Source organism: Actinoallomurus sp. CA-150999, assembly GCF_050942425.1.
Taxonomy (GTDB): domain Bacteria; phylum Actinomycetota; class Actinomycetes; order Streptosporangiales; family Streptosporangiaceae; genus Actinoallomurus.
Window position 1 is genome coordinate 2,979,337 of sequence record NZ_CP192063.1, and the last position, 114,076, is coordinate 3,093,412.

Sequence of the window (114,076 nt, forward strand, 5' to 3'; positions counted from 1 at the left end):
CGTGTGGGCGATTTGGAGATCCACGATGTCGTGATCGAGAAGCGTCGTAAGGTTCTTTTGGGCGGCGCGCGCGCTCAAGATTACAAGGTATTCATCGATGGGAACCTGGTACACCAATTCGAGGGTTAGTCTGAATAGAGTCGCTCATGCTTAGTCGCTCGGCTCCCGTGCGGATGCCTATAATGCGCCAGCCATCCTATAGAGCAGTATCGTCTTCTGGCGTGCAGATCGCGGGCAGGCTGGTGGAGGGCGATCCGGCCGATCTGAGGATGTGCGTGTCCCACGAGACGATCTATCAAACCCTGTGTCTGCAGGCCAGGGGCGAGTTGCGGACCGAGTTGAAGGTCTGCCTGCGTCAGGGCCCCGGGCTTAGCGTCGTCCGCGGGGTTCGACGCGGGTCAAGTAGGCCCGGATCGCTGGCATTGGTCAACATCTGCCAGCGGCCGCGCGCCTTCCGGTGGGCTGCGCTCGTTCTCGTGGTTGCTGGGGTGATCGTGCGGGCGCCGTGTCGGTTGGAGCAGTGATGCCGATGAGGCGCGTGATCAGTTCGAAAGTGATTCTCATCCGATAGACGACGGGGCCATGCCGGTCTCCAACATCGGTGATGAAGCGCGGCTACTCGCTGCTACCTCTGACGAGGGAAATTTCGTCACGGTGACCGTCGTCGCCCGCCGTTGGAACGTCGTGGTCAACATCGCCTACACCCTCGACGGTCCCCACAAGCAAGAGCAGGCAGCACGGATGGCGTACGAAGCGGCCCGGGTTGCGCTGGCCGCCGTACAGTTCCGCTGATGTGGCCGGGCTGATCGCGCACCAGCGGACGCCGGGCAGTGTGCGGTTTCGTGCCCGCCTCGGAGAGACTCTTCCTGGTGAGGTGGTGCATGGTCGGTACCAGCGGCGGTGCGTATGCGGGGTCGCGGCCCGCTGCTCGCTCAGTGTTGTTTCCGGTCCGCTCCCTCGAAGGTGACGGTCGATCACCGGACGCTTCGGATGGTCATGAGGCATGTTTCACACAGTCTTGACGGCGCGGTTGCGGTGCAAGATCATTCCGTGATATCGGGGATGTAGGGGACGATCGGGGTGGTGTTGTGGCCGGACGGCGGGCCCTCGCGGGGGGTGGCCTGGTGGCCGTGGTGATCGGCGTCGTCCTGTTCCTTGTCGGTTGCGGGGGCAAGTACCAGCGCACGGTCGTGAAGGATCCGTGTCGGCTGCTCGATCGTTCCCTCGTACGGCAGCTCACCGGTAGCGATCGGGGGACGGGTGGTGCGCCGGGGCCCGGCCAGTGGGGATGCGACTGGCGGTCCGGCGATGGGATCTCCCTCACCGTGGGAGTGACGGTCTTCAAGTCGCGACGGTACGGCGACGACGTGCACGCGGCACGGCGCTCGTACGAGGGAATGAGGCGTCAGGAGACCGGCCAGACCCGGTTGATCCCCATCAAGAACGTCGACGGGAAGGCCTGCTGGCACGCCCGGCCGGGGACGATGGAGGTGCTGGTGCACCGCTACGACGTGGTCGCACGCGTGACGTACACGGGGACGCGGCCGGCGGCGAGCCGGCACGTCAAGCGCGAACAGATCGCCCGGTTGCTGGCCGAGAACCTGATGCATCACCTCTGACGGATCAGACGCCGGAGAGCTCCCGCCCAGGCACCCCCTCACTGTCCGCGGCGGTGATCTCGAGCCGTACGGACCAGGCGGGCGATCGGGGTGGAGCGGATGCCGGCGCGCCAGGCGATGCCCAGCAGGTAGGGGCTGGCGAAGCGGCCGGCCGACGCCGTCGCCGCGTACATCGGGCCCGAGTACGTCCAGCACAACCCGCAGGCGCCGGACGGGCCGGAGGCGTTCGTCGCGTTCGTCGCCGGGTTCGGTGAGCGGTTTCCGGCGCTCAGCCTCGACGTTCGGCGGGTGATCGCCGAGGGCGACCTGGTCGTCCTGCACAGTCTGTTGGCGACCTCGCCCGAGGATCGGGCCGCGGTGGACATCTTCCGGGTGGAGGACGGCAAGATCGTCGAGCATTGGGACGTCGTACAGCCGGTGCCCGAGACGGCGGCCAACGGCAACGGCATGGTCTGAGGCGCGAACCGCGCCGGGGTGGGCGCTCCGGCGCGTAGCGAGGTATTGGAGCGCGGGACCGGCAGAGGTGTCCTAAGCTGAGGAACAAAGGCGCCGTGGCCGGACCCGCAGGTCGGCCGTCGGCGCCGTACGTCATATTCGCGCGGAACCCGCCGACCGCCAGCCGGATGGAGATCACTCATGGCCCGTCGTTCCGAATTGATGGAGACCATCGTCAACCTCAGCAAGCGCCGAGGCCTGGTCTTTCCGTCGAGCGAGATCTACGGCGGACTCCGCGCGTCCTGGGACTACGGCCCGCTCGGCGTCGAGCTGAAGAACAACGTCAAGCGCCAGTGGTGGAAGTCCATGGTGCAGGGCCGCGACGACGTCGTCGGCCTCGACTCCTGCGTGATCCTCGCCCGTGAGGTGTGGGAGGCCAGCGGCCACATCAAGGAGTTCGTCGACCCGCTGACCGAGTGTCAGTCGTGCCACAAGCGGTACCGCGCCGACCACCTCACCGAGGCGTACGAGGAGAAGCACGGCAAGGCCCCGGAGAACGGCCTCGCCGACATCGTCTGCCTCAACTGCGGCACCCGCGGCGCGTTCACCGAGCCGAAGATGTTCAACGGCCTGCTCAAGACCTACCTCGGCCCGGTCGAGGACGAGTCCGGCCTGGCGTACCTGCGGCCCGAGACCGCGCAGGGCATCTTCATCAACTACGCCGCCGTGCAGTCGGCGGCCCGGCGCAAGCCGCCGTTCGGCATCGGCCAGATCGGCAAGTCGTTCCGGAATGAGATCACGCCGGGCAACTTCATCTTCCGTACGCGCGAGTTCGAGCAGATGGAGATGGAGTTCTTCGTCGAGCCGGGCACGGATGAGGAGTGGCACCAGTACTGGATCGACACTCGTCTCCAGTGGTACGTCGATCTTGGTATCTCGAAGGACAATCTGCGGCTGTACGAGCACCCGAAGGACAAGCTGTCCCACTACTCCAAGCGCACCGTGGACGTGGAGTACCGCTTCAACTTCCAGGGCAGCGAGTGGGGTGAGCTGGAGGGCATCGCCAACCGCACCAACTTCGACCTGTCCACGCATTCCAAGCATTCCGGCGCCGACCTCTCCTACTTCGACCAGGAGAAGGAACAGCGCTACGTCCCCTTCGTCATCGAGCCCGCGGCCGGTGTCGACCGGTGCGTGCTGACGTTCATGATGGACGCCTACAACGAGGACGAGGCGCCGAACGCCAAGGGCAAGATGGAGAAGCGCGTGGTCATGCGCCTCGACCACCGGCTCGCTCCGGTCAAGGTCGCGGTCCTGCCGCTGTCCCGCAACGCCGACCTGTCGCCCAAGGCGAAGGACCTCGCCGCGCAGCTGCGCCGCAACTGGAACGTCGAGTTCGACGACGCGGGCGCGATCGGCCGCCGCTACCGCCGCCAGGACGAGATCGGCACGCCGTACTGCGTCACCGTCGACTTCGACACCCTCGAGGACAACGCGGTGACGATCCGCGAGCGCGACTCGATGGCTCAGGAGCGCATCGGCCTCGACCAGGTGGAGGCCTTCCTCGCCACCCGCCTCCTCGGCTGCTGACCCGCCCCGATCGGTGGCGTACGGTCCGGGCGAGCCCGTTCCGTACGCGGCCGTGCGGTGAGCCTGCGAAGTGAAGAGCCCCTGTCTGGGAAGGGACAGGGGCTCGATCTTTGCCAAGCGCTGGTCGCGGAGCATCGTTCTGGCGATGACGAGCATGATGCTCGGGCCGGTGCCGGTGCCGGTGCCGGTGCCGGTGCCGGTCGCGGTCGCGGTCGCGAGTCTGCTGGCCGGGCTCGCGGGCTGGGCGCTCCTGGCCGTCCTGGCCCCTGCTTGCGGCCCAGTACGTAACCCGTACCGGATCAGCCGTAGGGTCCTCTCTCGTGCACAGTGACACGGCCGGAGAGCGGCTGCATGACATGGCCAGTACGGCCGGGTACGGTGAGGCGGCCGAGGCCCTGGCCGAGCAGTACGAGAGCGTGACCTTCACAGAGGTGCACCGCGAGGTGCTGCACCTGTTCCCCTCCCGACCCAGCTCGATCCTGGACGTCGGAGCGGGCAGCGGGCGCGATGCGGCGGCGCTGGCCGCCCAGGGGCACCGGGTCGTCGCCGCGGAACCAACCGCCGAGCTCCGCTCGCTGGGGCGGCGCATCCATGCCGACCAGGAGATCGAGTGGGTCGACGACGCGCTGCCCGAGCTGGCGGTGCTGAGCGTACGGCGGCATCGCTTCGATCTCATCCTGTTGACCGCGGTCTGGATGCACCTCGAGGAACAGGAACGCGGAACGGCCATGCCCTGCCTGGCCAGCCTGCTGGACACCGGGGGCCGGGTGATCCTTTCGCTGCGCCATGGCCCGGTCCCGCCTGGCCGCCGCATGTTCCCTGTCACCGCACAGGAGACGATTGATCTCGCTCAGACCTGCGGACTGGACGTCGTCCATCTCGCGGAACGCGAAGACCCGCACGGACGCCCAGGAGTGTCCTGGACCTATCTGGGCCTGGAACTCGGTGTCAGCTGAGCTTCGGCTCCCGCCGGCCGGTCGCGTGAGTGAGAAGAGCGATCTCGACGCAGTCACCACCCGTGTTCGTGCTGCGGCTGCTCTTGCGCCAGGGGGAAGTCGACGGGCTTGGCGTGCTCATAGGCTCTCCAATACGTCGCGGAGCAGTTTCAGGGAGTCGTCGGCGGAGATCGCCGCGCCCCTGATCAGATCGTAGATTCGAGCGTACTCGCGGACCGTGGCCCCGTCACCGGTCAACTGGCCGCCCAGGTGGCCTTCGGTGTAGACGAGGCTGGCGCCGTCGTCGAAGCCCAGGATGGTGAACGCGCCCGGGAGCCCGGCGTACGCACCCGTGCTGCTCGGGACGACCTGGAGCGTGACGTGTGGTTGGCTCGCCTCCTCTATGAGATGGCCGATCTGCCCCCGCATGACCTGAGAGCCACCGATCATGCGGCGGATGACGCCCTCGTCGAATACCGCGACGACGCGCGGCGGTCTCGGGCGGCGGAGGATCTCCTGGCGTTCCATACGCTTGGCGACGAGCTGATCGATCTCGTCCTCAGCGCGGCCGGGCTTCAGCACCTCGTAGGCGTAATCCGGCGTCTGGAAGATGCCCTTGACCGTGCTGGACTCGAAGACATGCATCGTTGAGGCCTCGGTCTCCCGGGCGACGTAGTCGGAGAACCCTGGCGGCAGGACGGCGAGGTGGCGGGTGTCGTTGATCAGCTTCCATAGGCGTACGAAGACGCCGTTGGTGTCGAAGTACGTGTCGGTGTCCTCGGCGAACTTCTTCGAGGGGACGTTCTTGCCGGCTTCGAGCTGGCCGATCAGTTGTGGCGTGTAGCCGAGCGCTTCGGCGAGTTCGGCCTTTGACAGGCCTGCCATGCGGCGCCAGACCTCCAGCTCCGCGGCGAACGCTCGGATGGCGGGGGATTCGTACGGGTCGCGTCGTGCCACCATGGCGGGCCTCCGGGGGGTAAACCGCGTCCAGGTCGGGTCGATCGGTCGTGGGGTTGTGCCGCGGTGTAGAGCGGTTCGTCGCAAAGCGTAACCGAGCGTGTGAGTCTGGTCACGCGATTCGGTGAACGGCCATCGAGCGGCTTCTCACCGTGAGGACCGGGATCGGGGAGGGCTGCGGAGTGTCAGCGATACCAGGCATCGAAGGGGAAGACGGAGAGACGGGGCGGAAGCCCGAGGTGTACCGGCTTCCTCTTCCGCCGCATCCGATAGCCGCCGAGCAGGCCCGCGTCTTGACCAGGCTCGCGCTTGCCGACTGGAACATCCCAGAGGTCGCCGACAACGCCCTGCTCATCGCCGCCGAACTCGTCACGAACGCGATGAAACTCGGCGATGTCTTCAGCCTCGCCCTCTCCCGCCAGGGCGAGGCCGTCCTGATCGAAGTCGCGGACAACAGCGAGGCCTCGCCCGACCGCCGGTCGCTCGCCCTCGATCGGGTGGACGGACGGGGCCTGCTCCTCGTGGCGGCCTGCTCGAAGGACTGGGGCTGGAAGCTGGACGAACAGGGCGGCAAAACGGTGTGGGCCATCGTCGGCGGCGCAGCACGGATGTAGGAGTACGTTTCGTCGAACTTGTACTTCTAGGGAGGCGATGGCCATCGTCACCAGCGATAGGCGCCAGGTGCCATTGAAGGTGGATCCCGCGACTGATGAGTTGATCTCGCATGCTGCTCACTTCCTCGGTATGACCAAGAAGGACTTTGTCGCCGAGGCTGCGCGGGGGTACCTGGAGCAACGGCGGGAGGGGATCCGCCAGGGGACCATCGAGTCGATGAAGGTGCTGGACGGGTCCCTGTCGTCCAGCGTCGCGAAGGTGACCGGCCTGTCGCCAGGGCGGATCGAGCAGCTTGGTGGCGTCGGCGACTGGGAGGAGTAACGGTACGGGCGTGCGCCCGACGTTGCGATGCCTGCGTCAGGATCCGGGGTCGCCGGTCCCGGCGGCCCATGTGCCGCTAGATCAGGTCGAGCATCCGCTGCTGTGCAAGGTGGCTGGCCGGTTCGCCGATCCGGCCACCTCACGCGAGCGGATCCGGGCCATCGACGATGGCATCCTCTTCAAGGTCAGGGTCGGCCGGTATGAGTTGTACGACATGTCCTGATTGCGACCGCCGGTCGGCGCTCCGGCTCCGATCGAAAGACGAGTTACTCCGGGAGCACCGCCGCGATGACCACCCCGCACGTCGATCCGCAGCTCGGCCGTGAGGACTCGGACGCCGCCGAACGGCGACTGCTGCACGCCGCCGGAGCGCTCGTCGACCTCCGAACCGGTGACGCTCAACACGACGATCCCGGGAACGCTGCAGCGTGGGGAGCCGAGCGAACCATACGCGCGGAGCTGCTGATCGACCTGCTCACCGGGCAGCGGACACCGGAGAACGGCCGGCTGCGGGCGGTGAAGCTGCGCGGTGCCCGCATCACCGGCGAACTCGACCTCGAGGCGGTCGAGCTGGTCTGCGCGCTCCTGCTCGCCGACTGCCATTTCGAGCAGCCGGTCAATCTGCGGGAGGCCTCCGCACCGGCCGTTCGCCTGCCCGGTTGCCATCTGCCGGGGCTGATCGCGGACCAGTTGCGCACCGTCGGCGATCTCAACCTCGACGGCCTCGTCTCCGAAGGGGCCGTCACCCTGGGCGGGGCTCGCATCGGCGGGAGCCTGTCGTTGAAGACGGCCCGCCTCATCGGTCCCGGTGACTACGCGCTGCGGGCCGAGGCGCTCACCGTCGCCGAGAGCATGTGGTGCCGGGACGGGTTCACGGCCGTCGGTGAGATCCACATGCCCGGCGCGCGGATCGGTGGCCGGCTGTCCTTCGTCGGCGCCCGGCTGTCGAATCCGGGCGGGCGGGCGCTGACCGGCGACAGCATCACCGTCGAGCAGGCCATGACGTGCCGGAACGGCTTCACCGTCGAAGGGGAGGTGCGCCTGCCCGGCGCGCACATTGGGCGGCTGTCCTTCATCGGTGCCCGGCTGTCCAACCCGGGAGGCGACGCGCTGATGGCCGACGGCCTGAACGTCAAGCAGAACCTGGACGGCCGGGACGGGTTCACCGTCGAGGGGGAGGTCCGGCTGGTCGGTGCCCGTATCGGGGGCTGGCTGTCGCTGACCGGGGCGACGCTCACCAATCCCGGCGGCTGCGCGCTCCGGCTCGACCGGGTCAGCGTCGACCAGAGCGTCGACTGTGACCAGACGTTCGCCGCCGAAGGAGAAGTGCAGCTCACCGGCGCTCACGTCGGCGGGCAGCTGACCTTCGACGGCGCTCGGCTCAGCAACCCCGGCGGGGTCGCGTTGCTCGCCGACTCGCTCACCGTCGATCGGGGCATGTCCTGCCAGCACGGATTCACCGCCCAGGGTGAGGTCCGGATGCTCAACGCCCGTATCGGTGAGGTGTTCTCCCTCGAAGGCGCGACGATCTCCAACCCGGGCGGCCGGGCCTTGTGCGCCTTCCGGCTCACCGTCGAGAACGACCTGTACCTGCGCCGCGGCTTCACCGCGGAAGGAGAGATCCAACTGTCCGGCGCCCGGATCGGCGGCCTGCTCCACCTGGCCGAATCCGAACTCTCCGCTCCGGGCGGGCAGGCGCTGGACCTGGAGGGCGGCAGGGCCGTAGCACTGTTGCTGCTGCCTCGCCGACGACCTGACGGCGTCGTGAACCTCACCAACGCTCAGGTCGGCATCTTCGAGGACGACGAACGAACCTGGCCCACCACCATCCGGTTGCACGGGTTCGTCTACGACTCCCTCGCGAACGACACGGTCGACGTACGGACCCGGCTCCGCTGGCTAGGCCGTCACCCCGGCGGTTACGTCCCGCACATCTACGACCAGCTCGCCGCCGCGTACCGCCGCGCCGGCCGCGAGGACGCCGCCCGGCAGGTGTCGCTCGCCAAGCAGTGGCGACGCCGCCAGGTCCTCGGCCCCTCCGGAAAGCTGACCAACTGGCTGCTGTACCTCACCGTCGGCTACGGCTACCGCACCTGGCTGGCCGCCGTCTGGCTGGCCGGCCTGCTCGCCCTCGGCACCTGGGTGTTCACCGACGCCTATCCGCACGAACTGACCCGCGCCGACGCGCACGGCCCCGGCTTCAACGCACTCGGCTACACCCTCGACGTGCTGCTGCCGATCGTGGACCTGGGTCAGCAGAAGGCCTGGCAGGCCCACGGCGCCGCCATGTACTGGTCCTGGGCGCTCATGGCGGCCGGCTGGGTACTCACCACCGCCGTAGTCGCCGGGCTGACCAGTCTCCTCAAACGCGATTAGCCACCGGATCGCCCGGCTCGGCGCGGGCTTCCTTGAACGCGTCGTACCGCGCGGCTGTGCTCGGATTGCCCGCACGCGGCGATCCGACGGCTTGGCGCCAGGCTTTACCGCCCCAGTTCGCCGAGAAGCGCCAGGGCCTGCTCGGCGAAAGCGGCGTGACCGGACTCGGCCGCGCGGCGAAGCGCGGCGCGGTCCTCCCGCATCTCACCCACCCGGAAAGCAGCCTCGCCGACCAGCTCAGGATCGTCCGTTCCGCTCAGGGTGAGGTCATACCAGCGGCCGGACTCTTCTTCATCTCCGAGCCAGTAGTAGAGCTCGCCCAGATGCGCCGCCGCCAGCGCGGCGTCCTCGTCATCGGACTCGATGACAGGCCCGTACCAGCGCAGCGCGTCGGGGACATCACGGGCGATTTTGGCCAGATAGCCAAGCGCCATCGCGGCTCGATGGACGATGGCCGGTCGGCCACTCGCCGCCGCGCGCAGCCACCATTCCCGGGCCGTTTCCCTATCGTCGACGCTCGCCGCACGACTCCCGAGGAACATCATCGCCTCGGCCGCACCCTTGTCGTCCTCTTCGGCGATCTTGAGAAGCAGGGGCCGCGCCCGATGTTCGCGTCCTGCTCGGTAGAGGAGGCGCGCGTGGGCGAAGGCCGCATACGAGTCGCCGGCGGCAGGCTCCGGGCCGGCCTTCTCAGCCGCCGCCTCCCGCGCCGCCTCCGCAGTCGCCGGGTCGCCGGTCTCGTCCAGGACCCGGGCCAGGGTGACGAGCGCCCGCGCGGCCGGTTCGGTCCCGTCGAGTTCGCCGACGCTCATCCAGTAGGCCGCGTGGACCCATGCCCCGGCCTCGTCCTCGGGTTCGCCGAAGATCGCGTAGTGATCACCGAGCTCGGCGTAGGCGGCCGCCGCCAGCTCCGGGAAGCGGGTACCGGCCGTCTCCGCGATGTCCCGCACACCCTCGGGGAGATCCATGGCCGCCGTCGTCCGCATCAGGCGCTCACCGATGGCGGCGGCGACGTCCTCCGGGTAGGCGTTTCCGCTTTCGAGCGCGTACTGCCACATCGTCGACCCGAATTCGGCCGCCACACGCAATCCCAGTAGGGCGGCCACTGTGTCGTCGTCGCCCGCGCGGGCGTGGACGAAGGCCAGGTCGGCGGCGATCAGAGCCATGCGAGTGTGGTCGAGGGCGCCGCCGGGCCCTGTCTCGTCCGCGGTCTCGAAGTCGCCGTCGAGAAGGGCCATGGCGAAGTCGATCACCTCGTCCCCGCCGTCGTACGCGCGTCTCAGCTCGCTCAGCGCCCCGAAGCGGTCGCCCTCGCTCATGAGCCGATGCGCGCGTTCGGAGGGGGACACCATGCTCGCGCGCTCGCGGGCCTCGCCAAGGAGCTCGGGCCTTCCGAACGCGTGGACGATCAGGAACGCGGCTCGCGCGTCCGCGTCCCGGCTGTCCCCGGAGAGCCGGACGCAGAGCTCCAAGGCCGCCCTCGACTCGTGGGCGTTCTGCTCGTCGAAGCCGAGGGCGTCCAGGTCGATGTCGAGATCGTCAAGGGCCAGGAGCGCCCGCACCGTGGCCTCGGGGTCGTCAACGGCGGTCGCGCGCCGGAACGCGTCAGCCGCCCCTTCCCGGTCGCCCCGGTCCTTGAGGATGAGGCCGCGGCGCACCAGCGCACCGCCCGTGACCGTCCAGCCCCACGAGAAAGATCCGGTGCCCATTCCCTGGCCCTCGCGGAGCGGTTCCAGCCAGCGCGGGTCGGTGACGACGACGTCGTAGTCGGCCTGGACGAGTTGGTCCTCGTGCTCCCATCGTTCATGCCACCGGTGGAGGCGCCGATCGAGTTCCGTGTAGTGGGTCTCGTACCAGCCCGCGAGCTCATCGCCGGCGGGGAGGTTCCGGGCACCGACCCTCTCCACGCTCTCGATGAAGCGGCCTGCGTTCGCCTCGACCCAGTCCGGGTCGAGGGCGTCTTCAAGAGGGATGAGGTCGTTGAGCGGGCCGTGCCGCCGCCCCGCCTCCCCGTCGGCGGCCTGCCACAGCACGCCGAAGAAGAATCCCCGCCCCTCGGGAAGGAGGTCCATGGGAGGCCGCGAAGGATCATAGTCGGCCGAGAATACGCGCAGGCGTACCCGCTGCTCGTCCAGTTCCAGCACGCGGACGCCGTGAGTGTAGGTGATCATTCGGCCTCGATCGTTGATCATGAGCAGGAGCGGCGGCCATGGACTATAGGCGGCGAATCGTCACGCTCTCGGGCCTTTTCGGGAATTCCGGCTCTGGGCCGCGGAAGGCGCTTCGACCCGGCCGCCGGATGGGTGCTCACCACCGGGCCGACCAGCCTCCTCAAACGCGATCGACCGCCGGATCGGACCGGGACCAACGATCCGGCGGTGACCGCTGCGGTCGTCGGATACGGTGGGCGGGAAGATCACCGGCGGCGGGAGGGCGACGTGCACGATCGCATCGCACGCCGTCTCCGGATTCTGGCCCTGCTGCTCGGAGTCATCGGGTTCGCCCTTCCCACCGGGGCCGGTACGGCGTCGGCGTACGCCGCGTCGGGCAGGTCACTGTCGGCGGTGTCGGCGTCGGCCTATGGCACGGCGGCGACCGTGTCGAGCGCCGTCGGCCTGGCCACGAAGCACAGCACGCTCCGTACCTGGGCCGCCGAGGGCGCCTCGGCGTCGTCCGCACCGCACGCCGCATCGGGCGCGCTTGCCGTCGTGCCCGGTCGTACGGCGACCGGCACGTCTTGGCGCCGGCTCGCGACGGTCGCCGACCTTTCGGCGGCACCCCGTCAGGCATCGGCGCTTACCCCGCGCGGCCGTGGGCCGCCTTCCATCACGGGCTCCTGACCATCACCCGCCACGCATGACGCGTCGCGGGACCCGCCACCAGCGCGCGCCCCTGACCTGAGGCGTCCAGCGGCCTCCGCGGCTACCGGCCCCGGATTCCCCGCTCCCGGCCCTTCGGCTCACCGGCCTACCGGCCTACCGGCCTACCGGCCTACCGGCCTACCGGCCTACCGGCCTACCGGCCTACCGGCCTACCGGCCTACCGGCCTACCGGCCTACCGGCCTACCGGCCTACCGGCCTACCGGCCTACCGGCCTACCGGCCTACCGGCCTACCGGCCTACCGGCCTACCGGCCTACCGGCCTACCGGCCACCGGCGGCCTCCGGCCTCAGCGGGGCTCCGGCCTCTGCGGCCTCATGGCCCGGCGGTCGCGCGTGACCTGTGTGGCGGGGTTCACCCGTAGGCCCGGATCTCGGGCCGGTCCGTATGGAGGCATCCCAATTTCTCGTGCCACGGCGGTGCGAGCGCTGCTGGCGTTCGCCGTGATCGCCGCTTCACTGTTCATCACCCTGACCACCTCTCCGCGCCTGGGCCTGGACCTGCGCGGGGGCACCCAGATCGTGCTGCAGACCCACGACTCCCCGTACGCGAAGGCCGATCGGGGGGCCACCGACCGCACCGTGGAGGTGTTGCGCAAGCGGATCGACGCCCTGGGCGTCGGGGAAACGGGGCTCACCCGCTCCGGCGACAACCGCGTCATCGTCGAACTCCCCGGAGTGCAGGACTCCCGGCAGGCTCTCGGGGTCATCCGCCGTACGGCGCAGTTGTCGTTCCATTCCGTGGCGGACACCGGCGGGCGCGCCATGCTCGACGAGAAGGGACAGCCGCTGAACGTCGGCCCGGCCGCGCTGGCCGGGAAGGACGTCGGGTCGGCGCAGGCGGGGTTCGACCCGCAGAACCTGCGCGGCTGGTTCGTCACGGTCGGCTTCCGGCATGACGCGGCGTGGCAGCGGCTGACCGGGAAGGCGGCCTGTGCGGCGCCGGGCGACCCGGTGCGCCGGATCGCCATCCTCCTCGACGACAAGGTGATCTCGTCGCCGCAGGTGGATCCGAGCGTACGGTGCGGCACCGGCATCCCCGGCGGATCCACCCAGATCACCGGGGAGTTCGGGGAGAAGGAGGCCAAGGACCTGGCCGCGCTGATCCAGGGCGGCGCCCTGCCGGTGCCGGTCGACGTCGTCGAGCAGCGTACGGTCGGTCCGACGCTCGGCGCCGAGGCGATCGACGCGAGCGCCCGGGCGGCGGTCATCGGGGTCGTCCTCACGGCGATCTTCGTGATCTGGGTCTATCGCCTGGTGGGCCTGGTCGCGGCGGTGGGCCTCGCCGCGTACGCGCTGATCTCCTATGCCGCGCTGAGCGCCATGGGCGCCACGCTCACGCTGCCGGGCCTGGCCGGGTTCGTGCTGGCCATCGGCATGGCGGTGGACGCGAACGTCCTGGTCTTCGAGCGGGCGCGCGAGGAACAGGCGGCGATGCCGCGCCGGGGTGTACGGGCGGCGCTGGTCCGGGGATTCCGGAACGCGTGGTCGGCGATCGCGGATTCGAACATGACCACTCTGCTCGCCGCGGGTCTGCTGTTCTTCCTGTCCTCGGGGCCGGTCCGCGGGTTCGGCATCACGCTGTCGATCGGCGTGCTCGCCTCGTTCGTGTCGGCGCTCCTGGTGACGCGGGTGCTCGCCGAGTGGGCGACCGGCCGGCGGGCGGTGATGGCGCGGCCGGCCGTGACGGGGCTGGCCACCACCGGGCGGGTCCGGCGCTGGATCGAGCGGCGTGATCTGGACCTGATGCGGAAGCGGCGTCTCTGGCTGTCCATCTCCGGCGTCGCCGTCGCGCTGGCGGTGACCGGGATCGTCGTCCGCGGCCTGAACCTGGGCGTGGAGTTCACCGGCGGACGCATCGTCGAGTACTCCACGAGCAGGTCCGTCGACGTGGACACCGCCCGCCGGGCCGTCTCCGGGGCGGGGTTCCCGCACGCCGTCGTCCAGGCGTCCGGCAAGAACGGCATCTCGGTCCGTACCGGCAACCTGACCGATGACCAGGAGCATCGGATCCAGGAGGCGGTCCAGCGCCATGGAGGCGCCGTCACCAAGCAGCGTGACGAGCGGGTCGGGCCGAGCCTCGGCAGTGAGTTGCGGAAGAAGGCGGTGATCGCGCTGGGCGCCGCGCTGGGCGGGCAGCTGATCTATCTGGCGGTGCGGTTCCGGTGGACGTTCGGCGCGGGGGCGGTGCTGGCGATGCTGCACGACGTCGTCATCGTGACGGGGCTGTTCGCCTGGTCGGGCCGGCCCGTCGACGGGGTCTTCCTCGCGGCGCTGCTGACGATCATCGGCTACTCCGTGAACGACTCCGTGGTGGTCTTCGACCGCATCCGGGAGTTGTGGCGGGCGGACCCGAAGGAGCCGCTCGCCCGGTCGGCGAACCGCGCGGCTCTGCAGACCGTGCCGCGTACGGTCAACACCGGCATGGGCGCGCTCTTCATCCTGGCGGCGCTGGCCCTGCTCGGTGGTGATTCGCTCACCGACTTCGCGGTGGCGTTGCTGGCGGGGATCCTCGTGGGCACCTGGTCGAGCGTCTTCACGGCGACCCCGACGGCGCTCGTGCTGGAGGGCCGCGCGCGGAGTTCGGCGGACCGGGCCTGATCAGAGGCACCGGGCGCGGCTCGGTCTCCGGATGAACCGGAGACCGAGCCGCCGGGGCCTGGCGGGGCCGGACCCCGACCGTAGGATTCGCGGCTCTATGCGGTCAATGCCCGCTTATGGCCGCAACTGAGCCCTTTCTCATTCTTTGCTTTACCTGTTATGTTCGAGAATTCTGGCCTGGACGGCCGAGCCCGGTCAGATCATCGGGACTTCGCGCTGCGCCTGCTCGGCGCGGATCACGTGCATCGCCGCGTTGATCAGGGCGAGGTGGGTGAACGCCTGCGGGAAGTTGCCCAGGTGGCGGCCGCTGTGCGCGTCGATCTCCTCGGCGTACAGCTGCAGCGGGCTGGCGTAGGACAGCAGCTTCTCGCACAGCGCTTTGGCACGGTCCACTTCGCCGATGAGCACGAGCGAGGAGACCAGCCAGAACGAGCAGATCGTGAAGGTGCCCTCCTCGGACTCGAACCCGTCGTCCGTGTCCGTGGTGCGGTAGCGGAGGACGAGGTCGTCCTGGGTGAGCTCGTCGGCGATCGCGAACACCGTCTCGCGGACCCGCTTGTCGTCCGGCGGCAGGAAGCCGAGCATCGGGATGAGCAGCACGGACGCGTCGAGTGCCTTCGTGCCGTAGTGCTGGACGAAGACGCCGCGCTCGTCGACGGCGTTCTCCAGGATGTCGGCGTGCATCTCGTCGGCGGCCTGCTGCCAGCGCTCCGCCCGCTCGGCGTCGCCGCGGACGTGGGCGAGCTGGGCGCCGCGGTGGGCGGCGAGCCAGCAGAAGAGCTTGGACGAGGTGAAGTGCTGCGGCTCGCCGCGCACCTCCCACATGCCGCGGTCGGGAAGGCGCCAGTGGGCCAGGGCGGCCTCGACCTGCTTGACGATTATCGTCCAGAGCCGGTCGTCCAGCCGGTCGCGCTTGCGGACGTACAGGTAGATGGAGCCGATGATCGCGCCCCAGACGTCATGCTGCTCCTGGACGTACGCGCCGTTGCCGATGCGCACGGGACGCGCCCCGTCGTAGCCGTGGAGGTGGTCGAGCGTGGACTCCTCCAGCTCGGCGCGGCCGTCGATGCCGTACATGATCTGCAGGTGCCCGTCGGCGGCCTCGGCCATGTCGGTGATGAAGTGGAAGAAGTCGTTGGCCTCCCAGTCGAACCCGAGCGTGTAGAAGGCCCACAGGGCCATCGTCGAGTCGCGGATCCAGGTGTAGCGGTAGTCCCAGTTGCGGTCGCCGCCCGGGGTCTCGGGCAGGGACGTGGTCGCCGCCGCCGCGACCGCTCCCGTCGGCGCGTACGTCAGGCCCTTGAGCGTGAGCGCGCTGCGCTGCAGGTGCGCCCGCCAGGGGTGGTCGGGGAAGCGCCCGCGGTCCAGCCAGTGCTGCCAGTGGTGGACGGTCCAGGTCAGCCGCTCGTGGGCCTCCTCGTACGACTGTGGCGGCTGGTGTTCGCTCCACGACAGCGCGACGAATCGGGTCTCGCCCTCCTTGAGGAGGGTACGGGCGGTCGCGAGGGAGCCCTCGAACCCGATGTTCAGGTCGCTGGTGAGGCGCAACTCCAGGCCGTTGCCCCGCGCCACCGCCTCGTGGTAGCCCGCGCCCGTGTGCTCCCACCGGGCGGCGTCCTTGCCGTAGTCGAAGATCGGCATGCAGTCGAGGCGCACCTGCGACTGGCCGTTCACGCAGCGGACCATCCGCAGCAGCACGTGGTCGGCGTCGTAGTCGGTCGGGGCGCGGCGATGGGTGTGCGACCGCTGGTCCTCGTGGTGCCACGGCCCCATCAGGAAACCGTCGAGGACGACGAGCCAGCCGCCGGGGGTCCACCAGGTGGTCTCCAGCACCATCGTGCCGGGGATGTAGCGGCGGGCTGCGGGCACCTCGACGCCGGCGGGCCCGACCCGGAAGTAGCCCGCGTCGCGATCGAGTAGCGAGCCGAACACGCTGGGGGAGTCCATGCGCGGCAGGCACATCCACTCGATGTTGCCGCTCGGGGCCACCAGTGCGGTGGTCTCCGTGTCGGACAAGAACCCGTATTCGGCTATGGGGGCGAACGCCTCACCCGCCCCAGGATTGGTCACCGGCCTCATCGGCACATCATCCCCCAGCCGCGAGGCGGTACGCACATCTTGGCGGCCGAGGTGCCGGTCCCCCGAGGGCTAATGGGCGGAATGGGGGGAATGTCGGTATTGGAATAGACCACTATAGGGGTGCTGACCTGGGCAAACACCGACGGACGCTGACAGTGACGATCGTCTCACCGAGAGCTGGGTAGCATCGCCGCATTCAGCGTGGACCGGAGGAGAAAAGAGCGTCCCATGCCGAAGTACGTGTTCGACTTCACCGACGGCAACAAGGACCTGAAGGATCTGCTGGGGGGCAAGGGCGCGAACCTGGCCGAGATGACCAATCTCGGCCTTCCCGTCCCGCCGGGATTCACGATCACCACTGAGGCGTGCCGGCACTACCTCGAGTACGGAGCCGTTCCGGACGGGCTCGACGACGAGATCGGCCGCTACCTCACGGCGCTCGAACAGAAGATGGGCAAGCGCCTCGGCCAGGCCGACGATCCGCTGCTAGTGAGCGTACGGTCCGGCGCGAAGTTCTCCATGCCGGGGATGATGGAGACCGTCCTCAACGTCGGTCTCAACGACGAGTCCGTGCACGGCCTGGCCGTGCGGGCCGGTGACGAGCGCTTCGCCTGGGACTCCTACCGGCGGCTCATCCAGATGTTCGGCAAGACGGTGCTCGGCATCGACGGCGAGCACTTCGAGGAGGCGCTCGAGGACGCCAAGCGCGCCAAGGGCATCGACGACGACCTCGACCTGGACGCCGCCGACTTCAAGGGCCTCGTGCAGACGTTCAAGGGCATCGTCCGCGAGCAGGCCGGTCGCGACTTCCCGACCGACCCGCGCGAGCAGATGGACCTGGCGGTCAAGGCGGTGTTCGAGTCCTGGAACGCCCCCCGCGCCATCCTCTACCGCCGCCAGGAGCGCATCCCCGCCGACCTGGGCACCGCGGTCAACATCGTCGCCATGGTCTTCGGCAACCTGGGCATGGACTCCGGCACCGGCGTCGCCTTCACCCGCGACCCGGCCAGCGGCCACCAGGGCATCTACGGCGACTACCTCCAGAACGCCCAGGGCGAGGACGTCGTCGCCGGCATCCGCAACACCGTGCCGCTGGCGGACCTGGAACGCGTCGACAAGCGCTCCTACGACGAGCTCCTGCAGATCATGGAGACGCTGGAGAACCACTACCGCGACCTGTGCGACATCGAGTTCACGATCGAGCGCGGCAAGCTGTGGATGCTGCAGACCCGCGTCGGCAAGCGCACCGCCGCGGCGGCGTTCCGCATCGCGTGCCAGCTCGTCGAGCAGGGCCTCATCGACGAGGACGAGGCGGTCAGCCGGGTCACCGGCGAACAGCTCGTCCAGCTGATGTTCCCCCGGTTCGCCGACGACGCGAAGTCCGAGAAGATCGCCCAGGGCATGAACGCCTCGCCCGGCGCGGCGGTCGGCAAGGCCGTCTTCTCCTCCGCCCGCGCCGTCGAACTCGCCGAGCGGGGCGAGGACGTCATCCTCATCCGCCGCGAGACCAACCCCGACGACCTCGACGGCATGATCGCCGCCCGCGGCATCCTGACCTCCCGGGGCGGGAAGACCTCGCACGCCGCCGTCGTCGCCCGGGGCATGGGCAAGACCTGCGTCTGCGGCGCGGAAGAGCTCGAGGTCGACGTACGCGCCGGGAAGGTGATCGCGCCCGGCGGTGTGACGATCACCGAGGGCGACGTCCTCTCGATCGACGGGTCGTCCGGCGCGGTCTACCTCGGCGAGGTCCCCGTCGTCGACTCCCCGGTCGTGCAGTACTTCGAGGGGACGCTGTCCCTGGAGGACGGCGACGAACTGGTCGCGGCCGTCCACCGGATCATGACTCACGCCGACGCGCGCCGCCGCCTCGACGTACGCGCCAACGCCGACACCGAGGCCGACGCCGCGCGGGCCCGCAGGTTCGGCGCGAAGGGCATCGGCCTCTGCCGTACCGAGCACATGTTCCTCGGGGACCGGCGGCGGCTCGTCGAGGACCTCATCCTCGCCGAGAGCGACGAGGACCAGCAGGCCGCCCTCGACGCGCTCAAGCCGCTGCAGAAGCAGGACTTCGCCGAGATCTTCGAGGCCATGGACGGGCAGCCGGTCACGATCCGGCTGATCGACCCGCCGCTGCACGAGTTCCTGCCCGACCTGACCGAGCTGTCGGTCAAGGTGGCCACCGGCGAGGCGTCGGACGACGAGAGCCGGCTCCTCGACGCCGTACGCCGGCTCCACGAGGAGAACCCGATGCTCGGCCTGCGCGGCGTACGGCTCGGCGTCGTCATTCCCGGGCTGTTCGCCATGCAGGTCAGCGCGATCGCCGAGGCGGCCGCGGAGCAGAAGGCAGCCGGCCGCGACCCGCACCCCGAGATCATGATCCCACTGGTCGTCGCCGTCCAGGAGCTCGAGCTCATCCGCGACCAGGCCGAGGAGGTGCTGCGGGAGGTCGGTCTCGAGGCGCCGATCGGCACCATGATCGAGCTGCCGCGCGCCGCGCTCACGGCCGGGCAGATCGCCGAGGCGGCGGACTTCTTCTCCTTCGGCACCAACGACCTCACCCAGACGACGTGGGGATTCTCACGCGACGACGTCGAGGCGGCGTTCTTCAGCCGCTACCTGGAACTCGGCATCTTCGGCGTCTCCCCGTTCGAGACCCTCGACGTCGACGGCGTCGGGCGCCTCGTCCGCGTCGCCGCGGAGAAGGGCCGCAAGACCCGCCCGGACCTCAAGCTGGGCATCTGCGGCGAGCACGGCGGCGACCCGGACTCGGTGCACTTCTTCCACCAGGTCGGCCTGGACTACGTGTCCTGCTCGCCCTTCCGCGTCCCGGTGGCACGGCTCGAGGCCGGCCGGGCCGCTATAGAGTCGGCGGGAAGTGACAGCCGCTAGAACCAGAACCACCGACCCGGTCCAGGCGTCTAATGGGTCGTGCGAGACGGAGGAACGATCACCGAGCGGTCTGACGGCGTCGAGCCCACGGTCGAGGTCGGCCGGGACGCGTCCAACGTCCCGGCCGAGCCCGCGCGCACCCGCAGCGACCTGCCGCAGTGGCGGCCGGACCCCACGCGTCAGGACCTGCCCGGCCTCCCGGGCGACGACGCGCCCGAGGACCCTCGGGAGAACGAGACGAGCGTCCTCGAGCGCCCTTCGCCCGGTGGTCGTACGACCGACGATGAGGCGTACGAGACGAGCGTCCTCGGACGGCCCTCGGCCGACGACGAGGCGTACGACGGGCGTCCCTCCGCCGGGCGCGCGGCCGATGACGAGCCGTACGGGGACGTCCTCGAACGTCCCCTGGGCCGGCGCGCGGGAGACGGCGGGGGAGAGCCGCCGCGCCGCCGCTCGGGCTGGCGGTGGGTGCGCCGGGTCATCTACCTGCTCCTCGCCCTGGTCATCGGGACGCCGCTGTTCGCCGGGTTCCGCGTCTGGTGGGTGGCACGGCAGGACGACCACCGGCACTCCGACGCGATCATCGTGCTGGGCGCGGCGCAGTACAACGGCGTGCCCTCGTCCGTCCTCGAATGGCGGCTGCTGCACGCCCTGAAGCTGTACCGCGACAGCGTCGCGCCGCACATCGTGACCGTCGGCGGCAACCGGCCCGGCGACAACTACACCGAGGCCGGCACCGGCAAGGAGTGGCTCATCAAGCACGGCGTGCCGAGCGGCCGGATCGTGGCCGTGCGCAGCGGCAGCGACACCCTGCAGAGCATGATCGACGTGGGGAAGGCGTACAAGCAGCACGGCTGGCACACCGCCGTCATCGTCACCGACCCCTGGCACGCGCTCCGCAGCCGGACGATGGCCGACGACAACGGCATCAAGGCGGTGACCTCGCCGACCCGCAGCGGGCCGACCGTCGGCACTCGCGACACCCAGTTCCACTACATCGTCCGCGAGACCGGCGGCTACCTGTACTACGTCTTCATCGGCCGCTACCGCGGCGACTCCTGATTGACCTCAAGTCCGCTCGAGGTCCTAGCGTCGGGCGCATGGTCTACACCGACAGGGAACGCGCATATCTGGCCGGGCAGAGCCTCGGCCGCCTGGCGACCGTCGCCCCCGACGGCGCCGTCCAGGTACGGCCGGTCGGCTTCCGGCTGAACGACGACGGCACGATCGACATCGGCGGGCCGAACCTGAGCGCCAGTAAGAAGTACCGCAACGTTCTGAGCAACCCCGTCGTCGCGTTCGTGGTCGACGACATGACGCCCGACGAGCCGGGCGAGGTCAAGCCCGGCTGGGGGCGGGGCGTCGAGATCCGGGGCCGTGCCGAGACGCTCGCCGTCGAGGAGCCTCCCCTGGCGCCCGGCTTCTTCAGCAACGAGGTGATCCGCATCCACCCGCGACGGGTCAACAGCTGGCACATCGACCCCGACAATCCGGACCTGCTCGCCCGGAACATCGGCTGATCGACCGAGGAGTCCGCATTTCGGACCGCTCGATCGGGCTTTCCGGACAGGCCATCGTCGGCCTGGTCTAGCCACTGACGAGCGGTCCGCCGGAACCGTTCCATAACTAACAAGAAACTTTCTTAAGAGTATTGACGGCCGTCGTTCACATCGGGTCCACTCAGAGCGACTGCCGCTTCACGTAAGGCGCAGGCGTATGCCTCCGGGGGCTCGCCCGACGACAGCGACAGGGTTCCTACTGCCGGACGCGACCCCCGCCCGCGCCTGTGCGCGGGTGCCTCGCAAGGAGGACCCGTGCGTGCTCGCCCACGTGCCCTGACCATCCTCGCCGCCTGTCTCCTCGTCCTCAGCGCCCTCACCGGCCGACCCGCCCAGGCCGCCGGCCCGCTCACCGCGACGTTCGCCAAGACGTCGGACTGGGGGAGCGGCTACCAGGGTCAGTTCACGATCAAGAACGACGGTTCGTCGGCGATCAACGGGTGGTCGGTGGCGTTCGATCTGCCGTCGGGCTCGTCGGTCGGTACGTACTGGGACGCACTGCTGACCCAGTCGGGCTCGCACTACACGTTCACGAACCGGGACTACAACGCCTCCGTCGCGGCAGGGGCGTCGACGACGTTCGGGTTCGTGGTGTCCGGCAGCGGCACGCCGACCGGCTGCACGCTCAACGGCGCCGCCTGTGACGGCGGCGGCGGTGGCTCGGACACGCAGCCGCCGAGCACGCCCACCGGGCTGACGGTGACCGGCCACACCTCGTCCAGCGTGTCGCTGTCCTGGACGGCCTCCACGGACAACGTCGGCGTGACCGGCTACGAGGTCTACCAGGGCTCCTCCCTGGCCACGACGGTGTCCGGAACCAGTGCCACGGTGACCGGGTTGAGCGCCTCGACCTCCTACTCCTTCAAGGTGCGGGCCAAGGACGCCGCGGGCAACGCGTCGGCCTTCAGCGCCTCGGTCAGCACCACCACCGACACCGGCGGCGGAACCACGCCGTCCGGCGGGCTGCGGGCGGCCCCGTACTTCATGCCGCTCGACAACGACCCGCAGCCGATCTCCGCCATCGTCTCCGGCAGCGGCGTGAACTCGCTCGTCCTCGCCTTCGTGCTCGCCCCGAACGGCGGCGGCTGCACCCCGACCTGGGACGGCGACGCGACGCTGACGGTGTCCTCGGACACGGCCGTGAAGGCACAGGTGGACGCCGTACGCGCGGCGGGCGGCGACGTCGCGGTCTCCTTCGGCGGCTACAACGGCCTCGAACTCGGCGCGGCCTGCTCCGACGCCTCGTCCCTGGCCCAGGCGTACCAGCAGGTGATCGACAAGTACGCGCTCACCCACGTCGACTTCGACATCGAGGGCGACGACCTGGGCGACGCGTCGGGGGAGACCCGGCGCTTCCAGGCCATCAAGATCCTCAAGCAGAACGCCGCGGCGGCCGGGCGGAAGCTGGAGGTCTCCCTGACGATGCCGGTCACGACCGTCGGCCTCAGCGACCTCGACAAGGCCGAGATCCAGCGGGCCAAGGACAACGGCGCCGACATCGACCTGTACGCCGTGATGGCCTTCGACTACGGAGGCCCGGCCGCGTCCATGGCGGCCGACGTCGAGAAGGTCATGGAGTCCGCCCACGCCCAGCTGGCGACGCTCCGCCCTGACCTCGGCGACGCCGCCGTCTACGCCCGGACGGGCCTGATCCTGATGAACGGCCACACCGACCAGCCCAGCGAGCTGTTCACGCAGGACACCTTCCGCACGCTGCTCGGCTACGCGCAGCAGCACCATCTCGGCCGGCTGTCGTTCTGGTCGCTGAACCGCGACCGCCAGTGCACCGGCACCACCGGCTGGGTCGACGGCAAGTGCAGCGGCGTCACCCAGCAGCCGTACGACTTCGCCAAGATCATCGGCCAGTTCGCCGGTTGAGCGCCGGCTCCCGGCCGTCGTCCCCCCGCCGGCGCGGCCGGGAGCCGGACCATCCCACGAGAGAGGTTCCCCGCCTTGAAGAGATCTCAGATCGCGTCCCTGATCTTCGGGATGCTGCTCCTGCCCCTGGCCGCCCTGCTGACCGCCGTGCCGGCGTACGCGGCGGCGAACACGGCGACGTTCGCCAAGACGTCGGACTGGGGGAGCGGTTATCAAGCGCAGTTCACGATCACGAACAATGGTTCGTCCGCGATCAACGGCTGGACGGTGGCGTTCGACCTGCCCTCGGGGTCGTCGGTCGGTACGTACTGGGACGCGCTGCTGACGCAGTCGGGGTCGCATTACACGTTCACGAACCGGGACTACAACGCCTCGGTCGCGGCGGGTGCGTCGACGACGTTCGGGTTCGTGGTCTCGGGCAGTGGCACGCCGACCGGCTGCACGTTCAACGGCGCCGCCTGTGACGGCGGTGGTGGAGGCGGTGGTACCGATACACAGCCGCCGAGCACGCCGACCGGGCTGACGGTGACGGGCCACACCTCGTCGAGCGTGTCGCTGTCGTGGACCGCGTCGACGGACAACGTCGGCGTGACCGGCTACGAGGTCTATCAGGGCTCCTCCCTGGCCACGACGGTCTCGGGGACGGGCGCGACGGTCTCCGGTCTGGCCGCCTCGACCTCGTACTCCTTCAAGGTGCGGGCCAAGGACGCCGCGGGCAACGCGTCGGCGTTCAGCGCCTCGGTCAGCACCACCACCGACAGCAGCAGCGGTGGGGGCGGTGGCGGCGCGGGCACGTTCTCGCCGTACGTCGACATCACGATGGCGACCCCGACGCTGAAGGACGTGGCGTCGGCGACCGGCCAGAAGCACTTCACCCTGGCCTTCGCGCTCGCGGACAGCACCGGCTGCAACCCGTCCTGGGGCGGCACGGTCGCGCTCAACGACTCCCGCGTCATCGGGGAGGTCAACGACCTCAAGAGCGTCGGCGGCGACGTCACCGTGGCCACCGGCGGCGCCACGGGGCCGTATCTGGAGAACACCTGCGGCAGCTCCTCCGCTCTGCTCGCGGCGTACAAGAAGGCCCTCGACGCCGTCGGCAGCAACCACATCGACGTGGACGTCGAGGCGTCCATCCCGGTCGCGCAGGTCAACACCGCGCTCAAGCAGCTGCAGAGCGAACGCGGGACCACCGTGACGTACACGCTGCGGGTGCAGGCCCAGGACTACGGCGTCGACCCGTTCTCGGTGCAGATCCTGCAGGACGCCGCCTCTCGCGGCCTGGGCGTCACCGTCAACCCGATGCTGATGGACTTCGGCTACTCCGGGTCGTGGGGCGACGCCCTGATCGCGGCCGCGAACGCGACGCTCGGCCAGATGAAGCAGATCTGGACCGGCAAGAGCGACGCCGACCTCAAGAAGATGCTCGGCCTCACCCCGATGATCGGTAAGAACGACACCGGCCCGACCACCACCCAGGCGATCGCCCGCCAGCTGCTGAGCTACGCCCAGAGCAACCACGTCGGGTACATCGGCTTCTGGTCCGTCGGCCGCGACAACGGCGGCTGCCCGAACGGCTCCGTCTCGCCGACCTGCAGCGGCATCAGCCAGAGCACGTACGAGTTCACCAACATCTTCAAGGGGTTCACGGGCTGACGCGGAGGCCATCGAGGAGGGAGAGCCCCCCGGCCGTTCCCGCCCCTCCGCCTCGGGCGGGAACGGCCGTCGGGTGCCGCACGCGGTGTCGTCGCGGCGGATCTGAGGCCCGGCCCGGCCGGCCCGCGGTCAGCGGGCGAAGCGGCCGATGAAGATGGCCAGCCGTTTGTCGTGGTCCTCGCGGCGGAGGCGGCCGCTGCGCATGAGGGTCATGAGCCCGTGCAGGCCGCTCCAGAACGTCTCGGTGAGTGTCTTGAGGTCGTCGTCGCCGGCGAAGGGGCGGATGGCCTCGCGCAGCTCGCCGAAGGCGTCCTTGAGGGCCTGCGGCGCCTCCGGGGTGGCGAACGGCAGGTCCACGGCGAGCGTGAACACCGCGTCGTACAGCGCGGGGCGCCGCTCGGCGAACGCCGCGTATGTCGCTCCGACGGCGGCGAGGGCCTGCTGCGGGCCGGACGCCGCCGTGCGGGCCGCGCGCAGCTCGGCGGCCATGTCGGCGCAGCCCTCGACGGCGACGGCGGCCATGATCGCCTCCTTGCCCTTGAAGTGGCTGTAGAGGACCGGCTGGCTGTACTCGATCTCGGCGGCGAGCCGGCGCGTGGTCACCGCGTCCCAGCCTTCGGATTCGGCCAGCTCCCGGGCCGCCGTGACGATCAACCGTTCCCGCTCCGCACGCTCGCGCTCCCGGCGCGTCTGGATCGACATGGCATGAATTCTAGCACCGCTAGCCAGACTGTCATCGCTCTGCTAGTGTCGATCTCGTTCCTAGCGCTGCTAGAAAAACGGAGATCGCCATGCTCACCCCCATCGCGTACGGACTCGCCATCGTTCTCGTCGCCCTCGTTACCTTCATCGGCCTGCGGTTCCTGGTGGTCCCGCAGGCCGCTGCCGCCGGCTACGGCGTGGCGGCCAAGGAGGACGGCGACCCCGCGTACCTGACGATCAAGGGCGTGCGCGACTTCACCTTCGGCGTCGTCGGCGCGGCCCTGCTCGCCTTCTCGAACGCGCACGCCGTCGGCTGGTACATGCTCGCGGTGGCGATCGCTCCCCTGGGTGACACCCTGATCGTCCTGCGCCACGGCGGCGCCAAGGCCGTGGCGTTCGGCATCCACTTCGCCACCGCCGTGGCCGTGCTCATCAGCGCCGCCCTGATGTTCGCCATCTGAGACCTTCGAAACCCCGATAAGGAGTCAGTGCCATGTCCCTGATCACACCCGAGTTCAACGAGGCCGTCGTCGTCCGCTCCGCCGAGGCCGAGGTGATCGGCCAGGCCCCCACCACCATCCGGCTGCTGGCCGACAGCGGCTCCACCGGCGGCGCGCTGTCGACCCAGCGGGTCACCCTGGCGAACGGCGCGGACGGCGCCAAGCCGCACCGGCACGGAAGGTCCGCCGAGCTGTTCTACATGCTCGACGGCATGGCCCAGCTCCTGTCCGGCGACCAGGTCGTCACCGCCGAGCGCGGGGACCTGGTGGTCGTGCCGCCCGACGCCCCGCACGCCTTCGCCGCCGCGCCGGGGGAGGACGCCGACATCCTCATCGTCATCACGCCCGGCGTCGAGCGGTTCGAGTACTTCCGCCACCTGGAGCGCATCGCCTACGGGAAGGTGCCGCCCGAGAGCCTCCTGGACGTCCAGGAGCTCTACGACACCTACTTCCTCTCCAGCCCGGTGTGGAACGACGTCCGGTCATGACCGCCAGGAACCCCGCCGCCGAACACCCGTCAGGCGCCAACGCCGGCGGGTGGCGGTGCCATCCCGCCGGAGATCGGCGCCGGGGCGGACGCGGGGGTGATGCCGATGCGCATCAGGCCGTCGTACAGGGCGTTCACCTGACGGGGGTCGTCGACCGCGCGCCGTACGAGATCGGTCAGGTCGACCTCGGCGCCGCTGCCGTCGACCAGGCGGGCGACGTCGGACCAGGAGAAGGTGTAGCGGGCGCGGCCCGCCTGGATGAGCAGGCCCTCGAAGGCGCGGGCGAGGACGCGGGCCACGAGGGCGGGAGTGTCGGCGCCCTGCCAGCCCGCCATCCGCAGGCGGGTGCCGAGGTCGCCGGCGCCGCCGCCCGCGAGGATCCGCAGCACCGTGTCGACGGTCGGCTGCGGGGTGTTCGCCGCCTGAGCCGCCGCGGTGAAGACGTCCTTCATCGCCTCGGCGTTCGCGCCGGTGAACAGGCCCCGCTCGACGATCTGCGGCCACTCCAGGACGGGCAGGCGCTGCGCCTCCTCGGTGAGCATCGACGCCTGCGTGGCGAGCGCGGCGCGCTGCGGGTCGGCCAGCAGCGCCAGCGCCGGGCGCGGGTCGGGGCGGACGTTGGGCTCCGGCAGCGCCGCGATCGCGGCGAGGCGCTCGGCCAGGCTCGGGTGCGAGTCGTACGGCGAGCGCTCCTCGGGGGAGTTCACGACCTTGGCGAGCTCCTCCTGGCGGCTCGGTTCCCGCAGCAGCGTGTAGAACCCGGCGAACAGGTCGGCGGGGCGCGCCTTGGCCGGCACGATCAGCGAGCAGTACGAGGCGAGGTAGAAGTCCCAGGCCGCGGCGCTCGCGCGGACCTTCCGGAGCGCGTCGCCCATCGGCCGCCGCCCGCCGATCGCGACGGCCGAGGCGTCGGCCTCCAGCTCCTGCCGCCGGGACACCGCCTGCGACACGCGCAGGTAGAGCTTGGCGTACAGCAGGAAGACCGTCCGGATGATCGCGTGGTCGCGCAGGCGCTCGATCGTGCGGATCAGCGCGGTACGGCCCCGGTAGGTGATGCCGCCGAGGCGGGTGTGCGATCCGCTGTAGTGCCCGAGCTCGTGGCAGAGTACGGCGCGCATCTCGTCGGCGGTGAGGCTCAGCATCAGCGGGATGCCGATGAACATGTACCGCCGGCCCGGGATCAGGCCGAGTAGCCGGGTGTCCTCGCTCACCGCGGCGTTCACCTCGGGGACCAGGCGGATCTCGTCGGGCACCCGCGTGCTCACCTGGTGGGCGAGCTCGGCGACCGTCCGCCACAGCTCGGGCTCGTCCCGCTGCGACACGGCGACGCCGGGTAGCTCCTCGGCCTTGCGGCGGCCCACGACGAAGACGCCGCGCAGCATCGCCAGGACCCCCAGCGTGGCCAGCGCCGCGACCTTGAAGCCGCCCGCGTGGCCGTACTTCACCGCATAGAAGTCGAACACGACCGTCCCGGCCGTGAAGGCGGCCACGAGTACGTAGAAGCCCGCGAGCAGGACGACGGCGACCGCGGCGCGGAACGTGGTGAGCATGGGCGCCCTCAAGACGTGCGAACGGGGACGAAAAGGACCCTAGCCTAGGGATCTTGGAATCTGGCCCCCGCGTTTCACCGGTCGGCTCAGTGATGCCAGGGGAGCAGGACCGGTTCGGGCGCGAGCCGGCCGGCCACGAGGTCCCGCAGCAGGGGCGCGAGGCCGTGGGGATAGACGTCCTCCGTGGTGGCGGCCAGCTCGTCCACGGTCCACCACCGGTGCCCGATGACCTGCTTGATCTCGTGCGGCTCCAGGCCGCTGGTGTCGACGTCGTGCGCGGTGACCCGGTGGAAGAAGAAGTCGTCGCGGAAGGTGCCCTTCGCCCAGCTGAACTCGGCGTACCCGGACGTCGTCGCGATCGGCCTCCCGAGGTCCTCCGGCGCGACGACGAGGCCGATCTCCTCCCGCAGCTCCCGAGCCGCCGCCTCGTGGAGCGCCTCACCCGCGTCGACGCCTCCGCCGGGGGTGAGCCAGTAGCGGCCACGGCGGGGCTTCCGGTGATCGTGGTAGAGGTTGAGCAGAAGGACGCGGTCGGCGTCGTCGAGCAGGATCACGCGCGCGCTGCGGCGCCGGTACGACTCATCGGGCATGGCCGCAGACTAAGGCTCATCCGGTGCATCTTCGTCCGGCTGCGCGGCGCCCAGAGCTCGCCTCGGGGTATCCGGTAGATCTTCGTCCGGCGGTGCGGCTCCTAGAGCATGCCTCGGGGTATTCGGTGGATCTCCGTTCGGCTGCGCGTCACGGACAAGATCCGCCATATCCCCCCTGGACGGATACGCTCGGATTCGGATGAGCGGTTACAGCGAGCACGACCGGACGCGCTGGGCGCCTGAGCCGCCGAAGCGGCGCGGCCGCACGCCGTTCGAGCGCGACCGCGCCCGCGTGCTGCACAGCGCCGCGCTGCGCCGGCTCGCCGCCAAGACCCAGGTCGTCGAGCCCGCGGCCGGCGATCAGCGCGGGCAGCACAGCCCGCGCACCCGGCTCACCCACTCCCTCGAGTGCGCGCAGATCGGCCGGGAGCTCGGCAAGGCCGTCGGCTGCGACCCCGACCTGGTGGAGGTCGCCTGCCTGTCGCACGACCTCGGCCACCCGCCCTTCGGCCACAACGGCGAGGCCGTGCTCGACGAAGTGGCCGCCGCGTGCGGCGGGTTCGAGGGCAACGCGCAGAGCCTGCGCCTCCTGACCCGCCTGGAGGCCAAGTCGTTCGCGACGGACGGGCGCAGCGTCGGCCTCAACCTCACCCGCGCCGCCCTCGACGCCGCGATGAAGTACCCCTGGCCGAGGCGCGGCCCGGACGGGTCGTCCGGCACCGAGCGGGCGAACGGCGCCAAGTTCGGGGTGTACGACGACGACCGCGCGGTCTTCGCGTGGATCCGGCAGGGCTCGCCGGACGGCCGGGCGTGCTTCGAGGCGCAGGTCATGGACTGGTCCGACGACGTCGCCTACTCCGTGCACGACCTGGAGGACGGGCTGCACGCCGGGCACATCCACCTCGACCGGCTGGCCGACCCCGCCGAACGCCGCGCCGTCTGCGAGCTGACCGCCCGGTCCTACTGCGACGCCGAGGTCCCCGAGCTGGAGGAGCGGTTCGCGGCGCTGCTCGCCGAGCCGTACTGGCCGAGCGTCTACGACGGCAGCCTGCACGCCGCCGCCGCGCTGAAGAACCTCACGAGCGAGCTGATCGGCAGGTTCTGCCGGGCCGCCGAACAGGCCACTCAGGAGGCGTACGGCACGGGTCCGCTGACCCGTTATGCGGGCGACCTGGTCGTGCCGCGCGAGCAGCGGCTGGAGTGCGCGGTGCTGAAGGGCGTCGCGGCGCAGTACGTGATGGGCCGCGCGGACCACGGAGCCCGGCAGGCCCGGCAGCGCGAGCTCGTGGCCGAATTGGCCGACGCGGTCGGGCGGAAGGCCCCGGTGGTGCTCGACCCGGTCTTCCGCGGCTTTTACGCCGAGGCCGCCGACGACGGCGCACGGCTGCGCGTCGTCGTCGACCAGGTCGCCTCCCTCACCGACACCTCGGCACTGGCCTGGCACCGCGAACTCCTCGGCTGACGGCACCGAGATCCTCTTAGCCGTGGTTTCGCCGGGTGAGCGTCCCGGGACCGACCGTGGCGGAGGATACTGGCTGACGCTGAGCCGAACATGCGAGTACGGAGGTGCACATGCCCGTCCCGGAGACGTACGTCATCGTCGGAGCGAGCTTGGCCGGAGCCAAGGCCGCGCAGACGCTGCGGGAGGAAGGCTTCACCGGGCGCGTGGTCTTCATCGGTGAGGAGACGCTGCGGCCGTACGAGCGGCCGCCGCTGACCAAGGAGTTCCTGACGGGCAGGGACCCCCTGGACAAGGCGTACGTCCACGAGGAGGCCTGGTACGCCGACAACGACGTCGAGCTGCGCCTCGGCGTCCGGGTGACCGGCATCGACCGCGCCGCACGTCAGGTGCGGCTCGCCGACGGGGAGAGCGTCGGCTACACCAAGCTCCTTCTCACCACCGGCGCGTCCGTCCGGCGGCCGGCCGTCTCCGGCGCCGACCTCGACAACGTCCACTACGTGCGGACCGCGCCCGACTCCGAGCGGCTGCGCGCGGCGCTGGAGTCCGGGGACCGGCGCGTCGCGGTGGTCGGCGCCGGCTGGATCGGGCTGGAGGCCGCCGCGGCGGCTCGTGGGTACGGCAACGAGGTCCGGGTGATCGCGCCGAGCACGCCGCTGCGCCGCTCCCTGGGCACCGAGCTCGGAGAGGTCTTCGCGGCCCTGCACCGCCGGCACGGCGTGGAGTTCGTCCAGGGCGGCGTCGAGAAGATCACGGACTCGTCCGTGGTCACCACGGCGGGCGCGGAGGTGGAGGCCGACGTCGTGATCGTCGGCATCGGCGCCGTGCCGAACACGGCCCTGGCGGAGGAGGCGGGCCTGGAGGTCGAGGACGGCATCGTCGTCGACGCCTCGCTGCGCACCTCCGACCCCGACATCTACGCCGCCGGCGACGTCGCCAACGCCTACCACCCCCTGCTGGGCCGGCGGATCCGCGTCGAGCACTGGGCGAACGCCCTCAACGGCGGCCCGGCGGCGGCACGCTCGATGCTGGGGCAGCCGGTCGCGTACGACCGCGTCCCGTACTTCTACACCGACCAGTACGAGCTCGGCATGGAGGCGTCCGGCGCCTGGGTCGGCGGCTACGACCAGGTCGTCCACCGCGGGAGCGACCCGGCCGCGTACGTCTCCGGCGACACCGACGACCTGGAGTTCGTCGCGTTCTGGCTGTCGGGCGGCAGGGTCGTGGGCGGCATGAACGTCAACATCTGGGACGTCACCGGGGACATCCAGGCGCTGATCCGGTCGGGTAAGCCGGTGGACGCCGCGCGGCTGGCCGACCCGGGTGTGCCCCTCGGCGACCTCCTCTGATCGGAGGGAGCGCGCCGCAGCGAGCGGAGCGACCTTCGGCGCGCCTCCGGCACGACTAAGGTCGCTCGCCGAGCGGGTGAGGGGGCGAGCGACCCGCGGGCAGGGTCGGGGTACCGTCGCGGTGTGACCGAGGAGGAGTGGGCGGAGCATCGGCCGGCGGTGTTCGGGGTGGCGTACCGGCTGCTCGGGACCGTGACCGACGCGGAGGATGTCGTCCAGGACGTGTGGTTGCGTGCCACGGCCGCCGACATGTCCGAGGTGGCGGACCGGCGGGCATGGCTGGTCACGGTCGCGGCCCGCAGGTCGTACGACATCCTCCGGTCCGCGCGCGTGCGCCGGGAGACGTATGTCGGCCCGTGGCTGCCCGAGCCGCTGCTGACCGGGCCGGACGCCGCCGAGCCGGTGCTCGTCGACGAGTCGGTGAGCACCGCGATGCTCCTCGTCATGGAGGAGCTCACGCCGCCGGAGCGGGTCGCGTTCGTGCTCCACGACGTCTTCGAGGTGCCCTTCGACGAGGTCGCCGCCGTGCTCGGGAACACCCCGGCGGCGAGCCGGCAGCTCGCCTCCCGGGCCCGCCGCCGTGTGGCCGCCGCGAAGGAGCAGCCGCGGGCCGGCCGCCCCGAGCGCGAGCGCGTGCTCACCGTGTTCCGCGCCGCCTACGAGGCGGGCGACCTCGAGCAGCTCATCAAGCTCCTGCACCCGGACGCGGTCTACGTCACCGACGGCGGCGGCAAGGTCTCGGCGGCGCGCAAGCTCATCCTCGGCGGCGAGCGGATCGCGGAGGTGCTGGACCGCGTCCGCCGGCGCTGGACCCCGACCGGCGTCGTCGTGCCCTGTGAGGTCGGCGGCGAGCCGGCGATCGCGGTCTACCGCGACGGGCGCCTCTGGCTCATCGACACCTACGACATCGCGGCCGACGGCCGGATCCTGGCGGTCCGGCGAATGCTCAATCCGGACAAGCTCGCGCACGTCGACCTGGCCCACTGAATCTTTTCCGCCGGATCCCGTCACACCGGCGGGGGCCGTCTCGTCTCCCTGGCGACGACACGGATATCCGAGAGAAAGGCCGACGACGATGTCACGGTTGAACGTCGCCGAACTGGCGCCCCAGGTGTACAAGACCTTCCTTCTGGCGGAGCAGGCGATCCGCAAAGGCCCGCTGGACGCCACGATCCGCGAGCTCGTCAAGATCCGCGCCTCGCAGATGAACAAGTGCCTCTTCTGCATCGACATGCACACCCACGAGGCCCTCGAACTCGGCGAGAACCTGAACCGGATCATCCAGCTTCCCGCCTGGCGGGAGTCGCAGCTGTACACCGGGGCGGAGCAGGCCGCGCTGGCCTACGCCGAGGCCGCCACGAAGGGACCCGAGGAGGTCACCGACGAGATCTGGACCGCGGTGACCGACGCGTTCAAGGAGGACGAGGCCGCGTTCCTCGTGGCCCAGGTCGCGCAGATCAACATGTGGAACCGCATCGCCGGGACCATGCACACCGAGCCCCCGAACCGCGACTGACCCCCCCGGGAACGGCGCGTCGTCCATCGGACGGCGCGCCGTTCGCCGTTAGAGATCCGACCAATCGTGCCCATATGAGCTGAACTATGGCCGTACAGGGCAAAAGTCGCCTGTATTGCTCGGATCTCTGACTTTTCTTGTCTCGGAGGGGATGGGACGATGATCTCACCCTCACAGGTGCACGCCCATGCCTCCGGGAGGTGCCCGTTGTTCCACCAGAACCTCGATCCCACCGGCTCTCTCACCCTCAGCGCCCTGCTGGCCCTTCTTCCGCTCATCGCGTTGCTCGTCCTCCTCGGCGGGCTCCGCTGGAAGGCGCACTGGGCGAGCCTCGTCGCCCTCGTCCTCGCCATCGGGGTGGCGCTGTTCACCTACTCCATGCCGCTGGCCCAGACGCTCGACGCCGGGCTGTACGGCGCCGTGCTCAGCGTCCTGAACATCCTCTGGATCACGTTCAACGCCATCTGGATCTACAACCTGACCGTCAAGTCGGGGCACTTCGCGGTGCTGCGGCGGGCGTTCGCCACCGTCAGCGACGACCGCCGGGTGCAGGCCATCGTGATCGCCTTCTCGTTCGGGGCGCTGCTCGAGGCCCTGGCCGGGGGCGGCGGCCCGGTCGCGATCTGTTCCGTCATGCTCATCGCGATCGGCTTCGATCCGATCAAGGCCGCGGCGTTGGCGCTGATCGCCGACACCGCGCCGGTCGCCTTCGGCGGCCTCGGCAACCCGATCACCATCCTCGGCACCGCGACCGGCCTGAAGCCGGAGGACTTCGGCTCGATGGCGGGCCGGCAGACCGCGATCCTCGCGGTCTTCGTGCCCTTCATCCTCGTGGGCGTCGCCGACGGCCGGCGAGGGCTGCGCCAGGCCTGGCCGGCCGCCCTCACCGCGGGCGTGACCTTCGGCGTCTGCCAGTTCGTGTTCTCCAATTACTGGTCGTACCGGCTCTGTGACATCTTCGCCGCGCTGATCTCGGCGGGCGCGATCATCCTGCTGGGCCGGGTGTGGCGGCCGGGCGAGAGCGAGACGCCGGTCACCGCGCCGGTCATCGCGGGCGGCTCGGTCGACGACCCGGCGTTCGAGCGCCGGATCGGCCCGCCGGACGGAGACTCGAAGGCCGACGTCGTCCGGGCGTTCGCCCCGTACGCCATCGTCATCGCGCTGTTCTCGCTCGCGCAGATCGACGCCGTCAAGAATCGGCTGGCCGTCACCCCGGGCAAACCGGTCGGCACCGTCCTCGGCGTACCGGTCGGGCACGTCTTCAAGTGGCCCGGACTGCAGCACATCACCGGCCCCACCGGCAAGCCGGTCGCCGCCACGTACGTGCTGAACTGGATGGGCGCGACCGGCACCCTGCTGTTCGTGTCGGGGCTGCTGACGCTCGCCGCCCTGCGGATGAGCCCGCTCACGGGCCTGAAGGCGTACGCCGAGACGGTCCGTCAGTTCGGCTGGGCGATCTTCACGATCCTGTGCGTCTTCGCGCTGTCGTACGTCATGAACCTGTCCGGGCAGATCTCCACGCTCGGCGTCTGGCTGGCCAAGGCCGGCGGGTTCTTCGCGTTCCTGTCGCCCGTCGTCGGCTGGTTCGGCGTGACGATCACCGGTACCGACGCGGGTTCCAACGCGTTGTTCGGCAACCTGCAGGTGACGGCGGCGCACCAGCTGAACGTGTCACCGGTGCTCTTCGGCGCGGCGAACACCTCCGGCGGCGTCATGGCCAAGATGATCTCCCCGCAGAACCTCGCGATCGGCACCGCCGCCGTCGGCGTCGTCGGCGCGGAGGGCACGCTGTTCCGGCGGGTGTTCGGCTGGAGCGCGCTGCTGCTCCTGCTGATGTGCGTGCTCGTCTGGCTCCAGTCCACACCGGTGTTCGGCTGGATGGTCCCTTGAACTCCAGGAGGGTGATGTGACGAGACGGTTCGCGATGGACCGGCGACGTTTCCTTACGGCGGCGGCCCTGGCGGGCGGCTCCGGGCTGGCGCTGTCCGCCGTGGGCGGCCGGCCGGCGACGGCGGGCGTCGGGCGGGCCGCTCCGTCCCCCGTGCTGCCGAGCCGGGCCGAGGTCATCGCCGTCCTCCGCCGGGTCAACGACCACTGGATCGGCGCGCACACCGACCCCGGCGACGACAAGTGGGCCCGCGCGACGTACTTCAGCGGCGACCTGGCGCTCCACCGCCTCACCGGAGACGGCCGGTACCTCGACTACGCCCGGACGTGGGCGGAGAAGTGGTCGTACGGCCTCAACACGGGCGTGAGCACCCGGCTCGCCGACAACCAGTGCGCAGGGCAGGCGTACCTCGACCTCAATGAGGTCGAGCCGGCGAAAGAGAAGGTCGCGGCGATCGAGGAGTCCCTCCGGCTCATGGTGGAAGGCTCCGACGCGGCCAAGGACGACGACTGGTGGTGGGTCGACGCCCTGCACATGGCGATGCCGCCCTTCGCCCGCGTCGGGAGCCTCCTCGGTGACACCCGGTACTGGGACAAGATGGACGCGCTGTACGCCCACACGAAGAACGTCGAGGGCGGTCACGGCCTGTACCGCGCTGCCGACGCCCTCTGGTGGCGGGACAAGCGGTTCGTGCTGCCCGGCGGCACCAAGTCGCCGAACGGCAAGAGCGTCTACTGGTCGCGCGGGAACGGCTGGGCGCTCGCGGCATTCGCGAAGGTCCTGCCGGTCCTGCCCGCCGGCCGGGCGAAGGAGTACCGCGCCCGGCTCCAGGCGATGGCCGCGGCCCTGCGAAAGGTCCAGCGCTCCGACGGCTTCTGGAACGTCGACCTCGGCGACCCGGCGCACCTGCCGGGCCCTGAGACGAGCGGCACCGCCCTGTTCGCCTACGGGATCGCGTACGGCGTGGGCGCGGGCCTGCTCGACCGGGCCACCTACCTTCCGGTGGTCGCCCGGGCGTGGAACGGGATGGTCGCCACGGCGGTGCACCCGGACGGCGTTCTCGGCTACGTCCAGGGCGTCGGCTATGAACCGGAGTCGAGCCAGCCGGTGACGTACGACGGCACGACCGATTTCGGCGTGGGCGGCTTCCTGCTCGCCGGAACGGAGGTGGCCCGGCTCACGACGTGACCCAGGGCTCAGCGGCGCACCGGGTTGATGCGGCGGCCGTCGTCGCCGAACAGCAGGACGCGGTGGACAGCGGATCATCGCTCGGAGAGCATGTGCCGGATGGAGACCGAGTCCCGCGCGGAGAAGAGCAGGCACCCGTTCCCCATCCGATGGCTCGCGGGCATCGGTGTCCTCGTCCTCGCCGCGTTGAGCGTTGTGGCGTTCTTCCGGGTACAGGTCTGCGATCAGCAGCTCACGAGCGCCGGCAGGACCGTCCGGGTCTGCCGGCACCTGCAGTCCACCGACCCGCCCGTCATCGCCGTCGGCCTCGTGGCGCTGCTGGCGCTCGGGACGTTCTTCACCGAGATCTCGGGCTTCGGGTTCACCCTGAAGCGAGAGGCCGAGGCCGCGAAGGAGGCCGCCCAGGACGCGAGGCGAGAGGCCGCGGCCGCCAAGGAGACCTCCGATGACGTCGCCGAGGGGCTCGGGCACGTGCTGGCCGGTGACGTCGCGGATCCACAGCCCGAAGGCGCGCAGACGGTGGGGGAACGGATCGACCGCCTCGCCAAGGAGTACAACAGGATTCGGTGGACGATGCCGAGCGGCGGCGCGCGTACGGCGCAGCTGACCTCCGTCCTGAAGTCCATGATCGAAACCCTGCGTGGGGTCGAGGACTTCGACGTCGACTGGTATCTCACCAACAAGGATCGCGGTCTCCGGCTCGCGGCGTTCGCGTACCTCCGCGCCAACCCCGACTCGTCCCGGGTCCCCGCGCTGATCGACGCCTTGGTCGTCGAGGACAAGCCCTTCGGGCAGTACAGCGCGTTGCGCGCCCTGGAGGGGATCGTGGAGATCGATCCCGGGGCGCTCGATTCCGCGGGCCGGAAACGGCTACGACGCCTGCTGACCGAGCTCCCACCCGAGACCGACCGGGTCATGGTCCTCGAGCGCGTGCTCCGGAAGGCCGGCGCGGACCGGACCGGCATCTGACCTCGTTTCCCCGGCCAGGGTCAGCGGCGCACCGGGTCGATGCGGCGGCCGTCGTCGCCGAAGAACAGGACGCGGTCGGTGTCGACGGCGAGCCGTACGGTGTCGCCCGCGGTGACGCCGGACCGCGACTCCAGCCGGAAGACCACGTCGGACCGGCGGTGGGTGCCCCCGTGGGAGATCCGCTCGGCGGGGGCCTCCTCGGTGACGAGCCCGGCGGTCCGCAGGATCCGGCGCAGCATGCCGCCGTCGCCGTGCCCGTTGGCCTGCCGCGCGGGGGCGGGCGAGGGCGCCTCGTTCTCGTACGGGGCCTCGGCGTCGACGTGCGGCAGGCCGGCCTCGGCGTAGGCGAGCCACTCCGAGCCGTGGAACTCCAGCGCCCGGACCCGCCCCGCCAGCAGGCCGTCGGCCGCCGGGCGCAGGGCGTCGGCGCGGATCCCCGCCGTCACGTACGTGCCGTGGCGGGGCACGAGCGCGGGCGACCGGGGGTCGGTCCACGGCAGGACCAGCCGATGGTTCCCCAGGCCGAGCACGATCCCCTCGCTCTGATCCGCCCAGACTGAGACCCGCACGAGGTTGATCGGCGGGGTGCTGAGGAAGGCCGCCACGAACATCGTGGCCGGGTCGGCGTACACCTGCTGCGGAGTGCCGACGTCCTGCAGGACGCCCTGCCGCATGATGGCCACGCGGTCGGCGAGCGTGAGCGCCTCGGTCTGGTCGTGCGTGACGTAGAGCGTGGTCACGCCGAGGGAGCGGACCAGGGCGCCGATCTCCATGCGGAGCTCGGTGCGCAGGCCCGCGTCGAGATTGGACAGGGGCTCGTCCATCAGGAAGATCCCGGGTTCGCGGATCAGCGCCCGGCCCATCGCGACCCGCTGCCGCTGGCCGCCGGACAGCGTCGAGGGCAGGCGGTGCAGCGTCTCCTCGATCCCCAGCGCCCGCGACAGTTCGACGATGCGCTCGTCGGCGGCCGCCGAGTCGTCGCCGGAGATCTCCAGCGGGAACGCGATGTTGCCCCGGACGTTGCGATGTGGGTACAGCGCGCCGTTCTGGAAGACCATCGCGAGGTCGCGTTCGCGCGGCGCGAGATGGTTGGCGAACCGGCCGCCCAGGTACAGGTCGCCGGCGGTGATCTCCTCCAGGCCCGCGACCATGCGCAGCAGCGTCGACTTCCCGCAGCCGGACGGGCCGAGGAGCACGAACAGCTCGCCGTCGGGAACCCGCAGGCTCACGTCCCGTACGGCGTGGAACCCGTCCGGGTAGACCTTGTTCACCGCATCGAGGACGACTTCGGTCATCGCTTCACCTCGCGTCAGGGGACGACCCGTGGCGTGTCCTCCGTCGCTCGCGCGTGCCCCGATCCGGCCCCCGAACCACTCGATGCCGAGTGACGGCGGCATCCGCCGTGGGCCGCCGAAGTTGAGTAAGTACATCGCGCCATTCCGTGATTTGTCCATAGTGTCGTCACGCTTTTGAGTAAGGCCGGTGAGCGGCTCCGGTGGGGCGTCACCGTCGGCGCCCGTGGGCGTCCCCGGTGGTTCCGGCCGGGTGTCCCCGGCCGCTCCGGCGGGGTGTCCGGTACGGCCGCCGGTGTCCGAGGTCGCGACTAGACTGCCGACGTGGCAGGCCGGATCCGTGATGAAGACATCGCCCTCGTACGTGAACGGTCGCCGATCGACGCGGTCGTGGGGGAGTACGTCCAGCTCCGCAACGCGGGCGGCGGCGCACTCAAAGGCCTCTGTCCGTTTCATGACGAGAAGTCGCCATCTTTCAACGTTTCGAACGGAATGTTCTACTGCTTCGGCTGTGGAGAAGGCGGCGACGCGATCGGCTTCGTCCAGAAGATCGAGCACCTCTCGTTCGCCGAGGCGATCGAGCGGCTCGCCGCGAAGGCCGGCGTGCAGCTCCGCTACAACGAGGGCGGCTACGTCCCCGGCCGGCAGAAGGGCGAGCGGACCCGCCTGGTCGAGGCGCACCGCGCCGCGGCGGAGTTCTTCACCGAGCAGCTGATGACCCCGGCGGCCGAGATCGGCCGCCGGTTCCTCGCCGAGCGCGGCTTCGGACGGGAGGACGCCGAGCGGTTCGGCGTCGGCTACGCGCCGAACGAATGGGAGGCGCTCGTCCGCCACCTGCGCGGCCGGGGGTTCACCGACAAGGAGCTCGTCACCGGCGGGCTGGCCAGCCAGGGGCGGCGCGGGCCGATCGACCGGTTCCGCGGCCGGCTGATCTGGCCGATCCGCGACCTCACCGGCGACGTCATCGGGTTCGGCGCGCGCCGTCTGGAGGAGCGCGACGACGGCCCGAAGTACCTCAACACCCCCGAGACGCCGCTGTTCAAGAAGGGTTCGGTGCTGTACGGCGCCGACCTGGCGAAGAAGGACATCGCCAAGCGGCGGCAGGCGGTCGTCGTCGAGGGCTACACCGACGTCATGGCCTGCCACCTGGCGGGCGTGGGCACCGCCATCGCCACCTGCGGCACCTCCTTCGGCGACGAGCACATCAAGATCCTGCGCCGGCTGCTGATGGATCAGGACGAGGCCAGCGGCGAGGTGATCTTCACCTTCGACGGCGACGCGGCGGGGCAGAAGGCCGCGCTGCGGGCGTTCGAGTCAGAGCACCGGTTCGCCGCCCAGACGTTCGTCGCCGTGCAGCCGGACGGCCTGGACCCCTGCGACCTGCGGCTGAAGCACGGCGACGCGGCAGTGCGCGACCTGGTCGCCTCCCGCACGCCGCTGTTCCGGTTCGCGATCCAGGCGACCATCGCCAAGTACGACCTCGACACCACCGAGGGCCGGCTCGCCGCGATCGACGCCGCCGCGCCGATCATCGCGGGGATCAGGGACCGGGGGATGCGCGACCGCTACGCCATCGACCTGGACAAGTGGACCGGCTTCCTCGACGAGCAGTTCGTGCTCCGGCGGGTCCGCGAGCACGCCACGGGCCGTCCCGGTGAGTCCCGGCGCGGCGACGCGCGCGCCCGGCGGCCCGAGCCGGCCCCGGCGCCGCGGCGTCCGGCCCAGGATCCGTACGACCCGGTCGTCCAGGTGGAGCGGGAGACGCTGAAGCTCGCGGTGCAGCGGCCGGCGCTGCTCGGGCCGGCGTTCGACGCGATGCCCACCGAGGCGCTGATCGTCCCGGGCCACGGCGCCGTACGGGCGCTGATCGCGGACCTCGGCGGCGTCGCCTCGGCGGGCGGCGGGCCGGAGTGGGCCGGGCGGCTGCGCGACGCCGCGCCGAATGACGAGGTCAGAGACCTGATCACCGGTCTGGCCGTCGAGCCGCTGCGCTCCGCCGGAGATCCGGACGACCGATATGCCGCCGCAATGCTGTCCAGATTGCAGGAGATCCAGGTCACTCGGGAGATCACCAAACTGCAGTCGAAACTCCGGCGGCTGAATCCGGTCGAGTTCCAAGAGGAGTACAACCGCCTGTTCGGCGACCTCATGGCTCTTGAGCTGCAGCGAAAGGTGTTGCGGGAGCGAGCGATCAGCTCTCTGTGACCCCTGGGACTCAAAAATGGGTCCCCCGGAATCCGGGCCCCTTGCCGCACACTGTCACCGTGGGCCCTTCGGTGCTGCCAAGCGAGACGCCGCCGGTTGAACAGGTGGCGGACCTCGTCGCACGCGGCAGAGAACGTGGAATAACGGTGGACGACGTCGCCGCCGCGATCGATCGCTCCGAACTGCCGGCGGACTCGGCCGACCGAGTCGTCCGAATGCTCGCGGAGCAGGGGGTGGAGGTCCTCGAGTCCCCAAGTGGGCACGAGGACTCCGCGCGAGCTGACGGGGACGACCTCGGAAGGCGGGCGACGCCGACAAGCGACCTGGTCCGTATCTACCTGCGCGAGATCGGACGCGTACCGCTGCTCACGGCAGAAGAAGAAGTAGAACTCGCTAAATCGATCGAGGCGGGACTGTTCGCCGAGGAGAAGCTGGCCCACACGGCCATCATCGCTCCCGGCGAACGCTCGGACCTCGAACTGCTCGCCCATGACGGAGTACGGGCGAAGCAACGACTGATCGAGGCCAATCTGCGCCTGGTGGTGTCCATCGCCAAGCGTTACGTCGGCCGCGGCATGCTGTTCCTCGATCTGATCCAGGAGGGGAATCTCGGGCTGATCCGTGCGGTCGAGAAATTCGACTACACCAAGGGGTACAAGTTCTCGACGTACGCGACATGGTGGATCCGCCAGGCGATCACGCGAGCGATCGCGGACCAGGCCCGGACCATCCGGATCCCGGTGCACATGGTGGAGACCATCAACAAGCTGGTGCGCGTCCAGCGCCAGCTCCACCAGGATCTCGGTCGGGAGCCGACTCCCGACGAGATCGGGGTGGAGATGGGGCTGCCGCCCGACCGGGTGGTCGAGATCCAGCGTGTCGCCCAGGAGCCGGTGTCCCTCCAGTCGCCGATCGGCGAGGAGGACTCCGACCTCGGTGACTTCATCGAGGACGCCGACGCGGTCGTGCCGATGGAGGCGGCGGCGTTCATCCTCCTCCAGGATCAGCTCGGCGGGATCCTGGGGTCGCTGTCGGACCGGGAGCAGCGGATCATCCAGCTGCGCTTCGGCCTGACCGACGGCCATCCGCGCACCCTCGAGGAGGTCGGCCGGGAGTTCGGCGTCACGCGGGAGCGGATCCGGCAGATCGAGTCGAAGACCCTGGCGAAACTGCGGCACCCGACGCGCGCGCAGATGCTCCGCGAATATCTGGAGTAAGGGCGGCTCTCCGGACGGCCCGTCCATCCGGAGACAGGCGGTCTCGAGCGGGGCCGGCGTGGTGATGTTCACACCGCGCCGGCCCCGCTGCCGCTTGACGAAGTGAGGTTAGGTAAAGCTAAGTTAGGTATGCCTTATCAGGTGTCCCCGACTCATGCCCGCCACAACGGGCGCTCGACCGCCTTTCGCCTCACTGGAGACCCCATGCGTCCTGTCCACGTGCTCGCCGCCGCGAGCGCCGCCCTCGTCTCCCTGACCGCGTTGTCGGCGTGTGGGAAGGACGACAAGGGCGGTGCGAAGGGCGGCACCGGGGCGATCGAGGTCACCGCCACCGACTCCTCCTGCGACGTCGGCACCAAGAGCGCGGCGGCCGGAGCGGTGACGTTCAAGGTCACCAACAAGGGCTCGCAGGTGAACGAGCTGGAGATCCTCGCACCGGACGGCAAGATCGTCTCAGAGCGCGAGAACATCGGCCCCGGCACCGGCGCGGAGGTCACCGTCCAGCTCTCCGCCGGCACGTACAAGGTCATGTGCAGCGCCGGGATGACCGGCAAGGGCCCGTCTCAGCCGATCACCGTGACCGGCCAGGGCAAGGCCGCCGACCCGCGCCTGGACCAGGCCGTCGCCTCCTACCGGACGTACGTCGCAGCGCAGGTCGACGACACGCTCTCCAAGGCGACGGAGTTCGCCGCAGCCGTGAAGAAGGGCGACGTCGAGAAGGCCAAGGCGCTGTACGCCCCCTCCCGCATCGGGTGGGAGCGCATCGAACCGGTCGCCGAGTCCTTCGGGGACATCGACCCGAAGGTCGACCTGCGCGAGGCCGACCTCAAGGCGGGCGAGAAGTGGACCGGCTGGCACCAGATCGAGAAGGCGCTGTGGAAGACCGGCTCGATCTCCGCTGAGGGGCCGTACGCCGACCAGCTCATCAAGGACCTGCAGGCGCTCAAGGCCAAGGTCGGCACCGCCGCGATCACCGCCACCTCGATGGCCAACGGCGCCAAGGAGCTCCTCGACGAGGTGGCGACGGGCAAGGTGACCGGCGAGGAGGAGACCTTCTCCCACACCGACCTGGTCGACTTCAAGGCCAACGTCGACGGCGCGCAGAAGGTGTACGAGCTGCTCAAGCCGGTCGTCCAGGAGAAGGACGCCGAGCTGGCCTCCACTCTCGACACCGAGTTCGCCAAGGTGCAGAAGCTGCTGACCAAGTTCCAGCAGGGCGACGGCTACGTCTCCTACGACAAGGTCGGCGCCAAGGACCGCAAGGACCTCTCCGACGAGGTGAACGCGCTCGGAGAGCCGCTGTCGAAGCTCGCCGGGGCGGTGGCCAAGTAATGGAGCTCAGCAGGCGCAGGCTCTTCGGATACTCGGGTGTGACGCTGGCGGCGGGCGCCGCCGCCGGCGCCGGGCTCGTCAGCGTCGCCCAGGCAGGCGACGACAAGCCCGCCGACGAGGAGGCCGTCCCCTTCCACGGCGCCCACCAGGCCGGGATCGCCACCCCCGTGCAGGACCGCCTGCACTTCGCCGCCTTCGACGTCGTCACCGACGACCGGGGCCGCCTGATCCGGATGCTGAAGGAGTGGACCGCGGCCGCCGCCGCGTTCACCGGCGGGCACCCGTACGGCTCCGCCGCCGGCGGCCTCGGCGACTCACCGCCCGACGACACCGGGGAGGCGCTCGGCCTGCCCCCGGCGCGGCTCACCCTCACGATCGGGTTCGGGCCCACGCTCTTCGAGAAGGACGGCAAGGACCGCTTCGGCCTCAAGGCCAAGCGCCCGGCCGCCCTCATCGACCTGCCGCACTTCGCCGGCGACAACCTCGACCCCACCCGCACCGGCGGCGACATCTGCGTCCAGGCCTGCGCGGACGACCCGCAGGTCGCCGTGCACGCCATCCGCAACCTCGCCCGCATCGGCTTCGGCGTGGTCTCCGTACGCTGGTCGCAGCTCGGCTTCGGCAAGACGTCCTCGACGACGCCGGACAAGCAGACGCCGCGGAACATGTTCGGCTTCAAGGACGGCACCCGCAACATCGCGGGCACCGAGGCCAAGGCCCTCGACCAGCACGTCTGGGCGTCCGGCTCCGACGGGGCGGCCTGGATGGCCGGCGGATCGTACGTCGTCGCCCGGCGCATCCGCATGCACATCGAGACCTGGGACCGCACGTCCCTGCAGGAGCAGCAGGACATCTTCGGCCGCACCAAGGGCGAGGGCAACGCGTACGGGGCCAAGAGCGAGCACGACCCGGTCCCGCTCGCCAAGCTGCCCGCCACCTCCCACGTCCGGCTCGCCCACCCCGACAGCAACGGCGGCGTCCGCATCCTGCGGCGCGGCTACTCCTTCACCGACGGCACGGATGGGCTCGGCCGCCTCGACGCCGGCCTGTTCTTCATCGCCTACCAGCGGGACCCACGCAAGCAGTTCGTCCCCTTGCAGAACAAGCTCGCCGGCAACGACGCCATGAACGAGTACGTCCAGCACGTCGGCTCGGGCATCTGGGCATGCCCGCCCGGCGTCCGCAAGGGCGGCTACTGGGGCGAGGGCCTCTTCACCTGACCCCTCGCGGCGGCACGACGGCCGGGATCGGCGAGTGCCCGCCGAGGCCGGGAGCGCTCTGGGCCGTAACGTCCGCCGGGGCGGTGCTTGCAGGGTCCGTGAGCGCCCGGGGCCGTGCGCCGTCCTGGTGAAGCGTGTCTGCCGAGGCCGGGTGCGCTCTGGGCGTGCGCTGGCCGGGGCGGTGCCTGGAGGGTCCGGGAGCGTTCGGGGCCGTGCGCGAGGGTGCCCGTCGAGGCCGGGTGCGCTCTGGGTCGTGCGCCTGCCGGGGTGGTGCCTGCGGGGTCCGGGAGCGCCCGGGGCCGTGCGCCGTCTTGGCGAAGGGCGCCTGCTGAGGCCGGGAGCGCTCTGGGCGTGCGCCGTGCCTGGGGCGGTCTCCGCCGAGGCCGGGAGCGCCACGGAGCAGGACGCCGCCGTGGTGGAGTGCTCGCTGAGGGCCGGGCGTTCGCCGGGTGCGCGGGGGGCGGACGCTGTTCTGACGGTTCCGCCGGGTCCGGGCATCGCCGGGAACGCCACGGGGCCGTACGCTGTCCCAATGGGGCCCCGGCTCATCGGTGACGAGACGGCCCTCTGGGCCGCCGCAGCCCGCGTGCTGGACGCGAACTGGACCGGCGCGGCCACGGTCCCCTCTCCGGGGCTCTATCCGCACCAGTGGAGCTGGGACTCCGCCTTCACCGGCATCGGCCTCGCCCACCATCGGCCCGATCGCGCCGAGACGGAGCTGCTGTCGTTGTTCCGCGGCCAGTGGGCGACGGGCCTGGTCCCGCACATCGTGTTCAGCTCGACCGAGCCGCGCCGCGCGTACTTCCCCGGACCCGAGCTGTGGCTCAGCGCCGCACAGCCCGCCGCTCCGCGCGGAGTGGACACCTCCGGGCTCACCCAGCCGCCGCTGCAGGCCCTCACAGCCCTGCACGTCGTACGGGCGACCGGCGGCGCGGATCGGTCCTTCCTCACCTCGCTGTACCCCTGCCTGGTGGCCCAGCACGCCTACCTCGCCCGGGACCGTGACATCGGTGGCAGCGGCCTGGTGAGCCTGTGCCACCCGTGGGAGTCGGGGCTGGACGACAGTCCGGCGTGGGATCCGCCGCTGACCGCCGTGGACCCGCACGGCGCGGCGTACGCCGGCGGAGACCACGACCGGTACGTCACGCTGGTCGCGGGCATGCGGGCCGCCGGATACCGCGCGGAGTACCTCCGCGACGACCACCCCTTCGTCATCGAAGATCCGCTGTTCAACGCGGTCTACCTGGCGTCCACGCACGCGCTGGCCGAGCTCGCCGACCTGGCCGGGGCCGATCCCCGTCCCCACCGGGAGGCCGCGGAGCGCATCCACGACGCCCTCCTCGAGCGCCTGTGGGACGGGTCGGCCGGCTGCTTCCGGGCCCGCGACCTGCGGACCGGGCGGCTGATCCGGGAGACGACCGTCGCCGGCTTCGCCCCGCTCCTGGACCCGGAGCTGCCCGACGAGATCGTGCGCTCGCTGGCCGACCTGCTGCTGTCGGCGCACTTCGCCGGAGCGGCCGGTTACCCGGTGCCGACCTGCGACATCCAGTCGGAGGCCTTCGACCGCGGCGCGTACTGGCGGGGGCCGACCTGGGTCAACACCAACTGGCTGCTGTGGGCCGGGGCCCGTGCGCACGGGCTCAGCACGGTCGCGGACCTGCTGTTCGGGTCGACGGTCCGGCTGGTGCGCCAGTCCGGGTTCCGGGAGTACTTCGACCCGTTCGACGGCAGCGGCCGTGGCAGCCACGACTTCAGCTGGTCGGCGGCGCTGGTGCTCGATCTACTGGCCGCGCGCCGCGCGCCCTGATCGCGGCGTTGGGGCGTGATCTGCGGTGCGGGCCGCGCGTCTTGATCGGGACGTTGGAGTGTGATCTGCCATGCGAGCCGCGGGTCTTGATCGGGACGTTGGGGCGTGATCTGCCATGCGCGCCGCGCGCCCTGATCCGGACGTTATAGCGTGATCTGCCATGCGACTGACGTGGCGCAAGAGTGTGCCGGACGGCGTGGCCGTCCAGCGGGGTGAGCGTGTCCTGGCGGTCGGCGGCGAGACCGTCGCGACCGACGCCGCCCTCTACCTCCCCGGAACCGACGAGCACATCCGGCTGCCGTGGGAGCAGGTGGAGCAGGCCACCTGGCAGGACGGCGTCCTGCTGGTGCGTGAGGTCGGCGGCCGGCGCCACACCGTACCGCTGGCGGAGCCCGGCTCGGTGCCCGAGGCCGTCCGCGAGCGTGTCACCGCCACCGTCGTCGTCAGCACCCACGTCAAGCTAACCGCCGGGGGAGTGCGGATCGTCGGCCGCCGACCGCCCACGGCCGACGGCATCCTGGGCTGGACGTTCGTCTTCGACCGGGGCCTCGACCCGGACGACCCGGGCCTGCTGGCCCAGGCCGAGCAGGCCCTCGAGGAGATCCGCCGGCAGACGGGCCTGTAGGGCCGGCGCCCCGGCGGACACGGATACGCCCGGACCTGCCTGGTGGCCGGTCCGGGCGTGCTCGGGGCGGTCGGCGGCCCGGGCGCCGTCGGCCGGCCGCCCGTTCATCGGCACTCGCCACCGCGAGCGGGGGAGCGGACGCGTAACGCGCCGTCCTCCGCCGTCGCTCTGGTCGCTTCGCTCCCGGCGCTCCTCAGCCCAGACGACGCGCGCCCGCTCCGATGGATCAGGTGATGTCGGCGGGCTCGTCGCCGGAGCGGGCGGCGTGACCGGACCGGTCGGCGAGATCGGCTGGGGTCGACTGGCCGCTCCGGTGGATACCGGGGACCTTCTCCTGCACCTTGCCGCTCACTGTCTGGACCTTGTCGCCGACCTTCTGCCGGGCCGTCTCGGCCAGCTCACCGGCCTGGGCTCGCAGGACGCCGGCGGCCTCCTGCACGGTGGGGTTCTCCGCGACACGCCGGGACAGTCGTTTGATCTGTTCGTAGCGCTCCTGGCCGGCGCGCGTCCCCAGTACGTATCCGGCCGCTGCCCCGGCGAGGAACACAGCGCGGTATTTCATGATCAACTCCTCTGCTGAGTCGGGGTAGGACATACCCCGAAGAGCACGGGCCAGTCGAGGAAACGAGCACGTGCGTTATGCGCTAACCTTGTGCGCGTTGGGGCGGCCATCGGTCAGGGCGGCCTCATCCGTGTGATCCCCCGTAGCTCAATTGGCAGAGCGTCCGGCTGTTAACCGGCAGGTTACTGGTTCGAGTCCAGTCGGGGGAGCCAACGAGAAGGGCCGGGCTCGTCGAGTCCGGCCCTTCGCCATACTCCGGGACGCCGCACAAGCGATGCACAAGCGGCGGTTGCGACGCTTGCCGACGCATTCCCCCTCAACCCCGGAGGTTGGCAAATGCGTCGTCCTTCCTGGCTCCGCCTGCGTGCCGGAGCCGCAATCGTCCCCGCCACCGTCCTCATCGCCGCCGGTCTCCCCGCGACCGCGCACGCGGCGCCCGCCCGTACGGTGGCCACACCGGCCAGCGTCTCCACCGCCGGGCAGGTATCCCCGCTCAGCGCCGGCGACGGGTCGGCCGCCGGCGCCGTCCAGTGGATGAAGAACCACGTCGGCAGCACCGGCTGGGAGCACTACTGCGAGAAGGCGGTCGAGAACGCCTACGGCACGACCGGGGTGTGGGCCTCGGCGATCGCCCACTGGAACGGCGCCACCCACCACAGCGGCACCAAGCCCCCGGCCGGGTCGTTCGTGTACTGGAACATCAGCTCCTACGGGCACGTCGGCATCGCCGACGGCAACGGCGGTTTCTACTCGACCAGCATCGGCGGCAAGATCGGGCACGCGTCGAGCGTGAGCCACTTCAGCCACTACCTGGGCTGGACGGCTGCGGCGGTGCCCCACCGGTGATGATGACGGGGAGGGTGCCGTCCACGGGGGCGGCTCCCTCCCCGTGCACCTCCGCCAGCCGGGACCGCGTGCGCGCCTCCCACAGGGGCACGTCGAGGCGGCGGAAGAGGATCAGGGCCTCCTCCAGGCACGCGACCGCCCGTACGGTGTCGCCGGCGTCGTGAGCCGCTCCGCCGAGGGCCCACAGGGTGGACGCCTCGCCGAAGAGATCACCCTGTTCGCGGAAGGCCGTGAGGCAGCGGTCGAGAAGGTCGATCCCCGCCCGTGGACGGCCCTCGGCGGTCAGGACCATCGCCCGCAGGCGGAGGGACCGGATCTCGGCGAGACCGTCGCCGAACCGCCGGAACAGCCCGATGGCGCGCGTCGCGTGCCGGTGCGCTGCCGCGAGGTCGGTACGGGAGTGATAGTGCGTCGCGGCGAGAAAGCGCAGGACGTGCGCCTCCCCGTACTCGTCGCCCGCCGAGCGGAAGGTCTCCAGAGCCTGGTCCAGGTGGGCGAGGGAGGCGGCCGGGTCTCCCCGGTCACGATGGACCAGACCCAGGTTGAGCAGGCCGTTGGCCCGTCCCGTGGGGTCGTCGTGACGTTCGGCGATCCGCAGGGCCTCCTGGAAGCAGGCGAACGCGTCGTCCAGCCGATCGCAGATGTGGTGGACGTCACCGAGCGCGTTCAGGGCCCGGGCCGCGCGGACCGGCGCGCCGAGCTCCCGGCTCCCGGTGACCGCGGCGGTCAGGTGCCCGTCCGCGTCCTTGTACCGGTCCTGCGCGGTCGCGAGGAGCCCGAGGCCGTAACGCATCGCGGTCTCTCCCCACCGGTCGTCGCACGCGCGCGCCGCCGTCAGGGCGACCTCGTGCGTACGGCGCCAGTCGTCCCAGTGCCCGCGCAGGTCGTGAAAGCTCAGCAGGGAGGCGGCCAGTCGCCAGGAGAGCTCCGCCGCGCCCACCGAGGCCGCCCGGTGGACGGCCATCGCGAGGACCTGCCGGTTCGCCTCGAACCACGCGAGCGGCGCCGCCGCCACACCCACAGCCGTCGCCCCGGCGGTCCCGGGATCACCGAGGGTCACGTCGGTGCTGTTGGCATCCGAGCCCGCGAAGCCCGCCGCCGCACCCGTGGCCACTGCGCTCCCGGCCATCGCATCCGCGGGCGTCGTGTCGGCCGCTGTCGCATCCGTAGGTATCGCGCCGGAGGCCCTCGCGCCCGCTGCCGTCGTATCCGTGGGCGTCGTCTCGGAGGCCGTCGTGCCCGCCGCTGACATACCCGCGGCTATCGCGCCGGCGGCTCCACTGCCACCGGCCGTCACGTCGACGTCCTTGGCCTCCGGGGCCGCGGAGCCCGCAGCCGCTGCGCTCCCGGCATCCGTGGGCTTCGGGTCGGCCGGGGTGGTCTCGGCTGACACCGGCCGGTTCGGGTCGGGAGGCGGATCCGGCAGGCGCAGGCGCCGGCTCGGCAGCGCGTCGTCGGCCCGCTCGGCGAGGTCCAGGAGTGCCCGCAGTACCCGGAGCACGGCCGCGTCGCGCGCCTGTGGGGCTTCGGTGCCGAGGGCCTGTTCGCGGGCGAACAGGCGGACGAGATCGTGGCAGCGGTAGCGGGGGCCGTCCGGGGCGTCCGCCCGGCCGGGTTCCAGCAGGCGGGCGTCGACCAGGGCGTCGATCACGTCCTCGGCCTCGGGGACCGGCCGGTCGAGGAGAGCGGCGACCATCCAGGGCGTGACGTCGGGCAGGTCGAGCAGACCGATCAGGTGGAACGGCCGCCGGTGCGCGGGAGGCAGGGCGTCCTGGCTCAGCGCGATGCTGGACCGGACCTCCAGGTCTCCGGCGGCCAGGCGGTCGAGCCGCCGGTGTTCGTCGGCGAGCTGGCCCGCGAGCCGGTCCAGGGTCCACTCGGGACGCCCGGCCAGGCGCGCCGCCGCGATCCGTACGGCCAGGGGCAGGTGGCCGCACTGGGCGACGAGAGTGCGGGCGCGGTCCTCCTCGGCGAGGATGCGCCGCCGGCCGATCACCCCGGCGAGCAGGTCGATGGCGTCGTCCGGGGCGAGGACGTCCAGGTCGATCAGGTCGGCGTACTCCAGCCCGATGAGCGGTGACCGGCTGGTGATGAACGCGGCACAGCCCGGCGTGCCGGGGATCAGGGGCCGTACCTGCGCCTCGTCGACGGCGTTGTCGAGGACGAGGAGTACGCGGCGGCCCGCGAGCCGGTCGCGCAGCAGAGCCGCCCGGTCGTCCACGCCGCCTCTGATCCGGCCGCCCCAGACGCCGAGCAGGCGCAGGAACCGGTCGAGCGCGGCCGTCGGGTCCATCGGATGGCCAGTGGTGCCGCCGAGGTCGACGTGGATCCGCCCGTCGGGGTACCGGTCGGCCAGCCGGTGGGCGGCGTGTACAACGAGCGTCGTCTTCCCCACCCCGGCCATGCCCGCCACGGCGCGCACGGAGGGGCCGGCGTCCGTACGAGGGGGCGCGAGCAGCCGCGCGAGCTCGGCCTCCCGGCCGACGAAGTGCAGGACGTCCGGCGGCAGCGCGAACGGGCTGTGCTCCTCCCGTGGCGCCGGATCCAGGCCGGGGTCGGCGGTCAGGACGGCCTGCTCCAGCCTGCGAAGCCGCGGCCCCGGCTCGACCCCGAGCTCTCGCGTGAGGACGGCCCGGGCGTCCCGGTACGCCTCGAGGGCCTCGGCCCGGCGCCCGGCCCGGTACAGGGCGAGCATCAACTGGGCGCGGAACCCCTCGCGGAAGGGGTGGGCCGTCACGAGCGCGGTCAGCTCGCCGATCAGCTCCAGGTGCCGTCCGACGCGGAGATCGGCGTCGATGCGCCGCTCGACCGCCCGCGCGCGCATCTCGGCCAGCCGGTCGGCCTCCTCACGCCACAGGACGCCGGAGCCCACATCGGTCAGGGGTTCGCCGCGCCACAGCCCGAGGGCCTCGTGGAGCAGGCCGGCCTCGGCGTCCGCGTCACCGCACGCCGAAGCCCGGTCCGCCTCCTCGACCAGCCGGGTGAACCGGTACGCGTCGATCCACGCGGGGTCCACGCGCAGCAGGTACCCCGCCGGCTCGGTGACGATGGCCACATCCGGCACGCCGGCCAGGGCCCGGCGGACCCGCAGCACGTACCCCTGGAGGGTGAGCCGTGCGCTCGACGGCGGGTCGTCCCCCCAGATCCGTTCGGCGAGCTCCTCCGTCGGCACCACCCGGTTGGCGCGCAGGACCAGGGCGATGAGCAGGGCACGCTGTTTAGGCGCGTCGATCCGGATCGGGCGTTCACCGTCGACGAGCTCGAACGGGCCGAGAATGCGAATCTCCATCGCGGCTCCCGGGCGGCCGGCGGGGAGGATCCGCCCGCGCCCAGAATGCCGACAACCCCGAAGGTGATCAAGAGTGGCCGGTTCGTTTTCTCCCCCCTGAGGATGAGGGAGGGGTTTCGTCCTCCGTCGTTCGGCCGACGCCGGGCCGGGCAACACCCACCTGATGGGCGACGTCGGACAGGGTCCCGGCTGCGATGCTGGACAGCGTCGGAGGAAAGGGACCGGCCGAAGGGTCACCGGAAGGCGCCGTCCGCGGCGGGATTCCCTTACACCGCTCTTACCCCCGGCAGGACAGACTTTGACGCGAAACAGTGATATCGGGGGTGACAGGTGAAGGGTGACACCGTGGCGTGGACGCCGCCCAGCTGGGACGAGATCGTGCGTGAGCACTCCGCGCGCGTCTACCGCCTCGCCTACCGGCTGACCGGGAACCAGCACGACGCCGAGGACCTCACACAGGAGGTCTTCGTGCGCGTGTTCCGTTCGCTGTCGAACTACACGCCGGGCACGTTCGAGGGGTGGTTGCACCGGATCACCACCAACCTCTTCCTCGACATGGTGCGCCGACGGCAGCGCATCCGGTTCGAGGGCCTCGCCGATGACGCGGCCGAGCGCCTGCGGGGACGCGAGCCGAGCCCCGCCCAGGTGTACGAGGACCGGCACTTCGACGACGACATCCAGATGGCCCTGGACGCGCTGGCACCGGAGTACCGCGCCGCGGTCGTGCTGTGCGACATCGAGGGCCTGTCGTACGAGGAGATCGCCGCGACCCTCGGCGTCAAGATGGGAACGGTCCGCAGCCGCATCCACCGCGGCCGCGCCCAGCTCCGCGACGCACTGGCGCACCGGGCCCCGGAGCGGCAGGCGTACGAGGAGCGCGCCGCCCGCCGCAAGCCGCGCCGCAGCCGCATACGCACCAACCCGGCCTGGACCACGTCGTAGCCGCCGCCCGCGTCCCGGGCACGAGCCACGGCGCGTTCGGCCCGGGGCGACGCCCTGAGCATCGGGCGTATGGTCGACACGCGATCGGCTGTGCGGCCGGACGCACACCATCCGGCCTGAGCGGCGTCGTGGCCGCCGGCCGCGCGAGCGGCTGCCCGGCCGGGACACGCACCCATCCGGCTGGGCGAGGTCGTGGGCGCCGGCAGCGTGAGCGGCTGCCCGGTCAGGGCGCGCACCATTCGGTCCGGGCGCCGGGCGCGCGAGCGGTGGCGCGGGCGCATCCGCATCATCCGGCCCGGACGACGTCGTAGGCACGGGCCTCAGGCGCGAGCCGCCGACCGGGGCCGCAGTCAGGTCACCGTCACCGGATGGCGTACGACCGCGCCGAACAGGTAGCCGAACGTGTTGTACGGCGCGACGTCCGGCTGCGTCGCACCGGTGACGTCGGTCGCCCGCGCCAGCAGTTCGTACGATCCCGGGGCCGGTGGGCGCCAGGGGAGCTCCCAGCGGACCCAGCCGAGGGCGCTGCGCCGTCCGTGGAGGGCCGCCCGCCGCCAGGTCCCGCCTCCGTCGGTGCTGACCGCGATGTGGCGCACCGTCCCGTCGCCGGACCATGAGCGGCCGCGCAGCACGGTGGTCCGCCCGGCGTCCAACCGCGCGTTCCACGGCAGCTCGAACGCGCTCTTGAGCACCTGCCGGGTCAGCGGGGCGCTGCCCTCCGGCGGATATCCGGGACCGAACATCCGGTAGTAGACGGTGTTCCAGGGGGAGGACAGCGGCGCGTCGGAGACCTCGATGTCGCCGACCCACTTGATCGAGGCGATGCCCACCCAGCCGGGCACCACGAGTCGTACGGGGAATCCGTGGTCCGGAGGCAGCGGACGGCCGTTCATCTCGAAGGCCAGCAGAACGTCGTCGAGCGCCTTGGCGATCGGCAGCGGCCTGCGCACCCGCCCGAAATTCCGTCCCGCGTCGATGAAGTCGGGGTCGAGGCCGCGCGGCATGACGTCGACCGCCCGGTGAGTGAGCCCGGCGCGTTCGAGGACGTGAGCCAGCGGGACGCCGCGCCAGCGGGCCACCCCCACACCCCCCAGCCTCCACGGTGTGCCCGTGACCGATTGGTTCTGCTGTGTCGCGTAGAAGCTGCGGCCGTTCCCGGTGCACTCCATGAACGCGTCGATGGTCCGGGCCGGCATTCCTCGCAGGTCCTCATAGGAGAACTCGACCGGCCGGTCGAGGGTCGGGGTGCCGTGCAGACCGCGCCCGAACAGGCGGAGCCGCCACGTGCGGACGTCGATCAGCGGGGTGCGGGTGTGGTTGCGGACGAAGAAGCGATCGGTCGGCGTGAGATACCCCTGGCCGCGCATCGCCTCCCAGCGCATCTCGGCGTTCGTCCCGTACACGATGAACAGGTCGGGCGGCAGGGGCTTGACGATCGGGCCGTCGGCGGCGCGGGCCGGCTCGGCGGCCGCGACGGCCAATGTCGAGCCGAGGCCGGCGGACATGCGGAGCATCGTGCGTCGTGACAGCCGACAGTCGCCTTCTTCGGTGACGCCCACGTGCGACTCCTCTAGGAGGGTTTTCCGACCAATATAGTTGGGAAACCTTCCGCGCTCCAGCATGCACGCCCAAAGGTCGGCGTCGGAGATCGAGCCGACGGCCTTGTCGGCGCGGCCGATGGGCGAAAGAATTCGGGCGAATTCCACAAGATCAACACGAGCTGGGAGCGATGCCGATGCCTGACGCCGAACCCCCTCTACCATCCCGGAGATCGCCGGGCCGGGCGCTCCTGGCGCTCGCCGTGACAGGAACCGCCGTCCTCGGGACCACGGCGACAGCCTCCGCCGCCACACCGCCTTCCGTCACCGCAGTGCGTCCCGGCGTCCCGTACCGGTTCACGAACGGCATGAAGACCAAGTACTGGACCTGCGGCGCGCAGAGCAGGGCCTTCCCGAAGGGCTCGTACGCGAAGACCCTCCGGAGCCTCTACGGGCAGGTCTGCGTGGTCCGTACGAAGGACGGGCGCAAGGCCAAGGCCGTGATCATCCTGACGAATAAGGGCACCAAGAGGATTCGCAACGGCTTCGAGGCGCTTCCCGCGCTGTCGGTCGGCGGCGAGCACTACTGCGTGATCGGGGTGGCCCGGAAGTCGGCCGTGGCGTGCGATGGCGACACGGTGCGCATCGGCTGCAAGAGGCCGTATGCGAAGGCGGGGCTGAGCGTCGACGACGAGGACCAGGGGATCGTGAAGAACTCGCGGCGGGTGTCCGGCCACTGCAGTAGATAGCGGACCGCGGGGAGGGGCCGCGGGGTTCGGCCGGCCGGCGGCTCACCGGGGTGCCCAGGGCGGGTGTCCCGGCTCAGGGCGCTTCGGCCGGTCGGCGGCCCATCGGGCGTCCGGCGCAGGCGCCCCGGTCAGGGCGCCTGCCGGAGCCGTCGCCACGGGTCGGTCTCGGTCAGGGCATTTGCCGGAGCCGTCGGTGCCGGTCGGTCTCGCTCGGGGGTCCTGCTCGAGCCGTCGCCGCCGGTCCGCCTTGTCAGGGCGCCTGCCGGAGCCGTCGGTGCCGGTCGGTCTCGGTCAGGGCGTACTCCACCTCGCCGTGCTCCGCGCCAGCGATCGGGTCCGGCCAGTCCTCGTGGAACGTCCGGACGTAGGTCAGACCGGTCTTCTCCAGCACGCGCCGGGAGGCCGTGTTCACCGCCATGGTCTGGGCGATGACCCGGCGCACGCCCAGTTCGGTGAAGCCCTTGTGGACGAGGGCGCGGGCTCCTTCCGTGGCGTGGCCCCGGCCCCACGCGAAACGGTGGAGCCGGTAGCCCAGTTCGACGACCTCGGGACCGTCGTCGGCGAGCGGACGGAGCTCGAACCAGCCCAGGAAGCGCCCGGTCGTCCTGTCCTCGGCCGCCCAGAAACCGCGAGTCCCGAATGTGGCGTGGTGCCGCGTCAGCCGGGGGAGGATCTCGTCGCGGATCGTGGTCCGGGAGGCCGGGCGCCCTCCGTTGATGAAGCGCATGACCTCCGGGTCGCCGTGCAGCGCGAGCACGTCGTCGAGGTCGGCCTCGGCGAAGGGCCGGAGCACGAGGCGTTCCGTCGTCAGGAAGACGTACTCGGCCAACGGGGTCCTCGATCAGTCGTGGAGCCGGCCATCCGGCGGACTCCGTTCCGCGGGAAGAACGGGTGCGGGTGCTCAGGCCGCGGCGGTCGCCTGTCTCATCGCGCGCCGGTCCGATCGAGGGCGGCCGCCATGCGATGTACGGCCTCGGTCACGCGGTCCGGCGCCGTCGCGAAGTTGAGGCGGGCGAAGCCGTGCCCCGCCTCGCCGAATCTGGGGCCGGGGTAGAGCGCGACCCTCCCATCCCGTAGGAAGGCCTGCGTGGGGTCGTCCCCCAGGCCGAGCGCGCGGCAGTCGAGCCAGGCCAGGTACGTGGCCTGGGGTCGGTGATAGCCGATGTCGGGCAGGTGGGCGGCGAGGAGGTCGCCCAGGAGCCGCCGGTTCGCGTCGAGCGCGTCGATCAGGTCGGCCAGCCAGGGGCGCCCGTGAGTGAACGCCGCCTCGGAGGCGATCACGCCGAACAGTCCGGCGGCCTCGCTGACCTCCTCGTGGATCGTCGCGACGTCGGCGCGGGCCTCGGGGCCCGGTACGACCAGGGCCGCCTTGAGACCGGGGAGGTTCCACGCCTTCGACGCCGAGGCGACGACGATCGCGCGCGCCGCGGCCGGTGCGTCCAGCGAGGCGAACGGGATGTGCCGCGCGCCGGGATGGGTCAGGGGCGCGTGGATCTCGTCCGCGACGATGCGGACGTCGTACCGGTCGGCGAGGGCCGCGACGGCCAGGAGTTCCTCGCGGGTGAAGACCCGCCCGGTGGGGTTGTGCGGGCTGCACAGCAGGTAGGCCCGTGCTCCGGCGGCAAAGTCGCGCTCCAGCCTGTCCAGGTCAAGGCGGAACCCGTCCGGACCGGACACCAGGGGGTTGTGCACCACCTGGCGGCCGATCCGCTCGAGCCAGTAGAAGAACGGCGGATAACCCGGCGTGTTCACCACGACGCGGTCACCGGGCTCGGAAACAACCTCCATGACCTCCCGGATGCCGTACATGACGTCGGGGACCAGGCGAATGGCGTCCTGGGCCGGACGCCAGCCATAGCGGTCGGCGGCGAAGTCCGCGAACGCCTCCGGAAGCCGCCCGGAGGTCGCGTACCCGGTGTCTCCGCGGGCGATTGCGCTGGTCAGCGCGGCGGCGATCGGCTCGGCGAGTGGGGTGTCCATCTCCGCGATGACCATCGGCAGCACGTCCGGCGGGTGTGCGCTCCACTTGACGCTGCGTCGCTCGCGCAGATCGGTCAACTCGTACGCGGTGAGGGGATTCGGGGGCATTGCACGTCCTTCGGTGTTAATCGTCATCGGCACGAGTCTGCTGGGCGAGATCCGCGCGTCCGCACCCGGGGTCGGGCCGGTCGGCCTCGGGCCCGCGCACGGAGGGGCAGGGGCGGTCGTACGCAGCGTCGGGACGGTCGCACCGGGCCACGCACCGTTGGGCTGGACCGGGTCCCGTACGGGGGAGCATGGCGGGCTTGTCGCAGGCTGTCACGCGTACAACCCGTTCACCGCGGCGGCCGGCCGGGTCCCGCGGCTGGACCAGACGGCCGCGCGCCGTGGGCCGCGGCGGGCGTGCCTCGGCAGCGCGGAGGGCGGGCGTAGGGTGCGGCGTATGACGGTGTCGGATGATCTGGCGGCGGAGCTGGAACGGGCTCTTCCCGACGGCAGGGTCGTTCGCGACCCGGACGTGATGGCCTCCTACGCGCACGACGAGGCTGAGTGGGCGCCGTACGGCAAGCCGGTGGCCGTGGTGCGGCCCCGGGAGACGGCGGAGGTCCGTGAGGTCGTCGCTCGCTGTGCTCAGCGGGGTGTGCCGGTGGTCCCGCGCGGCGCCGGCACCGGGCTGTCCGGCGGCGCCAACGCGATCGACGGCTGCGTGATGCTGTCGTTCGAGGCGATGAACGAGATCATCCGGATCGACCCGGCCGAGCGTGTGGCGGTCGTCCAGCCCGGCGTCGTCAACGACCATCTGCGCGAGGCCTGCGCCGAGCACGGGCTCTGGTATCCGCCGGACCCCGCGAGCGCGCCGTGGTCGACGATCGGCGGCAACGTCGCGACCAACGCGGGCGGGCTGTGCTGCGTGAAGTACGGCGTGACCCGGGACTACGTACTCGGGCTCGAGGCCGTCGTCGGGCGGGGCGACGTCGTACGCCTGGGCCGGCGCACGGCCAAGGGCGTGGTCGGGTACGACCTGACGGGCCTGATGGTCGGCTCGGAGGGCACGCTCGGCGTCATCACCGAGATCACCGTACGGCTCCGGGGCGCCCGCGCGGCCGAGCGTACGGTCGTGGGCTACTTCGACACGCTGGTGGCGGCGGGGGAGGCGGTCAGCGCGGTCACGGCCGCCGGAGTCGTCCCCAGCGCGCTCGAACTGATCGACCGGTACTGCCTGCGCGCCGTCGACGAGTGGCGGCACATGGGGCTGACGGACGAGGGCAACGTCCTGTTGCTCGGCCGCAGCGACGCACCCGGTCAGGCGGGCGAGGAGGAGGCCGACACGATCCTGCGCTGCTTCGAGTCCGCCGGAGCGACCTGGAGCGCCCGCTCCACCGATCCGGAGGAGGCGGAGGCGCTGTTCGCGGCGCGCCGGCTGGTGTACCCGGCGATCGAACGCCTCGGGCCGGTCCTGACCGAGGACGTCTGCGTGCCCCGCATGCTGGTCCCGGAGATGCTCGGCCGCATCGAGCGCATCGCCGCCGAGCACGACATCCTGATCGCGAACGTCGCGCACGCCGGTGACGGCAACCTGCACCCGCTGATGATCACGGACCCGGGCGACGACGCGGCGCGGGAGCGGGCCCAGGCCGCCTTCGAGCGGATCGTCGACGAGGCGATCGGCATCGGCGGCACCGTGACCGGCGAGCACGGGGTCGGGCTGCTGAAACGGCGCGGCATGGCCGAGGAGGTCGGGCCGGTCGTCATCGGCATGCATCAGGCGATCAAGCAGGCTCTCGACCCGGCGGGCATCTTCAACCCCGGAAAGGTATTCGCCTAGACGGATCTCGCCGCCTCCCGCGCAGCGCTTCCCGTCGTGTCAGACTGTCTCGCCGTGGTGGACAACGAAAAGCGTCGTACCGACCCTGCCGTCGTCCACGCGCGTCGCACTCGCCCCCTGATTTCGCGTCGTCGCCTGTGAACTTACAACATCTGATTGTTAGGATCGCCTCATGACCAAGGACGGTGACGGCGTCCGTAGCGGGCCCGCCAAGCGGCAGGCGGCCATCGCCGACCATGTCCTCTCGCATGGCTCGGCGACCGCGGCGGACCTGGCCGAGCGGTTCCGCGTGAGCCTGATGACGATCCACCGCGACCTGGACGAGCTCGAGCGCCAGGGCGTGGTCCGGAAGTTCCGCGGCGGGGTCACCGCGCAGCCGTCCGGGGTGTTCGAGAGCAACGTCGCGTACCGCATGAAGTCGATGCAGGCGCAGAAGGATGCGATCGCCGAGCGGGCCGTCCGGCTGATCGAGCCGGGAATGGCGGTCATGCTCGACGACTCGACCACGGCGCTGGCCGTGGCCCGCCGGCTCGAGGGGATCACCCCGCTCACGGTCGTCACCAACTTCCTCGAGGCGATCAACCTGCTCGCCAAGGTGCGCGACATCCGCCTCATGGCCCTGGGGGGCGACTACGACCCCCTGCACGACTCCTTCCTGGGGGTCTCCTGCGTCGACGCCATCGAGGCGCTCCACGTCGACCTGTGCTTCGTCTCCACCTCCGCGGTGGCGGGCGGGTTCGCCTACCACCAGGAGCAGCACATCGTCTCGGTGAAGCGGGCGATGCTGGACGCCGGCGCGCGCAACGTCCTCCTGGTCGACCATACGAAGCTGGGCCGGGTGGCGTTGCACCGGTTGGCGCCGCTCAGCGCGTTCGACCAGGTGATCGTGGACGACGGCGCGTCCCCCGAGGCCGTACGCGACCTGGACGAGCACAAGGTCGCGTACGAGATCGCGACCCCGTGACCAACGATCGGTGTTAACTCACCATCTTCGGGCGATAGATGTCCCATAGCTCGCTCAGAAAGAACCCGCCGAAGCGCTCCAGGGCGGCCAGGCCGTCCGGCCCCTCCGTGCGGAACGTGGTGAGCTGCCGGGCGAAGTCGTCCAGGCCCAGGCGCAGGATGCCCGCACCCGCGATCGGCGCGTCGTCGTCCCCGCCCTCGGGCACGTGTCCCTCGAAGATCCGGAAGAACAGCGTCGTCGTGTCCGGCCAGACGCGCGAGGCCGGCCGGTGCCGGATGTCCTTCCAGCCAGAGAGGGTGCGGGGCCGGTCCTCCGCGTCGGTGAAGTGCAGCCGATACCGCATGAGCCTGCGGTCCGGCGCACCTCCCGGACAGAACAAGTTGAACCAGCCCCGCTGGACGTGACACCGGCCCCCGCAGACAGCGGCGTCAATCCATCCCTCGGCCCGTGCCGTGTGCTCGGGCTCTTCCAGGAAGCGGTCCACGTCGTCGACGGTGATCGTGAGCCGGAACCCGAGCTTCTGCCCGTGCTCCCGCCCCGACCGCTCCCCCGCCCCGGGAGCGTTCACGCCTTCGGCGAAGAACCCCTTCATCTCCTCAGTGAACGACAGCGACGTGCGCTGGGAGGCACCCCTGCGAACCTCCGCAGTGCCCGTCGTGCCGTTCACCGCCCCTCCGACCGGGCGCTCCGCACGCGGGCGCCCGGCGTTCTCCAGCAGCCGCGTGCTCATCCGGTCGGACAGTGCCGCGATCGTCAGCGACGGGTTCGGCCCGACCGCGCCGGGCAGAGCCGCCCCGTCCGCGATGTACAGGCCGGGGAAGCCGTACACCTCCCCGTACGGATCGCAGACCCCCTCGTCCGCGTGACGGCCCATCGGCGCCCCGCCGCACGGGTGCACCGTGATGATCCGCTTGCGGAACCAGATCGGGTTGTCGGCGTACGAGGCGCCGAGCACGGCGGCGATGCGCTTCATCGTGGAGCGCAGCCGGTCGAAGTACGCCTCGCTGGTCTTCGTCGTCCAGTCGGCGTCCAGCTTGCCGCCCCGCAGGCGCAGCACGCCGTCCGGGACGTCACGGCCCATGCCGAGCAGCGGCAGTGAGCTCACCGACAGCGCCCCGTCGCCGATCATCTCCGACAGCTCGCCGGACATGTTGGTGTCCGGCGCGCGGGAGATGAACGCGACGAACCGCTCGAACGCCAGCCGGACCGCCCGCGCGACCTCGTGCGTGACGTCGGCCTCCTCGACCATCCAGTCGACGAACGCCGGGTAGCCGCCGTCCTCGATGTACGCGCCGCGCCCCGCGCCCGGCACGCCGTCCACCTCGTCGGGGAGCCGGATCGCGCTGGTGATCGTGGGGCCACGGCTGGCGTCGAGCGGACGGATCCGGGCCCGGTCCTTGGCCCGCATCAGGAAGGTGAGCAGGTCGCCGTTGCCGGAGAACCGGGTGCCGAGCGCCTCGCTCAGCCCCGGGAACCTGGCCTGGTCGCGCAGCAGGAGGTAGGTCGAGCCGTACGCCCCCGCCGCCAGGATGAGGCGGTCGCAGGAGATGGTCCGCAGCGTCACCTTGCGGGCCTTCTCCTCCGGGTCGTGATGGGCGTAGTCGACCTCGTAGCCGCCCTCCGGGCGCGGCCGGATCCCGCGCACCTCGTGCAGCGTGCGCAGGTCCGCGCCGTGGTGCTGCGCCGCGGAGAGGTAGGTGTGGTCGAGGCTGTTCTTGGCTCCGTCGTTGCAGCCCAGATAGCACTCGCCGCACAGCCGGCAGCTGCGGCGCTCCTTGTTGTGCAGGTTGCCGTACGGCGGGTCGGCGATCGGCAGCCCGAGCCCGGGCTCGGCCCCCGGTCTCGACGCGAAGCTGACCGCCAGTGACGGCAGCTGCCAGTCGAGCCCGAGCTCGGCCGCCGCATCCTGCATCGCGTGGGCCTTGGCGGTGTCGGAGAAGGCCGGATGGTCGAGCGGGTAGGGCGTGCCCCCGAGCATGCCCTCGACCGCGTCGTAGTGCGGATCCAGATCCTCCCTGGTCACCGGCCAGGTCTCGTATCCACCGTCCGGGAGCGCCTGCTCCTTGACGAACCACTCCTCGTCCTTGCGCAGAAGGACGTTCGCGTAGATCAGCGAGCCGCCCCCGAGGCCGCTGGAGACGACCGAGTCGAATCCCCGGAATCCCCAGACGTCGTACAGCCCGTACAGCCCCTCCGACGGATCCCAGAAGGCGCGGCTCATCTGCGCCGGCGTCCGGGCGAAGGTGCCGGGGGGGTACTCCTGGCCACGCTCCAGCACGACGACCGACAGGCCCGCCTCGGCCAGCCGATAGGCGGCGACGGCTCCGCCGAACCCGGAGCCGACCACCACGACATCGGTGTGTTCGCTGGTCATGAGGCCTGCCGTTTCAGGAAGTCGAGGATCTTGGGGAAGACGTCGACATGGGCGTTCTTACCGATGAAGGGGTCGATGTGGCCGTAGCCGGGAAGGGAGGCGAACTCCTGCAGGCCGGGCCGGGCCCGCTCGAGCGCCTCGTGGCAGGCGGCGTTCGCGCCCGGGAAGACGTGGTTGGCGTCACCGGACAGCAGGAGGACCGGCGTCGTGACCTCGCCCGCGCGCGACAGGTAGGCGTCGGGCAGATCGGCGTGCCGCGGGTCGCTCGGGTCGTACTTGACGGCCTGACCGGCCGACACCATCTTGCGGATGTGCCGGAAGTAGTGGACCCCCGTCGGGCCGAGCAGGTCCGCGATGCGTTCGTGGGTGACCGGCGGCAGGTTCTCGTGCTGGTACAGGGCCGGATGGCCGCTGCCCCACATGAAGCTGATCATGTGGCAGTCGCGCACGCCGCACTCCCGGTGGAACAGCGACACGAGACGGGAGACCATCCAGCCGCGCGTGAGGGGCGGGGCCTCGCCGAAGCGGGAGTCCATGTACGGCAGCCCGATGACGTACTCGGACAGGCCGGGGCCGGCCACGAGCTTGCACCGTGACCAGGTGGGCACGCGTGGGGTCAGCGAGACGCTGTTGCTCACGAAGCTCGCGACGCCGTCGAGGGCGCCGCCGAACAGGCTCATCGAGAACGACATCGATCCGAGGCAGTGCGCGACCACGTGCACCCGCCGGTCGCCGACGTGCCGACGCAGCTCCCGCAGGGCGGCCGGGTGGTCCCAGGCCGCGATGTCGTCCAGCGTGTAGCGGTGCGTCTCGGCGTCGTACGGGAACCGGGAGCTCATCCGGAAGTCGAGCGCCCAGACGTCGGTGAACCCGTTGTCCAGCAGGGTGTTCACCAGGTTCCGGTGCTCGGGCATGATGAACATGTCGATGGAGGCCGTGAGGCCGTGCAGCAGCAGGACGACGTCGTCGCAGTCGCCGCGCCGAAAGCGCGTCAGGTTGAGCCCGAGGCCGTCCTCCGTCGCGAACGGATGCACGGACACCTCGGCGTCGGACACGCCCTCGAGGGTGTACCGAGCCGGGATATCTTCCATGATTTTTCCACCTCCCTGCCTCCGCGCCCCACAATGGCAGTCAGAGGGGTGCGTGCATCATCGTGGTAAACCCTGATTCCCTACGACGGGGGACTACGGGTTCTGGTTCAGCGCGCTGACGATACCGACGCGCGAGGACACTCCGAGCTTGGCGAAGATGTGCGACAGGTGCGTCTCGACCGTCCGGATGCTGAGGAACAGACGCTCGGCGATCTGCTGGTTCGTGCATCCCTCGGCGACCAGCGTCGCCACCTCGAACTCGCGGCGGGACAGTCCGTGCGGGCCGGCCGACCGCCCGGTCGCGCCCGGCACGCGCACGCCGACCTTGCGCTGCGCCCGGACGGCCTGGGCGTGGAGGGTACGGGCGCCGCACTCGGTGAAGGTCTCCGCGGCGGAGCCGAGCTCGGCCCGGGCCTGGGCGCGTTCGCCGGCCGCGGTGTAGGCGATTCCGGCGCGGAGCCTGGCCCGTCCGGCTTGGATCCGCATGCCGCCCTCGTCGAGGATGGCGGCCGCCGCCTGGGCCTGCTCGGCCGCCACGCTCGGATCGGAGGTCGCCAGCGCGTGCGCGCGGGCGAGCATGGCGAACCCGCCGTTCGTCTCCAGGCCGGGCCGGGCGAGCAGGTCGGCGCGGTCCGCCCACTCCGTGGCCTCTCGGGGCCGCCCCCGTGTGGCCTCGACGTCCGCGAGCGTCTCGCAGCAGGCCACGAGCGTGCCGGGATCGAGCCGGGGATCGCTGATGTCGCCGCAGGCGGCGAGGAGCTGCTCGGCACCCTCGTCCAGACGCCCGGCGTGGATCAGCGCCATTCCCCGCGCGTACAGGGCCATGGCGGCCCACCACTCCCCGCGGCCGAGCCCGAGGCCGGCGAGCTCCTCACCGAGCCGCAGGGCGGTCTCGTGGTCGCCGGACCAGCTCGCCGCCAGGCACTGCTGCGTCATCGCGAAGCCCAGCGACTCGTTCGAGCGCAGCAGGCGGGCCACTTCCGCGCCCTCCTCGGCGGCGGCCGCCGCCTCCTCCAGCCGCCCGAGCATCGTCAGCGTCCGCGCCTGACCGGCCATGATGTGCGGCAGCATCGAGCTCTGCCCGGTGGCGCGGGCCACCGTCAGGAACCGGCCGAAGTGCTCGAGGGCGTCGGCGTACCGGCCCATCATCAGCTCCAGCCAGCCCAGCCAGATGTCCGTGTCGAGCCAGTCGGCGAGGTGGTCGTCCGGCGCGGACGCCATCAGCCCGGCGGTCACCGTCGCGTAGCGGGCGGCGGCGTCGATGCGACCCGCGGCGTAGGCGGGCATCGGGCGTACGGCGGCGACCGCCAGCACGAGGCTGGGCTCCCAGCCGTCGGCGTTCTCCGGCATCAGGTCCAGCACGGCCTGCGCGGCGCGGAAGTCGCTGCGCATCAGGCTCTCGGTCACCAGCCGTACGCGCAGCTCGACGGCTGCCGGGGCCTGAGTGTCGGGGATCCGCCGGAGCTCGTCGAGGAGGAGCGCGCGGGCCTCGTGCGGGCGGTCGAGCTGGCGTTCCATGATGCCGCACAGCCGGGCCGCCCGGGCGCGGCGTCCGAAGTCGTCGGGCGGCAGCAGGCGCAGCAGCTCCCGCGCGGTGTCCCTGCCCTCGGTGATCCGGCCGCTGACCGCCTGCGCGCGGGCGAGCTCCAGCAGCAGCTCCAGCCTCATGTCCACGGTGTCCGGAACGAGCCGCAGCGCCTCCTGCAGCCAGTGCGCGGCGGTCGCGGGGGCCTGTGCCGCGACCGTACGGGCCGCCTCGACGAGCGTGGCGATGGCGGCCTGATCGCCGATCGGGGCGGAACGCTCGACGTGCGGGGCCCGTGCGGTCGCCGGGGCGCGCAGGTCCGCGAGCCGGGCGGCGATCCGGGCGTGCACGGCGTGGCGCCAGCCCGCCGCCGCCGACTCGTAGGCCGCGTGCCGCACGAGCGGATGCCGGAACCGGAACCGGCCCGGCGCCGCCGGCCGTACGACGTCACGTGCGACCAGCTCGTTGATCGCCTCGAGCGTGAGATCTTCGGACGTGTCGGCGGTCACCGCGACGAGGCCGGGTTCGAACTCGTCGGCGACGACGGCGGCCGCCTGCGCGACGCGCAGCGCGGTGGCGGACAGACCGCTCAGCTCCATGCCGAGGGCCGCGCGCACGGCGGGCGGAAGCTCGCCGATCTCGGTCTGCTCGCCGCTGCCGTCGAGCGTCCCGAGACCCGTCCCCATGCGGGCGAGCGCGTCGAGGTAGAAGGGGTTGCCTCCGCTCGCCTCGTACAGCGCCCTGCGGCGCGCCCGGTTGATCTGCGGGCCGAGGAGCTCGCCGACCTCGGCCTCGCTGAGCGGGCTCACCGGGATCCGGCCCGCGATCTCCATCAGCGCGGCGAGCCTGGGCGACGCCTGGGCGGGTCGGTAGGCCACCGCCGCCAGCATCCGCCCGCGCGGCGGATGGCGCGCCAGGTGGTCGAGCAGCTCGACCGTCGACTCGTCCGCCCAGTGCACGTCGTCGAGGATGAGCACGAGCCCGTCGGGCGCGGCGAGCTCCTCCAGCAGCAGCCGGACCGCGCGGTACAGGTGGTATCGACCGGTGGCGGGCGCCAGCGTCTCGGCGTCGCCGGTCGCGGCGCCGGACAGCGCGGGGAAGATCGTGGCCAGCAGGCCGGCCGCCGGTGCGCCGAGCCGGTCGGGCAGCTCCTTGGCGATCGTCTCCAGGCGGTCGTCCAGCGCGTCGAGCACGGCGCTGAACGGCATCTCCTCGAATTCGGTGGCCCGGCCGGACAGGACGGGCAGCTCGCGCCGCCCGGCCTCGGCGGCCAGCTCGTCGAGCAGCCGTGTCTTCCCCGCACCGGGGTCACCCGCCACGCCCACGAACCGGAAGGTGCCGTCATCGGCGGCCTGAAGGAGCTGCCTGAAGCCATCGAGGACGTCGCGGCGTCCGACCAGCGGGGGGTCGACGTCTCCCGTCATGCCCGCGGTCGACGATGCACCGGTCGCCCCGCCGACACGACGATCCATAACCGTTTCCTTGAGGTGGCGGTGCTTCGCGGCCTGCTGCGACCCATCGGGCCGCCAGCGGCAGTTTACCGAGCCATGCCTTTTCGCGTCGTCGGCCTTGTCACGACCGCTGTCCGCGCAGCCGCACGTCGGGAGGCAGGTAATCAGATTGTTACTTGCCTCGATCGTTCATGGGGTGTGGTGGCTTCGTCCGGCGTGGTGGGCCATAGGCCGGTTTCGGTGCCGGCGAGCCCGGCCGGTATCCGGACTTGAGCAGGCTGCGGCCGGCCTCAACGCTGGAGTCCTAGGCCACCTCGGAAGACAGACCCGATTTCCCCAACTACTACCCATGTAGTAGTTTTCGCATCGGCCCCTCGCACATCCAGGCGCTGTACTCTCACGCACCCCGGTGCCGCGGCATGGCCGTGAGGTTCGTGTCTTGCTCGTCGATCGGGAGGCTGCTTGGCCGTGCCATCTCGTCACGACCCGGCAGAAGACCGGGCACATCCCTTGCCTGACACGCCGGCACGGCATCGCGATGGGAAGCGGATTGTCATCATTTCGGCGAGCGTGGGTGCGGGGCACGACGGCGCTGCCGCCGAAATCGCGCGGCGTCTTGCGGCGTCGGGCTTCCGTGTGGACCGCCTGGACTTCGTCGATCTGCTCCCGGCTCATCTGGGGAAATTGCTGCGTGCCGGGTACCGTCGCCTGCTGGGTCTAGCGCCGGCGGGCTATCAACGGATCTACGTGACGACCGAGCGCGCCAGTCGACCGGGTCTGGTCATGCGAGCCCTGCTCCGCAGCGCCGAGCGCCGCACCCTCCGGGCGCTGCCGCCGGACGCCCGCGCGATCGTGTCGACCCACCATGCGGCCAGCCAGGTCCTCGGTGCGCTGCGCCTTCGCGGTGGTCTGACCGTGCCCGCGCTCACGTATCTGACCGACTTCTCCGTGCACCCGCTGTGGGTCGCGCCGGGCATCGACGCCCACATGGCCGTCCACGCGGTACCCGCCGATCAGGCCCGCGCCCAGGGCGCCATGGCGGTCGTGGTGACCGGACCTGTCGTCGATCCGGCCTTCACCCCCGCCACGCCGGCCGAGCGCCAGGTGGCCCGGGTCCGCTTCGGGTTGCCGGAGCACGCCTCGCTGGCCCTGCTGGTCGCCGGTTCATGGGGCGTGGGATCCGTTCGGGAGGCAGCCGCCGAGATTCGGGACAGTGGGATAGCGGTACCCGTCGTGGTGTGCGGGTACAACCTGGCCCTGGCCGACCGACTGCGGAAAGACGGCATCGAACACACATACGGCTGGGTCGACGACATGCCCGACCTCATGCGGGCCTGTGACATCCTCGTGCAGAACGCAGGTGGGCTTACGAGCCTGGAGGCGTTCGCCAGCGGGCTCCCGGTGGCCAGCTATCGTTGCATTCCCGGCCATGGCCATACCAACGCCGCTGCACTGGAAGAAGCGGGTTTGGCGGCATGGATCCGTAGACCGGACCAGCTCAAACCGGTGCTCGCCGAACTCCTTGAGGGTTCGCTCGGCCGCCGCCAGCGTGCCGAGGCCCTGGCACTGTATCGACCGGGTCCTGGTCCCGGCCCGGTTCACACCATCGCCTCAGCTGTTCAAGGCCAGACCATCACGGCACGTACGAGGACGGCACACCGCCCGGTCCGGCGCCGGATGACAGTCCTGGCAGCGACCGTGGCGACCATGCTCTGCCTCGGCATCGGCGCCGGAGCCGTGGAGGGCCACCTACCCGCACACATCGACTGGCTCACAGGATTGACCGAGGCACACCACCGATGAAGTCCGGACGCCTGATCCGATCCGCCGCGTGGACCGCAGCCGCAGCCGTGCCCGCGCTGGCCGCCGTTCACGCCGCCCCTGCCATCTCCACCTTCGGCCCGCTGCGCAACCGGGTCATGCCCCTCCTGGCCGGACGAGGTCGGCCCGACCACGTCGCGCTCACCTTCGACGATGGTCCCGATCGTGGATCCAGCCCGCATTTCCTGCGGGTGCTCGAAGCCCGCGGGATCCGCGCGACATTCTTCCTGCTCGGCTCGATGCTCGTTCGTGCACCCGGCTTGGCCGAGGAGATGGCCGCCGCCGGGCACGAGATCGCCATCCACGGGTGGGCCCACCGGCCGCTGCTGGTGCGCGGCCACCGCGCCACGTACGACGACCTGGCCCGGGCCCGCGACGCCGTGGCCGAGGCAGTGGGACACGAGCCTCGGCTGTTCCGGCCCCCGTACGGCGTGATGAGCACCAGCGCGCATCTGGCCTGCCACCGGCTCGGACTGACCCCGGTGCTGTGGACCGCCTGGGGCGAGGACTGGCGTGGCCGGGCGACCTCCCGCACCGTCTACGACACCGTCACCCGTGATCTGGAGGGTGGGGGGACGATCCTCCTTCATGATTCCGACTGCACCTCGGCGAGCGGCTCCTGGCACTCCACCCTCGGAGCCCTCCCCGCCCTCCTCGACATGTGCGAGGAACGCGGCCTGCGCGTCGGCCCTCTCAGAGATCATGGGACGCCTGGCTGAGTGCGCGGCCCACAGCGAGGAGAAGCCTCACCCGTCGTCAAGAAGAGGCGTTCAGTCGCCGGCCTCGTTCGTCGGCCAGGGCGCGGGCGGGGGTCTCAGCGCCGAAGACTCGCTGACCTGCGATCGTCGCCGGCCTCAGCCGCGCGCTCTGACCGGCGACGTCGCACGAAGACGGTGACGCCGGCGGCGGCGAGTAGTCCCACGGCGGCGGCGACGATATAGGTCGGGCCGTGGAAGGAGTCCGCGACCTTCTGCCAGTTCCGGCCGACCGCGTAGCCCGCGACACCGAGTGCCGCCGTCCACGGGATGCAGCCGGCGAGTGTGTAGACGCCGAAGCGGGCGGGGCGCATGCTCGCGAATCCGGCCGGCAGCGAGATGAAGGTGCGCACGACGGGGAGCAGGCGGCCGAAGAACACCGCCTTGCCGCCGTACCGGTCGAACCATCGCGCGGCCCGGTCGATGTCGTCTTCCTTCAACCACACGTAGCGGCCCCACCGGCGGAGCGCAGCCTGGCCGCCGTACCGGCCGACGGCCCAGGCGACGTAGCTGCCCGCGACGTTGCCGAGCGTGCCGGTCGCGATCATGAGCGTCAGATCGGCATGAGCGCCCGGCACGGCACCCGCGGCGAGCGCGCCGGCGAACAACATGATCAGTTCGGACGGCACGGGCACGCACGCCGACTCGGCCGCCATGAGGATGAACACCGCGAGATAGCTGAACGTCGCGATGAAATGCTGCATGGCCCCATCCTCAATGAGCCGGCCGACGGTAGGCGGCCGACGTTCCGTCGATCTCAGCGGTTCGCACAGTATCTACTACAACGATAGTAGAAGATCGTCCCTCGCGGGGTGAGCCTTGGGTGAGGCGGCGCCGGTCGCAGCGTGCGCGCGAGGTCGACGGCCCCGTGATCCCTGTGCGGCGGACGGCGATGGCCTTGCTACTATTCCAGTAGTAGTAGCTCTAGTCGTCGGCGCCGCTCCGTCGCCCCCGGTCGCGGACGCGCCGATGCACCGATCCTGGCCTTCCCGGGGGTGCCTGCCGTTGTGGACCCTTCGCCGCGGAGCCGCGGTGGCGCTCGTCGTCGCGCTCGCCGGAGTCGCACTGGCGTGGTACGCCGTCCGCATCATCGAACGACACATACCCGGCTGCGCCGTCACCGGCACCGGCGCTCTGCCGGCCGTGACGCTGACGGTCGAGCAGGCCGACAATGCGGCCACCATCGCCGCGGTGGGCCGACGGCTCGGTACGCCCGACCACGCCGTGACCGTCGCCCTGGCGACGGCCATGCAGGAGTCGAACCTGAGGAACCTGCCCGGCGGTGACCGCGACTCTGCCGGGCTGTTCCAGCAGCGCCCCAGCCAGAACTGGGGAACCCGCGCGCAGATCACCGATCCGGTGCACGCCGCAACCGCGTTCTACGACCATCTGCGGCGGCTGCCCGACTGGCAGAACGTCAGCGTCACCCAGGCCGCCCAGCAGGTCCAGCACTCCGCCACGCCCGACGCCTACGCCCGCTGGGAGCCGCAGGCCCGCGTCATCGCCAGCGCCCTCACCGGCGAACGATCGCACGCGCTCAGCTGCCACGGACTCACCATCAAGACACCGACCGCACGCCTGGCGTCGACCGCGATCGACGAACTCGGCAACGCCCGTCTGACCGGCGTCCACGACCAGGCCACCGGCTGGGCGCTCGGTGACTGGCTGGTGGCGCACGCGGCGCGGCTGGGTGTGGACAGGGTGACCTTCGACGGGCAGACATGGACGGCGGCCACCGGAAGGTGGTCGCGCACCGGGCGCGCCGACGGCAGCCTGACGCTGCACGACGTCGGCGCCGCGAGGTCCGGCTGAGATCCTCGCAGGTCAGGTGCGCCTACCGTACGCAAACGATCAATCAGGGCGTTGAGCGGTGAATGACCGAGGCTTGGGGAGGCATCCCGGGCGGCCGTCGGAGGCCTGGGTCGGACACGCCCGGTGGGATGGGGTCGGCGAGCCGGTGGAGGCGGCCATCGCGGTGTGCCTCAGGCTGCGGGGACGGGTCAGGCTGCGGGGACGGCGAGGGCCGCCCAGACCGCCTTGCCGGTCCTGGGAAGCGGCGTCCAGCCCCACGTACGGCTGAGGGCGTCGATCACGTGGAGCCCGCGGCCGTTCTCGGCTATGTCGCAGGGGTCCCGCACCAGGGGTTCCTGGCGGCTGGCGTCCGCGACGACGCACACGACCAGTCCGGCGTGGCGGACCAGCGTCAGCCGGATCGGCCGGTCGTCGGCGGCCCCGAAGCCGACCGGTAGCCCGTAGCGCAGGGCGTTGGTGACCAGCTCCGATACGATGACGGTCGCGTCGTCCACCAGGTCCGCCAGGCCCCAGGCCCGCAGGGTCGCGATCGTGAACTCACGTGCGATGCCGGGGGATGCGCCGGTGGCCCGCAGGGGGCACATGGCGTCCTGGAAAGACCCGAGGGCGGGGCCGTACGACGCGAGCTGAGGCAGTACGTGCACACTGTCGCGCGTGAACGCCGCCGAGGGGGGATCCTCGGCGCGTTCTTGCCGGGTGGACGTACAGCTCGTGCGATATAGGGGCATCTGGGTGGCCTCCAGACGACTCGGGCATGCCGAGTGGGCTTGATCGGCTATCTTCCCTCGGAGCGCGTTCCGATGCAAGAACTGATGCACAATCAAATGCACGTGCAGATGCGCGGTCAGTGGGACCACCGGTAGAGAAGCTCGGGGCGGCCCACCTGCCCGTACTGCGGAGTCCGGGCCGCCTGCCCCCCGTCGACGAGGTACTCGAGGTACCGGCGGGCGGTGACCCGCGAGATGCCCGCGGCCGCGGCCACCGCACCGGCCGTCAGCCCCTCATCGGTACTACGCAGAGTGGCCGTCACCGTCTCCAGCGTCGACGCGCTCATCCCCTTGGGCAGCGCCGGACGGTCCGCGGTGCGCAGTGTGGCGAGCGCCCGGTCCACCTCGCTCTGGTCCGCCGCCTCCCCGGGCCGGGCGACCGTGGCATGGAACTGCGCGTACCGCTCCAGCTTGGCGCGCAGCGTCGCGAAGGTGAACGGCTTGAGGAGGTACTGCACGACGCCGATCGACACCGCCGAACGCACGGTCGTCAGGTCGCGGGCCGACGTCACCGCGATCACGTCGGCCCGCGACCCCGCCGCGCGGAGCCGCCGGCACAGCTGGAGCCCGTGGCAGTCCGGGAGGAAGAAGTCCAGGAGAAGAAGGTCGGCCGGCCGGCGTTCCAGCGTACGCAGGGCCTCCGCCCCGGAGTGCACGACTCCCACGACCGTGAACCCGGGCACCCGCTCGACGTACATCCGGTGTGCCTCCGCCGCCACCGGATCGTCCTCGACCACCAGAACGCTGATCACGCCGGCGCCTTCCGCGCCACCGGCAGCGTCACGGTGAACACCGCGCCGACCTCACGGCCCACCTCGATCCGTCCCCCGTGCCGTGCGGTGACCTGGGCGACGAGGGCGAGCCCGAGCCCGCGCCCGGACGGGCGGTCCCCGTCCTTCGTCGACCAGCCGCGCTTGAAGATGTCCTCGACGGCGTCGGCGCCGACTCCGTGCCCGGTGTCGGCGACGCGGATGACCAGGTCGTCTCCTGCCGTACGGGCGGTGACGAAGACCTTGGACGAGGCGTCGCCGGTGGCCTCCACGGCCGCGTCGACGGCGTTGTCGATCAGGTTGCCCAGGAGCGTCACCAGGTCGCGGGAGCCGATGGTCTCGGTGATGACCGTGTCGTCGATGCGCGTGTCGGGAGTGATGACCAGTTCGACCCCGCGCTCGTTCGCCTGCGCGGCCTTGCCGAGCAGCAGCGCGGCCAGCGTCGGCTCGGCCACCGCGTTCACGATCTGGTCGGCGAGGCGCTGGGTCAGCTCCAGCTCGGCGGTGGCGAACTCGACCGCCTCATCCGGACGGCCCAGTTCGACGAGGGAGACGACGGTGTGCAGCCGATTGGCCGCCTCGTGCGCCTGCGACCGCAGCGACTCGGCGAACCCCCGCACCGAGTCCAGCTCGCCGCTCAGCTCCTGCAGCTCGGTGTGGTCCCGGAGCGTCACCACACTGCCCAGGTCCCGCGAGTCCGAGGTCACGGCCGACTTGTTCACCACGACGACGTGCTCGCGCGTCACGTGGATCTCGTCGACGCACGGTGCGGCGGAGGCGAGTGACGCCCGGAGGGTCTCCGGCAGGGCCAGCGTCTCCACCTCGCGCCCCTCCACGTCGTCGGGCAGCCGGAGCAGCTCGCGCGCCGCGCCGTTGGCCAGCGCCACCCGGGCGTGGGGATCGAGCAGCAGGAGCCCTTCCCGTACGGTGTGCAGGATCGCGTAGTGGTACTCGTACATGCGGCCCAGCTGCGCCGCGTCCATGCCATGGGTGTGGCGTCGCAGCCGCGCGTTGACCAGATAGGTGCCCGCGCCGCCGACGCCGAGCGCCAGCAGGGCGAGCACGACCAGGGCGAGCAGCTGCTCCCGGACCTGCCGGTCGACGATCTGCACCGTGATGCCCGCGCTGACCAGCGCCACCACCCGATGCCCCGTGCCGAAGACCGGGGCCACCCTCCGTACCGACGGCCCGAGCGTCCCGGTGAACGTCTCGGTGAAGGCGTGACCTGCCTGCGCCTCCTCGATGTGGCCGAGGAAGGACTGCCCGATCATCTTCGGGTTGGGATGGGTGTACCGGATGCCGGACGGACTCATGATCGTCACGAAGGCCACCCCGGTGTCCCGCCGCACCTGCTCGGCGTACGGCTGCAGCACCCGCGACGGATCCGGCCCCTCGGCGGCGGCGATGACGGCCGGTGAGTCGGCCACCCCCGCCGTGACTGCGGTCACCTGCCTCCGGGCGGACTCCTCCGTACGCCCGGCGGCGTACAGATAGGCGAGCACGGACCCGCCCGCGACCACCGTGGCCACCACGATGATCTGCATCACGAAGAGCCGGCTCGCCAGGCTCCGATGTCGCCGGCCCGCAGGCAGGGAGACCCAACGCATGTACGCAAGTGTGCACTGTGCGTTGCGCTGGTGTGAACGGCGGTTTTCGTGAACGAAATGAACGTAACGGTGACTCGACCTTCGATCCTGCGCATAGTCCCTGGCAAATCCCCCCGAAATGAAGGAGCGGACATGGCTGCCGAGGCTGTGCGCCGGACACCCGGAGGACGTCGGGACCGTACTCATCTGCTCTACCTGATGGTGATCGCAGCGGTGATCGCCGGCATCATCGTCGGCTTCGCCGCGCCGAAGTTCGCCATCGAGCTGAAGCCCATCGGGACCGGCTTCGTCAACCTCATCAAGATGATGATCACGCCGATCATCTTCTGCACCATCGTGCTCGGGGTGGGCTCGGTGGCCAAGGCGGCGAAGGTCGGTGCCGTGGGCGGGCTCGCGCTCGGCTACTTCCTCGTGATGTCCACCGTCGCCCTGGCGATCGGGCTCGTCGTCGGCAACGTCGTGCACCCGGGTGCGGGCATGCACCTGACCGCCGCGCTGAAGCAGGCCGGTCACGCGCAGGCGGCGACGGGCAAGGCCGAAGGCGGGGTCGACTTCCTGCTCGGCAGCATCCCCGACACCCTGCTCTCCGCCTTCACCTCGGGCCAGGTCCTGCAGACGCTGCTGATCGCCCTGCTCACCGGCTTCGCGGTGCAGTCCATGGGGCGGGCCGGAGCGCCGATCCTCCGCGGCGTCGAACACCTCCAGCGGCTCGTCTTCCGCATCCTCTCGATCGTCCTGTGGGCTGCCCCGGTCGGCGCGTTCGGAGCGATCGCGGCCGTGGTCGGCGCCACCGGCGTCGACGCGCTCAAGAGCCTCGCGGAAGTCATGATCGCCTTCTACGTGACCTGCGGGCTGTTCGTGTTCGTCGTCCTCGGGGCGGTCCTCTGGCTCACGGCGCGGATCAACATCTTCGCCCTGCTGCGCTACCTGGCCCGCGAATTCCTGCTGATCTTCTCCACGTCCTCCTCCGACACCGCGCTCCCGCGGCTGATCGCGAAGATGGAGCACCTCGGCGTCGACCGGTCCGTCGTCGGCATCACCGTGCCGACCGGGTACTCCTTCAACCTCGACGGCACCGCCATCTACCTCACGATGGCATCGCTGTTCATCGCCTCGGCCACCGGCGCACCGATGTCCATCGGCCAGCAGATCGGCCTGCTCCTCTTCATGGTCGTCGCCTCCAAGGGCGCGGCCGGCGTCACCGGAGCCGGACTGGCCACCCTCGCCGGCGGCCTGCAGGCCCACCGGCCCGACCTCGTCGACGGCGTCGGCCTTATCGTCGGCATCGACCGCTTCATGTCCGAGGCCCGCGCCGTCACGAACTTCGCCGGCAACGCCGTCGCCACCGTGGTCATCGGAACATGGACCAAGGAGTTCGACCGCGACCGCGCCCAGGCGGTCCTCGCCGGACGGTTCCCCTTCGACGAGACCACCCTTCTGGACGACGAACCACCCGCCGAAACCGGCACCCTCCCCACCCCGGCGCCCGCCGGCGACACGGCGGCACCCGTACGCGCCGGAGCCTGACCCCCTTCCCCCACCAGACGCCCGCGCGGCTAGAGAAGTGTCGAGTTGCGCGGGCGTCTGCGGGCAGGCAAGGTAGTGGGGCTTGATGCTGACCATTCGGGGGCGGTAGCTCAGCCGGTCAGAGCAGGGGACTCATAATCCCTTGGTCGTGGGTTCGAGTCCCACCCGCCCCACGGGGCGGCTTTGCCTGCTCGTCGAGCTTTGCTCGGCTTCGCTGGGGCCCGCTATGCCTTCCGGGGGGACGACCCCCCGGACCCCCCCGGTGCGGGGCTTCGCCCCGCCCGGTCCTGCCCGCCGCTTTATGTCTTTAGCGACGCCCCCGATCGCTCCGCTACTTCACGCCACGGCGCGCTGCCCGTATGGCCTGGGATATACGAGACGCCCATGCCGGGCGGGCTCGCCGGCGGCCGCATCCGGACGAAAGCCTGTCGGCGGTTCGTCGCTGAGGCTCCGGAGCGTCGACGCCCGCGCGGCTGCCAGCCGAACGTACCGGCCTCGCACTGCCCCGCTCCGACGATCTGAGGATCTGCTCGGTCGGTCGGCGTTGCGACTGCGTGGTGGGCGGTGGCGATCGAGGGTAGGGGGCACACATGTGCCGATGGCTCGCCTACAGCGGCTCGCCAATCGTCCTCGACGAGCTCCTCTTCAAACCGGAGAATTCGCTGATCGAGCAGAGCCGCTTCGCCCGGCTGGGAGCCGAGACCACCAACGGCGACGGGCACGGTCTGGGCCTGTACGCAGACGGCGGCGACGTTCCGCCCACGCTGGTCCGGAGCATCATCCCGGCGTGGAGCGACCTGAACCTGCGTGAGCTCGCCGGCCACTTCCGATCGCGATTGTTCTTCGCGCACATTCGCGCCTCCACCGGATCAGCGGTGCAGCAGACCAACTGCCACCCCTTCCGCTACGGCCGGTGGCTGTGGATGCACAACGGGGAGATCGCCGACTTCGACCGGCTCAAACGCGATCTCGTATTCGCCGTTGACCCGGAGCTCTACCCGGCGATTCAGGGCTCGACGGATTCGGAGGTCATGTTCTTCCTCGCGCTCACCTTCGGGATGCGCGAGGACCCGCCGGCGGCGGTGGAGCGGATGGTCGGTCTCGTTGAGCGGACCGGGCGAAGGCACGGCGTCGCGCACCCGGTCCAGATGACCATCGCGACATCCGACGGTGAGCGGCTGTGGTCCTTCCGGTACTCCAGCGAGAGACGGTCGCGGTCCCTCTTCTACAGCACCGAAGTACGCAGTCTCCGGCAGCTGCATCCGGAGATCTTCGCCCCGGAGCGGCTGTCCGACGACGCGCGGCTCATCGTTTCCGAGCCGCTGCGAGACCTGCCCGGCGCGTGGAACGAGGTGCCCGAGTCGACGTACATCGTGATCGAACACGGGACGCACGAGGTACACCCGTTCCGTCCCACGCCGCCCGCATAGCGGGTAAACCGCTGATCGGCCGATCGTCGGCCCTCGGGCGGTTCCTGATGGAAGCGGCGTCCGGAGCGCCTCGTGTTCAGGCGCCCGGTCGCTCCTCTACTTCACCGGCTGCGGCGCCTCGGGGATGGAGGGATGACCGTCGTCCCGGGTGGCGTCCACCAGAGCCTGGAACAGGCGGGCCGGGTCCTCGGCGATGCGATTCCAGACGTACAGCCACCACTGGGTGCCGAACACGATGTACTCCCTGACCGGGTGCATGTGGTCCCGCATCGTCCGCAGCTGGTCGACGCCGAGTCCCAGCAGTATCTCGACCTCGTACGCGCCGGAGTCGCGCCGCATGTGCCGTCGCAACTCGTCGAGGAGGTCGAGGTCGTGGGTGGCGATCGAGCAGAGATGGTCACTGTCCAGCAAAAGGGTCGCGTACGCGAGGTAGGCCGCCCGCAGCTCACGGCTGCCGCGGGGGTGGGCGACCGTCTCGGGTTCGAGGTAGGAGCCCTTCACCAGGCGGATGCGGCCAGGCCGCTGAAGCAGGCGGGGCAGGTCCTCGGCCGTCCGGTGCAGACGGGCCTGGACGGTGACACCGATGTGGTCGAAACGCTCGCAGAGGCGTTCGTGGGTCCACAGGATGAGGTCCGTACGGTCGGATCCCTCCATCGAGATCATCATCTCCTGGCCCCCGGCGGCGGTGGCCTCTGCCAGCCGGGTGGCGTTGGCCAGCCCCAGCTCCCGGTCCACCACGGAGCCGAGGTGGGAGAGGTCGAGGGACACCGAGCCGTCCGTCCCGCGGGCCGCGGCCTGCCGTGACAGGTCCAGGAACACCTCGGTCTCGGCCGCGGCCAGGTCGGCGTCCCGGCAGCTCTCGCCCATGTAGTCGAGGGTGACGGACCTGCCCTCCGCGTTGACCAGGGCGGCCCGGGCGAGTGCCTCGGGAACGGTCCGGCCACCGACGTACCGTTCGGCCACCCGCCAGGCCGGCTCGCGCAGTGCGGGATCTGCGGCGACCCGGTCCTTGAGGCCCTCGTCAAGGGCCAGTGCTCGCATCGCCTGGGCAGCCTGCTCCATCACGGTCATCGTCACCCTTTCGTCCGAAGACCGCGAATCTATCACCAATGAATCTTCTTTTTAGAGTCGGTCGGGGGCACTCGCCGTACCGGGGAGTTCCCTTCCCAGGCGGGCGAGCGGGGACAGGGCCATGAACAGCGGAGACAGCAGCGGCGTGGCGGCGGTCAGGAGCAGGCTCGTGCGCGGCCCCAGCGCGGCGGCCAGATAACCGCCGAGAAGGGAACCGAGCGGGGTCAGGCCCATGCCGACGAAGTTCATCGTCGCGACGACCCGGCCCTGGATCGGGACGGGGGTGATGGCCTGGCGCACCGTCACGACGGTGACGTCGACCAGTTGGCTGAAGACGCCGAACAGGAAGTCGAGCGCCATGAGCGCGGCGATCGTGACGGTGGAGGAGCCGTGTAGCGCCGGGACGCACAGCAGCACGCCGTCGCCGAGTGCCGCGGCGGACACCAGCACGACGCCGTGGCCGTAACGGGCCGGCAGCCTGGCCGACAGCAGAGAGCCCACCAGCGCGCCCGGGCCCATCGCCGCCAGCACGAGCCCGATGGCGGCGCCGGGCAGGTGCAGCGTGCGCGGGAGGAAGAGCAGGTAGACGGTCATCACGGCGGCGAAGGAGAACTGGAAGAGCGCCGAGGAGATGGCCACCGCTCGCAATGACGCGTCGCCGGCGACGAGGCGCAGCCCTTCGTGGATCTGCCGCCGCACCCGCCGTACGGCCGGTGCGGGCATCGGCTCGGGACGGCGGATCCGCCGGATCGAGAGGACGGACAGGGCGAACAGGAACGAGCCGGCCAGGATGGCGATCGGCGCGGTGAGGAGCGAGACGAGCGCGCCGCCGAGCGCGGGACCGGCGATCTGCGCGGCGGACCTGCTGCCTTCGAGCACGCTGTTGCCGTGGGCGAGCCGGTCGCGTTCCACCAGCCGTACGAGTGAGGTCTGGTAGGCCACGTCGAAGTACACGGTGAGGGAACCGACGAGGAAGGCGACCAGGAGAAGCAGCGGAATGTCGAGTACGCCGAGGAGAAAGGCGACGGGGATGACGGCCAACGCCACGGTCCGGCCGACGTCGGCCAGCACCATCACGGTGCGGGAGCGCCGGCGGTCCACCCAGGCGCCGGCGAAGAGCGAGAGCAGCAGGATCGGCGCCTGCTGGACGGCGCGGAGGACGCCGACCTGCCGGCTCTCGGCGCCCAGCGCGACGATGGCGATGAGCGGCAGGATGACCTGGCCGGTCTGAGCCCCCAATTGTGAGGCGGTGTGGCCTGTCCAGAACCGGCGGAAGTCGGCGTCCCGCCACAGGCTCGGCGGAGTCGGGTCGGAGGTCGTCACCGGCGGCCTCGCACGGGCGGGCACGGGAGCACGGCAGGAGATGCGAACGGCACAGGGGGTCCTTGAGTCGCTGAGAGCGGGCCCGGTCCGCAGGGATCCGGGCAGGGGAGGGTGCGCTGTGCCGCAATTCGGATGCAGCACGCGGTGACCGGTCAGGTGTGACTGAACGTCAGCGCGTGCTCGGTCGGCCGGGCATCTCAGCTCCTCTGAAGGATCGTCCGCCGGGGAGCGTAACCGCCGGCCGTCGTGGCGGACAAGGCGGTTCACCGCCGAGTTCCAGGAGTTCCGGAGGTTGCGAGCCTCTTAAGGGGCGGGGCCGCCAGACGATGATCGGTCGCTTGCCGGGCGGGCGGGCTCGGTCCGGAGACGAGAAGCGCGGAGCCCCCTGGGCTCGCCAGGGGGCTCCGCGCGTCGTCCGTCAGTAGTGGTAGTACGGGTTCTTCACGTACTGCTTGGTCACGCACTTCTCGTTGGAGTAGGCGACCTCCTCGACCCTGCAGAGCTGCACCTTGACGCCCCTGACGAAAGCGTTGCTGTGCGAGCCCTTGAACCTCTGCATCGTGCCGCCCTTGTGACCCTTGCCGCACGCGCGGTTGCTACGGATCTGGGTGTCCGGGCCAGGCCGGTCGATGATGATCTTCATCTCGGCGCACCAGTGGTCCTTCTTGACATCCCGGAGAGTGAGGGACCACTTGGAGGTGTCGCTGGTGGTTCCGTCGTGGAACCAGACCCAGCCCGAGGCCTTGGTCGCCAGGGCGGTCTTGTAGACCCAGACCGCCTTGGAATCGGCGTACGCCGACGCCAGCGGCAGTGCCAGCGAGATCGCCGCCGTGGACGCCGCGATGGCCCCCATCTTGCGGAGAGCGTTCCGGCTATCAACCATGTGTTCCTCCCTGGGCACTATCGGTTGACGGCCAATCCTCTGAATCCGTTCATCTGGGCACAAGATCGTATAGACCCAACCTTGATTGGGTCCTGAGTCCTAAACGGCACAGATCGGGACGCCAGACGCCGCGCGGCGGCCTCTGGGCGAGGCCGCCGCGCGGCGTCGTTCCTCCCGGTGTCAGGGGCGGCCGAAGCGGCAGTCCAGCAGGTGGGCCGGGGTGACCGTGACGGCGTCGATGACGGGGCCGTAACCGCCGCCCGTGGTGCTCGCGAACGTGAGCGTCACCGTCGGAGCGAGGGCGCGGAACCGGAACCGCTGCTGGACGTAACCGAGATCCGTCCGCGTCTTGCCCGTGGTGTCGAAGGCGAAGTTCTTCTGGACGGTCGGGTGGCCGATGGCGTTCTGCGTCACCCGCAGGTACCCGCGTTTGATCGCGGGCCCGCCATCCGGGTTCCCGGCGAGGGAGAAGGCGACGGTGTAGCAGCCGCCGAAGCGGGTCGTGACCGGCTGTTCGACCGTTCCGGGGGCGTCGCCGTCCAGATCGAGGGACTGGTTTCCCTCGGCGGCCTGCCAGAAGCCGGCGCCGATGAGGTCGACGTTTCCGCCGGTGACCTTCCAGGTTTCGATGGCGCTTCCGGCGCCGAACCTCATGAAGGTGTTCGCCGAGACCATCGGGCTCTCGAATCCGCCGTTGGTGAAGAGCGGTACCGGGGTGCGCCGGTCCTGGGCGGGTCGGATGGAGGCCATGCACAGGGTGAGTGCGCCGACCGCGAAAAGGGCGGTGAGCCATCGCGCGACGCGTGGACCTGCGGTCAACGGAACGGCCATGGTTCCTCCAGGTTGCTGACGCGGTCTGTACGCGGCGAACCGATTGACCGGAATGGGCGGCAGCGCGCCCGATCGAATCCACCTGGCAACGGAATGTAATCAAGTGATCTTGTTCTGTATCCGAAGCGTCATGTGGTGGGCGAGGAGATGCACGCTGCGTTGGGAGTTGTTTACGTGGCGTGTCGATTTCGTCGTCACGAGGGGCTTCTTGCTCGCCCGAAGCGGCGAGGTGGGTTCCCGTTTTGGCCGGATGTGGCCAAAGCGGAAAGTAATAGCGTACTTTGGGCAATGCGTCAGGTCCGGCGGTGCGTTCTCCGTGGCGGGGATGGCTGGATTCGGTTGCCGCGCAGTTCGGCGCGGGGGTCCCGCTGCGCCTCCCCGGTCCCGGCGGTCGCGGCCCGTCCCTCCCGCATCGGGCAGCGCGGATGCCACGCTCGACGTTCTACGCCGGTTCGACGGGGCGACGCTACTTTGAGGCTTGTATCCGTCACGGCCCGTGGGAAACTAAGCGGATTCCGGTGTTCTGAGGGGAGCACATGATCGGTTCTCAGCCTGACGGCGAGACGGCCGTGAGCAGCTTGTTCGGTCATCATCGTGGTGGCCCGACGGTGCTGCGTATTGTGCTGGGGGCGCAGTTGCGGCGGTTGCGTGAGGCGCGGGGGATCACGTGTGAGGATGCCGGTGAGGCGATCCGGGCGTCGCATTCGAAGATCAGCCGGATGGAGTTGGGGCGGGTTCGGTTCCGGGCGCGTGATGTTGCGGATCTGCTGAGCTTGTACGGGGTGCGCTCGGAGGATGAGCGTGCGGCGATGCTGGCGTTGGCGGAGCGGGCGAATGAGCCGGGTTGGTGGCATTCGTATTCGGACATTCTGCCGGGCTGGTTCGAGGTGTACATCGGGTTGGAGGAGGCGGCTTCTCGGATCCGGTCGTATGAGGTGCAGTTCGTGCCTGGTTTGTTGCAGACGGAGGATTATGCGCGGGCGGTGACGTTGCTGGGGCATCCGGATGCGCCGGGTCATGAGATCGAGCGGCGTGTGGGGTTGCGGATGCGGCGTCAGTCGTTGTTGCGGGGGGAGGATCCGCCGCATTTTTGGGCGGTGGTGGATGAGGCGGCGTTGCGGCGGCCGTTGGGTGGGGCTGCGGTGATGCGGCGTCAGCTGGAGTATTTGATCGAGGTGACGGAGTTGCCGCACGTGACGCTGCAGGTGGTTCCGTTCCACCTGGGTGGGCATGCGGCGGCGGGCGGTCCGTTCAGTATTTTGCGGTTCGCGGAGCCGGATCTGCCGGATGTGGTGTATTTGGAGCAGTTGACGAGTTCGTTGTATCTGGACAAGCGCGAGGACGTGGATAATTATCTGGCGGTGATGGAGCGGTTGTGTATCGACGCCGAGCCCGCCACCCGCATCGGCGACACCCTCGGCGAAATTCTCCGCGACCTTTGATGTCGCGCGCGTTTAAATCTGCTTGATCTGTCGCGCCCCGAACGGCGGTCGGCTCAGAGTTCGCGGATGATCTTGCTGATCAGGTCCATGGACTCCTCCGGCGAGGCGCTCTGCACGCACAGGCGCTCCATCGCCGCCGTGTAGTGGTCCATGTCGTCGTCCTTCTCGAGGTACATCGCGCCGGTGAGCTGTTCGATGTAGGCGATGTCGGGCAGCTCGGGCTCGGGGAACCGCAGGATCGTGAACGCCCCGGCCTCGCCGGCGTGACCGCCGACCCGGAACGGCATGACCTGCACCGTGATGTTCTCGCGCCGAGCGGACTCGTGCAGCGCGCGCAGCTGGGCGCGGGCGACGTCAACGCCGCCGATCGGCCGCCACAGCGCAGCTTCGTCGATCACCGCCCACAGGCGCGGCGGATGCGACTGGTGGAGGAGCCGCTGCCGGCGCATCCGCAGCTCGACCCGCCGGTCGATCTCCTCGGCCGGCGGATCGGACATGCCCTGGGCGACGACGGCGCGGGTGTACTCCGGGGTCTGCAGCAGGCCCGGGATGAACTGCACCTCGTACGTCCGGATGACCTGCGCGGCCTCCTCCAGGTCGACGTACGGACGGAACCAGGCGGGCATCGCGTTGCTGTAGGCCTGGAGCCAGCCCGGTTGGTTGGCCTCCCGGACGATGGTGAGCAGGGCGTCGCGTTCGCCGCGGTCATCGATGCCGTACAGCTTCAGCAGGGCGACGACGTCGTCCTCGTCGAGGCCGGCCCGGCCCTGCTCCACGCGGCCGACCTTGTTCTCCGTGGCGTGGATCGCCTCGGCGGCCTCTTTGCGGGTCGCCCCGGCCGCCTCGCGTAGGCGGCGCAGCTGCGCTCCCACGATCCTGCGGCGGACGGTGGGTCTGCTCACCGAATGCACCGCAACCGCCACCGTACCCACCTCCGATCACCATAATGCGGGCAGAGTCTGCCATTGATGACCACTGGTGAACAGACCTGACGGCCAACCACGATCGAAATATCGCTGGACGGCGGGCGAATGGCGTGGATCATGCGTGGGGCGAGGCGGTCTCCGGCCGGTCCGGGCCCGCTCAGGCGGTCGCGGCGACCTCTTCCTCCTCGATACGGCGGTTCCACTCGCGCTTGCCCGCCTGCCAGCCGTCCTCGTCCGTGTCGCAACGCCAGTACCCGGAGATGGACAGCTGCTCGAGGGGGAGTCCCCGCTCGACACGAAGGTGGCGCCGAAGCCGCTTGACGAAGTTCGCCTCGCCGTGCACGAACGCGTGGATCTCGCCCGGCGGGAACTCCAGCTCCTGTACGGCCGAGACGAGGGCGTCACCGATCTGCCCGTCGCCGCGGTGCAGCCACACGATCCGGGCGTCGCCCGGCGTGTCGAGCGGGAGTTCGTCCTCCTTGCCGGCCACCTCGACGAAGACCCGCGTGGGCGCGCCCTGCGGGATCCTCTCCAGCGACGCCGCGATGGCCGGAAGGGCGCTCTCGTCGCCGACGAGCAGATGCCAGTCGGCCTTCTCGCTCGGCGCGTACGCGCCGCCGGGGCCCTGGAACAGCACCTCGTCACCGGGCTTCGCCTGGGCGGCCCACGGCCCGGCCAGGCCGCGATCGCCGTGGTGCACGAAGTCGATGGTCAGCTCCACCGCCTCCGGGTCCCACGAGCGCACGGTGTACGTGCGAATCCGCGGCCACTGGTCCCGCGGGAGGTCGCGCCGTACGGCCTCCATGTCGAGCGGCTCGGGGTACGCCACGCCCGGCACGGGAAAGAGGATCTTCACGTAGTGATCGGTGCACGACCCGGCGGGGAAGCCGGCGAGGCCGTCCCCGCCGATCACCACCCGGATCATGTGCGGGGAGATCCACTCGACGCGGCGGACGCGTCCGTGGTTCAAACGCCGGCCCCGCCCGGCCGGTCTGTCGTTCGCCATCTGTCGCTCCTCACTTAGGTATGCCTAACTTTATTCCGATATATCGTTGCCGACGCTACCGCCTGCGTGACGCTCATCACGTACAGACCGGAGCGTGAGGAGCTCTCGATGACATCTGTCATGGAAAATCGGGGACAGGGCGCTCTATAGAGGAGACGACGCCTCTGTCAGGATCCTGCCGTGGAGTCAACCGAAGTGCGGCTCCGGCCGCCACGACAACTGGTCAGCCCGAAGGCGATCGGCTATTGGACCGTGCGCGCGCTGGCGGGCTGGCTGATCGTGGCCGCCGCGCAGGTCATCTGGCTGATCAACGACGGCGGCGACGTCTCGTGGCACGTCGGCGGGCTGATCCTGACCGGCGTGCTCGGCGCCGCGCACGTCATCGTCATGCCCCAGTGGAGGTTCCGCGTGCACCGCTGGGAGGTCACCCCCGAGGCGGTCTACACCCAGTCCGGCTGGTTCGACCAGGAGCGGCGCATCGCCCCGATCTCCCGGATCCAGACCGTCGACAGTGAGCGTGGACCGGTGGAGCAGCTGTTCGGCCTCGCCAACGTCACCGTGACCACCGCTTCGGCGGCCGGCCCGCTGAAGATCCGCGGGCTCGACCAGGAGACGGCGGAGCGGCTCGTCGACCGGTTGACCGAGGGCACGGCCGCCGACCGTACGGACGCCACATGACGGCGATCGAGCCCGGCGCCGGCGAGTGGCGGCGGCTGTCCACCCGCATGCTCCTGATCCATCCGGTGCAGGAACTGCTGCGGGCCTGGCCGCTCCTCCTCGGCCTCGTGGTCGCCGGAAGCGCGGGCGGGCACGGGTCCTGGTGGAGCCTGATCGCCACCGGCCTGGTCATCCTCGGCGGACTGCTGCGCTGGTTCACCACCACCTACCGCGTGACCGCCGAACAGGTCCAGGTCCGCAAGGGGCTCCTCCGGCGGCAGGTCCTGACCGTCCCGCGCGACCGGATCCGTACGGTCGACGTCACCGCCCACGCGCTGCACCGGTCACTCGGCCTGGCCAAGGTGGAGATCGGCACCGGGCGTACCGACCGTAAGAACGACGGCGTCAAGCTCGACGCCCTGCACGCCACCGAGGCCGCCCGGCTGCGCGAGGAGCTCCTGCACCGAGCGAACACCGGCGCTCCGGCGGCGTCGTCCGCCGTACGGGCGGCCGAGCGGCCCCGGGAGACGCTCCTGGCGCAGATGCGGCCCGAATGGCTGCGGTACGGGCCGTTCACGCTGACGGGGTTCGTCACGGTCGGCGTCATCGCCGGGGTCGTGTGGCGCTCGCTCAACGAGGCGCACGTGGACCCCCGGCGCATCGGGGTGCTCAGCGCGCTCGCGGACCGCTTCCAGCGGACCCCGCTGGCCGTGGACGTCCTCGTCGTCGTGGTCGCGCTGCTCGTGGTCGTCGCGGTCGCCTCCACCCTGGGATACCTCCTGGCCTTCCACGGCTTCCGGCTCACCCGGGGCAGCGCGGGAACGCTTCACGTCACGCGCGGGCTCATCACGACCCGCTCGATCACCATCGAGGAGCGGAGGCTGCGCGGCGTCGAGTTCAGCGAGCCCCTGCTGCTGCGGGCGGTGGGTGCCGCCCGGTGCATCGCCATCACCACCGGCCTGCGGGTGGGACGGGGCGCCGAGCGCGGCGGGTCGCTGCTGCTGCCGCCCGCGCCGCGTCCCGAGGCGCTCCGCGTGGCCGGCGCGGTCATGCGGAACGACGCCCCGTTCACCGCGCCCCTCACCGGGCACGGCCCACGCGCCACGCGCCGCCGCTTCTCCCGCGCGCTGGGTGTCACTCTCCTCGTCCTCGTGGCGGCCCTCGCCCTGTGGGGCGCCGGCGCGGTGCCCGCGTGGACGTGGCAGGCGGCCATCGTGCCGGTGCCCCTCGCCGCCCTGGTGGCCGCCGACCGCGCGCACGCCCTCGGCCACGCCGTCGTGAACGGCGCCCTCGTCGGACGTCGGGGCTCGCTCGTCCGGCGCCGCAGCGTGCTGTCGTGTGAGGGGATCATCGGCTGGAACCTGCGCCGGTCGTTCTTCCAGCGGCGCAGCGGCCTGGCCACACTCGTCGCGACGACCGCGGCGGGGCGGCAGCGGGTGGAGGTCCAGGACGTCCCCCTGAACGAGGCCCTCCGCGTCGCGGAAGAGGCGCTCCCCGGCCTGCTGACGCCGTTCCTGGAGCGCTGAGAGATCCTTGTCGTCGACGAGTGTACGGGCGCTCATTTTTGACTTCGACGGCGTGATATTGGATACGGAGACTCCGCTCTTCGAATCCTGGGCGGAGATTTATCGGCAGTACGGCTGTGAACCGTTTACCGTTGCGGATTGGGCGCGAGAGCTGGGTGGGAAGGAACGGGGTTCCGCACCACTCGCCAAACTGATCGAGAACGCTGCCGTCGAAATAGATCGGCATAAGGTATTGCGAGCGCGCCGTGCCTACGGCCAGCGCCTGCTCGCCCGTGAGCCCGTTCGGCCTGGATTGGTCGAGTGGCTGATCGAGGCTCGGCGGCGGCGACTGCCCATTGGCGTGGCGTCGAGTTCGTCTCTTCTGTACGTCGTTCGTCATCTGCGCAGGATCGGCGTGTACGAATATTTCGACGAGGTCCTGTGCTGTGAGCCTGGAATAACGCCGAAGCCGGCGCCGGATCTCTATCGCATGGCCTGTGAAGCCCTCGGAGTGGAACCGGCCGAGGCGTTGGCGGTGGAGGATTCCCCCAACGGCGTCGCGGCTGCCAGAGCGGCCGGACTGCGATGCCTTGCGGTGCCGAACCGCATCACCGAAAATCTCGATCTATCGGAGGCGAACGCCCGTCTCGACTCTTTCTCCGTAGTCACGTTGGAAGCCATTATCGCACTGGTGTCCACAGATGCTGAAGCGATGTGACGAGATTCGGCAGAATGTCCCTATCTTTTCGAACGCGTTCGGCGGCCGCTTCGCGGATCGCCGCGACCCTCGTCTTAGAGAGGCGGAGGGAGCGCCGGATCGCCGCCGTCAAGGCGTGCTCCGCTCCGGGGTCATAGAGAAATCCGGTATGTCCGTCAACGATCTGTTCGACGAAGCCATCGTGGGCCGGGGCCACGACGACCGGGCCGCCGTGCCGTGCCCACATCGCGACCTCGAAGGGCACATTGGACAGGGGCTCGCCTCTGGCCGAGCAGACGACGACCCGGGTCTCATCCAGCGAAGAAAGCGCTCTAGGCAGTTCTCGCGTGAACCGGGGAACGAAGGTCGCCCGGATCCCGAGGTCCGAGATCTGCTTTCGGTAGCTTTCGAGTAGCGGCTGCGAATAGCTGAACGGAACCAGGATCACGACAAGATGTACGTCCTCGCGCAGGGCCGCCAACGACCGGATGAGGAGGTCCACCCCCTTGATGGGGTCGGCGCGTCCGAACGACAACACTATCGGTCGATCCAGAGGAACCCCCCATCTCCGCGCTACCGCCAGTGCCTCCTCCCGCTGCATCGGGCGGAGGTCGTCGCTCATCAGATCGAGACTTGATCTGAATGGCATGAACCGCGCGGCATCGGCTTCGTACTCTTCACGAAGGTGGCGGGTCATGAATGACCCTATGTCGGCCAGCCTGACATGCCGGCTTCGGTTGACGTTATCGATGCAATCGCGTTCCCATTCGAGGCGGCCGGGCGTCGGCCGGGTCCCCGCTATCCGGTCCGTGCTGTAAAAGACCTGCAGGATGTCGAGGCCTTCGATCCGGCTCCTCTGGAGTTCGCGGCCGACGCCGGCGAATGGCGTATCGATGGCGATCGCCAGCGTCTGATCATATTGAGCGGCGAGTTTCCTGCAGAGACGGGCCGCGCTCTCCGACAGTCGGCGCCATGCTTCAACTGACCAGAGGGATGAGCTTTCGCTGTGGGGCAGCCGGTAGAGGCGCCCTCCGCGGCTCTTGACGATATCGTGAGCCCACTCCAGATCGGTTTGACTGTATGCCAGTGTTCGTCGATTCGGGGCGGGAAATGCGAAGTCGAAGGTGACAGGCCCCACGTGTTCGACAATCGAGTCGTAGCGGTTCTGTAGCAGCGACAGTAGAGTCTTGGTCTGTCGGCCGATTCCGTTGGTGTTGTTGCATATGCCGTTGTAGGTGATGTAGAGCACGCTGCGCCGCATCATGCACCCCGTCGGCTGCCGGCCGTGTCGGTATCTCTCGCTGTGGCGATCCAGTCGTCTATGGACTGACCTGTGAGGATTCGACATATCTCCGTGTACCGCCGCGCGGTCTCGCTGACGACGGCGTGAGGTAGCCGCGGGGGCGGCGCACCTCCGTTCCAGCCGCGTGATTGAAGCCACTCGCGTATGAGTTCCCGGCCGAAAGAGTATGGGATGCCGCCGGGTTTCCATGTTTCGGAAAGCCAGAATCGGCTCGAGTCCGGAGTGAGAACCTCGTCGGCCAAGATCAGGTTTCCACGACGGTCGGTTCCGAATTCGAACTTCGTGTCCGCGATGAGGATCCCCCGAGTGGATGCGAATTCGGCGGCGCGCTCATAGAGCTCAATGCTCAATCGATGGATCTGTTCGGTGAGTTCGGCTCCGATCGCGCTGCGCATTTGCGCGATCGACACGTTTTCGTCGTGGCCGTGCCTGTTCTTGATGGCGGGCGTGAAGATCGGCTTTGGCAGGCGGTCGCCGTGTCGAAAAGACCCGGGTAGTCGTGTTCCGTTGATTCGCCCCGTCGTCTTGTAGCAACTCCAGGCGGACCCGGTCAAGTATCCGCGAACAACGCATTCGATGGGTATCATCGACAGCTTTTTGACCAGCATCGCGCGGCCGGCGTAGTAGGCGACCTCACCGGGCAGGTCGCGGCCCCGCCATCCGACCAAATGGTTCGGTGTGATGTCCCGCAGCCGGTCCATCCAAAACTGTGTGAGGGCGGTCAGTACGAAGCCCTTGTTCGGAACCTCATCTCCAAGGACGACATCAAGCGCTGACATTCGATCCGTGGCGACGAGGACGAGGGTCGCTTCTTCGTCGATACGCTCTTCGTGCGTCAAGAATCTGCTGTCGGCATCGAGCTCATAAATGTCTCGGACCTTACCGGAAGACGCGTATCGAAATCCTGATGGCATGACTCATCGACCTTCCTGCCGTAGGTGCTGGTCATGTCGGGCCGCGAGCAGCGGAGAAGTCCTCGTCGTTCGAGAATCAGCCTGGGACGGTCCATCAAGGTCGAGGCTTGCGGTGATCATCCTTCGTCCGGATGATCATCTTCGAGACGACGGCCGTCAAGACCTCCGGGTGGCGGCGGACTGAAGCCGCCGGAGGAGCACACCGGCGATGTCGGACGGACGCGGTGCCCGGCCATGCCATGATTGCCGGGACAGAAATCATTGAAGTTCGTCGGCGCCTGGTCGGTCGGTGGTGTGCGTCGGCGTGCTCGCTCGGTCGCGAGCACGTCCGGCATGTCCACCATCGTCGGATCCGTGTTCGGGACCGAGCCCGTCCCGAAAGGACCAGGCATGGCCACCGACCACTTCGAGCTCACCGGCGACGGCAACGTCCACGATCCCGAGCGGGCGATCGACGATCTGATCGACGCCCTGTTCGACCACATCGCCGCGACGCTCCGGGCGCATGCACTGCCCGGTGAGCTCCTCACCGCCATGCGGGCCAGGCACGCGGACCTGCTGGCGGCGAACGCCCCCATGGCCGTCGACGAGCCCTCGCGTCACAATCTCCGTCTCACCCTGGCCGTGGTGGCGGCGTACGAGCCGCTGCTACCGCGGCTGGGCCGCGACGCGGCCTTCGAGGCGGTACGGGCGGCGCTCGTCGAGCCGCTCGGTCCCGTCCTCCGCGAGGGCACGCTGGCGATGCTGGACACGGCCTCCGACCCCTTCAGCGCGATGGTCGAGGTCAGCAAGGCCCAGGAGGAGCACGCCTACGGCCGGACGTTCACGTTCGAGCGTCCGGTCGACGACGGCCGTGAGTACCTACTGGAGATCCACCGCTGCTTCTACCACGACGTGCTCGTCGCCAACTCCGCGGCGGAGTTGACACCCGCCCTCTGCGCGTTCGACACGAACTGGATCGAGGCGATCGATCCGGACCGGCACGGCTTCCGGTTCGAGCGGCCCACGACGATCGGGCTGGGCGGCGCCTACTGCCCCTTCCACTTCATCCGGACTCGCCCCCGCGAGTCCGGCGACGGCTGAGGCCCGATCCCGTTCCGGGGACGGGCGCCGCTCTGGCGTCCGTCCCCGCATGCCCGAAATCGTCGTCACTTGGGTGGGTCAAGCCTCTGAGTGAAGGACGATTTGAGGAACACCGTGTAACCGATCACCGCGGGAATTTTCACGTTCCATCCCTTGACGGCTCGGGTGAGTACTTGCTCGCTGTCAAGCAGGCGACCGGTGTTCGGGTCGAAAATCAACGTATATCGCTGTGGGATATCCGGGCCGTTCCACTCGACGCTGACCGCGACGCCGGTACGCGCCGCCCGGTCGGTCGTCGTGCCGTCGTAGCGCAGGCCAGGGATGTCGGCGACGACCCGGAGCGCAGCGGCGGCGATCGCGGGCCGGATGGGTTGTTCGCTGTAGAGATGCTCGATGTCGACGAGTCTTTCCACCTGCCCGTCGTCTGAAATCGAATTCGCAGCGTACAGTTGTTTCCGCAGGGTCACTGGGTTATCGGACAGCGTGCGCCATGCCAACCTGAACGGTATGCCGTGTGGACCGAACCTGTGATCTGCCTTGCCTGGTGCGACGATCCCGCCGTCGTTTTTTTCTATTTGCTCCCACCGCCGGCGGTCGCCTTCGGTCGGGAAGTATGGCGGGCCGTATTCGTAACGTTGGCGTCCCGAGCCGTCGGCGGCCAGCCACTGCTCGGAGGTCGTCACGATGACGGCACTGCTGGTCTCGCCCTTCGCGTCTCCCTGGCCGTCGAGCCCCCAGTCCCGGGTCCGGACATAGGCGTAACGACCCGTCCCAGCGGTGTCGGGCCGACGCTCGGCGCGCTCGGCCAGGCGCAGGAGTACGTCCCGGGCACGTGTGGACCCGCTGCCGTGATACGTGAGCAGCGGCGGGGTCGCCGCGCGTGCCTTCGTCCCCGGCTCATCATGCCCGGGCAGGACGACGACTCCGGCGACGCCGACGATCGCGACCGCGGCCACGCCCGCCCCCGCGAACATCACGGCGCGCCGCCCCCAGGCACGCCGGACCGGGCGGGGTCCAGGAGCGTCGCCGAGGATCGCCGTCAACGACGCCCCGGACACGGCGGGGTCGACGCCCGCGGCCGGATCGTGTGGGTTCAGCAGCGTGCGGATGGCGTCGATGTCGGAATTCATCAGGGTGCCTCCTCGCGTTGGTGGCTGTCGAACAGGCCCTCGAGTCGTTTGCGGAGGCGGTGCAGACGGACGTTCACCGCGGCGCGGCTGCAACCCAGCACGATGCTGATCTCCCGGCTGTCCAGGCATTCCCAGGCGGCGAGCCGCGCCAGCTCGCGGTCCTTCTCGCTCAGGCTGCGCAGCACCGTGATCGCCGTCTGCCGACTCGTCACGGTCTCCGCGTGGTCGGATTCCGGTTCCACGCTCAGAGCGTCGCTGAGCTCCCGGTCACGCTGCTCCCGGCGTGCCCGGTTGGCGATGACCTTCCGCGCGACCGAGTACAGCCATGGCAGTTCACGCCCGCGTGGAACGTCGGCGATCCGCCGCCAGGCGACGATGAACGTCTCGCTGGCGATGTCCTCCGCCTGATCCGGGCCCACCCGCCGCCATGCGTAGCGCACGATGCTGCCGTAACAGCGTTCGTACAGTGCCATGAAGCGCGCCCGGCTCTCGTCGGAGCCGGGCGGCACCGCCTCAAGCGCCTGCGTGTCTTTTCGGTACACATCACGCTTGTGTCGTGAAGGGCGCGATCCTTTCAAGGTTCTCCGGGTCGATCCTCAAGACGCGAACAGGGCCGACGGCGTGGAAGTCCTCAGATGGATCGGGTCTCAGGCTTCGCGGAGGGCGTTGGCGGGCAGGGCGATGAGGGCGGTCATGACCGCGACGAGCGCGAGCGCCGTGGTGAGCGAGGTCGCCTGGGCCACGAAGCCGATGACCGGCGGGGCGATCATCCAGCCGCCGTACCCGACCGTCCCGACGGCGGCCACCGCCGTGCCCGGGTCCCGGCCCGGGGTCCGGCCGGCGGCGCTGAAGGTCAGCGGGACGACCGTGGCCATGCCGAGCCCGAGCAGGATGAAGGCGACGATGACCACCGGCGTGACCGGTACGAGGAGTCCGAGGGCCAGGCCCAGTGCGCCGATGAGGGCCGCCGCGCGGACGACCAGGGGAGCGCCGAGCCGTTCGACGACCCGGTCGCCGGCCAGGCGGGCCGCGGCCATGGACAGGGAGAACCCGGCATAGCCCCACGCGGCGACGTCCGTGGTCGTGTGCGCGACCGTCCGGAGGTACACCGCGCTCCAGTCGGCCGCGGCGGCCTCCCCGAACAGGCTGCAGAAGGTGATGACGCCGAGTACGAGCAGCGCGCGGTCCGGCCGCGCGAACACCTTCCCGGGGGCCGAGGGCGGCGCGGGAGTGAGCCGGGTGCCGCACAGGGTGCCGACGACGGCGATGACGATGCCGACGGCCAGCAGGTGTGCTGGGGCGGCGATGTCCGCCCGGGCGACCAGGCCGGCGGTCGCGGAGCCGATCAGCCCGCCGATGCTCCACAGGCCGTGCAGCCCGGACATGATCGAGCGGCCGTAGCGTGCCTGGACCGTGACGCCCTGGGCGTTCATCGCCACGTCGAGGACGCCGCCGGCCGCGCCGAACAGGAACAGTGAGCCGAAGAGCAACGGCATGCCGACCGCGAACGCCGGCAGCGGCAGGGTGACCGCGACGCCGACGACCATCGCGCGGGTCAGGGTGCGGCTGTCGACCCGCGCGCTCAGCCACGCGGCGATCGGCATGGCGGTGAGTCCGCCGATCGCCGCGCCCATGAGCGCCAGACCCAGGTCGGCGGGGGACAGGTGCCGTGCCTCTTTGACCCACGGAATGCGGGCCGCCCAGCTTCCCGCCGCCATGCCGTGCAGCGCGAAGACGGCGGCGACCGCGACTCGGGCGAGGCGATCCCGGCGCGTTGGACCGATCGAAACGGACGTCACAGACACCAGACCATGATCCCGGACACGGCTGACGGGCACTAGGGCGTGTCCGAGGAATCCCGTTCGTAGCGACCGGCGTCTGGGCACCGCGCAGCCGGACAGCGGATTCGTCGGACACGCTCTCGGGCCGGTCAGCGGCGGTGGCGACCGTGGGTGCGATCGCGGACCGGGCGGCCGTCGAGCACGTGCCGCAAGCGGCTGTTGGTCCGCCCGTACAGCAGGTAGACGGCGAGCCCGATCGCCATCCAGATCGCGAAGTACTCCCAGGTGCGCAGGTGCAGGTTGAGCATCAGCCAGCCGGTGGCGGCGATCGCGAGGATCGGGGTCACCGGCACGGCGGGCACCCGGAAGCCGCGCGGCAGGTCCGGGCGGCTGCGGCGGAGCGCCAGCACGCCGGCCGACACGAACAGGAAGGCGAACAGCGTCCCGATCACGATCATCTGCTGGAGCGTGAGGACGCTGATCTTCCCGAAGGTCCAGACGTCGACCTGGGACAGCGCGATCGCCGTGCAGCCGACCAGGAGCGCGGCGCGGGTCGGCACCTTGTACCGGCTGCTGATCACGGCCAGGGGAGCGGGCAGCAGACCGTCGCGCGCCATCGCGAAGATGACGCGGGTCTGGGCGACCATGACGACGAGGACGACGGTGGCCAGGCCGATGACCGCGCCGACGTCGATGACCAGGCCCATCGCGCTGGAGCCGACGGCGGCGAACGCGCTGGCCAGCGGCGTCGAGGGGTTGAGCTTGGAGTACGGGACCATCCCGACCATCGCGATCGCGACGCCGATGTAGAGGGCGATCGTGATGAGCAGGCTGATGATCATCCCTCGGGGAACGCGGCGGGGGGCGTCCTGGGTCTCCTCGGCCGCGGTGGCGATCAGGTCGAAGCCGATGTAGGCGAACGCGATCGCCGAGGTGGCGGCGAAGATGCCGAACAGCCCGAACGCGTGCGGAGTGCCGCCCATCAGCACGTCCAGGACGGTCCGGTCGCCGCTCTTGCTGACGGGCCGGGCGGGCGGCACGAACGGCTTGAGGTTGGACGGGTGGAAGAACAGCAGGCCGCCGGCGATGACCAGCCCGATCGCGATGACCTTGGCCAGCACCATGAACCACAGCGTGTAGAGGCTGAGTCGTGCGCCGATGGCCACGACCACGGCCAGGACCAGGAGGAGCACCAGGGCGAACAGGTCGAAGCCGGTCTCCTGCCCGACGACTCCGGCCAGGAACGACGGCACGTGGATGGCGGAGACGCCGGAGAGCGTGCCGAGGTCGGTGATGAGCTGCGCCGCGTACAGGGACCAGGCCCGGCCGACCACGGCGGCGGCGAGCTGCAGCTCCAGCATGAGCGCCCAGCCGATCACCCAGGCCCAGATCTCGCCGAAGGCGACGTAGGTGAAGGAGTACGCGCTGCCCGCGACCGGCATCGTGGACGACAGTTCGGCGTACGACAGCGCGGACAGCAGGCAGGCCAGCCCCGCGACCACGAAGGAGGCGATCACGGCGGGACCGGCCGTGCTCGCGGCCTGCTCACCGGCGATCTTGAAGATGCCGGCGCCGATCATCACGCCGAGGCCCAGCACGATCAGGTCGCGCGTCTTGTAGACCAGGGAGAGGCGGTGGCGGCCACCGTAGTGCGGGCTGACGGTTTCCTCGACCGGGAGGCGGCGCAGCAGATTGTTCCGGAACGGCGCCTGGACGCTCAACTCGTCTGGTCCCCCTTTGCTCCGGCCGGCCGAGCCCGCACCGCCCGACAAGTCCTGGAGCACCCCAGGATGTACAAATAAATGCTGAATCACAAGGTCATGGCGACATAGCGGCACATCTGAGACCTCGGGGTGGTTCGGCCGTGATCGGCCGATCGTCTGGTCGCCGGAGCGACGGGATGGCAAGGTGGGCGCAAGCGTTCACCGTGGGTCAGGAGAACTCCATGCGCCGCAGAAACGCCGTTCTCGGGCTCGCCGCCCTCGCCTTGGCGACCCTCACCGCGCCGGCCGAGGCACGCACCGCGTCCGGGCAGCCGGCCGTGGCCCCGCCCCAGGGGAAACAGGCGACCGCGGTGGGATACGGCGGTGCGGTCTCCAGCGTCGACCTCGACGCGACCAAGGCCGGCATCGAGGTGCTGAGGCGCGGCGGCAACGCGGTGGACGCGGCGGTCGCCACCGCGGCGATGCTCGGCGTGACCGAACCGTACGTCGCGGCGATCGGCGGCGGAGGCTTCTTCACCTACTACGACGCGCGGACCCACAAGGTCTCCACCATCGACGGCCGGGAGACCGGGCCGGCGAAGATGACCAAGGACTTCTTCATCGACCCGAAGACCGGCAAGCCGCTGTCGTTCGACGAGGCCGTGACGAGCGGCCTGTCGGTCGGCGTGCCCGGCACCCTCGCCACGTGGGACAGCGCCCTGAGCCGCTTCGGCAGCCGTAGCCTCGGCAGCCTGCTACGGCCCGCGATCGGCGTGGCCGACCACGGCTTCACGGTGGACCAGGAGTTCTACGACCAGACGGCGCTCAACGCCGATCGCTTCAAGGACATCGTGCCGACGCGGGAGCTGTTCCTGCCCGGCGGGAAGCCGCCGGCCGTCGGATCGACCTTCCGCAACCCGGACCTCGCCGACACCTACCGCCAGATCGCCCGGCGCGGCGTCGACTGGTTCTACGGCGGCGGGCTCGGCACCGAGATCTCCGGCACAGTGCGCAAGCCGCCCGTCGACCCGGCCACCACGCGCAACATCCGGCCCGGCGTGATGGAGACCTCCGACATCGCCGCCTACCACGCCCTGCGGCGCAGCCCCACGCACGTGAACTACCGGGGGCTGGACGTCTACGGCATGGCCCCGCCCTCCTCCGGCGGTTCGACCGTCGGCGAGGCGCTGAACATCATGAAGCAGTTCGACCTCCACGACCCGGTCCAGGCCCTGCACACCTACCTCGAGGCCTCCCGGCTCGCCTACGCCGACCGGGGCGCGTACGTCGGCGATCCGGCGTACGTCGACGTGCCGTTGAAGACGCTGCTGTCCGACGGGTTCGCCAGTTCGCGGGCGTGCCTCATCAAGCCGGACGAGGCGGCCAAGAGCCCGGTGCCCCCGGGCGACCTGAACGGCCACGGCTGCGCCACCCCGCAGGGAACCGGTCAGAACCTGCCGTACGAGGGACCGCAGACGACCCACCTCGTGACCGCCGACCGGTGGGGCAACGTCGTCTCCTACACGCTGACGCTCGAGCAGTTCGGCGGCAGCGGGATCACGGTGCCGCATCGCGGGTTCCTCCTCAACAACGAGATGACCGACTTCGACTTCACCTCGTCGACCCCGGCGGGCTACCCCGACCCGAACCTGCCCGCGGCGGGCAAGCGGCCGCGCAGCAGCATGGCGCCGACGATCGTGCTGAAGAACGGGCGGCCGTTCCTCGCGGTCGGCTCCCCGGGCGGCTCCACCATCATCACCACCGTGCTGCAGATCCTGCTGAACCGCATCGACCTGGGCATGACGCTGCCGCAGGCGGTGGCCGCGCCGCGCGCCACCCAGCGCAACACGGCGCAGACCTTCGCCGAGCAGGCCTTCATCGACCAGTACGGCGCCGCCCTCAAGGCCAAGGGGCACGACCTCGCGGTGTTCCCGGGCCCGCCCGCGGGCGTGATCGGCGCGGCGGCCGGCGTGGAGTTCCTCGGCGGCGGCAGGCTCCAGGCCGTCGCCGAGCCCGTACGCCGGCACGGCGGCAGCGCCATGGTCGTCAGCCCGAGCCGATGAGCGCGCCGGTCGTCTCGTCGACCCGGCGGTGTCGTCCGCCGCTCACGTGATCGTTCCGGAATGATTACGTGATCACTACGGGAGGCGAGCGGCGGCCGGGGCTACGATCGAGCGGAGAAGGGAGCCGTTGATGGCCGAGGCGTACGTCCAGGTGACGACGACCACCGACTCACGCCAGGAGGCGGCCGAGATCGCCCGCTCGGCGGTCACCGGGCGCCTCGCCGCCGCGGCCCAGCTCGTCGGCCCCATCGCCAGCACCTATTGGTGGGAGGGCGAGATCGAATCGGCCGAGGAGTGGATGGTGGTGTTCAAGACCACCGCCGAGCGCTTCGAGGCGCTGGCCGCGCAGATCACCGAGCAGCACTCCTACGACACCCCGGAGATCATCGCGACCCCGGTCGTCGCCGGCAGCGGCGACTACCTCGCCTGGGTCCGCGAGCAGACCACGATCTGACCGCCCGGCCGTGAGGCTGCTTCGCGTCCGCCTGCGTGTGAAAACCTTGATCCGGGGAAATAATCATTTACTTGCATAAGGCGCGTGTCGTACCGCGTCGGCAGGACCTCCCGAGGCGGTGGCGATGAGTGAGGACCACGGGCTGTTCGGCCCCGGTTCGGTGACCTGGAAGGTGATGGGGGAGCCGGTCCAGATGGTGGGCGGCTTCCGCGCGCTCATCCTGCAGGCGCTGCACCCGCCGTCCATGTGGGGCACCGCGCAGAACTCCGACCTCATGGACCCCCGGGCGGCCTGGTCACGGCTGGGCCGCACGATCGAGTTCGTCCGCGTCCGCACGTACGGCACCCTCGAGGAGGTCGAGCGGACGGGCCGCCGGGTGCGCCGCCTCCATTCCAAGCTGACCGGCTACCACCCGGTCACCGGGGAGATCTTCCGGATCGACGAGCCGGAGAACCTCCTCTGGGTCCACATGGGCGAGGTCGACTCCTACCTCGACATCGCCCTGCGCGCCGGTGTGCCGCTGACGCCCGAGGAGGCCGACGCGTTCGTCGACGAGCAGCGCCGATCCGGCGCCGTCGTCGGCCTCGACCCCGCCGACATCCCCGCCTCGGTCGCCGAGATGCGCGCGTACTACGAGGAGATGCGGCCCAGGATCTACGCGTGCAAGGAGGCGAAGCAGGGCCTGCGGCGCCTGTACAACCCCGCCGTCCCGCGCCGGATGCTGCCGCTCAAACTGGCCGCGCCGAGCATCGCGACGCTCGTCGTCGCCACCCTCCCGCGCTGGGCGCGCCGCATGTACGGCCTGCCGGCCACGCCGCTCGAGGACCTGTGGGCCACGACCACGCTGAAGGCGCTGTACCGGGGCACTCAGGTGGTGCCCGAGCAGTGGATCTACTCGCCCGACGCCCGCAGAGCCCGCCGCCTGACCCGGGAAGGGACCGCCGACCTTCCCGCCGCCTCCTAGCGCCTGTCTCTCCTACTGCGCGGCGCCCAGGCGGCGCCTCGCCGCGTTGTCGTCGGTCGCCACGGACGGGGACTTCGAGACAGGCCCTGACTTACGAGAGGAAGGCGGCGAGCGCGGCGGCGAACTCCTCGGGTCTCTCCTCGTGGACGAGGTGCCCGGCGTCGATGGTCACCAGCCGGTGGTCGGGGATCGTCTCCGCGAGCCGTGCCATCTGGTCCTGGGGGAGGGGACTACCGGGCCCGCCCGCGATCACCAGCGTCGGTGCGGTGATCGCGGCCACCACGTCCCAGTAGGCCGGGTCGGGATCGTTGCGCTGCCGGTAGATCGCGTCCACCGCCGCCCAGTCGAACGCCTCGGTCTCCTCCGGGTGCTCGGGTGGGTGCCTCGGCGGATCGGCGGGGACGGGCGGCGGCGGCTCTTCCAGGACGAGGCGGTCCACGCGTTCGGGGTGCTTTCCGGCGAGCAGGTACGCCACGGTGGCGCCCATCGAGTGCCCGACGAGGGTCACCCGGTCGAGCCTGAGGACGTCGAGGAGGGCGACGACGTCATCGCGCATGAGCTCGAAGGAGTACGCGGCGGCCCGGTCGCTCGCGCCGTGCCCACGCAGGTCGACCGCGTACACGCGGTGGGAGACGGCGAGGCCCGTCGCGGTCTCCTGCCAGGTCGAGCCGTACTCGCCGAGCGCGTGCAGCAACACGACGGGAGGGGCCGCCGGCGCCCCGTAGACCTGGTAGGCCAGCCGCACGTCACCGACGCCGACCGTACGACGATCGTTCACGGCGCGAGCGTACGGCGCGAGTACGCACGACCGATCTCGCGTTCGCCTCGGGCGTAGGGCGGCCGACCGCAGAACGGCCCGGCCGACGCGCTTCGACCCGGTGACGCAGGGCTTTGCCGCCACCGTTGACGCACAATCCCGGCAACTCCGTCAATCGCCCGGCCACACCGGCGGCAAGGAGTCAACGGCGACGGCAATCGTGTGCCTCGCGGGCGCGGCGGGTGGTTACCGGGCGGGGACGTTCCACGAGCTGATCACGGGGCGTTCGTGTTCGGCGCCCAAGGCGGAGATCGTTCCGGTGTCGAGGCGGAAGAGCCGGCCGTCGGCGGCCGGCAGGCCGAGGTACCGGGCCGTCAGCACGCGCAGCACGTGCCCGTGCGCCACGAGGGCGACGTCGCCCTCGGTGAGGTACGGACGGACGCGCTCGATGACGGCGTCCGCCCGGGCGCCGACCTGGTCGACGGTCTCACCCTCCGGCACTCCGTCCGCCCACAGGTACCAGCCGGGCCGCTCCTCGCGGATCGCGGGCGTGGTGCGGCCCTCGTACGCGCCGTAGTCCCACTCCCAGAGCCGGTCGTCGATCTCGACGCCGGTCAGCCCGGCCAGTTCGGCCGTACGCCGGGCGCGCTGGGCCGGGCTCGCGACGGCCAGCGCGATGTCGCGGGCGGCGATGAGGGGTGCCAGCGCCTTGGCCTGTTCCTCGCCGCGCTCGGTCAGGGCGACATCGGTGCGACCGGTGTGCCTTCCGGTGCGGCTCCATTCGGTCTCACCGTGTCGCAGCAGGATCAATTCCCCCATGGGGGGCACGATACGGGACGCGGAACGGACGCTCTGACTCCGCCTCGAGCGACGGGCCTCCGTACGGTGCCGCGCACTCTGGCTCCGGCCCGGTGAACGGCCCTCGTACGGTGCCGGGAGTCCGCGGTTCCCGGTCACGACGGCTGCCCGGCCTTCCCGCGGCACCGCGACTCCGCGGGAACGCGGCACTGCGGGAACGTGCGAGCGCCCCGGTGGCCCAAGCGGCCGGCCGGGGCGCTCGTGTCGACGTCGTCAGGCGAGCAGGTCCTCCAGCGCGGTCGCCTGGAGGCCGTGCGCCTCGGCGACCGGCTCGCTGACCAGCGCGCCGTCGTGGGTGCTGAGGCCGAGCGCCAGCGCGTGGTCGTCCCGCAGCGCCGTACGCCAGCCCTTGTCGGCGAGCGCGACGGCGTAGGGGAGCGTGACGTTCGTCAGCGCGTACGTCGAGGTGTTCGGCACCGAGCCCGGCATGTTGGCGACGCAGTAGAAGACCGACTCGTGGACCTTGTAGGTCGGGTCGGCGTGCGTCGTGGGGTGGGAGTCCTCGAAGCAGCCGCCCTGGTCGATCGCGATGTCCACGAGCACCGAGCCCGGCTTCATCCGGGACACCAGCTCGTTGGAGATCAGCGTCGGGGCCTTGGCACCGGGGATCAGCACCGCGCCGATGACCAGGTCGGCGCCGAGCGCCTGCTGCTCGATGGCGTACGCGCTCGACACCAGCGTCTTCAGCCGGCCCTGGTAGATCGCGTCGATGTGCCGGAGCCGGTCGACGTTGACGTCCATCACGGTGACGTCCGCGCCCATCCCGACGGCGATCTGGGCGGCGTTCAGCCCGGACACGCCGCCGCCGATCACGACGACCTTCGCCGGGGCGACGCCGGGAACCCCGCCGGGGAGCACGCCGCGTCCGCCGTTGAAGCGCATCAGGTTGTACGCGCCGACCTGCGGCGCGAGCCGGCCCGCGACCTCCGACATCGGGGCGAGCAGCGGCAGCGACCGGTTCGGCAGCTGGACCGTCTCGTACGCGATGGAGGTCACGCCGGCGTCGAGCAGGGCCTGGGTGCACGCGCGCGAGGCCGCCAGGTGCAGGTAGGTGAAGAGCGTCTGGCCCTTCCGCATCCGGTGGTACTCGTCGGCGATGGGCTCCTTGACCTTCAGGATCAGGTCGCCGGCCGCCCACACGTCGTCGGCGGTCTCCAGGATCTTGGCCCCGGCGCCGATGAAGTCCTCGTCCGGAATCGACGAACCGGTGCCGGCTCCGCGCTCGATGAGGACGTCGTGGCCGTGCCGGACCAGCTCGTGCACGCCCGCCGGCGTGATGGCCACGCGGTATTCGTGGTTCTTTATCTCGCGGGGTACGCCGACCTTCACGTTTCCTCCTCAGGGTGCTTCTCCCCTAAGAGTGGCCGCGCGGCGGCCATAGCGGCGGCACCAATCTGTATCCGCATGGCCAAGGATGCTGACACACTGTCAGCCCGCCGATGAGTCGTTCCGCCGGCGGGTGAAGATGGCCTCCAGGTCCGGGGTGTCGGGGGCCAGGACCAGCACCTCGTCTCCGGCCCGCATCAGCGTGTCGGCGCGCACCGGGACCAGGCGGCCGCCCCGGATGACGAAGCTGACCCAGACGTCCTCGCCGCAGGGCAGCTCGTCGACGGTCATGCCGTCGGCGGCCGAGCCCGCCCTCACCTGGTATCGGTGGAGGCCCTCCGGCTCCTCCTGGAACCGCACGCCCAGGCTCCACGGCTCGGGCTCGACGACGCGCAGGGGAATGCGCAGCCGGCGGGCGAGCTCCGGCACCAGGCCGCCCTGGACGGTCACCGAGAACGCGACCACCACGAAGATGATCTCGTAGGCGCGCCGGACGCCGGGCAGTCCCTCCTGCAGGATGAACAGGCCGAGCAGGATCGGCACCGCTCCCTTCAGCCCGGTCCACAGCACGAAGATCCGCTCGTTCCGCCGCAGGCGCACCGGCCACAGCAGGAGCCCGACGAACACCGGCCGGATCACGAAGGCCAGCGCGGCGGCGATGATGAGGCCGATCCACCACGCTCCACCGTCACCGAGGCCGCGCAGGCTGATCGTGAGGCCGAGCATGATGAAGGCGACGATCTCGGCGAGGCTCGCCAGCGACGAGTGGAACCGCTCGATCTCCCTCTTGTACGGGGCGCGCTCGTCGCCGAGCAGGATGCCGGCGGCGAAGACGGCGAGGAAGCCCGAACCGTGCGCGACGGTCGCCAGCCCGTAGATCACCAGCGCGCCGAACAGCACCCGCAGCGCGTACAGGCCCTCGCTGGGGAGCGGGACGCGCCGCATGAAGGCCAGCAGGAGCATCCCGCCCGCGACGCCGACGGCGGCCCCGATCACCATCTGCTGGAGGAACGCGACCGTGACGTGGCCGACCGCCGACAGCCCGCCGCCGGTCGCGCCGAGCACGGCGACGAGCAGCGCGATGCCGACCGGGTCGTTGGCCCCGGACTCGCCCTCCAGGAGGGTGCCGGTGCGTCCGGCGATCTCCCGGCGGCCCAGCACGGAGAAGACCACGGCCGGGTCGGTCGGGGCGAGGGCGGTGCCGAGCAGCATGGCCAGGCGCCAGTCCATGCCGAACACGTAGTGGGTGAGCAGGGCGAGGGCCGCGACGGTGACGAGCGTTCCGGCGACGCCGATCCAGACCGTGGCGGCGGCCGCCGAGCGGAAACGGCGCCGGCCGATGTGCATGCCGCCGTCGAAGAGGATCACGGCGAGCGCCACGGTGACGACCTTCTCGATCGTCGGCAGGGAGACCGAGCCGAGACGGGGCCACAGGTCGGAGGCGATCGCCGCGCACACCAGGAAGATCGCCGGTGCCGGGATCCGGGCGCGTTCGCTGAACCGGTTGGACAGCACGGCCACCGTGCCGATGAGCGCGATCACGAGAACGGCGAGCCCGAACGCTTCGACGTCTGCCACGGCGGCTGCCTCTTCCTAAAAAGGGGACGACAACGACAGCGCCGACCAGACTTCCCGGCACACCTATGGTCTTAACGGTATCCATACGCGACGAGTGAGGTGGCCGCGTGCGCGATGTGCGCGACGCCGGCCGCCTCCGCGATGTCGGCCGGTGTGCCGTGCTCCTCGGGCCGCGCACCGGTGATCCGCGCCGGTGCGCGGTCTCTTCGTCGTCCGTACGCCGCGTGCGCTGACCGCCCCGGGCGCCATCGGCTCCCGGGGCCGTCAGGACGCGGCGTCAGGAGATGCCGAAGATCCGCTCGATCACGTTGATGCCGAAGTAGGCGACGAAGACGACCGAGATGAGCCACAGGAGCCAGCCGGCCCACCGGCCGCGGGCGGTCTGGATGAGGGTGTACGCGATGACGCCCGCGCCGACGCCGTTGGTGATGGAGTACGTGAAGGGCATCATCACGATCGCGACGAAGGCCGGGATCGCGATGTCCAGGTCGGACCAGCCGATCTTGGCGACCTGGGTCATCATCAGGGCGCCGACGATCACGAGCGCGGGCGCGGCGGCCTGCGCCGGCACCACGGCCGCGATCGGGGTGAGGAACAGCGTCGCGGCGAAGAGCAGCCCGGTGACGATGTTGGCCAGCCCCGTGCGAGCGCCCTCGCCGATGCCCGCCGCCGACTCGACGAACACGGTGCCGGCGGAGGAACTGGTGAGGCCGCCGATCATCGCCGAGGTGCCGTCCACGGCGAGGATGCGCCCCAGCCCCGGCACGCGTCCCTCCTCGTCGAGCAGCCCGGCCTCCTCGGTGAGCCCGAGGATCGTGCCCATCGCGTCGAAGAAGCCGCTCAGCACGAGGGTGAACAGCACGACCAGGGCCGTGAGCACGCCGGCCCGGCCGAAGCCGCCGAAGATGTCGACCTTGCCCAGCAGCCCGAAGTCGGGGGTCGAGACGAGCTTGGAAGGCAGCTTCGGCACGACCGTGCCCCATGCCTTGGCGGCGATCGTGGTGTTGCTGTTGATGACGATGGCGAGCACCGTGGCGACCGCGATGCTCAGCAGGATCGCTCCGGGGACGCGGCGGACGTACAGCACGATCATCAGCAGCGCTCCGATGACGAACACGACGACCGGCCAGCCCGCGAGGTGGCCGCCGGACCCGAGGGTCAGGGGAGTGCCTTCGCCCTTGCCGACGAAGCCGGAGTCGACCATGCCGATCAGGGCGATGAAGGCGCCGATGCCCGCGGCGATGGCGTGCTTGAGCGCCAGGGGGATGGCGTTCATGATCCGTTCGCGGAATCCGGTGACGGCCAGGATCACGATGACCACGCCCTCGAGCACGACGAGGCCCATGGCCTGCGGCCAGGTCATGTGCGGAGCGGCCTGGAAGGCGACGACCGCGTTGATGCCCAGCCCGGACGCGAGGGCCAGTGGCGCGTTGCCGACCAGGCCCATGATGAGGGTGGAGATCGCAGCCGCCAGCGCGGTCATGGTGGTCAGCTGGGGGATCGACAGGTGCGCGTGGTTCACGTCCTCCGCGCTGCCGAGGATGATGGGGTTCAGCAGGATGATGTAGGCCATCGCCACGAACGTGGTGATGCCGCCGCGTACCTCCCGCGCCACCGTGGTCCGGCGTGCGGTCAGGTCGAAGAAGCGGTCGAGGGGACCTCCGGCCTCCAGCCGCGTCGTCATTCGGGGCTCCGTTTCGCAGGGGTCGCGACTCAGCACGGCCTCCGACGAATCGATCATGAACGGGATCGCACGGGTCGCGGGCCGCAGGGGTGACGTCGGAAGACTAGTCGTTGACGTGGTCTTCCGGACCCATCGGTATGCAAGGTACGGATCCCCCGCAGGCGGGCGGCCGGTAGGGTGCGGCACCCGCCTGCTCGTACGGCACGTGCCAGCGGGACGTTTCGGATCTATGTATGAAATGGGACGAATCGTCGTCCTGCTTTGCCGGGGCCGGTGGGCGGATCGGCCGCCTGCGGCGCGCGTTCCCGGCAGTGGATCGCCGTCGCCGGGTTTCGAAAGTCGTCCAAGAGTCTTCTGTAAGAAGGCAGCGAAAACTATCCTTTCTGGTACAAGTGTCTTCAGTGCCGCAGATCGGGCCGAGCGGGTCGATCGATCGGCCGCTGCTAGGGGGCGTGATCGTCGAAGTGTCGCTGGTCGGCGGGAGAACGTCCCGCCTGCGGGGGCAAAGCCCGCGAGGCCTCGTGATCCGCGCCATGGATTCAACAAACCCTCCTGATTCTTAGTTGATTGTTTTCGTAAAAGTGGGTCAATGTGGATAGTCATCAATCGCTCGGACAGCGCATCCGCTGGGCGCGGATGCGCAAGGGTCTTTCCCAGGCGCAGCTGGCTCTTCCCGAGCTGTCCGACAGCTACGTCTCCTTGATCGAGAGCGGGAAGCGCACCCCGACTCCCGATGTCGTCCGGCTCCTCGCCCGCAAGCTCGGCTGCTCGGCGTCCTACCTCTCGAGCGGCATCGACGAGGCCACGCAGGAGCGGCTGCAGACGACCCTCGACCGCGCTGATACCGCCCTGCGGAACGGCCGGGCGACCGAGGCGCGCGACCGGTTCGCCGAACTGCTGGCCGACCCGGCGCTGGCCGCGTTGCCCGAGTCGGCGCGCCGGGCCCGGTGGGGACACGCGCTCGCCCTCGAGGCGGCAGGCGCGCTGGACGAGGCGCTGCGGGAGTTCGCCGCCCTCGGGTCGGACCTGTCACCGGAGTACGACACCGACGAATGGATCCGGGTCAACGTCGCCGCCGCCCGAAGTCACCGGGAGAAGGGCGACCTGGCGGAGAGCGCTGCTCTGGCCGAGCGCGCGTTCGCGCGGGTGACCGCCAAAGAGGGGCCGTGGAGCGACGAGACGGTCAAGCTCGGCGGCACCCTCGTCGGCGTCTACCTCGAACGCGGCGACCTCGTCAGCGCCCGGCAGCTGACCGACCGGCTGCTGGACCAGGCGGAGGCGACCGGCAGCCCGGCCGCCCGCATGGCCGCCTACTGGGAGACCGCCCTCGTCGCCAAGCACCAGGGCGACTTCGACACGGCGGCGACGTACGGGGAACGGGCGCTGTCCCTCCTGGGAGAGGCGGCGGACCTGCGCGACGTGAGCCGGTTGCGGAGGGAGTACGCCACCCTCATGCTGCTGGCCCGGCCGCAGGACGCGCGGCGCGCCCGCGACGAGCTCGAACGCGCCCTCCACGAGCTGACCGCGACCGGGGCGGCGGACCTCGACGTCGCCTGGTGCCTCACCGAACTCGCCCGCGCGGAGCTCGCGACGGGCGAGGCTCAGCGGGCCGTCGACCGGGCGAACGAAGCGCTGGAACTCCTGGGGAACGACGCGCGGCCGGCCACCGCCGGAGCCCTGATCGCACTCGCCGAGGCGACCCTGCGGCTCGGCCGCCCGGACGAGGCGGCGGCCACGCTGGAGCGTGCCATGACCTGCCTCAGGGAGATCGGGCCCTCCCGCGAGGCGGCGCAGGGCTGGTTCCGGCTCGCCGAGCTGCTGTCGGACGCCGGCTCCCCGCAGCAGCGGGCCGACGCGTACCGGCGGGCGCTGGCCTGCGCCGGCTTGTGAGGGACCGGGCGGCCGGAGGAGGTCAGGGGCGGTCCGGCCGGCCCGTATCCACCGGGCGCCGGCCTGTGAAGAACCGGGCGGCCGGAGGAGGCAAGGAGCCGTCCGGGCGACCCGTATCCACCGGGCGCCGGAGGGTGAATAAGCTGAGGAGGTCCGGGGAGCGATCCTGACGAGCGGGCGAGCGGCGGCCGGGGCACGAGGCCGCACGCGGAGCACGCCCAGAGCGGTGAGCGCCCCGGGAACACCTGCCGACCCGGAGAGACCGCCTCCTTCGCCATGATGAACCTCTCGCCGCCCGAGCGCCGCCGCGGCTTCGCCGCCGCCCGCCCCGGCTTGGCCGTTGTCCGCTCCGGCTTGCTCGACGCCGACTCCGGCGCGGCCGACGCCTATTCCGGCTCGGTCGGCTTCGGCTCGCTCGACGCCCACCCAGGCTCGGCTGACGCCCGCTTCGGCGCGGTCGTCGCCCACCCAGGCTCGGCCGGCACCGGCTTCGGCTCGCTCGACGCCCGCTTCGGCGCGGCCGACGCCTGCTCCGGCTCCGTCGGCGCCCACCCCGGCTTGGCCGACGCCCGCCCCGGCTTGGCCGACGCCCACCCTGCCTCGGTCGGCGCCCGCCTCGGCTTGGGCGGCGCCCGCGCCGGTGCGCCTCGCCCGGCCGTCCGACTCCGGGCCGCGGTCTCCCGTGCGTAGCCATCGGCCGTACATCGCGGCGGCGCTCGTCGGGCTCACCAGCCTCGCCGCCCTTCTCATCGCGCTGGTCGCCGGCGGAGCGGTCCGCGAGAAGGTCATCAGCGGGCTCGCCGACGCGGGCACGCTCACCCGGTGGGGCCTCCCGGTCGCCCGGTTGACCATGGACCTCGGCGGCACCCTCACCGTCGGCGCGCTGCTGGGCGCCGTCGTCCTGCTGCCCTCGGTCAAGGGCGTGCTCGACCCGCAGGCCGTGCGCTACCTGCGGGGGGCCTCCTGGATCGCCGCCGTCTGGGCGGCCGGGGCCGCCGCCACACTGATCTTCACGGTCTCCGACATTCTCGGCGAGCCCGTCGCCACCGTCGCCGGCGGGAACGAGCTCACCAGCTACGTCGGTCAGCTGCCGCAGGGCACGGCGTTGATGATCGTCGTGCTGCTGACCGCGATGATCGCGCTGCTGGCCCGGACCGCTGCCACGCCCGGCAGCGCGGCCGGCCTGCTCGTCGCCGCGCTCGTCGCGCTGCTGCCGCCCCCGCTGACCGGCCACTCGGCGTCCTCGCCCAACCACGAGCTGGCCATCAGCGGCCTCGCCATGCATGTCGTCGCGCTCGCGCCCTGGGTGGGCGGGCTGCTGCTCCTGGGCTGGCACGCCGCGCATGACGGCGACCACCTCGGGGTGGCCGCCCACCGGTTCAGCCGGATGGCGCTGTGGTGCTTCGTCGCCGTCGGGGTCAGCGGCGTCGCCAACGCGATCTCCCGCGTCCCCACTCCGACCCAGATGTTCACCAGCGACTACGGCCGGCTGATCCTGGTCAAGGCGGTCCTGTTCACGACGCTGGGCGTGCTCGGCTGGCTGCACCGCGAACGCACGCTTCCGGCGATCATGGCGCACAACCCCAAGGGGTACGCGCGGCCGTCGGTCGTGCGCCCGCCGTGGCCGTTCGTCCGGCTCGTCGCCGTCGAGGCGTTCGTGATGGCCGCCACGATGGGAGTCGCGGTCGCGCTCGCCCGCACCGCTCCGCCGGCGCCCACGACCGAAGAGACCCCCGTACGCAGCCTCCTGGGCTTCGACATGCCGGCGCCGGTGAGCCTCACCCGGCTGGCGACGCTGTGGCGGCCCGACCTGTTCTTCGCCGTCCTCGTCGTCGTGCTCGGCGGCCTGTACGTCGCCGGGGTGATGCGGCTGCGCCGCCGCGGTGACCGCTGGCCCATGACCCGGACCGCCGCCTGGTTCGTCGGCCTGGTCACGATCGTGGCGGTGACGATGACGGGCGCCGCGACGTACGCTCCGGTGCTGTTCAGCGTGCACATGGTCCAGCACATGGTGCTGTCCATGCTGACCCCGATCTTCCTGGTGCTGGGCGCCCCGGTGACGCTGGCGCTGCGCGCGCTCAAGCCGGCCGCGATCCGCGGTGACCGGGGACCGCGCGAATGGCTGACCGCCATCCTGAACAGCCGGGGGATGGCGTTCATCGCCCACCCGGCCACCGCGACGATCATCTTCATGGGCAGCACGTACGTGCTGTACTTCACGGGGCTGTTCGGCTACCTCATGCGCGCCCACGTCGGCCACCTCGCGATGCTCGTGCACTTCCTGGTCGCCGGCACGCTGTTCTTCTACGTGCTCATCGGGATCGATCCGACGCCGCGCCGGATGCCGTTCGTCGCCAAGATCATCCTGTTGTTCGTCACCATGCCGTTCCACGCCTTCTTCGGCATCGCGCTGATGGAGCTGGGGCAGCCGATCGCCCAGGGCTGGTACAACTCGCTGCACCGGTCGTGGGGGCCGTCGATCCTCTCCGACCAGCACACCGGAGGCGGCATCGCGTGGGCGTTCGGGGAGATCCCGACGTTCATCGTGCTGATCGCGATGGTGTTCCAGTGGTTCGCGGAGGACCAGCGGGTGGCGCGCCGCGAGGAGCGCCGCGCCGACCGGGCGGCCGCGCGCAAGGAGGACGACGAACTGGCCGACTACAACGCCTACCTGGCGTCGCTGGACAAGCGGGCACAGAGCCAGGACTGACGGGTTCGCCCTGAGGCGAAGGGCTTTGCCCGCCGTGCGGTCGTGAGTCAGGGTGATCGTCATGAGCGGATTCCGGTTCTCCTTCAACCTCCTCGGCCTCGAATCCCACGCGGCGCTCATCGAGACCTGCCGGCAGGGTGAGCGGTACGGCTACGACACGGTGTTCGCCGCGGACCACCTCGGCATGCCCGCACCGTTCCCGTCGCTGGTCGCCGCGGCCGCGGCGACCGAGCGCCTCCGGGTCGGCACGCTCGTGCTGAACGCCGGCTTCTGGAATCCGGCCCTGCTCGCGCGGGAGGTGGCCACCACGGACGTCCTCACGGACGGCCGGCTGGAGTTGGGCCTCGGCGCGGGGCACATGAAATGGGAGTTCGACGAGGCCGGCATCCCGTGGGAGCCCTTCGGCGCCCGGGCCGACCGTCTCGAGGCGACCATCGACGAACTGGCCCGGCTCTTCGCCGCGGACGGCTTCGAACAGCAGGCCGCGCTCCGCGAGGCGATGGGGCTCCCGGCGCTCGCACCGGTGCAGCGGCGCGGGTTCGACGGCTCCGGGCCGCCGCTGCTGATCGGCGGCACGGGGGACCGGATCCTGCGCGTCGCCGCGAAACGCGCCGACATCGTCGGGATCGCCGGGACGTACCAGGTCAAGGGCCAGCCCCCGGGGACGTTCCGCCTCGCCACGGCGGCCGAGACGGACGAACGCGTCCGCTACGCGCGCGAATGCGCGGGCGAGCGGGCGGACGAGGTCGAGTGGCAGGCGCTCGTCCAGATCGTGCTGGAGACGAAGGATCGGCGGGCGGCCGCCGAGGAGGTGAGCGCGCGGTTCGGGCGCACCCTGAGCGCCGACGAGATCCTCGAAACGCCCTTCGTCCTGATCGGCACCGTCGACGAGATGGCCGAGCGGATCCTGCGGTATCGCGAGCGCTACGGCCTTACGTACTACACGGTGCACGGCGCGTACATGGAGGCGTTCGCCCCCGTCATCGAGCGCGTACGAGCGGCCGAGGCCGGTACCTGAGCGCGGGATGAGCCCGGGCCGGCGTGACCTCTGAATGCCGCGAGAGGTCAGGCCGGGGTGACCTCTGCCGCGCCGCGAGGTGCCGGGCCGGAGGGGACGTCCGAGTGGCCGGGCGAGGGCGGACAGGGTCGACCGTCTGGGTGCTGGGCGGGTGTGGGCCGGAGGGGACGTCCGAGTGGCCGGGCGAGGGCGGACAGGGTCGACCGTCTGGGTGCCGGGCGGGTGCGGGCCGGAGGAGACGCCTGAGCGGCCGGGCGACGGCGGGCCGGAGGGGACACCTCGGCGGCCGGGTGGGGGCGGGCCGCGGCCGCTCGGCGGTGTCGGCCGATCAGCGGGCCGCGGGAGCTCCGGACTCGACCGGCAGGCCGGCCTCTGCCCAGTCCTGGATGCCGTCACGGTACTTGCGGACGTCGGTGTAGCCGAGGCCCGTCAGGCGGGTCGCCACGGCCTCGCTGTTGCCGCAGGCGGCGTTCGAGCAGTAGGTGACGATCGGGGCGTTCCGGTTCGGCAGCAGGTCCGCCGCGCGGGCGTCGACCTCGTCCTCGACGAGGTTGAGCGCGCCGGGCAGGTGCTGCTGCGCGTAGTACGACTCGGGCAGGGCGTCGACGACGGTCACCGTGCCGGCCTCGATGGCGGCACGCAGGTCGTCGCGGGAGATGAGCGCGGTCATGGTGATCCCTTCAGTAATCGGACCGCAGTCCGGTTGATATCGGGGACGCTACCGGACTATGGTCCGAATGTCGAGGGATCGACCGAGTGAGGGAGTGCGGATGCCGGAGGACGTCGAGCTGTCGTCGCTGGCGGCCCGGAGGCCGACCGAACGGGCCGACGCCGCGCGCAACCGGCGGCTCGTGCTCGACGCCGCGGCCAAGCTGTTCGCCGTGCACGGCGTGGACGGCGTGAGCATGGACGCCGTCGCCCGCGAGGCCGGGGTCGGCAAGGGCACGGTCTTCCGGCGCTTCGGCGACAAGTCGGGTCTGGCGGTGGCCCTCCTCGACGATCGGGAGCGCGAACTCCAGGAAGGGATCCTGTCGGGCCCGCCGCCGCTCGGCCCCGGGGTCCCGGCCGCGGAGCGGATCACGGCTTTCCTCGACGCCTACGTCGACTACCTCGGCGGCCACCTAGACGTGCTGCGGCTTTCCGAGACCGCCGTGCCGGGCGCCCGCTACCGCATCGGAAGCTACCGGTTCTGGCATCGTCACCTGGCGATCCTCATCCGTGAGGCCGACCCGAGCGCCGACGCCGACCACCTGTCCCACGTGCTCCTGGCCGCGCTGTCGGCGGACCTCGTCCACGCGCTGCGCGCCGACGGCCACGACTGGGAACGCATCCGCGCGGGGGTCCTGGACCTGGCCGCCCGCGTCCTCCCGCCCGGCCGCGACGCCTGACCTCCGCAATCCCGTGCCGGCCGCGACGCCTGATCTCCGCGGTCCCGTCCCGGCCGCGAGGCCTGATCTCCACGGCCCATGCCCGGCTGCGACGCCTGACGTTCGCGGTCCATTTCCGGCCGCCAAGATCCGGCCAGCTTCTTTCGTGACCCGGGTTAGCCCGCCCATCGACGGGAACGTCCGTCCCTGTGTCCCGCACGATGATCATCAGGCTGCTGCTGGCGGCCGCGCTGCCCGTCGCCGTCGGCTGCGCCGAGACACAGGCCCGGCCCGCGGCCCACGCGTCGCGCCCCGCCGGTTCGGTCCCCATATCGTCGCTGCCCTCGCCGCTGGGGGCGGCGCCTTCGCCGGTGGAGACCGGCAGCGCCTTCTCGCTCCCCATGCGGGTCGTCAACAGCGGCGACGGCACGCTGGTCTTCGTTCCGGTGCGGGTGAACGGCCGAGGCCCGTACGAGTTCGTCCTGGACACCGGGTCGTCGAACTCCTCCGTGGACCGCAGCCTCGTCCGCCGGCTCGGGCTGCCGCGTACGGGGCAGCAGCACCGGGTCCAGGGCGTCACCGGCAGCGGTACCGTGCCGATCGTCAAGGTACGGCAGTGGACGATCGGCGGCCTCCCGCTCCGGGCCCGCTCGCTCGCCGTCGTCGACCTCGGCATGGGGGTGTCCGGGCTGCTCGGCTCGGACGAACTCCGCCGTTTCAGCAGCGTCACCCTCGACTTCCAGCACGACCGCATCGACTTCCGGCCGTGAGTGGTGGCCGTCATACCAGGACCGGCGTGCCCTGGTACCGGCACCGCACCGCGTACGAGGATCGGACCATGACCACAGTACTGATCACCGGATCCACGGCCGGCGTGGGACGGTACCTCGCGGGGCACCTGGCCAAGCGGGGCATGACCGTTCTGCTACACGGCCGTGATCGGACGAAACTCGACGCGGTCGCGGCGGAGACCGGCGGCCGGCCGTACGTCGCCGACCTCGCGTCGCTCGCCGAGGTGCGCGACCTCGCCGACCGTGTCCGTGCCGACCTCGCGGCGGAGAGCGCCGACGGCGCAGGGCTGGACGTGCTGATCAACAACGCGGGCGTCGGCAGTGGCACGGACCGCCGGCTCACCGCCGACGGGCACGAGCTGCACTGGGCCGTCAACTACCTGGCGCCCGTACTGCTCACGCGCCTGCTGCTGCCCGCGCTGGGACCGGGCGCCCGGATCGTCAACGAGGGATCGCTCGGCCAGGACACGATCGACTTCGACGACCTGACGATGGGCCGCCGCTACAGCGGCACCCTCGCGTACTGCCGCAGCAAGCTGGCGCTCGCCGCCTGGACCTTCGACCTGGCCGATCGGCTGGACGCTGTCACGGTCAACTGCATCCACCCGGCGACCTACATGGACACCGCCATGGTCCGCGAAGCCGGCGTCACCCCATGGTCGACGGTCGAGGAGGGCGGCGACGCCGTGCTGCGGCTCGTCACCGAGGATGCCGGAACGGGCGGGTTCTTCGACGGCATGAGGCGCTCCCGGGCGCACCGCGACGCGTACGACCCGAAGGTCCGCGCCCGGCTGAGCGAGGTCACCGACCGCGCGCTGACCGGGTTCGCCTGAGGACCTCCCGTACGCCTCCAGGGACCGCGCAGCCGGACACCCCTTAGCCGGACACGCCTTAAGCCAGGGCACCCCTTAGCCAGGGCACCCCTTAGCCCGGCAGCTGGCCCAGGGTGACCGTGGTCGTGGTCTTGCTGCCGTCCGGGTGCTGGACCACGACCTGCGCCTTGTCGCCGGGCTTCAGCACGGCCAGGACGTCCGACAGCTCGGCGGTCGTCGGCGTCTTGGCGCCGTTGACCGAGACGATGATGTCGTTGGGGCGGATCCCGGCCCGGTCGGCGGGGCCGCCCTTCGTCACCGACGCCACCCCGACGCCGATGACGTTGCCCGCCAGGTCGGCGACGTTCCGGATGGTGACGCCGAGCGCGGCCCGGCCCGAGTTGGTCACGCGGCCCGACTTGATGAGCTGATCGGCGATCAGTTTGACCGTGTTGCTGGGGATCGCGAAGCCGATGCCCGCGGCCGCGCCGCCGATCTGCGGGTCGGAGGCCGCGAGGGCGGGGATGCCGATCACCTCGTTGTTCAGGGTCACCAGCGCGCCGCCGCTGTTGCCCGGGTTGATCGGCGCGCTCGTCTGCACCGCTCCGGCGATCGTCGCGCCGGGGAAGGCGCCCTCGCGCGGCGAGGACACCGTGCGCCCGACGGCGGAGACGATGCCGTTGGTCACGCTGCCCGACAGGCCGAGCGGATTCCCCATGGCGAGGACGATCTGGCCCACCGTCAGGCGGCTGGAGTCGCCGAAGCGCGCGGGTTTCAGCGTCCCGTTGCTCACCCGCACGACCGCCAGGTCGTTCGGGGCGTATTGGCCGATGAGCGTCGCGGGCAGCGCCTTCTTGCCGGTCGCGGTGGTCACCGTCAGCCGGTTGGCCCCGGCGACGACATGGGCGTTCGTGACGATGTCGCCCCTGTTGTCGTAGATGACGCCGGACCCGAGGCCCGAGTCGGTGTCGATCTGGACCACCGAGGGCAGCACCGCCTTGACGACCTGCTCGTACGCCTGTTCCAGTTGGCCGGCGTACCCCTGGACCGGCGGTGGAGCGCCGGGGGCCGGAGAGGTCGCGGCCGCGTTCGTCTTGTTGGCGTCGCCGTCACCGCACCCGGCGACCAGCACCAGTCCGGTGATCACGGCCGCGCCGCACCGTGTCATGTGTCCCACATCTTTGCTCTTCCCAGCAGGTCACCGGGTGAAGCGGTAGGGAGCGCGTCAACGGAAACGCCGTCGGCGGGTACCAGGGGTGCCCGCCGACGGCGTATGTGAGCGAGAGTGTCAGCCGCCGTTGTGCGTGAGCCAGTGCGCGGCGAAGGAACCGGCCGACGACCGGATGCCGAGGATCACGATGCTGAGCGTGAGCAGGGGCGTGACCACCCACAGCTCGACCTTCCCGTTGGTGCGGGGCACGATCGGGATCGCGAGCCGCCAGGGGATGGGCCAGAACACGGGGCAGCCCTGCGGCGTGATGGAGTCGGTGATGACGTGCATGAGGCAGCCGAGTCCCACCGCGAATCCGGCCCACCCCAGCGTGTAGCCGTGCGTGCCCAGACCGGGCCCGGTGAACTTCATGTTCGCCATGAGGAAGGTCAGCCCGCCGGCGATCGCGGCGTTGAGCAGCGCGTCGAAGT

At 70.7% G+C, this 114,076-nt stretch carries 100 protein-coding genes and 2 tRNA genes (1 of these 102 cut by a window edge); 60 read left to right on the forward strand and 42 right to left on the reverse strand.

All coding sequences use genetic code 11. The features are described 5' to 3' along the window. Positions 1–221 precede the first annotated feature (221 nt). The 3 genes from ACQP2O_RS14190 to ACQP2O_RS14200 all read left to right on the forward strand — a co-directional run bounded on the left by ACQP2O_RS14190 (position 222) and on the right by ACQP2O_RS14200 (position 1,619). On the forward strand, positions 222–524 hold the full coding sequence (locus ACQP2O_RS14190) for a hypothetical protein (RefSeq protein ID WP_433184063.1): 303 nt from the start codon (positions 222–224) through the stop codon (positions 522–524). Between the two features lie 58 nt (positions 525–582). Next, positions 583–792: a hypothetical protein gene (locus tag ACQP2O_RS14195; protein ID WP_433184066.1), complete on the forward strand. Its 210-nt coding sequence runs from the start codon at positions 583–585 to the stop codon at positions 790–792. A gap of 296 nt (positions 793–1,088) precedes the next feature. Continuing rightward, entirely contained in the window at positions 1,089–1,619 is a 531-nt protein-coding gene (locus ACQP2O_RS14200) for a hypothetical protein (RefSeq protein WP_433184069.1), read from the forward strand. A gap of 38 nt (positions 1,620–1,657) precedes the next feature. On the opposite strand, the gene ACQP2O_RS14205 is transcribed toward ACQP2O_RS14200, so the two are convergent. After that, positions 1,658–1,792 (reverse strand): hypothetical protein, encoded by a 135-nt coding sequence (locus ACQP2O_RS14205; protein WP_433184071.1) that lies wholly within the window; start codon positions 1,790–1,792, stop codon positions 1,658–1,660. On the opposite strand from ACQP2O_RS14205, the gene ACQP2O_RS14210 reads away from it, so the two are divergent. The 4 genes from ACQP2O_RS14210 to ACQP2O_RS14225 all read left to right on the forward strand — a co-directional run bounded on the left by ACQP2O_RS14210 (position 1,791) and on the right by ACQP2O_RS14225 (position 4,600). Then, on the forward strand, positions 1,791–2,075 hold the full coding sequence (locus ACQP2O_RS14210) for a nuclear transport factor 2 family protein (RefSeq protein ID WP_433191019.1): 285 nt from the start codon (positions 1,791–1,793) through the stop codon (positions 2,073–2,075). The genes ACQP2O_RS14205 and ACQP2O_RS14210 overlap by 2 nt on opposite strands. A 180-nt stretch (positions 2,076–2,255) precedes the next feature. Continuing rightward, complete coding sequence (locus ACQP2O_RS14215; RefSeq protein WP_433184073.1) at positions 2,256–3,644, forward strand: glycine--tRNA ligase; 1,389 nt, start codon at positions 2,256–2,258, stop codon at positions 3,642–3,644. A gap of 145 nt (positions 3,645–3,789) precedes the next feature. Beyond that, positions 3,790–3,975 carry a hypothetical protein gene (locus tag ACQP2O_RS14220; protein WP_433184076.1) on the forward strand — a complete coding sequence of 62 codons (186 nt, stop codon included), beginning with the start codon at positions 3,790–3,792 and terminating at the stop codon, positions 3,973–3,975. Further along, positions 3,965–4,600, forward strand: a complete 636-nt coding sequence (locus tag ACQP2O_RS14225; RefSeq protein WP_433184079.1) for a class I SAM-dependent methyltransferase — start codon at positions 3,965–3,967, stop codon at positions 4,598–4,600. The genes ACQP2O_RS14220 and ACQP2O_RS14225 overlap by 11 nt, the downstream gene beginning before the upstream one ends. On the opposite strand, the gene ACQP2O_RS14230 is transcribed toward ACQP2O_RS14225, so the two are convergent. Next, complete coding sequence (locus ACQP2O_RS14230; RefSeq protein ID WP_433184082.1) at positions 4,593–4,721, reverse strand: DUF397 domain-containing protein; 129 nt, start codon at positions 4,719–4,721, stop codon at positions 4,593–4,595. The genes ACQP2O_RS14225 and ACQP2O_RS14230 overlap by 8 nt on opposite strands. Further along, positions 4,718–5,539, reverse strand: coding sequence for a helix-turn-helix domain-containing protein (locus tag ACQP2O_RS14235; protein WP_433184085.1), 822 nt, complete (start codon positions 5,537–5,539; stop codon positions 4,718–4,720). Before ACQP2O_RS14235 ends, ACQP2O_RS14230 begins: the two co-directional genes overlap by 4 nt. Before the next feature lie 179 nt (positions 5,540–5,718). Here ACQP2O_RS14235 and ACQP2O_RS14240 point away from each other — a divergent pair, with 179 nt between their 5' ends. The 4 genes from ACQP2O_RS14240 to ACQP2O_RS14255 all read left to right on the forward strand — a co-directional run bounded on the left by ACQP2O_RS14240 (position 5,719) and on the right by ACQP2O_RS14255 (position 8,848). Continuing rightward, positions 5,719–6,150: an ATP-binding protein gene (locus ACQP2O_RS14240; protein ID WP_433184088.1), complete on the forward strand. Its 432-nt coding sequence runs from the start codon at positions 5,719–5,721 to the stop codon at positions 6,148–6,150. A gap of 37 nt (positions 6,151–6,187) precedes the next feature. Next, positions 6,188–6,472, forward strand: a complete 285-nt coding sequence (locus ACQP2O_RS14245) for a hypothetical protein (protein WP_433184090.1) — start codon at positions 6,188–6,190, stop codon at positions 6,470–6,472. A gap of 10 nt (positions 6,473–6,482) precedes the next feature. Next, on the forward strand, positions 6,483–6,695 hold the full coding sequence (locus tag ACQP2O_RS14250) for a hypothetical protein (protein WP_433184093.1): 213 nt from the start codon (positions 6,483–6,485) through the stop codon (positions 6,693–6,695). Positions 6,696–6,760: 65 nt separating this feature from the next. Beyond that, positions 6,761–8,848, forward strand: a complete 2,088-nt coding sequence (locus ACQP2O_RS14255; protein WP_433184095.1) for a hypothetical protein — start codon at positions 6,761–6,763, stop codon at positions 8,846–8,848. Positions 8,849–8,952: 104 nt separating this feature from the next. Here the strand turns inward: ACQP2O_RS14255 and ACQP2O_RS14260 are convergent, their stop codons facing one another. Next, entirely contained in the window at positions 8,953–11,019 is a 2,067-nt protein-coding gene (locus ACQP2O_RS14260; protein ID WP_433184098.1) for a hypothetical protein, read from the reverse strand. A gap of 207 nt (positions 11,020–11,226) precedes the next feature. Here ACQP2O_RS14260 and ACQP2O_RS14265 point away from each other — a divergent pair, with 207 nt between their 5' ends. Further along, positions 11,227–11,688, forward strand: a complete 462-nt coding sequence (locus ACQP2O_RS14265) for a hypothetical protein (RefSeq protein WP_433184101.1) — start codon at positions 11,227–11,229, stop codon at positions 11,686–11,688. 459 nt (positions 11,689–12,147) lie between these two features. Further along, the gene (gene secF, locus ACQP2O_RS14270) at positions 12,148–14,328 is read left to right on the forward strand and encodes a protein translocase subunit SecF (RefSeq protein WP_433184104.1); all 2,181 of its coding nucleotides are present in this window, start codon (positions 12,148–12,150) and stop codon (positions 14,326–14,328) included. Between the two features lie 195 nt (positions 14,329–14,523). On the opposite strand, the gene ACQP2O_RS14275 is transcribed toward secF, so the two are convergent. Continuing rightward, positions 14,524–16,407 (reverse strand): glycoside hydrolase family 15 protein, encoded by a 1,884-nt coding sequence (locus ACQP2O_RS14275; protein WP_433184107.1) that lies wholly within the window; start codon positions 16,405–16,407, stop codon positions 14,524–14,526. A 228-nt stretch (positions 16,408–16,635) separates the two neighbouring features. Here ACQP2O_RS14275 and ppdK point away from each other — a divergent pair, with 228 nt between their 5' ends. From ppdK to ACQP2O_RS14300, 5 genes are all read left to right on the forward strand, one after another. Continuing rightward, a complete protein-coding gene (gene ppdK, locus ACQP2O_RS14280; RefSeq protein ID WP_433184110.1) occupies positions 16,636–19,296 on the forward strand; it encodes a pyruvate, phosphate dikinase in 2,661 nt (886 codons plus the stop codon). A 39-nt stretch (positions 19,297–19,335) separates the two neighbouring features. Continuing rightward, positions 19,336–20,358 (forward strand): ElyC/SanA/YdcF family protein, encoded by a 1,023-nt coding sequence (locus ACQP2O_RS14285; RefSeq protein WP_433184113.1) that lies wholly within the window; start codon positions 19,336–19,338, stop codon positions 20,356–20,358. A 38-nt stretch (positions 20,359–20,396) separates the two neighbouring features. After that, entirely contained in the window at positions 20,397–20,816 is a 420-nt protein-coding gene (locus ACQP2O_RS14290) for a PPOX class F420-dependent oxidoreductase (protein WP_433184116.1), read from the forward strand. A 294-nt stretch (positions 20,817–21,110) separates the two neighbouring features. Then, positions 21,111–22,733 carry a cellulose binding domain-containing protein gene (locus ACQP2O_RS14295; protein ID WP_433184119.1) on the forward strand — a complete coding sequence of 541 codons (1,623 nt, stop codon included), beginning with the start codon at positions 21,111–21,113 and terminating at the stop codon, positions 22,731–22,733. A gap of 75 nt (positions 22,734–22,808) precedes the next feature. Then, complete coding sequence (locus ACQP2O_RS14300; RefSeq protein ID WP_433184122.1) at positions 22,809–24,386, forward strand: cellulose binding domain-containing protein; 1,578 nt, start codon at positions 22,809–22,811, stop codon at positions 24,384–24,386. A gap of 129 nt (positions 24,387–24,515) precedes the next feature. Here ACQP2O_RS14300 and ACQP2O_RS14305 read toward each other — a convergent pair whose 3' ends face one another. Then, positions 24,516–25,088, reverse strand: coding sequence for a TetR/AcrR family transcriptional regulator (locus ACQP2O_RS14305; RefSeq protein ID WP_433184125.1), 573 nt, complete (start codon positions 25,086–25,088; stop codon positions 24,516–24,518). Between the two features lie 89 nt (positions 25,089–25,177). Here ACQP2O_RS14305 and ACQP2O_RS14310 point away from each other — a divergent pair, with 89 nt between their 5' ends. Then, positions 25,178–25,549, forward strand: a complete 372-nt coding sequence (locus ACQP2O_RS14310; RefSeq protein ID WP_433184127.1) for a DUF4267 domain-containing protein — start codon at positions 25,178–25,180, stop codon at positions 25,547–25,549. A 32-nt stretch (positions 25,550–25,581) separates the two neighbouring features. Continuing rightward, the gene (locus ACQP2O_RS14315) at positions 25,582–26,076 is read left to right on the forward strand and encodes a cupin domain-containing protein (protein ID WP_433184130.1); all 495 of its coding nucleotides are present in this window, start codon (positions 25,582–25,584) and stop codon (positions 26,074–26,076) included. A 29-nt stretch (positions 26,077–26,105) separates the two neighbouring features. On the opposite strand, the gene ACQP2O_RS14320 is transcribed toward ACQP2O_RS14315, so the two are convergent. Continuing rightward, the gene (locus tag ACQP2O_RS14320) at positions 26,106–27,626 is read right to left on the reverse strand and encodes a M48 family metalloprotease (RefSeq protein WP_433184133.1); all 1,521 of its coding nucleotides are present in this window, start codon (positions 27,624–27,626) and stop codon (positions 26,106–26,108) included. Positions 27,627–27,712: 86 nt separating this feature from the next. Further along, the gene (locus ACQP2O_RS14325; RefSeq protein WP_433184136.1) at positions 27,713–28,216 is read right to left on the reverse strand and encodes an NUDIX hydrolase; all 504 of its coding nucleotides are present in this window, start codon (positions 28,214–28,216) and stop codon (positions 27,713–27,715) included. A 199-nt stretch (positions 28,217–28,415) separates the two neighbouring features. Between ACQP2O_RS14325 and ACQP2O_RS14330 the strand changes: the two genes are divergently transcribed. The 7 genes from ACQP2O_RS14330 to ACQP2O_RS14360 all read left to right on the forward strand — a co-directional run bounded on the left by ACQP2O_RS14330 (position 28,416) and on the right by ACQP2O_RS14360 (position 36,585). Further along, positions 28,416–29,678 (forward strand): deoxyguanosinetriphosphate triphosphohydrolase, encoded by a 1,263-nt coding sequence (locus ACQP2O_RS14330; RefSeq protein ID WP_433184139.1) that lies wholly within the window; start codon positions 28,416–28,418, stop codon positions 29,676–29,678. Positions 29,679–29,788: 110 nt separating this feature from the next. Next, positions 29,789–31,024: an NAD(P)/FAD-dependent oxidoreductase gene (locus ACQP2O_RS14335; protein ID WP_433184142.1), complete on the forward strand. Its 1,236-nt coding sequence runs from the start codon at positions 29,789–29,791 to the stop codon at positions 31,022–31,024. A gap of 123 nt (positions 31,025–31,147) precedes the next feature. Beyond that, positions 31,148–32,011 (forward strand): RNA polymerase sigma factor SigJ, encoded by an 864-nt coding sequence (gene sigJ / locus ACQP2O_RS14340; RefSeq protein ID WP_433184145.1) that lies wholly within the window; start codon positions 31,148–31,150, stop codon positions 32,009–32,011. 88 nt (positions 32,012–32,099) lie between these two features. Then, entirely contained in the window at positions 32,100–32,540 is a 441-nt protein-coding gene (locus ACQP2O_RS14345; RefSeq protein WP_433184148.1) for a carboxymuconolactone decarboxylase family protein, read from the forward strand. 159 nt (positions 32,541–32,699) lie between these two features. Continuing rightward, positions 32,700–34,430, forward strand: a complete 1,731-nt coding sequence (locus ACQP2O_RS14350) for an L-lactate permease (RefSeq protein ID WP_433184151.1) — start codon at positions 32,700–32,702, stop codon at positions 34,428–34,430. 16 nt (positions 34,431–34,446) lie between these two features. After that, on the forward strand, positions 34,447–35,616 hold the full coding sequence (locus tag ACQP2O_RS14355; RefSeq protein ID WP_433184154.1) for a glycoside hydrolase family 88/105 protein: 1,170 nt from the start codon (positions 34,447–34,449) through the stop codon (positions 35,614–35,616). 99 nt (positions 35,617–35,715) lie between these two features. After that, on the forward strand, positions 35,716–36,585 hold the full coding sequence (locus ACQP2O_RS14360; RefSeq protein ID WP_433184157.1) for a hypothetical protein: 870 nt from the start codon (positions 35,716–35,718) through the stop codon (positions 36,583–36,585). Between the two features lie 20 nt (positions 36,586–36,605). On the opposite strand, the gene ACQP2O_RS14365 is transcribed toward ACQP2O_RS14360, so the two are convergent. Continuing rightward, positions 36,606–37,880 carry an ABC transporter ATP-binding protein gene (locus ACQP2O_RS14365; protein WP_433184160.1) on the reverse strand — a complete coding sequence of 425 codons (1,275 nt, stop codon included), beginning with the start codon at positions 37,878–37,880 and terminating at the stop codon, positions 36,606–36,608. A 321-nt stretch (positions 37,881–38,201) separates the two neighbouring features. Between ACQP2O_RS14365 and dnaG the strand changes: the two genes are divergently transcribed. The 6 genes from dnaG (at position 38,202) to ACQP2O_RS14395 (ending at position 46,283) form a co-directional block, all read left to right on the forward strand. Beyond that, positions 38,202–40,082: a DNA primase gene (gene dnaG, locus ACQP2O_RS14370; protein ID WP_433184163.1), complete on the forward strand. Its 1,881-nt coding sequence runs from the start codon at positions 38,202–38,204 to the stop codon at positions 40,080–40,082. A gap of 71 nt (positions 40,083–40,153) precedes the next feature. Continuing rightward, positions 40,154–41,299, forward strand: coding sequence for an RNA polymerase sigma factor RpoD (gene rpoD / locus ACQP2O_RS14375; RefSeq protein WP_433184166.1), 1,146 nt, complete (start codon positions 40,154–40,156; stop codon positions 41,297–41,299). Between the two features lie 204 nt (positions 41,300–41,503). Continuing rightward, complete coding sequence (gene efeO / locus ACQP2O_RS14380; RefSeq protein ID WP_433184169.1) at positions 41,504–42,631, forward strand: iron uptake system protein EfeO; 1,128 nt, start codon at positions 41,504–41,506, stop codon at positions 42,629–42,631. Beyond that, complete coding sequence (gene efeB, locus ACQP2O_RS14385) at positions 42,631–43,851, forward strand: iron uptake transporter deferrochelatase/peroxidase subunit (RefSeq protein ID WP_433184172.1); 1,221 nt, start codon at positions 42,631–42,633, stop codon at positions 43,849–43,851. The genes efeO and efeB overlap by 1 nt, the downstream gene beginning before the upstream one ends. Positions 43,852–44,383: 532 nt before the next feature. Continuing rightward, on the forward strand, positions 44,384–45,658 hold the full coding sequence (locus ACQP2O_RS14390) for an amylo-alpha-1,6-glucosidase (protein ID WP_433184174.1): 1,275 nt from the start codon (positions 44,384–44,386) through the stop codon (positions 45,656–45,658). Between the two features lie 160 nt (positions 45,659–45,818). Further along, complete coding sequence (locus tag ACQP2O_RS14395) at positions 45,819–46,283, forward strand: hypothetical protein (protein WP_433184177.1); 465 nt, start codon at positions 45,819–45,821, stop codon at positions 46,281–46,283. Positions 46,284–46,509: 226 nt separating this feature from the next. On the opposite strand, the gene ACQP2O_RS14400 is transcribed toward ACQP2O_RS14395, so the two are convergent. Beyond that, complete coding sequence (locus ACQP2O_RS14400) at positions 46,510–46,845, reverse strand: hypothetical protein (RefSeq protein WP_433184180.1); 336 nt, start codon at positions 46,843–46,845, stop codon at positions 46,510–46,512. Positions 46,846–46,981: 136 nt separating this feature from the next. On the opposite strand from ACQP2O_RS14400, the gene ACQP2O_RS14405 reads away from it, so the two are divergent. Next, positions 46,982–47,057: transfer RNA gene (locus tag ACQP2O_RS14405), tRNA-Asn, on the forward strand. A 124-nt stretch (positions 47,058–47,181) separates the two neighbouring features. Further along, complete coding sequence (locus tag ACQP2O_RS14410; RefSeq protein ID WP_433184183.1) at positions 47,182–47,691, forward strand: hypothetical protein; 510 nt, start codon at positions 47,182–47,184, stop codon at positions 47,689–47,691. Here the strand turns inward: ACQP2O_RS14410 and ACQP2O_RS14415 are convergent. Then, positions 47,645–50,980: a BTAD domain-containing putative transcriptional regulator gene (locus tag ACQP2O_RS14415; protein ID WP_433184185.1), complete on the reverse strand. Its 3,336-nt coding sequence runs from the start codon at positions 50,978–50,980 to the stop codon at positions 47,645–47,647. The two genes, ACQP2O_RS14410 and ACQP2O_RS14415, sit on opposite strands and share 47 nt — an antisense overlap. Positions 50,981–51,310: 330 nt before the next feature. Here ACQP2O_RS14415 and sigE point away from each other — a divergent pair, with 330 nt between their 5' ends. Continuing rightward, a complete protein-coding gene (gene sigE, locus ACQP2O_RS14420; protein WP_433184187.1) occupies positions 51,311–51,922 on the forward strand; it encodes an RNA polymerase sigma factor SigE in 612 nt (203 codons plus the stop codon). A 350-nt stretch (positions 51,923–52,272) separates the two neighbouring features. Here sigE and ACQP2O_RS14425 read toward each other — a convergent pair whose 3' ends face one another. Further along, positions 52,273–53,481 (reverse strand): sulfite oxidase, encoded by a 1,209-nt coding sequence (locus ACQP2O_RS14425; protein ID WP_433184190.1) that lies wholly within the window; start codon positions 53,479–53,481, stop codon positions 52,273–52,275. A 176-nt stretch (positions 53,482–53,657) separates the two neighbouring features. On the opposite strand from ACQP2O_RS14425, the gene ACQP2O_RS14430 reads away from it, so the two are divergent. Then, positions 53,658–54,209 carry a hypothetical protein gene (locus ACQP2O_RS14430; RefSeq protein ID WP_433184192.1) on the forward strand — a complete coding sequence of 184 codons (552 nt, stop codon included), beginning with the start codon at positions 53,658–53,660 and terminating at the stop codon, positions 54,207–54,209. Between the two features lie 250 nt (positions 54,210–54,459). On the opposite strand, the gene ACQP2O_RS14435 is transcribed toward ACQP2O_RS14430, so the two are convergent. Both ACQP2O_RS14435 and ACQP2O_RS14440 read right to left on the reverse strand, forming a co-directional pair. Beyond that, positions 54,460–55,038, reverse strand: coding sequence for a GNAT family N-acetyltransferase (locus ACQP2O_RS14435; RefSeq protein WP_433184195.1), 579 nt, complete (start codon positions 55,036–55,038; stop codon positions 54,460–54,462). Between the two features lie 95 nt (positions 55,039–55,133). Beyond that, positions 55,134–56,297 carry a MalY/PatB family protein gene (locus tag ACQP2O_RS14440; RefSeq protein WP_433184198.1) on the reverse strand — a complete coding sequence of 388 codons (1,164 nt, stop codon included), beginning with the start codon at positions 56,295–56,297 and terminating at the stop codon, positions 55,134–55,136. 334 nt (positions 56,298–56,631) lie between these two features. On the opposite strand from ACQP2O_RS14440, the gene ACQP2O_RS14445 reads away from it, so the two are divergent. Both ACQP2O_RS14445 and ACQP2O_RS14450 read left to right on the forward strand, forming a co-directional pair. Next, positions 56,632–58,014, forward strand: a complete 1,383-nt coding sequence (locus ACQP2O_RS14445; protein ID WP_433184201.1) for an FAD-binding oxidoreductase — start codon at positions 56,632–56,634, stop codon at positions 58,012–58,014. A gap of 172 nt (positions 58,015–58,186) precedes the next feature. Then, on the forward strand, positions 58,187–58,978 hold the full coding sequence (locus ACQP2O_RS14450) for a DeoR/GlpR family DNA-binding transcription regulator (RefSeq protein WP_433184204.1): 792 nt from the start codon (positions 58,187–58,189) through the stop codon (positions 58,976–58,978). Positions 58,979–58,991: 13 nt separating this feature from the next. Here the strand turns inward: ACQP2O_RS14450 and ACQP2O_RS14455 are convergent, their stop codons facing one another. The 3 genes from ACQP2O_RS14455 to ACQP2O_RS14465 form a co-directional block, all read right to left on the reverse strand. Next, complete coding sequence (locus ACQP2O_RS14455; protein WP_433184207.1) at positions 58,992–61,352, reverse strand: FAD-dependent oxidoreductase; 2,361 nt, start codon at positions 61,350–61,352, stop codon at positions 58,992–58,994. Beyond that, entirely contained in the window at positions 61,349–62,443 is a 1,095-nt protein-coding gene (locus tag ACQP2O_RS14460; RefSeq protein ID WP_433184210.1) for an alpha/beta fold hydrolase, read from the reverse strand. Before ACQP2O_RS14460 ends, ACQP2O_RS14455 begins: the two co-directional genes overlap by 4 nt. Positions 62,444–62,536: 93 nt before the next feature. Beyond that, positions 62,537–65,440 carry a helix-turn-helix transcriptional regulator gene (locus ACQP2O_RS14465; RefSeq protein WP_433184213.1) on the reverse strand — a complete coding sequence of 968 codons (2,904 nt, stop codon included), beginning with the start codon at positions 65,438–65,440 and terminating at the stop codon, positions 62,537–62,539. 447 nt (positions 65,441–65,887) lie between these two features. Here ACQP2O_RS14465 and ACQP2O_RS14470 point away from each other — a divergent pair, with 447 nt between their 5' ends. Together ACQP2O_RS14470 and ACQP2O_RS14475 are read left to right on the forward strand one after the other, a co-directional pair. Continuing rightward, positions 65,888–67,222: an MGDG synthase family glycosyltransferase gene (locus ACQP2O_RS14470; protein WP_433191021.1), complete on the forward strand. Its 1,335-nt coding sequence runs from the start codon at positions 65,888–65,890 to the stop codon at positions 67,220–67,222. Further along, a complete protein-coding gene (locus ACQP2O_RS14475; RefSeq protein WP_433184215.1) occupies positions 67,219–67,959 on the forward strand; it encodes a polysaccharide deacetylase family protein in 741 nt (246 codons plus the stop codon). Before ACQP2O_RS14470 ends, ACQP2O_RS14475 begins: the two co-directional genes overlap by 4 nt. Positions 67,960–68,054: 95 nt before the next feature. Here the strand turns inward: ACQP2O_RS14475 and ACQP2O_RS14480 are convergent, their stop codons facing one another. After that, positions 68,055–68,699, reverse strand: coding sequence for a DedA family protein (locus ACQP2O_RS14480; protein ID WP_433184218.1), 645 nt, complete (start codon positions 68,697–68,699; stop codon positions 68,055–68,057). Between the two features lie 328 nt (positions 68,700–69,027). Between ACQP2O_RS14480 and ACQP2O_RS14485 the strand changes: the two genes are divergently transcribed. Beyond that, complete coding sequence (locus ACQP2O_RS14485; RefSeq protein ID WP_433184221.1) at positions 69,028–69,807, forward strand: hypothetical protein; 780 nt, start codon at positions 69,028–69,030, stop codon at positions 69,805–69,807. A 188-nt stretch (positions 69,808–69,995) separates the two neighbouring features. Here ACQP2O_RS14485 and ACQP2O_RS14490 read toward each other — a convergent pair whose 3' ends face one another. From ACQP2O_RS14490 to ACQP2O_RS14500, 3 genes are all read right to left on the reverse strand, one after another. After that, complete coding sequence (locus tag ACQP2O_RS14490) at positions 69,996–70,451, reverse strand: ATP-binding protein (protein ID WP_433184223.1); 456 nt, start codon at positions 70,449–70,451, stop codon at positions 69,996–69,998. A gap of 200 nt (positions 70,452–70,651) precedes the next feature. After that, the gene (locus tag ACQP2O_RS14495; RefSeq protein ID WP_433184225.1) at positions 70,652–71,326 is read right to left on the reverse strand and encodes a response regulator; all 675 of its coding nucleotides are present in this window, start codon (positions 71,324–71,326) and stop codon (positions 70,652–70,654) included. Beyond that, on the reverse strand, positions 71,323–72,951 hold the full coding sequence (locus ACQP2O_RS14500; RefSeq protein WP_433184228.1) for a sensor histidine kinase: 1,629 nt from the start codon (positions 72,949–72,951) through the stop codon (positions 71,323–71,325). Before ACQP2O_RS14500 ends, ACQP2O_RS14495 begins: the two co-directional genes overlap by 4 nt. 132 nt (positions 72,952–73,083) lie before the next feature. Between ACQP2O_RS14500 and ACQP2O_RS14505 the strand changes: the two genes are divergently transcribed. The 3 genes from ACQP2O_RS14505 (at position 73,084) to ACQP2O_RS14515 (ending at position 75,908) form a co-directional block, all read left to right on the forward strand. Then, complete coding sequence (locus ACQP2O_RS14505; protein ID WP_433184231.1) at positions 73,084–74,478, forward strand: cation:dicarboxylate symporter family transporter; 1,395 nt, start codon at positions 73,084–73,086, stop codon at positions 74,476–74,478. Positions 74,479–74,577: 99 nt separating this feature from the next. Further along, positions 74,578–74,651, forward strand: a tRNA-Ile gene (locus tag ACQP2O_RS14510). A gap of 417 nt (positions 74,652–75,068) precedes the next feature. Then, the gene (locus ACQP2O_RS14515) at positions 75,069–75,908 is read left to right on the forward strand and encodes a class II glutamine amidotransferase (RefSeq protein ID WP_433184234.1); all 840 of its coding nucleotides are present in this window, start codon (positions 75,069–75,071) and stop codon (positions 75,906–75,908) included. 96 nt (positions 75,909–76,004) lie between these two features. On the opposite strand, the gene ACQP2O_RS14520 is transcribed toward ACQP2O_RS14515, so the two are convergent. The 4 genes from ACQP2O_RS14520 to ACQP2O_RS14535 all read right to left on the reverse strand — a co-directional run bounded on the left by ACQP2O_RS14520 (position 76,005) and on the right by ACQP2O_RS14535 (position 80,016). Beyond that, on the reverse strand, positions 76,005–76,979 hold the full coding sequence (locus ACQP2O_RS14520; RefSeq protein WP_433184237.1) for a proline dehydrogenase family protein: 975 nt from the start codon (positions 76,977–76,979) through the stop codon (positions 76,005–76,007). Between the two features lie 51 nt (positions 76,980–77,030). Continuing rightward, positions 77,031–78,326, reverse strand: a complete 1,296-nt coding sequence (locus ACQP2O_RS14525; protein ID WP_433184239.1) for an MFS transporter — start codon at positions 78,324–78,326, stop codon at positions 77,031–77,033. 394 nt (positions 78,327–78,720) lie between these two features. Next, positions 78,721–79,185, reverse strand: coding sequence for a hypothetical protein (locus ACQP2O_RS14530; RefSeq protein ID WP_433184242.1), 465 nt, complete (start codon positions 79,183–79,185; stop codon positions 78,721–78,723). 180 nt (positions 79,186–79,365) lie between these two features. Beyond that, positions 79,366–80,016: a choice-of-anchor C family protein gene (locus ACQP2O_RS14535; protein WP_433184244.1), complete on the reverse strand. Its 651-nt coding sequence runs from the start codon at positions 80,014–80,016 to the stop codon at positions 79,366–79,368. 536 nt (positions 80,017–80,552) lie between these two features. On the opposite strand from ACQP2O_RS14535, the gene ACQP2O_RS14540 reads away from it, so the two are divergent. Continuing rightward, on the forward strand, positions 80,553–81,458 hold the full coding sequence (locus ACQP2O_RS14540) for a helix-turn-helix domain-containing protein (RefSeq protein WP_433184247.1): 906 nt from the start codon (positions 80,553–80,555) through the stop codon (positions 81,456–81,458). 53 nt (positions 81,459–81,511) lie between these two features. Here the strand turns inward: ACQP2O_RS14540 and ACQP2O_RS14545 are convergent, their stop codons facing one another. Continuing rightward, on the reverse strand, positions 81,512–82,360 hold the full coding sequence (locus tag ACQP2O_RS14545) for a helix-turn-helix domain-containing protein (protein WP_433184250.1): 849 nt from the start codon (positions 82,358–82,360) through the stop codon (positions 81,512–81,514). Positions 82,361–82,541: 181 nt separating this feature from the next. Then, positions 82,542–83,390, reverse strand: a complete 849-nt coding sequence (locus tag ACQP2O_RS14550; RefSeq protein WP_433184252.1) for a siderophore-interacting protein — start codon at positions 83,388–83,390, stop codon at positions 82,542–82,544. A gap of 180 nt (positions 83,391–83,570) precedes the next feature. Here ACQP2O_RS14550 and ACQP2O_RS14555 point away from each other — a divergent pair, with 180 nt between their 5' ends. The 3 genes from ACQP2O_RS14555 to ACQP2O_RS14565 are packed head-to-tail and all read left to right on the forward strand — an operon-like array spanning position 83,571 to position 86,270. Beyond that, the gene (locus tag ACQP2O_RS14555; protein ID WP_433184255.1) at positions 83,571–84,068 is read left to right on the forward strand and encodes a PH domain-containing protein; all 498 of its coding nucleotides are present in this window, start codon (positions 83,571–83,573) and stop codon (positions 84,066–84,068) included. Continuing rightward, positions 84,065–85,573 (forward strand): PH domain-containing protein, encoded by a 1,509-nt coding sequence (locus ACQP2O_RS14560; protein WP_433184258.1) that lies wholly within the window; start codon positions 84,065–84,067, stop codon positions 85,571–85,573. Before ACQP2O_RS14555 ends, ACQP2O_RS14560 begins: the two co-directional genes overlap by 4 nt. A gap of 7 nt (positions 85,574–85,580) precedes the next feature. Next, on the forward strand, positions 85,581–86,270 hold the full coding sequence (locus tag ACQP2O_RS14565; protein ID WP_433184261.1) for an HAD family hydrolase: 690 nt from the start codon (positions 85,581–85,583) through the stop codon (positions 86,268–86,270). On the opposite strand, the gene ACQP2O_RS14570 is transcribed toward ACQP2O_RS14565, so the two are convergent. From ACQP2O_RS14570 to ACQP2O_RS14580, 3 genes are all read right to left on the reverse strand, one after another. Then, complete coding sequence (locus tag ACQP2O_RS14570; RefSeq protein WP_433184263.1) at positions 86,233–87,498, reverse strand: glycosyltransferase family 4 protein; 1,266 nt, start codon at positions 87,496–87,498, stop codon at positions 86,233–86,235. The genes ACQP2O_RS14565 and ACQP2O_RS14570 overlap by 38 nt on opposite strands. 11 nt (positions 87,499–87,509) lie before the next feature. Then, positions 87,510–88,466, reverse strand: coding sequence for a phosphoribosylaminoimidazolesuccinocarboxamide synthase (locus ACQP2O_RS14575; protein ID WP_433184266.1), 957 nt, complete (start codon positions 88,464–88,466; stop codon positions 87,510–87,512). Positions 88,467–88,582: 116 nt separating this feature from the next. After that, positions 88,583–88,801, reverse strand: coding sequence for a hypothetical protein (locus ACQP2O_RS14580; protein ID WP_433184268.1), 219 nt, complete (start codon positions 88,799–88,801; stop codon positions 88,583–88,585). Between the two features lie 55 nt (positions 88,802–88,856). Here ACQP2O_RS14580 and ACQP2O_RS14585 point away from each other — a divergent pair, with 55 nt between their 5' ends. Continuing rightward, positions 88,857–89,549, forward strand: a complete 693-nt coding sequence (locus ACQP2O_RS14585; protein ID WP_433184271.1) for an L-2-amino-thiazoline-4-carboxylic acid hydrolase — start codon at positions 88,857–88,859, stop codon at positions 89,547–89,549. Between the two features lie 65 nt (positions 89,550–89,614). Here ACQP2O_RS14585 and ACQP2O_RS14590 read toward each other — a convergent pair whose 3' ends face one another. The 4 genes from ACQP2O_RS14590 to ACQP2O_RS14605 all read right to left on the reverse strand — a co-directional run bounded on the left by ACQP2O_RS14590 (position 89,615) and on the right by ACQP2O_RS14605 (position 94,181). Then, positions 89,615–90,679, reverse strand: coding sequence for a CU044_5270 family protein (locus ACQP2O_RS14590; RefSeq protein WP_433184274.1), 1,065 nt, complete (start codon positions 90,677–90,679; stop codon positions 89,615–89,617). After that, on the reverse strand, positions 90,679–91,221 hold the full coding sequence (locus ACQP2O_RS14595; protein ID WP_433184277.1) for an RNA polymerase sigma factor: 543 nt from the start codon (positions 91,219–91,221) through the stop codon (positions 90,679–90,681). Before ACQP2O_RS14595 ends, ACQP2O_RS14590 begins: the two co-directional genes overlap by 1 nt. A 105-nt stretch (positions 91,222–91,326) precedes the next feature. After that, positions 91,327–92,484 carry an MFS transporter gene (locus ACQP2O_RS14600; protein ID WP_433184280.1) on the reverse strand — a complete coding sequence of 386 codons (1,158 nt, stop codon included), beginning with the start codon at positions 92,482–92,484 and terminating at the stop codon, positions 91,327–91,329. A gap of 125 nt (positions 92,485–92,609) precedes the next feature. After that, on the reverse strand, positions 92,610–94,181 hold the full coding sequence (locus ACQP2O_RS14605; RefSeq protein ID WP_433184283.1) for an amino acid permease: 1,572 nt from the start codon (positions 94,179–94,181) through the stop codon (positions 92,610–92,612). A 224-nt stretch (positions 94,182–94,405) separates the two neighbouring features. On the opposite strand from ACQP2O_RS14605, the gene ggt reads away from it, so the two are divergent. The 3 genes from ggt to ACQP2O_RS14620 all read left to right on the forward strand — a co-directional run bounded on the left by ggt (position 94,406) and on the right by ACQP2O_RS14620 (position 97,644). Continuing rightward, a complete protein-coding gene (gene ggt / locus ACQP2O_RS14610; RefSeq protein WP_433184286.1) occupies positions 94,406–96,226 on the forward strand; it encodes a gamma-glutamyltransferase in 1,821 nt (606 codons plus the stop codon). Positions 96,227–96,356: 130 nt separating this feature from the next. After that, on the forward strand, positions 96,357–96,680 hold the full coding sequence (cutA, locus tag ACQP2O_RS14615; protein WP_345443535.1) for a divalent-cation tolerance protein CutA: 324 nt from the start codon (positions 96,357–96,359) through the stop codon (positions 96,678–96,680). Positions 96,681–96,804: 124 nt separating this feature from the next. Beyond that, complete coding sequence (locus tag ACQP2O_RS14620; protein ID WP_433184288.1) at positions 96,805–97,644, forward strand: oxygenase MpaB family protein; 840 nt, start codon at positions 96,805–96,807, stop codon at positions 97,642–97,644. A gap of 91 nt (positions 97,645–97,735) precedes the next feature. Here ACQP2O_RS14620 and ACQP2O_RS14625 read toward each other — a convergent pair whose 3' ends face one another. The 5 genes from ACQP2O_RS14625 to ACQP2O_RS14645 all read right to left on the reverse strand — a co-directional run bounded on the left by ACQP2O_RS14625 (position 97,736) and on the right by ACQP2O_RS14645 (position 103,847). Continuing rightward, a complete protein-coding gene (locus ACQP2O_RS14625) occupies positions 97,736–98,422 on the reverse strand; it encodes an alpha/beta fold hydrolase (RefSeq protein ID WP_433184291.1) in 687 nt (228 codons plus the stop codon). A 225-nt stretch (positions 98,423–98,647) separates the two neighbouring features. Continuing rightward, positions 98,648–99,220, reverse strand: a complete 573-nt coding sequence (locus ACQP2O_RS14630) for a histidine phosphatase family protein (RefSeq protein ID WP_433184293.1) — start codon at positions 99,218–99,220, stop codon at positions 98,648–98,650. 252 nt (positions 99,221–99,472) lie between these two features. Beyond that, positions 99,473–100,588 carry an alanine dehydrogenase gene (ald, locus tag ACQP2O_RS14635; protein WP_433184296.1) on the reverse strand — a complete coding sequence of 372 codons (1,116 nt, stop codon included), beginning with the start codon at positions 100,586–100,588 and terminating at the stop codon, positions 99,473–99,475. Between the two features lie 99 nt (positions 100,589–100,687). After that, positions 100,688–102,163 carry a potassium/proton antiporter gene (locus ACQP2O_RS14640; protein WP_433184298.1) on the reverse strand — a complete coding sequence of 492 codons (1,476 nt, stop codon included), beginning with the start codon at positions 102,161–102,163 and terminating at the stop codon, positions 100,688–100,690. A 277-nt stretch (positions 102,164–102,440) separates the two neighbouring features. Then, a complete protein-coding gene (locus tag ACQP2O_RS14645; RefSeq protein WP_433184301.1) occupies positions 102,441–103,847 on the reverse strand; it encodes an NCS2 family permease in 1,407 nt (468 codons plus the stop codon). 591 nt (positions 103,848–104,438) lie between these two features. Between ACQP2O_RS14645 and ACQP2O_RS14650 the strand changes: the two genes are divergently transcribed. The 4 genes from ACQP2O_RS14650 to ACQP2O_RS14665 all read left to right on the forward strand — a co-directional run bounded on the left by ACQP2O_RS14650 (position 104,439) and on the right by ACQP2O_RS14665 (position 109,465). Next, the gene (locus ACQP2O_RS14650) at positions 104,439–105,737 is read left to right on the forward strand and encodes a helix-turn-helix domain-containing protein (protein WP_433184304.1); all 1,299 of its coding nucleotides are present in this window, start codon (positions 104,439–104,441) and stop codon (positions 105,735–105,737) included. Positions 105,738–106,013: 276 nt separating this feature from the next. Further along, positions 106,014–106,427, forward strand: a complete 414-nt coding sequence (locus ACQP2O_RS14655) for a hypothetical protein (RefSeq protein ID WP_433184307.1) — start codon at positions 106,014–106,016, stop codon at positions 106,425–106,427. Further along, complete coding sequence (locus ACQP2O_RS14660) at positions 106,420–108,447, forward strand: cytochrome c oxidase assembly protein (protein ID WP_433184310.1); 2,028 nt, start codon at positions 106,420–106,422, stop codon at positions 108,445–108,447. The genes ACQP2O_RS14655 and ACQP2O_RS14660 overlap by 8 nt, the downstream gene beginning before the upstream one ends. Before the next feature lie 61 nt (positions 108,448–108,508). Next, positions 108,509–109,465 (forward strand): LLM class F420-dependent oxidoreductase, encoded by a 957-nt coding sequence (locus tag ACQP2O_RS14665; RefSeq protein ID WP_433184313.1) that lies wholly within the window; start codon positions 108,509–108,511, stop codon positions 109,463–109,465. 328 nt (positions 109,466–109,793) lie between these two features. On the opposite strand, the gene ACQP2O_RS14670 is transcribed toward ACQP2O_RS14665, so the two are convergent. Further along, positions 109,794–110,135, reverse strand: a complete 342-nt coding sequence (locus tag ACQP2O_RS14670) for a rhodanese-like domain-containing protein (RefSeq protein WP_433184316.1) — start codon at positions 110,133–110,135, stop codon at positions 109,794–109,796. Between the two features lie 100 nt (positions 110,136–110,235). Here ACQP2O_RS14670 and ACQP2O_RS14675 point away from each other — a divergent pair, with 100 nt between their 5' ends. The 3 genes from ACQP2O_RS14675 to ACQP2O_RS14685 all read left to right on the forward strand — a co-directional run bounded on the left by ACQP2O_RS14675 (position 110,236) and on the right by ACQP2O_RS14685 (position 112,456). Then, a complete protein-coding gene (locus tag ACQP2O_RS14675) occupies positions 110,236–110,853 on the forward strand; it encodes a TetR/AcrR family transcriptional regulator (RefSeq protein ID WP_433184319.1) in 618 nt (205 codons plus the stop codon). 188 nt (positions 110,854–111,041) lie between these two features. Further along, a complete protein-coding gene (locus ACQP2O_RS14680; protein WP_433184322.1) occupies positions 111,042–111,602 on the forward strand; it encodes a retropepsin-like aspartic protease in 561 nt (186 codons plus the stop codon). A gap of 68 nt (positions 111,603–111,670) precedes the next feature. Then, a complete protein-coding gene (locus ACQP2O_RS14685) occupies positions 111,671–112,456 on the forward strand; it encodes an SDR family NAD(P)-dependent oxidoreductase (RefSeq protein WP_433184325.1) in 786 nt (261 codons plus the stop codon). 91 nt (positions 112,457–112,547) lie between these two features. On the opposite strand, the gene ACQP2O_RS14690 is transcribed toward ACQP2O_RS14685, so the two are convergent. Beyond that, positions 112,548–113,603, reverse strand: coding sequence for a S1C family serine protease (locus tag ACQP2O_RS14690; RefSeq protein ID WP_433184328.1), 1,056 nt, complete (start codon positions 113,601–113,603; stop codon positions 112,548–112,550). A gap of 120 nt (positions 113,604–113,723) precedes the next feature. Then, a protein-coding gene (locus ACQP2O_RS14695; protein WP_433184331.1) for a metal-dependent hydrolase crosses the window boundary here: on the reverse strand, positions 113,724–114,076 show its end. Its footprint extends 385 nt past the window's final position; 353 of the gene's 738 nt are visible here — the last part of the coding sequence; the start codon falls outside the window, past its right edge; the stop codon is at positions 113,724–113,726.

What these genes read in the sequence shown, in the direction of transcription:
- ACQP2O_RS14195 (WP_433184066.1), top strand. Translation starts at nt 583, where the DNA reads ATGCCGGTCTCCAACATCGGTGATGAAGCGCGGCTACTCGCTGCTACC.
- ACQP2O_RS14205 (WP_433184071.1), bottom strand. Translation starts at nt 1,792, where the DNA reads ATGTACGCGGCGACGGCGTCGGCCGGCCGCTTCGCCAGCCCCTACCTG.
- ACQP2O_RS14215 (WP_433184073.1), top strand. Translation starts at nt 2,256, where the DNA reads ATGGCCCGTCGTTCCGAATTGATGGAGACCATCGTCAACCTCAGCAAG.
- ACQP2O_RS14220 (WP_433184076.1), top strand. Translation starts at nt 3,790, where the DNA reads ATGACGAGCATGATGCTCGGGCCGGTGCCGGTGCCGGTGCCGGTGCCG.
- ACQP2O_RS14230 (WP_433184082.1), bottom strand. Translation starts at nt 4,721, where the DNA reads ATGAGCACGCCAAGCCCGTCGACTTCCCCCTGGCGCAAGAGCAGCCGC.
- ACQP2O_RS14235 (WP_433184085.1), bottom strand. Translation starts at nt 5,539, where the DNA reads ATGGTGGCACGACGCGACCCGTACGAATCCCCCGCCATCCGAGCGTTC.
- ACQP2O_RS14245 (WP_433184090.1), top strand. Translation starts at nt 6,188, where the DNA reads ATGGCCATCGTCACCAGCGATAGGCGCCAGGTGCCATTGAAGGTGGAT.
- ACQP2O_RS14255 (WP_433184095.1), top strand. Translation starts at nt 6,761, where the DNA reads ATGACCACCCCGCACGTCGATCCGCAGCTCGGCCGTGAGGACTCGGAC.
- ACQP2O_RS14260 (WP_433184098.1), bottom strand. Translation starts at nt 11,019, where the DNA reads ATGATCACCTACACTCACGGCGTCCGCGTGCTGGAACTGGACGAGCAG.
- ACQP2O_RS14275 (WP_433184107.1), bottom strand. Translation starts at nt 16,407, where the DNA reads ATGAGGCCGGTGACCAATCCTGGGGCGGGTGAGGCGTTCGCCCCCATA.
- ppdK (WP_433184110.1), top strand. Translation starts at nt 16,636, where the DNA reads ATGCCGAAGTACGTGTTCGACTTCACCGACGGCAACAAGGACCTGAAG.
- ACQP2O_RS14290 (WP_433184116.1), top strand. Translation starts at nt 20,397, where the DNA reads ATGGTCTACACCGACAGGGAACGCGCATATCTGGCCGGGCAGAGCCTC.
- ACQP2O_RS14305 (WP_433184125.1), bottom strand. Translation starts at nt 25,088, where the DNA reads ATGTCGATCCAGACGCGCCGGGAGCGCGAGCGTGCGGAGCGGGAACGG.
- ACQP2O_RS14310 (WP_433184127.1), top strand. Translation starts at nt 25,178, where the DNA reads ATGCTCACCCCCATCGCGTACGGACTCGCCATCGTTCTCGTCGCCCTC.
- ACQP2O_RS14315 (WP_433184130.1), top strand. Translation starts at nt 25,582, where the DNA reads ATGTCCCTGATCACACCCGAGTTCAACGAGGCCGTCGTCGTCCGCTCC.
- ACQP2O_RS14320 (WP_433184133.1), bottom strand. Translation starts at nt 27,626, where the DNA reads ATGCTCACCACGTTCCGCGCCGCGGTCGCCGTCGTCCTGCTCGCGGGC.
- ACQP2O_RS14325 (WP_433184136.1), bottom strand. Translation starts at nt 28,216, where the DNA reads ATGCCCGATGAGTCGTACCGGCGCCGCAGCGCGCGCGTGATCCTGCTC.
- ACQP2O_RS14330 (WP_433184139.1), top strand. Translation starts at nt 28,416, where the DNA reads ATGAGCGGTTACAGCGAGCACGACCGGACGCGCTGGGCGCCTGAGCCG.
- ACQP2O_RS14335 (WP_433184142.1), top strand. Translation starts at nt 29,789, where the DNA reads ATGCCCGTCCCGGAGACGTACGTCATCGTCGGAGCGAGCTTGGCCGGA.
- ACQP2O_RS14345 (WP_433184148.1), top strand. Translation starts at nt 32,100, where the DNA reads ATGTCACGGTTGAACGTCGCCGAACTGGCGCCCCAGGTGTACAAGACC.
- ACQP2O_RS14350 (WP_433184151.1), top strand. Translation starts at nt 32,700, where the DNA reads ATGATCTCACCCTCACAGGTGCACGCCCATGCCTCCGGGAGGTGCCCG.
- ACQP2O_RS14360 (WP_433184157.1), top strand. Translation starts at nt 35,716, where the DNA reads ATGGAGACCGAGTCCCGCGCGGAGAAGAGCAGGCACCCGTTCCCCATC.
- ACQP2O_RS14365 (WP_433184160.1), bottom strand. Translation starts at nt 37,880, where the DNA reads ATGACCGAAGTCGTCCTCGATGCGGTGAACAAGGTCTACCCGGACGGG.
- efeO (WP_433184169.1), top strand. Translation starts at nt 41,504, where the DNA reads ATGCGTCCTGTCCACGTGCTCGCCGCCGCGAGCGCCGCCCTCGTCTCC.
- efeB (WP_433184172.1), top strand. Translation starts at nt 42,631, where the DNA reads ATGGAGCTCAGCAGGCGCAGGCTCTTCGGATACTCGGGTGTGACGCTG.
- ACQP2O_RS14390 (WP_433184174.1), top strand. Translation starts at nt 44,384, where the DNA reads ATGGGGCCCCGGCTCATCGGTGACGAGACGGCCCTCTGGGCCGCCGCA.
- ACQP2O_RS14395 (WP_433184177.1), top strand. Translation starts at nt 45,819, where the DNA reads ATGCGACTGACGTGGCGCAAGAGTGTGCCGGACGGCGTGGCCGTCCAG.
- ACQP2O_RS14400 (WP_433184180.1), bottom strand. Translation starts at nt 46,845, where the DNA reads ATGAAATACCGCGCTGTGTTCCTCGCCGGGGCAGCGGCCGGATACGTA.
- ACQP2O_RS14410 (WP_433184183.1), top strand. Translation starts at nt 47,182, where the DNA reads ATGCGTCGTCCTTCCTGGCTCCGCCTGCGTGCCGGAGCCGCAATCGTC.
- ACQP2O_RS14415 (WP_433184185.1), bottom strand. Translation starts at nt 50,980, where the DNA reads ATGGAGATTCGCATTCTCGGCCCGTTCGAGCTCGTCGACGGTGAACGC.
- ACQP2O_RS14430 (WP_433184192.1), top strand. Translation starts at nt 53,658, where the DNA reads ATGCCTGACGCCGAACCCCCTCTACCATCCCGGAGATCGCCGGGCCGG.
- ACQP2O_RS14440 (WP_433184198.1), bottom strand. Translation starts at nt 56,297, where the DNA reads ATGCCCCCGAATCCCCTCACCGCGTACGAGTTGACCGATCTGCGCGAG.
- ACQP2O_RS14445 (WP_433184201.1), top strand. Translation starts at nt 56,632, where the DNA reads ATGACGGTGTCGGATGATCTGGCGGCGGAGCTGGAACGGGCTCTTCCC.
- ACQP2O_RS14450 (WP_433184204.1), top strand. Translation starts at nt 58,187, where the DNA reads ATGACCAAGGACGGTGACGGCGTCCGTAGCGGGCCCGCCAAGCGGCAG.
- ACQP2O_RS14455 (WP_433184207.1), bottom strand. Translation starts at nt 61,352, where the DNA reads ATGACCAGCGAACACACCGATGTCGTGGTGGTCGGCTCCGGGTTCGGC.
- ACQP2O_RS14460 (WP_433184210.1), bottom strand. Translation starts at nt 62,443, where the DNA reads ATGGAAGATATCCCGGCTCGGTACACCCTCGAGGGCGTGTCCGACGCC.
- ACQP2O_RS14465 (WP_433184213.1), bottom strand. Translation starts at nt 65,440, where the DNA reads ATGGATCGTCGTGTCGGCGGGGCGACCGGTGCATCGTCGACCGCGGGC.
- ACQP2O_RS14475 (WP_433184215.1), top strand. Translation starts at nt 67,219, where the DNA reads ATGAAGTCCGGACGCCTGATCCGATCCGCCGCGTGGACCGCAGCCGCA.
- ACQP2O_RS14480 (WP_433184218.1), bottom strand. Translation starts at nt 68,699, where the DNA reads ATGCAGCATTTCATCGCGACGTTCAGCTATCTCGCGGTGTTCATCCTC.
- ACQP2O_RS14500 (WP_433184228.1), bottom strand. Translation starts at nt 72,951, where the DNA reads ATGCGTTGGGTCTCCCTGCCTGCGGGCCGGCGACATCGGAGCCTGGCG.
- ACQP2O_RS14505 (WP_433184231.1), top strand. Translation starts at nt 73,084, where the DNA reads ATGGCTGCCGAGGCTGTGCGCCGGACACCCGGAGGACGTCGGGACCGT.
- ACQP2O_RS14515 (WP_433184234.1), top strand. Translation starts at nt 75,069, where the DNA reads ATGTGCCGATGGCTCGCCTACAGCGGCTCGCCAATCGTCCTCGACGAG.
- ACQP2O_RS14520 (WP_433184237.1), bottom strand. Translation starts at nt 76,979, where the DNA reads ATGACCGTGATGGAGCAGGCTGCCCAGGCGATGCGAGCACTGGCCCTT.
- ACQP2O_RS14530 (WP_433184242.1), bottom strand. Translation starts at nt 79,185, where the DNA reads ATGGTTGATAGCCGGAACGCTCTCCGCAAGATGGGGGCCATCGCGGCG.
- ACQP2O_RS14535 (WP_433184244.1), bottom strand. Translation starts at nt 80,016, where the DNA reads ATGGCCGTTCCGTTGACCGCAGGTCCACGCGTCGCGCGATGGCTCACC.
- ACQP2O_RS14540 (WP_433184247.1), top strand. Translation starts at nt 80,553, where the DNA reads ATGATCGGTTCTCAGCCTGACGGCGAGACGGCCGTGAGCAGCTTGTTC.
- ACQP2O_RS14550 (WP_433184252.1), bottom strand. Translation starts at nt 83,390, where the DNA reads ATGGCGAACGACAGACCGGCCGGGCGGGGCCGGCGTTTGAACCACGGA.
- ACQP2O_RS14560 (WP_433184258.1), top strand. Translation starts at nt 84,065, where the DNA reads ATGACGGCGATCGAGCCCGGCGCCGGCGAGTGGCGGCGGCTGTCCACC.
- ACQP2O_RS14575 (WP_433184266.1), bottom strand. Translation starts at nt 88,466, where the DNA reads ATGCCATCAGGATTTCGATACGCGTCTTCCGGTAAGGTCCGAGACATT.
- ACQP2O_RS14580 (WP_433184268.1), bottom strand. Translation starts at nt 88,801, where the DNA reads ATGCCGGACGTGCTCGCGACCGAGCGAGCACGCCGACGCACACCACCG.
- ACQP2O_RS14585 (WP_433184271.1), top strand. Translation starts at nt 88,857, where the DNA reads ATGGCCACCGACCACTTCGAGCTCACCGGCGACGGCAACGTCCACGAT.
- ACQP2O_RS14590 (WP_433184274.1), bottom strand. Translation starts at nt 90,679, where the DNA reads ATGAATTCCGACATCGACGCCATCCGCACGCTGCTGAACCCACACGAT.
- ggt (WP_433184286.1), top strand. Translation starts at nt 94,406, where the DNA reads ATGCGCCGCAGAAACGCCGTTCTCGGGCTCGCCGCCCTCGCCTTGGCG.
- cutA (WP_345443535.1), top strand. Translation starts at nt 96,357, where the DNA reads ATGGCCGAGGCGTACGTCCAGGTGACGACGACCACCGACTCACGCCAG.
- ACQP2O_RS14620 (WP_433184288.1), top strand. Translation starts at nt 96,805, where the DNA reads ATGAGTGAGGACCACGGGCTGTTCGGCCCCGGTTCGGTGACCTGGAAG.
- ACQP2O_RS14630 (WP_433184293.1), bottom strand. Translation starts at nt 99,220, where the DNA reads ATGGGGGAATTGATCCTGCTGCGACACGGTGAGACCGAATGGAGCCGC.
- ACQP2O_RS14645 (WP_433184301.1), bottom strand. Translation starts at nt 103,847, where the DNA reads ATGACGACGCGGCTGGAGGCCGGAGGTCCCCTCGACCGCTTCTTCGAC.
- ACQP2O_RS14655 (WP_433184307.1), top strand. Translation starts at nt 106,014, where the DNA reads ATGATGAACCTCTCGCCGCCCGAGCGCCGCCGCGGCTTCGCCGCCGCC.
- ACQP2O_RS14665 (WP_433184313.1), top strand. Translation starts at nt 108,509, where the DNA reads ATGAGCGGATTCCGGTTCTCCTTCAACCTCCTCGGCCTCGAATCCCAC.
- ACQP2O_RS14670 (WP_433184316.1), bottom strand. Translation starts at nt 110,135, where the DNA reads ATGACCGCGCTCATCTCCCGCGACGACCTGCGTGCCGCCATCGAGGCC.
- ACQP2O_RS14675 (WP_433184319.1), top strand. Translation starts at nt 110,236, where the DNA reads ATGCCGGAGGACGTCGAGCTGTCGTCGCTGGCGGCCCGGAGGCCGACC.
- ACQP2O_RS14685 (WP_433184325.1), top strand. Translation starts at nt 111,671, where the DNA reads ATGACCACAGTACTGATCACCGGATCCACGGCCGGCGTGGGACGGTAC.
- ACQP2O_RS14690 (WP_433184328.1), bottom strand. Translation starts at nt 113,603, where the DNA reads ATGACACGGTGCGGCGCGGCCGTGATCACCGGACTGGTGCTGGTCGCC.